This is a genomic window from Thermococcus prieurii, from assembly GCF_054657655.1.
Genome location: NZ_BAAHYH010000002.1, coordinates 385357 through 494728, shown reverse-complemented (window position 1 = coordinate 494728; position 109372 = coordinate 385357). Strand labels below are relative to the sequence as shown.

At 54.1% G+C, this 109372-nt stretch carries 114 protein-coding genes, 1 tRNA gene, 5 pseudogenes and 1 CRISPR repeat array (2 of these 121 running past the window's edge); of the genes and pseudogenes, 49 read left to right on the top strand and 71 right to left on the bottom strand.

Features of this window, described 5'->3' with window-relative positions; genetic code table 11:
- The 3 genes from ACYQ04_RS05900 to ACYQ04_RS05890 form a co-directional block, all read left to right on the top strand.
- On the top strand, positions 1 to 672 hold the 3' portion of the coding sequence (locus ACYQ04_RS05900; protein ID WP_460128068.1) for a hypothetical protein. 12 nt of this gene lie to the left of the window's left edge; only the last 672 of its 684 coding nucleotides appear in the window; the start codon falls outside the window, past its left edge; the stop codon is at positions 670 to 672.
- A 149-nt stretch (positions 673 to 821) separates the two neighbouring features.
- Entirely contained in the window at positions 822 to 1094 is a 273-nt protein-coding gene (locus tag ACYQ04_RS05895; RefSeq protein WP_460129947.1) for a hypothetical protein, read from the top strand.
- On the top strand, positions 1069 to 1416 hold the full coding sequence (locus ACYQ04_RS05890; RefSeq protein WP_460128065.1) for a toxin-antitoxin system TumE family protein: 348 nt from the start codon (positions 1069 to 1071) through the stop codon (positions 1414 to 1416). Before ACYQ04_RS05895 ends, ACYQ04_RS05890 begins: the two co-directional genes overlap by 26 nt.
- A gap of 26 nt (positions 1417 to 1442) precedes the next feature.
- Here ACYQ04_RS05890 and ACYQ04_RS05885 read toward each other — a convergent pair whose 3' ends face one another.
- The 3 genes from ACYQ04_RS05885 to ACYQ04_RS05875 are packed head-to-tail and all read right to left on the bottom strand — an operon-like array spanning position 1443 to position 3386.
- Entirely contained in the window at positions 1443 to 2441 is a 999-nt protein-coding gene (locus tag ACYQ04_RS05885; protein ID WP_460129945.1) for a PIN domain-containing protein, read from the bottom strand.
- Complete coding sequence (locus tag ACYQ04_RS05880) at positions 2428 to 2925, bottom strand: hypothetical protein (RefSeq protein WP_460128063.1); 498 nt, start codon at positions 2923 to 2925, stop codon at positions 2428 to 2430. Before ACYQ04_RS05880 ends, ACYQ04_RS05885 begins: the two co-directional genes overlap by 14 nt.
- The gene (locus tag ACYQ04_RS05875; protein WP_460128062.1) at positions 2925 to 3386 is read right to left on the bottom strand and encodes a DUF2284 domain-containing protein; all 462 of its coding nucleotides are present in this window, start codon (positions 3384 to 3386) and stop codon (positions 2925 to 2927) included. Before ACYQ04_RS05875 ends, ACYQ04_RS05880 begins: the two co-directional genes overlap by 1 nt.
- A gap of 71 nt (positions 3387 to 3457) precedes the next feature.
- On the opposite strand from ACYQ04_RS05875, the gene ACYQ04_RS05870 reads away from it, so the two are divergent.
- Entirely contained in the window at positions 3458 to 4009 is a 552-nt protein-coding gene (locus ACYQ04_RS05870; protein ID WP_460128058.1) for a YbhB/YbcL family Raf kinase inhibitor-like protein, read from the top strand.
- Here ACYQ04_RS05870 and ACYQ04_RS05865 read toward each other — a convergent pair.
- Positions 4006 to 4263 carry a hypothetical protein gene (locus ACYQ04_RS05865; RefSeq protein ID WP_167914734.1) on the bottom strand — a complete coding sequence of 86 codons (258 nt, stop codon included), beginning with the start codon at positions 4261 to 4263 and terminating at the stop codon, positions 4006 to 4008. The genes ACYQ04_RS05870 and ACYQ04_RS05865 overlap by 4 nt on opposite strands.
- A 99-nt stretch (positions 4264 to 4362) precedes the next feature.
- Entirely contained in the window at positions 4363 to 4830 is a 468-nt protein-coding gene (locus ACYQ04_RS05860) for a hypothetical protein (RefSeq protein WP_460128056.1), read from the bottom strand.
- An 81-nt stretch (positions 4831 to 4911) separates the two neighbouring features.
- Here ACYQ04_RS05860 and ACYQ04_RS05855 point away from each other — a divergent pair, with 81 nt between their 5' ends.
- Positions 4912 to 5541 (top strand): glutaredoxin family protein, encoded by a 630-nt coding sequence (locus ACYQ04_RS05855; protein WP_460128054.1) that lies wholly within the window; start codon positions 4912 to 4914, stop codon positions 5539 to 5541.
- A 61-nt stretch (positions 5542 to 5602) separates the two neighbouring features.
- Positions 5603 to 6334: a cytochrome c biogenesis protein CcdA gene (locus ACYQ04_RS05850; RefSeq protein WP_460128052.1), complete on the top strand. Its 732-nt coding sequence runs from the start codon at positions 5603 to 5605 to the stop codon at positions 6332 to 6334.
- 9 nt (positions 6335 to 6343) lie between these two features.
- On the opposite strand, the gene ACYQ04_RS05845 is transcribed toward ACYQ04_RS05850, so the two are convergent.
- Positions 6344 to 6730, bottom strand: a complete 387-nt coding sequence (locus ACYQ04_RS05845) for a transcriptional regulator (protein WP_460128051.1) — start codon at positions 6728 to 6730, stop codon at positions 6344 to 6346.
- A gap of 215 nt (positions 6731 to 6945) precedes the next feature.
- Between ACYQ04_RS05845 and hcp the strand changes: the two genes are divergently transcribed.
- Together hcp and ACYQ04_RS05835 are read left to right on the top strand one after the other, a co-directional pair.
- On the top strand, positions 6946 to 8274 hold the full coding sequence (gene hcp / locus ACYQ04_RS05840) for a hydroxylamine reductase (RefSeq protein ID WP_460129943.1): 1329 nt from the start codon (positions 6946 to 6948) through the stop codon (positions 8272 to 8274).
- A 96-nt stretch (positions 8275 to 8370) separates the two neighbouring features.
- Positions 8371 to 9711: a DUF438 domain-containing protein gene (locus ACYQ04_RS05835; protein WP_460128049.1), complete on the top strand. Its 1341-nt coding sequence runs from the start codon at positions 8371 to 8373 to the stop codon at positions 9709 to 9711.
- Here the strand turns inward: ACYQ04_RS05835 and ACYQ04_RS05830 are convergent.
- A complete protein-coding gene (locus ACYQ04_RS05830; RefSeq protein WP_099210425.1) occupies positions 9708 to 10169 on the bottom strand; it encodes an Lrp/AsnC family transcriptional regulator in 462 nt (153 codons plus the stop codon). The two genes, ACYQ04_RS05835 and ACYQ04_RS05830, sit on opposite strands and share 4 nt — an antisense overlap.
- Positions 10170 to 10284: 115 nt before the next feature.
- Here ACYQ04_RS05830 and ACYQ04_RS05825 point away from each other — a divergent pair, with 115 nt between their 5' ends.
- Positions 10285 to 11625: a leucine/methionine racemase gene (locus ACYQ04_RS05825; RefSeq protein WP_460128046.1), complete on the top strand. Its 1341-nt coding sequence runs from the start codon at positions 10285 to 10287 to the stop codon at positions 11623 to 11625.
- A 76-nt stretch (positions 11626 to 11701) separates the two neighbouring features.
- Positions 11702 to 12998 (top strand): annotated as a pseudogene (locus tag ACYQ04_RS05820) (uracil-xanthine permease family protein).
- A gap of 18 nt (positions 12999 to 13016) precedes the next feature.
- On the opposite strand, the gene nuoI reads toward ACYQ04_RS05820, so the two are convergent.
- The 14 genes and pseudogenes from nuoI to trpY all read right to left on the bottom strand — a co-directional run bounded on the left by nuoI (position 13017) and on the right by trpY (position 23613).
- Positions 13017 to 13745, bottom strand: a complete 729-nt coding sequence (gene nuoI / locus ACYQ04_RS05815) for an NADH-quinone oxidoreductase subunit NuoI (RefSeq protein ID WP_460129941.1) — start codon at positions 13743 to 13745, stop codon at positions 13017 to 13019.
- Positions 13746 to 13750: 5 nt separating this feature from the next.
- Positions 13751 to 14935 carry an NADH-quinone oxidoreductase subunit D gene (locus ACYQ04_RS05810; protein ID WP_460129939.1) on the bottom strand — a complete coding sequence of 395 codons (1185 nt, stop codon included), beginning with the start codon at positions 14933 to 14935 and terminating at the stop codon, positions 13751 to 13753.
- A 10-nt stretch (positions 14936 to 14945) separates the two neighbouring features.
- Positions 14946 to 15545: an NADH-quinone oxidoreductase subunit C gene (locus ACYQ04_RS05805; RefSeq protein WP_460128043.1), complete on the bottom strand. Its 600-nt coding sequence runs from the start codon at positions 15543 to 15545 to the stop codon at positions 14946 to 14948.
- A complete protein-coding gene (locus ACYQ04_RS05800) occupies positions 15536 to 16114 on the bottom strand; it encodes a NuoB/complex I 20 kDa subunit family protein (RefSeq protein WP_099210435.1) in 579 nt (192 codons plus the stop codon). The genes ACYQ04_RS05805 and ACYQ04_RS05800 overlap by 10 nt, the downstream gene beginning before the upstream one ends.
- A gap of 3 nt (positions 16115 to 16117) precedes the next feature.
- Positions 16118 to 17017, bottom strand: coding sequence for a respiratory chain complex I subunit 1 family protein (locus ACYQ04_RS05795; protein ID WP_099210437.1), 900 nt, complete (start codon positions 17015 to 17017; stop codon positions 16118 to 16120).
- Positions 17018 to 18865 (bottom strand): proton-conducting transporter transmembrane domain-containing protein, encoded by a 1848-nt coding sequence (locus ACYQ04_RS05790; RefSeq protein WP_460128039.1) that lies wholly within the window; start codon positions 18863 to 18865, stop codon positions 17018 to 17020. It abuts the gene before it with no gap.
- Positions 18862 to 20357, bottom strand: a pseudogene (locus tag ACYQ04_RS05785) (proton-conducting transporter transmembrane domain-containing protein). The gene ACYQ04_RS05790 and the pseudogene ACYQ04_RS05785 overlap by 4 nt, the downstream one beginning before the upstream one ends.
- Positions 20354 to 20710 carry an NADH-quinone oxidoreductase subunit K gene (locus ACYQ04_RS05780; RefSeq protein ID WP_099210443.1) on the bottom strand — a complete coding sequence of 119 codons (357 nt, stop codon included), beginning with the start codon at positions 20708 to 20710 and terminating at the stop codon, positions 20354 to 20356. The pseudogene ACYQ04_RS05785 and the gene ACYQ04_RS05780 overlap by 4 nt, the downstream one beginning before the upstream one ends.
- Complete coding sequence (locus ACYQ04_RS05775; protein WP_460129937.1) at positions 20707 to 21423, bottom strand: Na(+)/H(+) antiporter subunit B; 717 nt, start codon at positions 21421 to 21423, stop codon at positions 20707 to 20709. Before ACYQ04_RS05775 ends, ACYQ04_RS05780 begins: the two co-directional genes overlap by 4 nt.
- Positions 21417 to 21701 carry a DUF4040 domain-containing protein gene (locus ACYQ04_RS05770; protein ID WP_099210447.1) on the bottom strand — a complete coding sequence of 95 codons (285 nt, stop codon included), beginning with the start codon at positions 21699 to 21701 and terminating at the stop codon, positions 21417 to 21419. Before ACYQ04_RS05770 ends, ACYQ04_RS05775 begins: the two co-directional genes overlap by 7 nt.
- The gene (gene mnhG, locus ACYQ04_RS05765) at positions 21698 to 22105 is read right to left on the bottom strand and encodes a monovalent cation/H(+) antiporter subunit G (protein ID WP_460128035.1); all 408 of its coding nucleotides are present in this window, start codon (positions 22103 to 22105) and stop codon (positions 21698 to 21700) included. Before mnhG ends, ACYQ04_RS05770 begins: the two co-directional genes overlap by 4 nt.
- Positions 22102 to 22356, bottom strand: a complete 255-nt coding sequence (locus ACYQ04_RS05760) for a monovalent cation/H+ antiporter complex subunit F (protein WP_099210451.1) — start codon at positions 22354 to 22356, stop codon at positions 22102 to 22104. The genes mnhG and ACYQ04_RS05760 overlap by 4 nt, the downstream gene beginning before the upstream one ends.
- Entirely contained in the window at positions 22353 to 22886 is a 534-nt protein-coding gene (locus ACYQ04_RS05755) for a Na+/H+ antiporter subunit E (RefSeq protein ID WP_460128034.1), read from the bottom strand. Before ACYQ04_RS05755 ends, ACYQ04_RS05760 begins: the two co-directional genes overlap by 4 nt.
- A gap of 226 nt (positions 22887 to 23112) precedes the next feature.
- A complete protein-coding gene (gene trpY, locus ACYQ04_RS05750) occupies positions 23113 to 23613 on the bottom strand; it encodes a TrpY family transcription regulator (RefSeq protein WP_099210455.1) in 501 nt (166 codons plus the stop codon).
- 157 nt (positions 23614 to 23770) lie between these two features.
- On the opposite strand from trpY, the gene ACYQ04_RS05745 reads away from it, so the two are divergent.
- From ACYQ04_RS05745 to ACYQ04_RS05735, 3 genes are all read left to right on the top strand, one after another.
- Positions 23771 to 25030 carry a radical SAM protein gene (locus tag ACYQ04_RS05745; protein WP_460128031.1) on the top strand — a complete coding sequence of 420 codons (1260 nt, stop codon included), beginning with the start codon at positions 23771 to 23773 and terminating at the stop codon, positions 25028 to 25030.
- A 35-nt stretch (positions 25031 to 25065) separates the two neighbouring features.
- Entirely contained in the window at positions 25066 to 25737 is a 672-nt protein-coding gene (locus ACYQ04_RS05740) for a hypothetical protein (protein ID WP_460128030.1), read from the top strand.
- Between the two features lie 189 nt (positions 25738 to 25926).
- Positions 25927 to 26442 carry a hypothetical protein gene (locus ACYQ04_RS05735; RefSeq protein WP_460128028.1) on the top strand — a complete coding sequence of 172 codons (516 nt, stop codon included), beginning with the start codon at positions 25927 to 25929 and terminating at the stop codon, positions 26440 to 26442.
- 5 nt (positions 26443 to 26447) lie between these two features.
- Here the strand turns inward: ACYQ04_RS05735 and wecB are convergent, their stop codons facing one another.
- Complete coding sequence (gene wecB / locus ACYQ04_RS05730) at positions 26448 to 27581, bottom strand: non-hydrolyzing UDP-N-acetylglucosamine 2-epimerase (protein ID WP_460128026.1); 1134 nt, start codon at positions 27579 to 27581, stop codon at positions 26448 to 26450.
- Complete coding sequence (locus tag ACYQ04_RS05725; RefSeq protein WP_460129935.1) at positions 27578 to 28849, bottom strand: UDP-N-acetyl-D-mannosamine dehydrogenase; 1272 nt, start codon at positions 28847 to 28849, stop codon at positions 27578 to 27580. Before ACYQ04_RS05725 ends, wecB begins: the two co-directional genes overlap by 4 nt.
- Before the next feature lie 293 nt (positions 28850 to 29142).
- Between ACYQ04_RS05725 and ACYQ04_RS05720 the strand changes: the two genes are divergently transcribed.
- Positions 29143 to 30243, top strand: coding sequence for a DUF354 domain-containing protein (locus tag ACYQ04_RS05720; protein WP_460128024.1), 1101 nt, complete (start codon positions 29143 to 29145; stop codon positions 30241 to 30243).
- On the opposite strand, the gene ACYQ04_RS05715 is transcribed toward ACYQ04_RS05720, so the two are convergent.
- Together ACYQ04_RS05715 and lplB are read right to left on the bottom strand one after the other, a co-directional pair.
- The gene (locus tag ACYQ04_RS05715; RefSeq protein ID WP_460128023.1) at positions 30190 to 30690 is read right to left on the bottom strand and encodes a stage II sporulation protein M; all 501 of its coding nucleotides are present in this window, start codon (positions 30688 to 30690) and stop codon (positions 30190 to 30192) included. The genes ACYQ04_RS05720 and ACYQ04_RS05715 overlap by 54 nt on opposite strands.
- Before the next feature lie 50 nt (positions 30691 to 30740).
- Positions 30741 to 31019, bottom strand: coding sequence for a lipoate-protein ligase small subunit (gene lplB, locus ACYQ04_RS05710; RefSeq protein ID WP_167915367.1), 279 nt, complete (start codon positions 31017 to 31019; stop codon positions 30741 to 30743).
- Between the two features lie 69 nt (positions 31020 to 31088).
- Here lplB and ACYQ04_RS05705 point away from each other — a divergent pair, with 69 nt between their 5' ends.
- A complete protein-coding gene (locus tag ACYQ04_RS05705) occupies positions 31089 to 33011 on the top strand; it encodes an arginine--tRNA ligase (RefSeq protein WP_460129933.1) in 1923 nt (640 codons plus the stop codon).
- Here the strand turns inward: ACYQ04_RS05705 and ACYQ04_RS05700 are convergent, their stop codons facing one another.
- The 4 genes from ACYQ04_RS05700 to ACYQ04_RS05685 form a co-directional block, all read right to left on the bottom strand.
- Positions 33012 to 34082: an AAA family ATPase gene (locus ACYQ04_RS05700; RefSeq protein ID WP_460128021.1), complete on the bottom strand. Its 1071-nt coding sequence runs from the start codon at positions 34080 to 34082 to the stop codon at positions 33012 to 33014. It abuts the gene before it with no gap.
- Between the two features lie 110 nt (positions 34083 to 34192).
- Positions 34193 to 35440: a peptide chain release factor aRF-1 gene (gene prf1 / locus ACYQ04_RS05695; RefSeq protein ID WP_460129931.1), complete on the bottom strand. Its 1248-nt coding sequence runs from the start codon at positions 35438 to 35440 to the stop codon at positions 34193 to 34195.
- Positions 35441 to 35498: 58 nt separating this feature from the next.
- Positions 35499 to 35744 carry a pro-sigmaK processing inhibitor BofA family protein gene (locus ACYQ04_RS05690; RefSeq protein WP_460128019.1) on the bottom strand — a complete coding sequence of 82 codons (246 nt, stop codon included), beginning with the start codon at positions 35742 to 35744 and terminating at the stop codon, positions 35499 to 35501.
- 9 nt (positions 35745 to 35753) lie between these two features.
- Positions 35754 to 36326 carry a hypothetical protein gene (locus ACYQ04_RS05685; protein ID WP_460128016.1) on the bottom strand — a complete coding sequence of 191 codons (573 nt, stop codon included), beginning with the start codon at positions 36324 to 36326 and terminating at the stop codon, positions 35754 to 35756.
- 77 nt (positions 36327 to 36403) lie between these two features.
- On the opposite strand from ACYQ04_RS05685, the gene ACYQ04_RS05680 reads away from it, so the two are divergent.
- The 3 genes from ACYQ04_RS05680 to ACYQ04_RS05670 all read left to right on the top strand — a co-directional run bounded on the left by ACYQ04_RS05680 (position 36404) and on the right by ACYQ04_RS05670 (position 40872).
- A complete protein-coding gene (locus ACYQ04_RS05680) occupies positions 36404 to 37060 on the top strand; it encodes a hypothetical protein (RefSeq protein ID WP_460128013.1) in 657 nt (218 codons plus the stop codon).
- 28 nt (positions 37061 to 37088) lie between these two features.
- Positions 37089 to 38633, top strand: a complete 1545-nt coding sequence (locus ACYQ04_RS05675; protein ID WP_460128010.1) for a hypothetical protein — start codon at positions 37089 to 37091, stop codon at positions 38631 to 38633.
- Between the two features lie 76 nt (positions 38634 to 38709).
- A complete protein-coding gene (locus ACYQ04_RS05670; protein ID WP_460128007.1) occupies positions 38710 to 40872 on the top strand; it encodes an ArnT family glycosyltransferase in 2163 nt (720 codons plus the stop codon).
- Here ACYQ04_RS05670 and ACYQ04_RS05665 read toward each other — a convergent pair.
- Together ACYQ04_RS05665 and ACYQ04_RS05660 are read right to left on the bottom strand one after the other, a co-directional pair.
- Positions 40869 to 41054: a class III signal peptide-containing protein gene (locus tag ACYQ04_RS05665; protein WP_460128004.1), complete on the bottom strand. Its 186-nt coding sequence runs from the start codon at positions 41052 to 41054 to the stop codon at positions 40869 to 40871. The genes ACYQ04_RS05670 and ACYQ04_RS05665 overlap by 4 nt on opposite strands.
- A gap of 75 nt (positions 41055 to 41129) precedes the next feature.
- Entirely contained in the window at positions 41130 to 41306 is a 177-nt protein-coding gene (locus ACYQ04_RS05660; protein ID WP_460128001.1) for a class III signal peptide-containing protein, read from the bottom strand.
- A gap of 260 nt (positions 41307 to 41566) precedes the next feature.
- On the opposite strand from ACYQ04_RS05660, the gene ACYQ04_RS05655 reads away from it, so the two are divergent.
- Positions 41567 to 41989, top strand: a complete 423-nt coding sequence (locus tag ACYQ04_RS05655; RefSeq protein ID WP_460127998.1) for a hypothetical protein — start codon at positions 41567 to 41569, stop codon at positions 41987 to 41989.
- Here ACYQ04_RS05655 and ACYQ04_RS05650 read toward each other — a convergent pair.
- The 3 genes from ACYQ04_RS05650 to ACYQ04_RS05640 are packed head-to-tail and all read right to left on the bottom strand — an operon-like array spanning position 41982 to position 44869.
- The gene (locus ACYQ04_RS05650; protein ID WP_460127996.1) at positions 41982 to 43265 is read right to left on the bottom strand and encodes a site-2 protease family protein; all 1284 of its coding nucleotides are present in this window, start codon (positions 43263 to 43265) and stop codon (positions 41982 to 41984) included. The two genes, ACYQ04_RS05655 and ACYQ04_RS05650, sit on opposite strands and share 8 nt — an antisense overlap.
- Before the next feature lie 41 nt (positions 43266 to 43306).
- Positions 43307 to 43699, bottom strand: a complete 393-nt coding sequence (locus ACYQ04_RS05645) for a DUF126 domain-containing protein (RefSeq protein ID WP_460127992.1) — start codon at positions 43697 to 43699, stop codon at positions 43307 to 43309.
- 9 nt (positions 43700 to 43708) lie between these two features.
- Entirely contained in the window at positions 43709 to 44869 is a 1161-nt protein-coding gene (locus tag ACYQ04_RS05640; RefSeq protein WP_460127989.1) for an aconitase X catalytic domain-containing protein, read from the bottom strand.
- Positions 44870 to 44962: 93 nt separating this feature from the next.
- Between ACYQ04_RS05640 and ACYQ04_RS05635 the strand changes: the two genes are divergently transcribed.
- The 7 genes from ACYQ04_RS05635 to ACYQ04_RS05605 all read left to right on the top strand — a co-directional run bounded on the left by ACYQ04_RS05635 (position 44963) and on the right by ACYQ04_RS05605 (position 50323).
- A tRNA-Met gene (locus ACYQ04_RS05635) sits at positions 44963 to 45040 on the top strand.
- 217 nt (positions 45041 to 45257) lie between these two features.
- On the top strand, positions 45258 to 45713 hold the full coding sequence (locus ACYQ04_RS05630) for a 30S ribosomal protein S15 (protein ID WP_099210505.1): 456 nt from the start codon (positions 45258 to 45260) through the stop codon (positions 45711 to 45713).
- A 31-nt stretch (positions 45714 to 45744) separates the two neighbouring features.
- On the top strand, positions 45745 to 47163 hold the full coding sequence (gene gan, locus ACYQ04_RS05625) for a GINS-associated single-strand DNA-specific exonuclease (protein WP_460127984.1): 1419 nt from the start codon (positions 45745 to 45747) through the stop codon (positions 47161 to 47163).
- Positions 47153 to 47413, top strand: a complete 261-nt coding sequence (locus ACYQ04_RS05620) for a KEOPS complex subunit Pcc1 (protein WP_460127983.1) — start codon at positions 47153 to 47155, stop codon at positions 47411 to 47413. The genes gan and ACYQ04_RS05620 overlap by 11 nt, the downstream gene beginning before the upstream one ends.
- A 15-nt stretch (positions 47414 to 47428) precedes the next feature.
- Positions 47429 to 48031, top strand: a complete 603-nt coding sequence (locus ACYQ04_RS05615; protein ID WP_099210511.1) for a 30S ribosomal protein S3ae — start codon at positions 47429 to 47431, stop codon at positions 48029 to 48031.
- A 108-nt stretch (positions 48032 to 48139) separates the two neighbouring features.
- Positions 48140 to 49222 carry an AAA family ATPase gene (locus ACYQ04_RS05610; RefSeq protein WP_460127980.1) on the top strand — a complete coding sequence of 361 codons (1083 nt, stop codon included), beginning with the start codon at positions 48140 to 48142 and terminating at the stop codon, positions 49220 to 49222.
- 48 nt (positions 49223 to 49270) lie between these two features.
- The gene (locus ACYQ04_RS05605) at positions 49271 to 50323 is read left to right on the top strand and encodes an SPOUT family RNA methylase (protein ID WP_460127978.1); all 1053 of its coding nucleotides are present in this window, start codon (positions 49271 to 49273) and stop codon (positions 50321 to 50323) included.
- 107 nt (positions 50324 to 50430) lie between these two features.
- Here the strand turns inward: ACYQ04_RS05605 and ACYQ04_RS05600 are convergent, their stop codons facing one another.
- From ACYQ04_RS05600 to ACYQ04_RS05570, 7 genes are all read right to left on the bottom strand, one after another.
- Positions 50431 to 51144, bottom strand: a complete 714-nt coding sequence (locus ACYQ04_RS05600; RefSeq protein ID WP_460129929.1) for a DUF92 domain-containing protein — start codon at positions 51142 to 51144, stop codon at positions 50431 to 50433.
- 71 nt (positions 51145 to 51215) lie between these two features.
- Positions 51216 to 51665, bottom strand: a complete 450-nt coding sequence (locus ACYQ04_RS05595) for an Lrp/AsnC family transcriptional regulator (RefSeq protein ID WP_099210519.1) — start codon at positions 51663 to 51665, stop codon at positions 51216 to 51218.
- A gap of 172 nt (positions 51666 to 51837) precedes the next feature.
- Positions 51838 to 52140, bottom strand: a complete 303-nt coding sequence (locus ACYQ04_RS05590) for a nucleotide pyrophosphohydrolase (protein WP_460127975.1) — start codon at positions 52138 to 52140, stop codon at positions 51838 to 51840.
- On the bottom strand, positions 52133 to 52516 hold the full coding sequence (locus tag ACYQ04_RS05585; RefSeq protein WP_099210521.1) for an ArsR/SmtB family transcription factor: 384 nt from the start codon (positions 52514 to 52516) through the stop codon (positions 52133 to 52135). The genes ACYQ04_RS05590 and ACYQ04_RS05585 overlap by 8 nt, the downstream gene beginning before the upstream one ends.
- A gap of 55 nt (positions 52517 to 52571) precedes the next feature.
- Entirely contained in the window at positions 52572 to 52940 is a 369-nt protein-coding gene (locus ACYQ04_RS05580; RefSeq protein ID WP_460127972.1) for a Mov34/MPN/PAD-1 family protein, read from the bottom strand.
- Positions 52941 to 52964: 24 nt separating this feature from the next.
- Entirely contained in the window at positions 52965 to 53351 is a 387-nt protein-coding gene (locus ACYQ04_RS05575) for a RidA family protein (protein ID WP_460127971.1), read from the bottom strand.
- A gap of 63 nt (positions 53352 to 53414) precedes the next feature.
- Positions 53415 to 54206: a DUF2666 domain-containing protein gene (locus tag ACYQ04_RS05570; protein WP_460127969.1), complete on the bottom strand. Its 792-nt coding sequence runs from the start codon at positions 54204 to 54206 to the stop codon at positions 53415 to 53417.
- Between the two features lie 112 nt (positions 54207 to 54318).
- On the opposite strand from ACYQ04_RS05570, the gene lonB reads away from it, so the two are divergent.
- The 5 genes from lonB to ACYQ04_RS05545 all read left to right on the top strand — a co-directional run bounded on the left by lonB (position 54319) and on the right by ACYQ04_RS05545 (position 59172).
- Positions 54319 to 56223, top strand: coding sequence for an ATP-dependent protease LonB (lonB, locus tag ACYQ04_RS05565; protein WP_460129927.1), 1905 nt, complete (start codon positions 54319 to 54321; stop codon positions 56221 to 56223).
- Positions 56224 to 56325: 102 nt separating this feature from the next.
- Positions 56326 to 57066 carry a Fe-S cluster assembly ATPase SufC gene (gene sufC, locus ACYQ04_RS05560; protein ID WP_460127966.1) on the top strand — a complete coding sequence of 247 codons (741 nt, stop codon included), beginning with the start codon at positions 56326 to 56328 and terminating at the stop codon, positions 57064 to 57066.
- Positions 57063 to 58403: an SUF-like minimal system protein SmsB gene (gene smsB, locus ACYQ04_RS05555; RefSeq protein ID WP_460127964.1), complete on the top strand. Its 1341-nt coding sequence runs from the start codon at positions 57063 to 57065 to the stop codon at positions 58401 to 58403. The genes sufC and smsB overlap by 4 nt, the downstream gene beginning before the upstream one ends.
- Before the next feature lie 78 nt (positions 58404 to 58481).
- A complete protein-coding gene (locus ACYQ04_RS05550; protein WP_460127962.1) occupies positions 58482 to 58775 on the top strand; it encodes a hypothetical protein in 294 nt (97 codons plus the stop codon).
- A 130-nt stretch (positions 58776 to 58905) separates the two neighbouring features.
- Positions 58906 to 59172 carry a hypothetical protein gene (locus ACYQ04_RS05545; RefSeq protein ID WP_145955375.1) on the top strand — a complete coding sequence of 89 codons (267 nt, stop codon included), beginning with the start codon at positions 58906 to 58908 and terminating at the stop codon, positions 59170 to 59172.
- On the opposite strand, the gene ACYQ04_RS05540 is transcribed toward ACYQ04_RS05545, so the two are convergent.
- On the bottom strand, positions 59169 to 59621 hold the full coding sequence (locus ACYQ04_RS05540; RefSeq protein WP_460127960.1) for a hydrogenase maturation protease: 453 nt from the start codon (positions 59619 to 59621) through the stop codon (positions 59169 to 59171). The genes ACYQ04_RS05545 and ACYQ04_RS05540 overlap by 4 nt on opposite strands.
- Positions 59622 to 59731: 110 nt before the next feature.
- Here ACYQ04_RS05540 and ACYQ04_RS05535 point away from each other — a divergent pair, with 110 nt between their 5' ends.
- Positions 59732 to 60457, top strand: coding sequence for a hypothetical protein (locus ACYQ04_RS05535; protein WP_460127958.1), 726 nt, complete (start codon positions 59732 to 59734; stop codon positions 60455 to 60457).
- 1 nt (position 60458) lies between these two features.
- Here the strand turns inward: ACYQ04_RS05535 and ACYQ04_RS05530 are convergent, their stop codons facing one another.
- Genes ACYQ04_RS05530 through hydB form a run of 6 tightly spaced genes read right to left on the bottom strand, consistent with a single transcriptional unit; the run spans position 60459 to position 65204 of the window.
- A complete protein-coding gene (locus ACYQ04_RS05530) occupies positions 60459 to 60878 on the bottom strand; it encodes a type II toxin-antitoxin system VapC family toxin (RefSeq protein WP_460127956.1) in 420 nt (139 codons plus the stop codon).
- Positions 60868 to 61077, bottom strand: coding sequence for a hypothetical protein (locus tag ACYQ04_RS05525; RefSeq protein WP_099210542.1), 210 nt, complete (start codon positions 61075 to 61077; stop codon positions 60868 to 60870). The genes ACYQ04_RS05530 and ACYQ04_RS05525 overlap by 11 nt, the downstream gene beginning before the upstream one ends.
- 54 nt (positions 61078 to 61131) lie before the next feature.
- The gene (gene hydA, locus ACYQ04_RS05520; RefSeq protein WP_460127954.1) at positions 61132 to 62418 is read right to left on the bottom strand and encodes an NADPH-dependent hydrogenase/sulfhydrogenase 1 subunit alpha; all 1287 of its coding nucleotides are present in this window, start codon (positions 62416 to 62418) and stop codon (positions 61132 to 61134) included.
- Complete coding sequence (gene hydD, locus ACYQ04_RS05515) at positions 62415 to 63209, bottom strand: NADPH-dependent hydrogenase/sulfhydrogenase 1 subunit delta (RefSeq protein WP_460129925.1); 795 nt, start codon at positions 63207 to 63209, stop codon at positions 62415 to 62417. The genes hydA and hydD overlap by 4 nt, the downstream gene beginning before the upstream one ends.
- Positions 63210 to 63219: 10 nt before the next feature.
- Positions 63220 to 64104 (bottom strand): NADPH-dependent hydrogenase/sulfhydrogenase 1 subunit gamma, encoded by an 885-nt coding sequence (hydG, locus tag ACYQ04_RS05510; RefSeq protein ID WP_460127952.1) that lies wholly within the window; start codon positions 64102 to 64104, stop codon positions 63220 to 63222.
- A complete protein-coding gene (gene hydB / locus ACYQ04_RS05505) occupies positions 64101 to 65204 on the bottom strand; it encodes an NADPH-dependent hydrogenase/sulfhydrogenase 1 subunit beta (RefSeq protein ID WP_460129923.1) in 1104 nt (367 codons plus the stop codon). Before hydB ends, hydG begins: the two co-directional genes overlap by 4 nt.
- 224 nt (positions 65205 to 65428) lie before the next feature.
- Here hydB and ACYQ04_RS05500 point away from each other — a divergent pair, with 224 nt between their 5' ends.
- The 3 genes from ACYQ04_RS05500 to ACYQ04_RS05490 are packed head-to-tail and all read left to right on the top strand — an operon-like array spanning position 65429 to position 68180.
- Complete coding sequence (locus ACYQ04_RS05500; RefSeq protein ID WP_460129921.1) at positions 65429 to 66574, top strand: DUF5711 family protein; 1146 nt, start codon at positions 65429 to 65431, stop codon at positions 66572 to 66574.
- A complete protein-coding gene (locus ACYQ04_RS05495) occupies positions 66556 to 67473 on the top strand; it encodes an ABC transporter ATP-binding protein (protein ID WP_460127950.1) in 918 nt (305 codons plus the stop codon). The genes ACYQ04_RS05500 and ACYQ04_RS05495 overlap by 19 nt, the downstream gene beginning before the upstream one ends.
- Complete coding sequence (locus ACYQ04_RS05490) at positions 67461 to 68180, top strand: ABC transporter permease (protein ID WP_460127949.1); 720 nt, start codon at positions 67461 to 67463, stop codon at positions 68178 to 68180. The genes ACYQ04_RS05495 and ACYQ04_RS05490 overlap by 13 nt, the downstream gene beginning before the upstream one ends.
- Here ACYQ04_RS05490 and ACYQ04_RS05485 read toward each other — a convergent pair.
- From ACYQ04_RS05485 to ACYQ04_RS05475, 3 genes are all read right to left on the bottom strand, one after another.
- On the bottom strand, positions 68155 to 68328 hold the full coding sequence (locus ACYQ04_RS05485; protein ID WP_460127947.1) for a hypothetical protein: 174 nt from the start codon (positions 68326 to 68328) through the stop codon (positions 68155 to 68157). The two genes, ACYQ04_RS05490 and ACYQ04_RS05485, sit on opposite strands and share 26 nt — an antisense overlap.
- A gap of 38 nt (positions 68329 to 68366) precedes the next feature.
- Positions 68367 to 70253: an ABC transporter substrate-binding protein gene (locus ACYQ04_RS05480; protein WP_460127945.1), complete on the bottom strand. Its 1887-nt coding sequence runs from the start codon at positions 70251 to 70253 to the stop codon at positions 68367 to 68369.
- A 79-nt stretch (positions 70254 to 70332) separates the two neighbouring features.
- Complete coding sequence (locus tag ACYQ04_RS05475; protein ID WP_460127943.1) at positions 70333 to 70899, bottom strand: CBS domain-containing protein; 567 nt, start codon at positions 70897 to 70899, stop codon at positions 70333 to 70335.
- Between the two features lie 64 nt (positions 70900 to 70963).
- Here ACYQ04_RS05475 and ACYQ04_RS05470 point away from each other — a divergent pair, with 64 nt between their 5' ends.
- Entirely contained in the window at positions 70964 to 71152 is a 189-nt protein-coding gene (locus tag ACYQ04_RS05470) for a hypothetical protein (RefSeq protein WP_460127941.1), read from the top strand.
- Positions 71153 to 71157: 5 nt separating this feature from the next.
- Here the strand turns inward: ACYQ04_RS05470 and ACYQ04_RS05465 are convergent, their stop codons facing one another.
- Positions 71158 to 72024, bottom strand: coding sequence for a DMT family transporter (locus ACYQ04_RS05465; protein WP_460127939.1), 867 nt, complete (start codon positions 72022 to 72024; stop codon positions 71158 to 71160).
- Between the two features lie 159 nt (positions 72025 to 72183).
- Positions 72184 to 73908 carry a DUF2226 domain-containing protein gene (locus ACYQ04_RS05460; RefSeq protein ID WP_460129920.1) on the bottom strand — a complete coding sequence of 575 codons (1725 nt, stop codon included), beginning with the start codon at positions 73906 to 73908 and terminating at the stop codon, positions 72184 to 72186.
- Positions 73909 to 74025: 117 nt separating this feature from the next.
- On the opposite strand from ACYQ04_RS05460, the gene ACYQ04_RS05455 reads away from it, so the two are divergent.
- The gene (locus tag ACYQ04_RS05455; protein WP_460129919.1) at positions 74026 to 75489 is read left to right on the top strand and encodes an NAD-binding protein; all 1464 of its coding nucleotides are present in this window, start codon (positions 74026 to 74028) and stop codon (positions 75487 to 75489) included.
- Here the strand turns inward: ACYQ04_RS05455 and ACYQ04_RS05450 are convergent.
- From ACYQ04_RS05450 to ACYQ04_RS05430, 5 genes are read right to left on the bottom strand one after another with little or no spacing between them, the layout of a single operon-like run.
- On the bottom strand, positions 75486 to 75695 hold the full coding sequence (locus tag ACYQ04_RS05450) for a PRC-barrel domain-containing protein (RefSeq protein ID WP_099210569.1): 210 nt from the start codon (positions 75693 to 75695) through the stop codon (positions 75486 to 75488). The two genes, ACYQ04_RS05455 and ACYQ04_RS05450, sit on opposite strands and share 4 nt — an antisense overlap.
- Before the next feature lie 44 nt (positions 75696 to 75739).
- On the bottom strand, positions 75740 to 76282 hold the full coding sequence (locus ACYQ04_RS05445; RefSeq protein ID WP_099210571.1) for a hypothetical protein: 543 nt from the start codon (positions 76280 to 76282) through the stop codon (positions 75740 to 75742).
- A complete protein-coding gene (locus tag ACYQ04_RS05440; RefSeq protein ID WP_460127937.1) occupies positions 76279 to 76914 on the bottom strand; it encodes a DUF120 domain-containing protein in 636 nt (211 codons plus the stop codon). The genes ACYQ04_RS05445 and ACYQ04_RS05440 overlap by 4 nt, the downstream gene beginning before the upstream one ends.
- Positions 76911 to 77492 (bottom strand): endonuclease V, encoded by a 582-nt coding sequence (locus ACYQ04_RS05435; protein ID WP_460127935.1) that lies wholly within the window; start codon positions 77490 to 77492, stop codon positions 76911 to 76913. Before ACYQ04_RS05435 ends, ACYQ04_RS05440 begins: the two co-directional genes overlap by 4 nt.
- Positions 77485 to 78105, bottom strand: coding sequence for a haloacid dehalogenase (locus ACYQ04_RS05430; RefSeq protein ID WP_460127933.1), 621 nt, complete (start codon positions 78103 to 78105; stop codon positions 77485 to 77487). The genes ACYQ04_RS05435 and ACYQ04_RS05430 overlap by 8 nt, the downstream gene beginning before the upstream one ends.
- 332 nt (positions 78106 to 78437) lie before the next feature.
- Between ACYQ04_RS05430 and ACYQ04_RS05425 the strand changes: the two are divergent.
- Positions 78438 to 79656: pseudogene (locus ACYQ04_RS05425) on the top strand (methionine adenosyltransferase).
- Between the two features lie 46 nt (positions 79657 to 79702).
- Here ACYQ04_RS05425 and ACYQ04_RS05420 read toward each other — a convergent pair.
- Positions 79703 to 79915: a hypothetical protein gene (locus ACYQ04_RS05420; RefSeq protein WP_099210581.1), complete on the bottom strand. Its 213-nt coding sequence runs from the start codon at positions 79913 to 79915 to the stop codon at positions 79703 to 79705.
- A gap of 127 nt (positions 79916 to 80042) precedes the next feature.
- On the opposite strand from ACYQ04_RS05420, the gene ACYQ04_RS05415 reads away from it, so the two are divergent.
- A complete protein-coding gene (locus ACYQ04_RS05415; RefSeq protein ID WP_460127931.1) occupies positions 80043 to 80690 on the top strand; it encodes a metallophosphoesterase in 648 nt (215 codons plus the stop codon).
- 140 nt (positions 80691 to 80830) lie between these two features.
- On the top strand, positions 80831 to 81304 hold the full coding sequence (locus tag ACYQ04_RS05410; protein WP_167728491.1) for a hypothetical protein: 474 nt from the start codon (positions 80831 to 80833) through the stop codon (positions 81302 to 81304).
- On the opposite strand, the pseudogene ACYQ04_RS05405 reads toward ACYQ04_RS05410, so the two are convergent.
- The 4 genes and pseudogenes from ACYQ04_RS05405 to proS form a co-directional block, all read right to left on the bottom strand.
- Positions 81301 to 82472: pseudogene (locus tag ACYQ04_RS05405) on the bottom strand (pyridoxal phosphate-dependent aminotransferase). The gene ACYQ04_RS05410 and the pseudogene ACYQ04_RS05405 sit on opposite strands and share 4 nt — an antisense overlap.
- A gap of 99 nt (positions 82473 to 82571) precedes the next feature.
- Positions 82572 to 84176, bottom strand: coding sequence for a carbamoyltransferase family protein (locus ACYQ04_RS05400; RefSeq protein ID WP_460127929.1), 1605 nt, complete (start codon positions 84174 to 84176; stop codon positions 82572 to 82574).
- Positions 84173 to 85555 carry an ATP-binding protein gene (locus ACYQ04_RS05395; protein ID WP_460129918.1) on the bottom strand — a complete coding sequence of 461 codons (1383 nt, stop codon included), beginning with the start codon at positions 85553 to 85555 and terminating at the stop codon, positions 84173 to 84175. Before ACYQ04_RS05395 ends, ACYQ04_RS05400 begins: the two co-directional genes overlap by 4 nt.
- A 62-nt stretch (positions 85556 to 85617) precedes the next feature.
- A pseudogene (gene proS / locus ACYQ04_RS05390) lies at positions 85618 to 87070 on the bottom strand (proline--tRNA ligase).
- A 118-nt stretch (positions 87071 to 87188) separates the two neighbouring features.
- Here proS and ACYQ04_RS05385 point away from each other — a divergent pair.
- From ACYQ04_RS05385 to ACYQ04_RS05345, 9 genes are all read left to right on the top strand, one after another.
- Complete coding sequence (locus ACYQ04_RS05385; protein WP_460127927.1) at positions 87189 to 88190, top strand: 2-hydroxyacid dehydrogenase; 1002 nt, start codon at positions 87189 to 87191, stop codon at positions 88188 to 88190.
- A gap of 10 nt (positions 88191 to 88200) precedes the next feature.
- A complete protein-coding gene (locus tag ACYQ04_RS05380) occupies positions 88201 to 89196 on the top strand; it encodes a M42 family metallopeptidase (protein WP_460127925.1) in 996 nt (331 codons plus the stop codon).
- A gap of 28 nt (positions 89197 to 89224) precedes the next feature.
- The gene (locus ACYQ04_RS05375; RefSeq protein WP_460127923.1) at positions 89225 to 89989 is read left to right on the top strand and encodes a sulfite exporter TauE/SafE family protein; all 765 of its coding nucleotides are present in this window, start codon (positions 89225 to 89227) and stop codon (positions 89987 to 89989) included.
- Between the two features lie 31 nt (positions 89990 to 90020).
- Positions 90021 to 90773, top strand: a complete 753-nt coding sequence (locus ACYQ04_RS05370) for a sulfite exporter TauE/SafE family protein (protein ID WP_460127921.1) — start codon at positions 90021 to 90023, stop codon at positions 90771 to 90773.
- Positions 90774 to 90777: 4 nt separating this feature from the next.
- On the top strand, positions 90778 to 91050 hold the full coding sequence (locus tag ACYQ04_RS05365; RefSeq protein ID WP_460127919.1) for a hypothetical protein: 273 nt from the start codon (positions 90778 to 90780) through the stop codon (positions 91048 to 91050).
- A gap of 55 nt (positions 91051 to 91105) precedes the next feature.
- A complete protein-coding gene (locus tag ACYQ04_RS05360; protein WP_460127917.1) occupies positions 91106 to 92257 on the top strand; it encodes a hypothetical protein in 1152 nt (383 codons plus the stop codon).
- A 24-nt stretch (positions 92258 to 92281) separates the two neighbouring features.
- Positions 92282 to 93115, top strand: a complete 834-nt coding sequence (locus tag ACYQ04_RS05355; protein WP_460127915.1) for a helix-turn-helix transcriptional regulator — start codon at positions 92282 to 92284, stop codon at positions 93113 to 93115.
- Between the two features lie 133 nt (positions 93116 to 93248).
- A complete protein-coding gene (locus ACYQ04_RS05350) occupies positions 93249 to 94154 on the top strand; it encodes a hypothetical protein (RefSeq protein WP_460127914.1) in 906 nt (301 codons plus the stop codon).
- A 2-nt stretch (positions 94155 to 94156) separates the two neighbouring features.
- On the top strand, positions 94157 to 95149 hold the full coding sequence (locus tag ACYQ04_RS05345; RefSeq protein WP_460127912.1) for a helix-turn-helix transcriptional regulator: 993 nt from the start codon (positions 94157 to 94159) through the stop codon (positions 95147 to 95149).
- Between the two features lie 162 nt (positions 95150 to 95311).
- Here ACYQ04_RS05345 and metG read toward each other — a convergent pair whose 3' ends face one another.
- The 8 genes from metG to ACYQ04_RS05305 all read right to left on the bottom strand — a co-directional run.
- Entirely contained in the window at positions 95312 to 97531 is a 2220-nt protein-coding gene (gene metG, locus ACYQ04_RS05340) for a methionine--tRNA ligase (RefSeq protein WP_460129916.1), read from the bottom strand.
- A 575-nt stretch (positions 97532 to 98106) separates the two neighbouring features.
- Positions 98107 to 100218: direct repeats of the CRISPR family, unit length 30 nt; unit sequence GTTGCAATAAGACTCTAGGAGAATTGAAAG.
- A 114-nt stretch (positions 100219 to 100332) separates the two neighbouring features.
- Positions 100333 to 101349, bottom strand: coding sequence for a M42 family metallopeptidase (locus ACYQ04_RS05335; RefSeq protein ID WP_460129914.1), 1017 nt, complete (start codon positions 101347 to 101349; stop codon positions 100333 to 100335).
- Between the two features lie 45 nt (positions 101350 to 101394).
- Positions 101395 to 101892, bottom strand: a complete 498-nt coding sequence (locus ACYQ04_RS05330; RefSeq protein WP_460127910.1) for a hypothetical protein — start codon at positions 101890 to 101892, stop codon at positions 101395 to 101397.
- Positions 101893 to 101895: 3 nt separating this feature from the next.
- Positions 101896 to 104448 (bottom strand): hypothetical protein, encoded by a 2553-nt coding sequence (locus ACYQ04_RS05325; protein ID WP_460127908.1) that lies wholly within the window; start codon positions 104446 to 104448, stop codon positions 101896 to 101898.
- Between the two features lie 33 nt (positions 104449 to 104481).
- Positions 104482 to 104928: a hypothetical protein gene (locus ACYQ04_RS05320; protein ID WP_460127906.1), complete on the bottom strand. Its 447-nt coding sequence runs from the start codon at positions 104926 to 104928 to the stop codon at positions 104482 to 104484.
- A 5-nt stretch (positions 104929 to 104933) separates the two neighbouring features.
- On the bottom strand, positions 104934 to 105488 hold the full coding sequence (locus ACYQ04_RS05315; protein WP_460127904.1) for a hypothetical protein: 555 nt from the start codon (positions 105486 to 105488) through the stop codon (positions 104934 to 104936).
- 96 nt (positions 105489 to 105584) lie between these two features.
- Positions 105585 to 106463, bottom strand: a complete 879-nt coding sequence (locus tag ACYQ04_RS05310; RefSeq protein ID WP_460127901.1) for an AEC family transporter — start codon at positions 106461 to 106463, stop codon at positions 105585 to 105587.
- Between the two features lie 67 nt (positions 106464 to 106530).
- A protein-coding gene (locus ACYQ04_RS05305; protein ID WP_460129912.1) for an MMPL family transporter crosses the window boundary here: on the bottom strand, positions 106531 to 109372 show its 3' portion. The gene runs 1208 nt beyond the window's last position; 2842 of the gene's 4050 nt are visible here — the last part of the coding sequence; its start codon lies off the right edge, out of view; it ends in the stop codon at positions 106531 to 106533.

Sequence of the window (109372 nt, the reverse complement as noted above, 5' to 3'; positions counted from 1 at the left end):
AACGCCATTGTTCTTGTTCTGATTCTCCTCGGGGCACTCGTTAGCGGGTGCATCTCAACCCCGGGAATAACCCAAACCCAGACCTACGATACCGGAAACGTCCCAACATCTTCTTCTCCCGGGATTCAAACCGGCGGAAGCTCGTCCTTCACGAGCGCCGTTGGAAGCGCGGAGATAAACGGAACATTTTCTGGCTGGCTGACGGCCCCGATGGCGTACTTCGATGAGGTTGAGCGCTTTCTGAACTCGACCAACGTCACCCTCTACGCTTTCACAGCTGAAGTTGAGGGAAACATGAACGCGAGCATAACGGTCTACGTTCTCAAGCTCGTTCCAGCGTTCGTTCCGAAGGACGTCAACGTAAGCATCAACGGGCGGGAAATCAAAGGGGCTACGTGCGTTGCCTACTCTGACCCCCTTCCGGTTTCAATCTCAAGAAAAGAAGGAAACGGGCTCGTCGGAACAACGGCTTACCTCACCGTTCATCCAGAGGGGAACATTACCCTCACTGCGAGGGTCAGTGCCAGTGAGCTGAACAACGTCACCGAAAGGACCCTGCTCCAGGTGGGAGACATGAAGTTCGTGGTTCGGGTTCTCAAACCCAATGACTATGTCTTCACGGTCCTCTGCAACGGCACGAACGTCTCTTCAGGCAGACTGACGTTGGGGTGAGAGGATGAGGGAGTTCGCTACCCCTATTTCTTCTTACCGGCATCGGTGGAAATTATATGAAAGAGCTCTGCGTCAGCCAATGACCTGTGTCACTGTTCGTTCACAAAAGGTATTTATTCGAAGTTGAATATGCTTAATCAGTGGTGAAAATGAGCGAGGTCATAGTTTCGAAGAGAGACATACTCCTTCATGAGAAGCTCAGGATACTCTCTGAGATTGCCCCGATAAAGGAGAAACTCCGGCTGTTTGAAGAGAAATACGGAATGACGCTCGAGGAGTTTGAGCGGAGGTTAAAGAGCTCGGGGGAGTCCTTTGAGGAGTGGGACGACTACATCGAGTGGAAGGCTTACCTAAAGAAACTAAAGGAGCTCGAAAGCAGACTGAAGGAGATTGAAAATGCTCAGAGAGTTAGAGTTGCTTGAGGGTAGCCCGGTCGTCAGGGAGTACGAGGTTCTTGATTATAAGGAAGGCAGGGATTTCTATTTCCTGAAAATCAAAGCGGAATTAACGGACGGAAGCGTTCTTTACATCAGAGAGTTCGTTTCCGAGAATGAGTACAGCTATTCTTTTCAGTGGCAGAAAAACGGAAATCTGCTAATTCGCTGGGATGACGCACCGCATCACAGGCACCTGGAGACATTTCCACATCATAAGCACGTCGGTTCCAAGGACAACGTTCAGCCCTCGAATGAGGTGTCGCTTGAAGACGTCCTAAAAACCATTGAGGAAAAATTGAAAGCATAGCCGAATTGGGTAACTATTCACGCGGTTCACCCCATAATCTTCGCCAGTTCCCTGCTCAGCTTGAGGTGGAAGGTGAACTCGTTGTAAACCCGGTCCTCCCGCTCGAAGACGAGCTTGAGCTCATCGAGGTTCGCCTTGCCCCCGAACTCGCCGAAGACGAGGATTCCGTTGAGTTCTATCACGCCGAAGACGGCCGAGAGGTTAAAGAGGAGCGTCCTGAGCTGGTAAGCCGAGACTTCGTGTCTTCCGAGCTCCTCCCGCGGATATTTGAAGAGGAAGTACTCAAGCCCCTCCATCTCCGCCACGTCGGTTATCGCTATGTCCGCCGTCAGGAAGACGAGCAGGGTGGGCGTCATTCTGTCGTACCTCTTGAGGGACTTGACGATAATCTCGTCGTTGTTGTGGGCCGGCTCGCTCACGCTCTCGGCGATGATTATCCTTGGCTTCAGCCTCTCGAACTCCTTGAGGGCTATGTAGGCCGCTTTCCGGCTCCTCTTCGTCCGCCTGTTGCTGAACTCCCTCAGGAGGTGGGCGTTGAGAACCTCGCGTGAAATCTCCTCAAGCTGTTTGTGCCTGTACTTGTAGTTCATCGCGTCCTCGATTTCCTTCTTGACGCCCTCGGCGACGACTATCTGGTAGCCATCGAGCGGTCTGTAGGAGGAGATGAAGCGGTGGTAGAAGAGGTTCGTATCGGGCGCGAATGCAACGCCTTTCTTCAGCCTCTCGTAGAGCTCCAGGGTCTTCTCGAATTCGTCGAGGTTGTCGTAGCGGAGGATTCCGGCGGAGATGAAGCACTCGTAGAAGTCGCTCCACGTCGGCAGTTCTGAGGAGAGCCTTGGCGGAACGCGGGCGTTGAAGGTCTTCCTGTCCGTCAGGACTTCGAGGCGGTAGCCCCTCTCGCTCGGCTCCGCCCGGAGGAGAGGAAGGCCGTAGAGCGGGTAACTCACCCGTAGCTCGCCCCTCTCGGCGAGGACGTTCATGAGGACCTGCAGTTCTGGCTTCACTATGACCTCAGCGGGCTTCATCTCCATCCCCCAAGAAGTTCTTGATGGGTTGCATGTGGGTTGGAATCATCATGTAGGGCCTGTCCGGGAAGTCCATGTCAAGCAGGCCCATGTAGACTATGAACGACACCGGGAACTCGCGAATCTGAACTATCGCGGCCGCGACCAGGGCTTTCCTGCCGGAGGTTATGTCGAGGCCTATCTTGTAACCCTCGCGTTCGAGCTTCGAGAAGAGCTCCTTGAACTTCCTGTCAGCCTCGAAGAAGCCGTAGTCCTTAATTACCACGGTCTCAATCCTCGGTCTGAGGTTGTAGGCTTTGGATATGGTCTCTATGGCCTTCACAACCTTTGGAAGGAGGTTCCGGTAGCGCTCCTCAGTGAATACGTAGACCCGCCGGATTTCCCGCTTTCCCTTGCCCTCCTTCAGGATTTTGTAGTAGGTGTTCACGACCGCCCAGGGCGAGCGACCGAGCAGGGTAACGTAGGCTATGGGTGCCATGTTCATCACTTCACCAGTATCATTCCGTAAAGGGCGCTCTCTGAAAAGTCTATTTGAACCAGCGAGCTGATTTCAATCCCAATGGCGTCGAGGCTCGGCCGGACTTTAGTCGGCATTCTACAGGGCTCACCGCGCTCGAAGGGGCAGTCCGTGCAGAGGTTGCAGTTGCCGGGGAAGAGGGCCATCGCGTAGAGCTTTCCCTCCTTAAAGAGCTCCCCTTCGCGCTTGAGCAGGTAGAGGATTGCCTCCCGTTTCTCCTCCTCGAAGCGCTCCATGTCGATTTCGAACTTTACGAGGATGGCCCTGCTGAAGTGGCTCACCCACTCCTTTGCCTCCCTCCAGTCCGGAACGTGGGGAGGACAGCTCGGCCTCTTCCCGTACATCGGGCAGGTTCGACACTTCCAGACCGGCCTTGGCGAGACGACGATTTCCTCGGCCGGTATCTCCTTCTCCCAGAGCACGCGCATGGTATGTTAAACGCCGGCGGAGTATTTAACGTTGGCGCAACCCTTTTACGGATGAAGACGCAGGTTTGAACATGAGGAGCTGGGTGCCGTTGCTAATAATCGCGCTTCTAATCGGGTCTGGCTGTATAAGCGGGGGAGGTGAGAAAACGACCGCACCTAAGACCCTTGAGGTCGGTTCCGTCTTCCACAACGGGAGCTACATCCCCGTTAAGTTCACCTGCGACGGCGAGGACATAAACCCGCCGATATTCATCGGGAACATAAGCGAGAAGGCGAAGAGCCTTGTCATAATCGTGGACGACCCAGATGCTCCCGCGGGGACCTTCACCCACTGGATTGCCTGGAACATTCCGCCGGTGGGCGAGATTCCCGAGGCTGTTCCGAAGGTCGGCGAGGTTGAGAAGCCGATTCCAATGGTTCAGGGGAGGAACGACTTCGGAAGGATAGGCTACGGTGGTCCCTGTCCGCCGAGGGGGAGCGTCCACCACTACCACTTCAAGGTCTACGCCCTCGACACGACGCTGAACCTTCCGCCGGGGGCGACGAGAAAAGAACTGGAAAAGGCCATGGAAGGCCACGTTATTCAGTGGGGAGAGCTCGTGGGGCTCTATAAGAGGGGCTAACTTTTCTTTTCCGTCAACTTTACCACGAGGTTTATCGCACTCTGCAACGCCGCGAGGAAGTTCAGGGCGAAGAATATCCAGTCCCCGATTATGTAGGAGTATATCGTCAGCAGGGTCGAGGCGGTCACGTAGATTATTATGAACTGCATGTTCAGGGGACACTTTCTCGTCCTTATAGTCTCCAAGGTCTGAGGAACCCAGGCGCTCACGAGGAGCAACATTCCGAGCAGTCCGATTATCTCTCCGCCGTTCATGGTCTCACCCGGGATAAAAACGGGCTCCACTAAAAAAGGGTTGTGGCGGGATTTCTGTCAAAAACGGCAGATAACACGGCTGGTTTTAACTTCCTCACGCTAAAGCTCGCTCGCGAGCATTGAGGTTGCCCAGGTCTTGACGTCCTCGTCGAGGATGTCCTCTATGAGCTTCATCGCCCTATCGAGTTCACCCTTCCTCGCGAGCCTGAGCGCGACCTCCGCCTGCACCTTCGAGCGGTTTGCTAAGTCGGTTATATGCTCCGCTATGTAGAGGGCGTCGTCGAACTTACCCATCTCAAGGAACTCAAAGGCCAGACCCATCAGGTTCTTCGTCGGGTTCTTCGTTGAGAGTGCCGTCTCTATCGCCCTATCGAGGGCATCCCTGTAATCCTCCCCAGCCTTCGCCATCTCCACGACTATTCCGTTAACGGCCTTGGAACGGACGCTCCCATCGGGTATTCCCTTGGCGAGCTTCATTGCCTCGTTGAATTTCCCTGCCTTCACGAGCTTCATAACTGCATCGTAAAGGGCCCGCGAGCGGTACCATGCCTGCATGAAGACCCCCATACTCATAGGGATAACTCCGATTTAAGGCTTCCGGCGTGAAACTTTATAACGTCCCAGCAGACATTAATTCCAGGTGGTACGATGAAAAAAGCGGGGCTTGTAATCATGGTCCTTCTGCTGGTCGGCTTTGCCGCCGGCTGTATCGGAAGCAACGGCACGGGTTCAACGACCTCAAGCGGTTCCCCTCAGAAAACCACCACAGCAACTCCCTCGAAGCCTGCCTACGTTGACGTCAACGGCACGAGGATTTACTTTAACGCCATTCACTTCTACATGTACGGTATGAAAACTTGTCCCCACTGCCGGCACATGCACGAGTGGATTCCCAAAGTCTACGGCAAGGATGCGCTCACATACTACGAGCTCGTTAACAACCAGACCAACATGAAGCTCTTTGGGGAGCTCGCACAGCTCACCGGCATAACCGGCGTCCCGGCAATAGCGATTACCTACAACGGAACCCTCTACGCTGTGATAGACGGCGAATACAACGTTACGGCTACTCCGCAGATTCTGGCAGCAGCCATAAACAACGACGGCGTTCTGTTCTTCAACGGAAAGACCTATCTGTTCCCGTACAAGAACCCCAAGGCGAAGCTCGTCATAGACGCTCTCTACAAGATATTTGTGAAGCACGAGTCCGTTGATGTTCAGAAGATACTCGACGAGCTGAAGACCAACTCGACCTCCACCGGAAACTCGACCGGCTGACCTTTCGTTTTCAACCTTTCGTTTTGGAAAGGGTGAAAAGTCCTTCCGAGTATTCTCCACCATGAAGAGCGAAATCGAAGCCCTCGCGATAATCCTGCTGGCTTCCTTTGGGTTAAGCGCCCTCGTTCTCTACCTCCTGGGCATTCCGGACTTTATCCCCAAGTTCTACGCCCTGGCGATGAGCGACTCGATAAACCCCTGCACCTTCGTGATTTACACCATGCTCCTCATCGCGATATCCGTGAGAGAAGTGTCGCGGAGGAGGCTTTACATCATCGGCTCGGCCTTTATCCTGGCCGTTTACGTCTCTTACTACCTCCTCGGCCTCGGCCTGCTCTTCCTCGGTCACTACATCCCCCTCTGGGCGGCTGGAGTTTTCGCGATAGGCTTCGGAGTCTACACAATAGTCACGGGGATAATGGAGCGCTCGAGGATAGGCGACAAGGGAAAGATAAGGAAGAAGATATTCAGCGCCGACGCGACCTTCGCCGGCTCCTTTGCCCTCGGTGTCGTAGTCTCGACGACGCTCCTCCCCTGTTCCGCCGGCAGTTACCTCGTCTACACAACGATAATAGCGCACGGAAATCGGGCCCTTGCGCTGCTTCTACTGGCCCTCTACAACGTCATCTTCGTGCTCCCCCTCGTCGTAATCCTTCTCGCCATGGGGGGCGTGAGCGAGAGCAAGCGTTTCTCCCAGGCGATGGTTAGGCACAGTATGGAACTCTCGGTCGTCGCGGGAATTCTGCTCATCGCGATAGGTGTTTGGGTGTTATTGGCCGGTGGGGGCACGTAATTTTGTTTTTTAGCCGAACAGCTCTATGCAGACCCTGCACTCTGCGGGATTCACCTCGGGGTCTATCCTGGCGTGGAAGGAGCAGACGTAACCCCTGCCAAGCATCTTGATGGCTATGCCGATGAGTCTCATGTGAACCTCGTACTCGCTCGGCCGGAATTCAATTATCTCGTCCGCAAGGCTCTTGAGGTCCTCGTCAATCTCCCTGAACCTTGAAACGTCTATGAGAGCACCCCTGTCCATGTTGAGGTAGCGCGAAACCGCCGACTGGGTGACGTGGAGGAGCTCCGCTATCTCGGTCTGCTTTAATCCCTTCTCCCTGAGGTGCTCCACGAGGCGTCTCCTGAGGGAGGGGTAAACGTAGCGGGATGCGACCTCAAAGGCGCTGACCTTCATATGCAAAACATGACCCGCGGAATACTTAAGGCTTTTGGTATTTTTGAAAACGTAGTCGGCCTGTTTTTGTTGATTTGTAAACCAAGAGTCTGGCCTTGTTCTGGATAAAAGATTTAAATCACTTACCATAACATTCATATGACAGGTGTCATAATAAGGGGGGTGGAAAGATGGTCGTGAAGGTTCCGAGCAGTGGAAAGGAAGCTGGCGTTCTGATGAGGTGCGACCAGTGTTCGATGAGCCTGCCGGGAGGATGTACCTTCAGGGGAATCTGCGGAAAGGACCCTGACCTGAACTCACTCCAAGAGGCCCTCATCTACGGAATGAAGGGAACCGCCGCCTACTACTACCACGCCTACGAGCTCGGCTACAAGGACGATGAAATCGGCTTCTTCTTGGCTAAAGGTCTCTACTCAACGCTTACAAACGTGAACTTCGACAAGAACCGCTTCCTCGAGCTCATCCTCGAGAACGGTAGGATACACCTCAAGGCCATGGAGCTCCTCGACAGGGCTTACGTCGAGACCTACGGAAAGCCGGAACCGGTCAAGGTTCCGACAGGAACGGCGGAAGGCCACGGCATAGTGGTTACCGGCCACACCTACAGGGCCATGTATGAGCTCCTCAAGCAGATACGGGAGATGGGCCTCGAGGATGAAATCAAGGTCTACACGCACTCAGAGATGCTTCCGGCCCATTCTTATCCAGAGTTCAGGAAGTTCAAGTCCCTCTACGGTCACTGGGGAGGTTCGTGGGTCTACCAGAGGAAGGAGTTCACCGAGTTCCCTGGAGCAATCCTCGGAACCAGCAACTGTGTCCAGCAACCACCGAAGAGCTACGCCGACAGGATGTTCACCACCGACATAGCGGGCCTTGAGGGCGTTCCCCACCTCGAGAACGACTACGAGCCACTCATCAAGCGCGCGCTCGAGACGCCGAAGATGGAAAGGAAGGACGACGGCTACATCGTCACCGGTTTCCATCACACCAACGTGCTCCCGCTCATGGATAAGCTCATCGAGCTCATAAACGAGGGCAAGATACGGCACGTCTTCGTCATAGGTGGCTGTGACGTCCCCAACCCGAAGATGAGCTACTACGAGAAGCTCACCGCGATGGTGCCCAAGGACGCCATAATCCTCTCGGCCGCGTGCGGTAAGTTCCGCTACAACAGGCGCGACTACGGCGAAATCGAGGGAATACCGCGCTTCATGGACTTCGGCCAGTGCAACAACGTCTACTCAATAATCCAGATTGCAGGGGCGCTCGCGAAGGAGCTGGACGTCGGCCTCAACGAGCTCCCTGTCAGCATAGTCCTCAGCTGGATGGAGCAGAAGGCCATTGGAATCCTCTACAGCTTGCTCTACCTGGGAATCAAGGGCATCTACATCGGACCAAAGGCTCCAGAGTTCTTCACGCCGAACGTCTTCGAGACCCTCAGGAAGAAGTTCGACCTCAGGCTCATAAGTGAGCCCGAGGAGGACTTAAAGAGAATGCTCAACTCCACCACCGCTGTGAGCGGGGACTCGCCCCTCCTCGACTGATTTCGTATCCTCCTTTTCTTCATGTTCTTTCATACACATTTCTGCCCAGAAAGACTTAAATATGTCCCTCATGACATTTGTCATGAAGGTGGTATCATGACTGAATTGCTCTCAAACCGCGAGCAGAAGAAGGAAGCCCTGAAGGCCCTTCTCCTCAGAATTCATAACGGTGAGGACGTTAATTCGCTCAAGGAGGAATTCCGGGCAGTTCTAAGCTCGATATCTCCCCTTGAGATTCCAATCATCGAGCAGGAGCTCGTGAAGGAAGGCGTTTCCGCCAAGGACATCGCCAAGATGTGCGACCTTCACGTCGAGCTCTTCAGGGAGGCTGTGAAGGGAACGGACGAGGTGGAGGAGAAGGAACTTCCCGAGGGGCATCCCCTCTGGGTTCGCTACATGGAGAACAGGGAAATCCTCAAGGACGCGGAGATGCTGAACCTCTACGCCAGAACCCTCGCAACAACAAAAGACGAACGCATGAGGGAGGAAATCCTTGGAGTTCTGGAGGAGCTCGTGGGGAACCTCCGGAAGGTCGGCTTCACCCATTACAACCGCGACGAGATGCTGACGTTTCCCTACATTGAGAGGAGGGGCTTGACGGCCATAGCAACCGTCCTCTGGACGAAACACGACGAGATAAGGTTCATGCTAAAGCACCTTTACGGACTTCTGGCCCGGAGGAATGAGATACCCTGGGAGGAGTTCGTGGAGCGCTTCAAGGCGAAAGCCGGTGAGGCATCCTTTGCGCTGAGCGATATGGTCTTCAGGGAGAACAACATCTATTACCCAACCCTCAAGGCCCTCCTCAGCGACGGCGAGTGGAAGGCTGTAAGAATGCAGGATGACGAGCTTGGCTACTACAAGGTGAACCCGCCTGCATGGGACCCCGGAGAGGACGTTAAACCGCTCCAGCCTTGGCAAATCAACCCGGAGCTGAGCGCGGAGGAACTGCTAAGCCTTCCAAAGGAGGTTCAGCAGGCCCTTAAAGGCCAGCCCCTGGAGTTTGACAACGGCCAGCTGAGGCGCGAGGGGGACATCGACCTCGGCACGGGCTTTGTGAGCGTCGAGGAGCTTAAGGCCATATTTGAGGCTTTGCCGGTTGATGTGACGTTTATTGACAAGGATGACCGCGTTCGGTTCTTCTCCCCGGGCGAGAGGATATTCACGAGGACACCATCGATTCTCGGAAGGCCGGTTCAGCTCTGCCACCCCCCGAAAAGCGTTCACATAGTCAACAAAATCCTGAGGGCCTTCAAGGAGGGTAGAAAAAAGGAGGCAACGTTCTGGCTCAGGCTCGGCCCAAAGTACGTCTACATCAAGTACATGCCCCTCTTTGACAGGAACGGGAGCTACATGGGAACCCTTGAGATTACGATGGACATCGAAGAGTATAAGAGGATAGAAGGCGAGAAGAGACTGCTCGACTGGAGGGATTAGAACACCCTCGCGTAGCCCCACTTCTTCACGCTCGTGAGGATTGAGGTTTCCGTGCTCTTTATTCCATCTATTGAGCCAAGCTTCTCTACAAGGAAGTCTTCAAGCTCGTGGAGGTCCTTCACCGTCACCTGCATCAGTATGTCGTGGGCCCCGGTCGCTATGCCTAGGACGTCTACTTCGGGGAGCTCCTTAAGCTTTTCAACGGCTTCCTTTATCTTGCTCGGCTCAACGTCCACCGCTATAAAGGCCACTATTGAATAGCCGGCCTTGAAGGGGTTTATCAGCGCCGCGAACTTCCTTATGACTCCCCTCTCAACAAGCTTTTTAACCCTGAGCCTGACCGTTGATTCCGGCACCTTTAGGCGCCTCGCTATCTCCGAGTAACTGGCCCTCCCGTCCTCCTGGAGGATATGAAGTATCGCCCTGTCGAGTTCGTCAAGTCGTTCAATCTCAGCCATTTTAGCCCACCAATTTTGAACTTTTGTGATATTATTTTTAAAGTTTTCCGCTAATTCCGCAAAAATTAACCGAAATTCCTATTAATTTCAAACGCATATGGTTAACGGTGGTTCCATGTTGTTGCCCTCAAAGGATGAAGTTATCCAGGGTTATTCACGCTACATCTCCCGGGCCTCCCACGTAACATACTGGCCGGTCGTGCCATACAAGGCCCAAAACGCCCTCGTCTGGGACGTTGAGGGGAGGGAGTACATAGACTTCCTGAGCGATGCGGCCGTTCAGAACGTCGGGCATAACAACCCGAGGGTCGTTGAGGCCGTCAAAAAGACCGCCGAGAGGTTGCTTCACTTCACCTTCATCTACGGCTTTCCTGCCGAGCCATACCTTTTGGCCAAGAAGCTGAGCGAACTTGCACCGGTTGAGAACGCGAAGGTTGCCTTCGGCCTCAGCGGGAGCGATGCGAACGATGGCGCGATAAAGTTCGCGAGGGCCTACACCGGCAGGAGGGTTGTAATCGGCTACCTAAGGAGCTACTATGGGTCCACCTACGGTGCCATGAGCGTTACCGGTCTTGACTTCGAGGTCCGCTCAAAGGTCGGCCAGCTCAGCGATGTTCACTTCATACCGTATCCAAACTGCTACCGCTGTCCCTTCGGGAAAGAACCGGGGAAGTGCCGTATGGAGTGCCTCGAGTACCTCAAGGAGAAGTTTGAGGGCGAGGTTCATGCGGAAGGCGTCGCTCTTCTCTTAGCCGAGCCGATACAGGGCGACGCAGGGATGGTGGTCCCTCCTGAGGGCTACTTCAGGAAGCTTAAAAGGCTCCTCGATGAACACGGTATTCTCCTCGGCGTTGATGAAGTCCAGAGCGGTCTCGGGAGGACGGGAAAGTGGTTTGCCATCGAGCACTTCGACGTTGAGCCCGACATAATTACCCTTGCGAAGCCCCTCGGTGGTGGACTGCCAATAAGCGCCGTGATTGGAAGAGATGAGATAATGGACTCAATTCCGCCCCTGGGACATGCGTTCACGCTCTGCGGGAACCCGGTCGCCAGCGCCGCGGCTTTAGCCGTCATCGAGGAAATCGAGGAGAGGAACCTCCTACAGAGGGCCGAAAGACTTGGAAGGAAAGCTAAGGACAGACTGGAGAGAATGAGGAAGAGACACGAGCTCATCGGCGACGTCCGCGGGCTTGGATTGATGCTCGGCGTTGACCTCGTTAAGGACAGGGAAACCAAGGAGAGGGCCTACGAAGAGGCCAAGAAGGTCGTCTGGAGGGCCTATGAACTAGGCCTTCTCGTGGCTTTCCTTCAGGGCAACGTCTTGAGGATTCAGCCCCCGCTGACGATAGAGGAGGAACTTCTTGAGGAAGGCCTTGACAGGCTTGAAGAAGCAATCGAGGACGTGGAGGAAGGCAGGGTTTCAGATGAGGTCCTTGAAAAGGTGCAGGGGTGGTGATTGACAAAAGCCTACTTATTCTCAACTTTTCCGAAAACTTTTTATACAAATGCCTATACAACCCGAGCGGGCTTCAATGGAAAGCCTAGAAAACGCAAGGAAACCCGGTCTTAAAGTGGGGATAGAGGATAGGGTTGAACCTTCCAAGGCTTTGGTTTTTGGCCTTCAGCACGTTCTGGCGATGTTTGGGGCGACGGTGACGGTGCCTCTGGTAGTAGGCGGGGCGATAGGGCTCAGCAGTTCCCAGATAGCGACGATGATACAGGCCGTCCTGCTGGCGATGGGAATAGCAACGCTTCTCCAGACGACGATAGGCTCGCGCTATCCGATAGTCCAAGGTTCGAGCTTTGCCTTCATCCCCGGGCTGATAGCGATTGGCTCAAGCATTGGAATGGCTGCGGTTCAGGGGGCGCTAATCGTCGGCGGGCTGATTGAGGCCCTAATCGGCTGGCTCGGAATAATCGGAAAGGTCAGGAAGCTCTTCACGCCCCTCGTTACTGGGGTTACGATAACTCTCATCGGGTTCAGTCTCGCCGACGTGGCCGTTAACAACTTCTTCAACGCCTACGCCGACCCCTCCGGCGGGACCGTCGGAAGGGCCGTGCTTGTGGGTCTGATAACGTTTCACAACCCTTTTCGTTGCACTGAGGGGAAGGAAAACGAGGGCAATGCCGGTCGTTGTGGGTGCCCTCGTTGGCTACGCGGTGAGCTTTCCCCTTGGCCTCGTCAACCTAAACCTCGTGGAAAGCCTTCCCGCTCTAAGCGTTCCCAAGCCGTTCCCCTGGGGAGAGCCGGTATTCGATTTAACGGCGATAGTGCTCCTCCTCTTCGCCTTCATGGTCAGCATCATCGAGAGCGTTGGTGACTACCACGCGATAGCAACGGTTACCGGTTCCGAGATAACCGAGGGAAGGATAGCAAGGGGCATAGGCGCTGAAGGCCTCGCCTGCTCGGTAGCCGGTTTCCTCGGGGCCTGCGGAACCACGAGCTATTCAGAGAACATAGGTGTCGTTGCCCTTACCAAAGTCGGCAGCAGGCACGTGGTTCAGGTGGGGGCGGTTATCCTGATTCTCCTCTCGCTCCTCCCGAAGTTCGCGGGCATCTTGGCCTCAATGCCCGCCCCAGTCCTCGGCGGCCTGACGCTGGCCCTCTACGGCATGATAAGCGTTACTGGGCTTAGGCTGATAAAAGAAAAGGTCGAGTTCAACGACAGGAACACGCTTATTCTCGCGGCCTCGCTGATAGCCGGGCTTGGCGCGCCGCAGCTGCCGCCTCAGCTGCTCGAATCCCTTCCAAGGCTCGTTTCGAGCATACTCGAGTCGGGCATGGCAGTGGGAGCCCTGACTGCAATAATCCTTGAAAGAATCCTTTGAAAGGAAAGAAAAGAGGGTTCAAGTTCCTTCCTTCTTTTCGGCCTGCTTTGCTTCCTCTTTCTTCTCTACCTTTTCGGCCCCTTCCTTCTTTTCAGTTGCCGCCCCTTTCTTCTCAGCAGGTTTGGCGGTCTCTTTCTTTGCAGTGGCCTTGGCGGTGGGCTTGGCTGGAGTTGGCTTCTTGGGCGGTCTTATACCGTAGCCGAGTATCTTGAACTCGAAGACCTCGCCATCGCGGAGGTGGTAGCGGTAGGCCCCATCGCCGAGCTTCTCAATCTTGACGACCGGGAAGCGGTAGTCACCGTACCTCTCGTTGAGCTCCCTGACCTTGTCGGGATGAATGGGAACCCAGTTGAAGAGCTCGAGGTCCTCCTCACTGCCACCGGTTGAGAGGTAGTACGCCTCCGTGAAGCCGAGGGCTCCCGTTGGGCAGACGTCAACGCAGAACTGACAGAACGTACAGCGGCCGTAGTCCACCTTCGGGTGGGGCCTCTTCTCCATCTTGCCGTCCACTTCGAGCCACGTCATCTCTATTGCCCTCGCCGGGCATATCTGACCGCAGAAGTTACAGCCAACGCACTTCTTCCAGTCGAGTGTGTGGAATCCCCTGTACTTCGGTGCCGGCTCTATCCTCTCCTCCGGTATCTTTATCGTGACGGGCTTTTTGAAGAGGTATTTAAGGCCAAGCCAGGGCTTGACGAATGACTTCTTAATCTTGACCTTCTCCTCACCAACGACTCTCGCGGGCATCGTCATCACCTGTCTATGTCCGGCGGGCAGTTGTCAAGGGTCTTCAATATGACCGGCACGTCCGCCAAGCGAGCTCCCTTTAGAAGCTCCTCGAGCACCGTAACGCCGTGGCTCTGGCTCGGACCGCGGAAGTGGACGCGGTAGGGTTTGTGGGTACCGTTGCTCACCATGTAGACACCGAAGTCGCCCTTTGTGCTCTCGACGTGGGCGTAAGCGTCTCCCGCCGGGACCTTGAAGCGCGGCAGGTTCTTGAGCTTGGGGTCCTGCACCATGTAGGGCCCGCTTGGCGGCCCCATGTCGAGGAGCTGTTCGAGTAGGTAGAGGTCCTGCTCCAGCTCGTACCTCCTGACAAGAACGCGCGCGAGGCTGTCTCCTTCCTTCAGGACGGGAACCTCGAAGTCGAGCTCGGGGTAGAGGTAGTAGGGGTCGTCCTTCCTGACGTCGTAGGGAATCCCGACCGCCCTGAGGTTCGGTCCGGTGACGGCGTGCTTGAGGGCGAACTTCTTGTCCATAACTCCAACGCCTTCAGTCCTCTCGAACATAATATAGTTGTCAAAGAGTATCTCGTCGAAGTCCTTGAGCTTGGACTTGATGTACTCGACGGTGTCGCGGAGCTGGCGAAGCCACTTGTCGCCGGGGATGTCCCTCCTGACGCCTCCGGGAACGGTATAGATGTGGTAGACCCTCCCGCCGGTGAGCTCCTCGAACAGGCGCATGAATCTCTCACGGTAAGCCGCGGCCCACTGACCGGCGGTGTAAAGGCCTATCTCGTTTCCAAATCCCATTATCCAGAACAGCCACGAGGTAACCCTTGCCATCTCAAGAACTGTTGTTCTAATCCATATCGCCCTCTCCGGAACCTCCCAGCCCATTATTTCGTCAACGGCCATTGAATAAATGTTCTCGGGAACGTCGCTCTCAGGGACGCAGATACGGAGGATTAGGGCGATGTTCGTGAAGTAGGGCCTCTGTTCGGCGAGCTTCTCAAAGCCCCTGTGGAGAAAGCCGGGGTTGACTATGGCCTTCTCCACCCTGTTGCCGTCCATCTTCAGGATTATGCTGAAGTTCTCGGTGGCCATGTGCTGTGGGCCGAAGAACAGCTCGTAGGTGTCCTTGTCAATGGGATGAAGGTACATGTCGTGGGCCTTCGCTTCTTCCCTAAGCTCGCGCGGAACCTCCAAATTCGCCATGAGCATCACCTCATATCACGTAGTTCGTCTTACTCTCATCGTACCTGTCGAAGTCCTCACCGTATATCTGCTTAACGTAGCTCAGCGTGTTGAAGTCCTTCCTGAGCGGGTGCTTCTCGTATTCGCGCGGCTCGAGGATGAACGGCCCGAGTCTTGGGTTGCCTTTGAAGATTATGCCGAAGAACTCGTGCGCCTCCCTCTCGTAGGTCTCCGCCACGGACCAGATGTCCATCACGGTTGGCATCTCGGCGTTCTCCCTTGGAATCCTCGTCTTTACGAAGGCGTGAACGCCCTCACTGACACTCCAGAGCTGGTAGACGAGCTCAAATTCATTCTCCTTGAGCCAGTCAACCACGCTTATCTGCATGAGCATCTCAAACCGCTCACTGGCGAGCTCAAGGAATTCGTGGATTCTCTCGGCCGGGACCTTGAATTCAACCCTCCTCTCGCGCCTGACGCTTCCTTCGGCGTAGGGGGCCTTTTCGAGGATTTCCTTGACGAGCCTGCCCTCTTTGGTGTTAGGGAGCTCTGGCTTCTCCTCCGTGGGGATCCCCTGGGGTTTTGCTTTCTCCTCCGCCTTGTTCTCAACCTTGTTATCGTTCACAGCCATGCCAACCACCTCTTCGCGTCCTTCTCACGCCATCCCTCTCCAAAGAGCTCGTCCTGGTTCTTCTTATACCACTCGTAGTTCTCCCTATACCTCTTCCAACCATCTGCCGTTCCGTCCTCAATTTTCCTCATGATGTCCATGATTCCCTGCATGACGGCTTCGGCCCTCGGCATGCAGCCGGCTATCGCCACGTCGATTGGGATGTATTTGTCTAGCTGTTTGACAACGTTGTAGGAGTCCCAGTAAACACCGCCGTTGATGGGGCATGAGCCGTGGGCGAGGATGTACTTGGGGTCTGGCATCATCTCGTACGTTATGATGATTCTCTTGAGGGTCTTTGGCGTGACGTAGCCGGTGATAAGGAAGAGGTCGCCCATCCTTGGTGCGGGGTTGGGCATTATACCGTATCGCTCGAAGTCGTAGCGTGCGTTTGCCAGCGGAGGCATCTCTATACCACCGCATCCCGTACAGAAGGCCACTATCCAGAGGCTCTTCTTTCTCGCCCACCTGAAGAGGGGCTCAAAGACCTTGAACTCCTTGAGTTCATAGCTTATGAAGTCGTTTTCCATACCTCACCACCCCATCGTGAGGATTACGGCTATTATTCCCAGTATGGTCGGCCACTTCCAGAAGAACTTCGCGGCCTGGTCGATTGTAAAGCGTGGGTAGATGCTGGCGACGAATATCGCTATGAAGAGCACGACCAGCTGTTTTACCAGGAGCACCAAGAGGTTGCTTGCCCCTCCCAGGAAGAGCACCGCGAAGAACGCGGTCTCGGCGAACAGCTGAACCGCGTGCTGGGTGAAGAGTATAGCCGCGTGCTTGCCACCGTACTCAAGCATGACACCCATCGAGATTTCTGCAGGTGCTGTCATGATGTCGAAGGGCTCCAGTCCGAGCATTGCCTGGAAGACTATGTCAAAGACTATGAACGCCAGGAACAGTGCTGGAACGGTTATGCTCCATCCGTGGACCTGCTGGAGTGCGACGATGTTGCTCAGCTTAAAGGTCCCCCAGTGCTGGACGAGCGCTATTATTGCCAGACCATAGGGGAGCTGCATGGCAACCATTGTGAGCAGACCACGCTGAACACCAACCGCCGAGTAGGGGTTTCCCGAGCTCATGACACCGAGCATTATACCAAGCATTGGCACTTCAAGGAGGTAAGCAACGACGATTAAGTCAGCGTTTGAGCTGAAGAGCTGGAAGTTGGCAATGGGGATAAAGAGCAGGGCCACTATGCTGGCCCCCAGTGCGAACACGGGTCCAAAGTCATAGATGAAGCCGTGGCTCACGCTTTCCTTCTTACCGAGCAGTTTGAGCGTGTCTATAATTGGCTGGTATATCGGTGGCCCAACGCGCCGCTGGATTCTCGCTATGGCCTTCCTCTCGATGCCCATGAATATGAAGCCCATGAAGGTCGCGTAGATTAGTATGCCAATCGCCTCGAGGGCTAACTTCCAGTCAAACATTCACAACACCCCCCACAGCGCTAAGATTAGGAGTATTATCGCCAGATACCAGGAGTAGCTCTGGACGTTTCCGTTGTAAAAGCCTTCCCTTAGGAAGTCCGCGAAGTCCTCAAACATCCTTGCAAGCCTTTCGTAAAACCTGTCCCAGCTGTACTTGAGCCAGAACTCAAGGGCTTCCGCAAGGGGCCTGTAGAAGTTTCTCCTTATGCTGAGGTTGTAGTCCTCGGTGACGGGGTTACCGGACTGGTACGTGTTCGTGATGGGTATCCTCCTCGCCTTTGCCCCGTAGATGTAAATCAGCCCCGCGACGGCGATGCCGAATATTAAGAGCACGGTGACGAGGAGAGCGTTGTAAGTTCCCGTCGGGGTCACGAGCTTGTAGTAGTTTCCACCGACTACCGTCTGACCGAAGAGCTTGTTGAGGTACTTGGTGACGAGTCCGGGGGCGATACCGAAGACAAGGTTCGGAATCGCGAGTATGAACATGCCTATGAGGAGCGGAAGCGGGGCCTCCTTGACGTCCTCAAGGTCACTCGGCCTCTGGCCAAACCACACCGCGTAGAGGAACCTGACAACGTAGGCGAAGGCGAGACCGCTTCCTAGGAATATCGCTCCCGCGACGAGTGGCATGTGAGCGCTTATCGCCGCTTCGTAGATGAGCCACTTGCTCGCAAAGCCCGCGAAGGGCGGGATTCCTGAGAGGCTCATCACGGCTATGAGCGCCATGGCAAAGGTTACCGGCATCTTCTCCGCCAGACCGCCGAAGTCCTTGAACTCGGTCTTGCCGGTTCTAAGTATGAGCGCCGCGACGACGAGCCAGAACAGGCCCTTGAAGACCGCGTGGCTGAGAACGTGGAAAAGTGCTCCGGTTATTCCGAGTCCCGTTCCAACACCGAGGCCGAGGAGTATGTAGCCGACCTGTCCAACGGAGGAGTAGGCGAAGAGCTTTCTTATGTCCTCCTGAAGGACTGCCAGGAAACTCGCAACGACGACCGTTATTGCACCAATCCATGCTATAATGTAGGAGAACATCATGTGGCCGTGCCACGTGCCGAGGGCGGCGTAGAGCTTGGCTCCCATCAGGATGTAGAGGAGCAGGAATCCGTAGGCTCCGGCCTTGCTTAAAGCCCCGCTGAAGAAGGTCGTGTAGCTCTGGTCAACCTCGCTGTAAGCTCCCGGTGCCCAGACGTGGAGCGGGAAGGCACCGGCCTTGACGCCGAAGGCCGTTACGAAGAGCAGGAACACGAGGGCCGTGAGGCTCTTGCTCATGCTTCCGACCATGGCGTCCATGTAGAGGGCCTGCCTGATTGATGCAAAGTCGAGGGCACCTGTTTTCGCATAGATGATGCCTATCGCAATGAGCATCGCGTAGGCGCCGATGACGCTGAGAACGAAGTATTTGAGGGACTCGTGCTTGTTCCTCCTGAGGACCATCATGAAGCTGGCGAACGTCATGAGCTCCCAGAACAGGAAGAAGCCCACGAAGTCCCCGCTGAGGAAGACGCCCAGCACTCCAGTGTAGCTCATGAGCGCGAAGAGCCACTCGTAGGAGTTCCTTGAGGTGCTGGCCATTCCAAAGGCCATAGCGACTCCGACGAGGGAAGCTATTACCGCGAAGTACCAATTAATCGTGTTCAGCTGGAAGAGGAGCTTAAAGCCTCCTACGCTCAGGGAGTACTCCACGTGAGGGTTGCTGCCCGTTATCGTTGAGTAATACTGGATGAGTATCCCCAGCGGAATCGCGGCGCCGATTATCCCGATGGCCTCGCGTATTCCCCTAACGTCTATAACCCACGCTATGAAGCCCGCGAGGAGGGGCGCGAAGAGCATTATCATGAGCTCGTTCATGCTCCCACCCCCGTGAGCGGCATGAGTGGAACGTTCTTAACGTACTGGGCCACGTTGAAGATGTCGCTTCCTGCCTTCTGGGAGACGCTCCAGATGTAGTTCGGGTAGATTCCTATGGCTATCACGAGTATCACCAGGGCAATTACTATGGCCACGAGCGGGGCGCTCTCCGAAATTCTCTCACCCTCCCCTCGAACCAGATGGTGTGAATCAGCCTGAAGTAATAGACCGCCTCCACGACGCTGGCGCCGAGGACGAGGAAAGCAGCCCATGTGTAGCCCGCCTGAAGCGTTGCGAGGATTATCCTGAGCTTGCTCCAGAATATGTTGAACAGTGGTATCCCAACGGCGGCAAAGGCACCGACCGTTATTCCGAAGGCGGTAACCGGCATCCTCTTGCCGAGTCCACGGAAGTTCTCAATCTCTGCTCCTCCAAGCTGTATCGCGACGTAGCCGACGCCGAGGAACAGGAGGACCTTCACTATCGCGTGGTTGACCATCTGGAAGACTCCAGCGTCAACGCCCGCCTGGGTTCCCAGGGCAAAGGCGAGGGCTATAAGCCCAACTTGGCTGATTGACGAATACGCTATCATCCTCTTGACGTTCCTCTGCCTCAGGGCTGAGAACTCCGCCACGACGACGGTGAGGGTGGCCATCACTACGAGGAGCTTAAGGACGTTGTGCCAGGTTCCAACAGAGCTCATGAGGTAGAGGAGCCTTGCCATCGCGTAGAGGCCGGCCTTGACGACGAAGGCCGAGAACATGGTCGTTACGGGGTGCGGTGCTGCCTGGTACGCATCGGGTGCCCAGGCGTTGAGCGGGAAGAGTTCGGCTTCGACGGCGAGGCCGAAGACTATAAGCGCCAGTCCGACCTGGGCAACCGTCGGGTTGATGTGGCCGACGAGCTGAGCTATCTGGGCCATGTTGAGCGTCCCTGTGGCGCCGTAGATTAGCGCGACGCCGATGAGGAAGAAGCTTGAACCGATTCCTCCAAGAATCATGTACTTGAGCGAAGCCTCCGCCGCCTCACCGGTCTTGTTGTAAGCCGTCAGCGCGTAGGCCGTTATGGCGGTTATCTCCATGAAGACGAAGAGGTTGAAGATGTCGCCGGTCGCTATCATTCCAGTGGCTCCGAGCATCAGCAGGAGGAACAGCATGGCGTACTTGTCTATTGGCTCAACGTCCACCGCTTTGAAGTTGAATACCGCCATGAGGAAGCTCGCCACAGCCACTATGAGCACGAAGAGCGCCGCGAAGTAGCCTATGTAAAGGTTAATGCCAACGGGCGGCTTCCATGCACCTGCCATGACGATTATCGGCTTTCCCGTGGAGTAAACCTGCTGGAAGACCCACGCCGCGATTCCGGTCTGTATCGCGGTGATTATCAGCACGTAGGTCTTTATCGCCTTCTTTCCAAATCCCTTAATCAGGGGGACGAAGAAGGCACCGAGGAGCGGTAACGCTATGAGGAGTGAAGCGTACTGCCCGTTCATCCTCTCAACCTCCTTATCTCCTCAACGTTAAGGGTCCCGTAACGCTTGTAGAGGACTATAACCGCGCTGAGGGCCATGGCAGTGGTGGCAACACCTATGACTATCGCCGTCAGAACGAGAGCCTGCGGAATCGGGTCCACGGCCTGATTCGGCCCTATCCCCTCGCTCAGAATCGGCGCGCTCCTTCCTGAGATGTACCCTATGCTTATAAGGAGCAGGTTGACGCCGGTTTCCATGATGCTGAGCCCTATGAGCATTTTGAGAATGTTCTTCTTGACGAGCACCGCGTAGAGGCCTATGAGCACGAGGGCAATCGAGGCGAAGTAGAAGGCGCTTATGTGTGGTAGGCTCATTCGCTCACCTCCTCCTTGAGCATGTTGTCGATGATTCCGCTCAGCTCAGTGCCGACTTTGATTCCGATGATTGTGTAAATCACAGGTATGAAGCCGCCGCTGAAGAGTCTGCCGATGTTGTTGTGTCCCCAGCCCCAGGTCTGCCATATCCAGTCAAAGAGGAAGTAGCCGCCTATCGCGAGGCCGATGAGACCAACGATGACGTAGCCCATTCCAACGAGTCCCTCTGTCTTCTCAAAGGCCCTGTGTGGAATCTCGTAGACGGTAAAGGCCATGTACATGAGCAGGAACGCCGTTGCTATGGTCGCTCCTCCCGGGAAACCTCCACCCGGGGTCAGGTGTCCGTGGATGAAGATGTACGCACCGAAGAGTATCACGAAAGGTGCGAGAAGCCTGGTTCCGGTTGTGAGAACGATTGAACCTTCTGTCTTTGCGGTCCTCTTTCTCCTCTTGCCCCACAGGAGGGCGGCGACACCCGTTGATGCTATGAACAGCACGGTAACCTCACCGAGCGTATCGAAGCCACGGTAATTCACGACTATGGCGGTAACCGCGTTGACGGCTCCAGTTTGTTGCTTGACGTGGTCGAGGTAGTATTGGCCGACGAGCATCTTATCCTGACCGAACGGAACACCGGCCAGTCCCTGGGCGAGCCAATAACCTATGATTAGGAGGGTTATTATTGCGAGGCCCCTCTTTAGAACGCTCACCATCTTATCCACCACCCTGGCCTCTCCTCTTCCTCGGTTTCGTACCTCTGAGTTCTCTTAATGGCGAATATGAAGACCGCACCGCTCAGAGCGGCACCTATGGCGGCCTCGGTCATTGCTACATCTGGTGCCTGGAGTATGAAGAACAGTATCGAGGCGAACAAACTTACCGCCGCCATTCCGACGGCCGCCGCCAAGAGGTCACGCCACTCAACGGCGAGTATCGCCGAGAGTATCATAACTGCGATGATTATGTAGTCTATGCACGTTATGCAGTTCATGCGCTCACCCCCTCTGCCTCAGGTGCCTCCTTTTCAGCGGCCTCATCTGCCTCTGTTTTGCCCGCAAGGTGCTCCGCGTACTTGTCCACGACGCTTCCGTGCCAGAGAGGTATTCCGCGCTTGTAGGCGGCTCTTATGAGGGCGTGGGCACTTATCGGGTTGGTGAGCAACAGGAATCCCGCGACCGCTATCGTCTGCACTATCCACGCCAAAGAATGGCCCTTCCCAACCGCCCAGATTCCGGTTCCGACGATGACACCAAGGGAACCCAACGTCGCGCTCTTAGTTGAGGTCTGCATCCTGTTGTAAACGTCCGGCATTCTTATCAGGCCGAGCGCCGACAGGAAGTAGAAGAACGTTCCTATGAGAACTAAGATTTCACCGATTGCTGCGAGCACGCTCATAGGCCTCCCTCCAGGTAGCGGGCGAACGCTATGACACCACCGAAAGCGAGGACCGCGTAGACCAGAGCAACGCTGATGTAAATCATCCTGCCGTAGTAGAGCGCGAAGAGAACCATCAGCCCCGTGGTTATGGTCGTCATGATATCTACTGCCACAAGTCTGTCAACGGTCGTTGGCCCTCTGAAAACTCTGTACATACTCAGGAGAGTTGCTATCGCAATCAAGGCGAGATAAATGTTAATCCCTATCATTCGAATATCACCCTCAAGAACTTTTCAAAAGGCTTTGTTATAGCTTCAGATGCATGTTCAACGTGTTCTGATTCCTCTTTGGCTCCGAGAACCTCGTCCGGAACCCAAATCCAGTGGATGAAGTACTCGTCCCCGTCAACGTCGAGCGTTATGGTTCCGGGTGTGAGGGTTATGGAGTTCGCGAGGGCAAGTTTGCCCGTGTCGCTGTTGAGAACGGTTTTGCACTTGACGATTCCCGGTCTTATCGGCCTCGCTGGATGGAGGACCCTGTAAGCCACGTCCAGGTTGGCCATTATCATTGCCCACAGGAAGTAGGGTATGTAAGCTATCGCGTAGGCGACCCTTTTGGGATGAAGGTTTCTAAGGCCTGCTTTTGTAAAGACATCGTACGTGAGTGCGGCAACTACAAGCGACATTATAGCCCCCATGGCGAGCTCCTGCGGGTCAAGACTGGCGGTAAAGAACAACCATATAACGAACAGCACAATAAACGTGTAAGCGAACTTGCTGGCAGGACTTGCTTCTTCCATACTCAACCCTCCGGAGGTTGGTGCACTCTTGGGAGTGACTATCGAAGGTTGCCAACCATAACTTATAAACCTTACCTGAGAATAAGAAAGGTTTAGAACTTTTGGTTAAAATAGGGGTCTCTAATTTGTCCCATAGTCCAAAAAAGCGTCCACGGGCGTTCGTTCTTTGAGAGGGAGTAACAAAAATCTTTGTAGAATATGTGGGTATAAGGGATAAAAAATTCGGTCAGTAGATGGATATCCTCTTGACGCCTTCGAGCTTTGAGAGCTCGTTGATGAGGTCGCCGGGTATAGGCTTCTCTGTTATAATGGTCAGCGTTGCCTCGGGGTAGAGCTCCGGGTCTTCCGCGACGACCTGAACTATGTTGATGTCGCGCTCCGCTATCTTCTGCGCAATCTTGGCGAGGATTCCTATTGCCCTTGGTTCCGGCTCAATCTCGATGACTCCGTATCCAACGTGCCTGCCAACGTACTTCATGTGGACCGTCGGCTCCAGGTTGGTGTACACTTCTTTGAGCTCCGGAACCTTGAGTATCATCGCCACCGTTTCCTTGACGACACGCCTGTCAACGTCGAGAGCCTTGGCTATCTTGGTGTAAGGCACCTCGATGTCCCCCGCCTTTATCTTCATGTCGTCCGAGACCTTGAGGCCGTACTTGAGAAGCGTTTTTGCGATTTGCTTTCTGACGGGATACTCGTCAAAGTAATGCTCAATCTTCCCCCACATAGGCTACCCCCCAGTTCAGTTCACCAGTAGACTCTTTAATCCAATAGTATTAAAATGTTTCCATGCCCGCATGCCTTCACTGGGGGAATTTAAAAGTCTTCCGGACGGATGTTTTGTCCATCAACGGGTTTTTAAACGCACCGTTAAACTCACGACCATGATAGAGCTACGCCTTCCCCACGTGACGTTTGAGGATTTGGGGGACACAATCCGACTAATCTGGCGCGAGACCCTTTATGCGGACTTTCCAAAGCGAGAGCTTGAGCGGGCTATCAGGAGGAAGTACCGCGTCTCGCCTCAAATCACGGCCCGAAACGGCGTGCTGATAATAGACACCGACTACGAGAAGGTTGAAGGCTTCATAGCCCTTTACATCCAGAACAACCTCGGGGCGCTCCTCAGGAACCGCTACACGAAGAGGAAGGTCCTCTACATCCACGAAGGGCTTGACGTTCCGCTCCTCGGCTACAACGCCTTCGGTTTGATAGATAGGGGAACAAACCTCATCCAGATAAGGGGTGTTAGCGGGTGCAACCTCAGTTGCATCTTCTGCTCAGTTGACGAGGGGCCGTACTCAAGGACGAGAAAGCTTGACTACGTCGTTGATGTGGACTACTTGATGAAGTGGTTCAACGATGTTGCGAGGATAAAGGGAAAGGGTTTGGAGGCACACCTCGACGGTCAGGGTGAACCGCTCATCTACCCCTTCAGAGTGGAACTCGTTCAGGCGTTGAGGGAGCACCCGAACGTTTCAGTAATCTCCATGCAGAGCAACGGGACGCTTCTCAACGACAAGCTCGTCGAGGAGCTGGCTGAGGCGGGCCTCGACAGGGTAAACCTCTCCATTCACTCCCTCGACCCAGACAAGGCGAAGATGCTCATGGGAATGAAGAGCTACGACCTTGAGCACGTTCTGGAGGTGGCGGAGGCCCTCGTGAACGCGGGAATAGACGTCCTCATTGCCCCGGTCATAATCTTCGGAATCAACGACGACGAGGCGGAGGCGTTCATAGAGTTCGCGAGGAAAATCGGTGCCGGAAAGCGCTGGCCGGCCCTCGGCTTCCAGAACTACATCCCTTATAAGTTCGGCAGGAACCCGGTCATAGCCAAGACCGTTCCCTTCAAGGAGTTCTACGCCTGGCTGAGGAGGCTTGAGGAGAAGACAGGAATGAAGCCCCTCGTTCTGAAGCCGAGTCACTTTGGCATGGAGAAGCGCGAGTTCATTCCGCTCGCCTTCCGGCCTGGGGAGGTCGTAAAGGCAGAAGTCGTTCTTCCTGGCAGGATTGAAGGTGAAATGCTCGTAAAGGCCAGGAACAGGCTCATTGAGGTCGTTGGAACGAAGGCGGAAGTCGGGGACAGAATCAAGGTGAGAATCGTGAGGACGAGGCACGGCATCTACATCGGGACTGAGGTTTGAGAAACTTTTTAAAGTAATTCCTCGAATATCCATAGGTGGACTTAATGAAACGCGTCGTTTTAGTGTTGGGCATTGCAGTGCTGGTTGTTCTTTCCATCGTTGGGATTGCCGTTGCCAGCGAGTCCTACGTCATCTCTGACTACAGAGGGGCTTCTATGAGTGGGGGAACTACAATCGTTGACCACAACTACAACTGGACCTCCGCCCCAAAGGACCCCAACGTCGTCTACATAGCCGTCTGGGCACCGAAGCCTTACCAGGTGTACATTGAGGATGCCCTCGTCAAGGTCGTAAGGGAGCACGGACTCAAGCCGGTGTTGGTTGGTAACGTAACAAGGTACGACCTTCAGGGCAGGTTTGTCATGTTCTACAGCCCAATGGTTGGCCACGGGGGTAGCGTTCTCTACAGAACGGTCTCGCTCTCGGGAATCCTCTACTACTCCTACGCCGGCGATGTCAACTCGGCCGTCGACACCATCAACCAGGGCCTTGAGTTCTCCGAAAGCGCTATCTCGAAATCTGCCGAGGAGTTCTGTCAGGCCAGCATGAATAGGCTGATGAAGCTTAAGGTGGCAAACCAGACCTGTGGCGTTGCCTACTGGTGGAACCTGAGGGCAAAGGTCGGAAAGCTCAGCAGGGCAAACCCCTACGAGATGATTGCCAACGAGATAGCCTCACAGCTTGACCAGTTCCTCACGAGCTCTTAATTCTTTTTGCAGGATGGCGTTCAACATTGTACATTTTTTGAAATAAGCCTAAAAAAGTTATGATAAACTTAGTCCAAGTTTGTATTATAAAATATTATCACCCATATGTACCACTAATATTGTAGAAAATTCAATGTGGATTGTAAATTTTTTAAGGAGAACCGAGAACTCAATATTGGAGGTGGGAATGTGAAGAAAGTTGTTTGGATAATAGCGTTTGTATTAATTCTTGGGTGGGTCTACGGTGGATTGATGTCAACAATCTCATCCTTTACCTCGACGGTGTCTAAGAACCTAAACTCTCCGGATAGTGTAAAGGTGCAGAGAATGGTATCCAACAGTACCAATGATGTGCTCTATAAGCCGCCCGTCCTGGAGGGGAACAGTACGAATAGGATAGGGCTCCAAAATGGTGTTTACAACTTGAGCACTCTCAACGGTTCCACCACAAAGGAACTGCTGGACCCAACGAAATGGTACGTTGGTAACAGCTCCCTCAGCATGGACTACGCTACCAAAGTTTACAACGATACAATGAAAGTTGTTCAAAATGCAACCAAAGAGTCACAATCGATATTGGAAAGATTCCTAGGCATATTCAGAACCTTTGGCTCGGACAAAGGTGGGATATCCCACATGATTGAAGAGACCTTGGAAAAAGCCAAGAACCTTACCAAATCCCTTGGCCGAATGGTAAGTGGATGAAGGTCTTAGATAAACCTCGAACTCCTCACCCCCAGCTCTCCCCTTTCGTGGAGTTCCAGGAGGATTTCCGCTATCCTCTCGCCGGCCTTCCCGTCGCCGAAGGGGTTCGGGGCGTTTGCCATCCTCTCGTAGAACTCCCGGTCTTCCATCAGCCGTTTAAGGTAGTTGAGGACGCGTTCCTTTTCAAGACCGACGAGCACGTTTCCTCCGGCCTCGACGGTCTCAGGCCTCTCGGTGTTGTAGCGGAGCGTGAGGCACGGGACACCGAGGATTATGGCCTCCTCCTGTATTCCCCCCGAGTCCGTCATTATCGCGAAGGCGTTCTTCTCGAGCCTGAGGAAGTCGAGGTAGCCGAGCGGCTTGGTGACGGCCAGGTTCTCAATTGCCTTAACCCGTTCCAAGAGCCCGAATTCTTCCAGTCTCTTCCTCGTGCGCGGGTGCATCGGGTATATCGCCCTCATCGGCAGGCTTTCGAGGATTTGGACGAGCTTCTCAAGGTTCTCCCGGCTGTCGGTGTTCTCCGCGCGGTGGGCGGTGATGAGGATGTACTCCTTAGGTTTAAGGCCGAACTTTTCGAGCACGTCACTCTTCTTCTCGGCCACCTCAGAATTCTGAAGGACTGCATCAACAATCGTGTTGCCGACGACGTAGACGTTCTCGGTTATCCCCTCGCGCTCGAGGTTTTTCCTGGCCTCCTCCGTCGGCGGAAAGAGAACCTCGCTCGCGTGGTCTGCAAGAATCCTGTTTATCTCCTCCGGCATCGTCCTGTCGAAGCTCCTAAGGCCGGCCTCGACGTGAGCTACCGGGATTTTAAGCTTGACGCTCGCCAGAGCTCCAGCCAGAACAGTGTTGGTGTCGCCCTGAACGAGCGTTACGTCCGGCTTCTCTTCCATCAGAACCCGCTCAATTTTTATCATCGCCTTCCCTGTCTGCTCCGCCTGTGTTCCAGAGCCGACTTCGAGGTGGTAGTCTATCGGCGGAAGCTCAAGCTCCTCAAGGAAGACGCTGCTCATTTCGTAGTCGTAGTGCTGACCTGTGTGGATTAGAAGGGGCTCAACACCCCTCTCAAGGAACGCCCTTATCACGGGCGCGAGCTTTATTATCTCCGGCCTCGTTCCAAAGACGAAAGCGGGCTTCAAAACTCCCCCCTCCCGATGCCCTTGAAGAGGAAGCCCCTCGGCGGGTTTTCAACCACGTGCCGGCCGTCTATGAGGATTCTCGTCCGCATGAGCTTTCCGAGTTTTTCCCAGTCGAGGGACTTGAACGCCGTGTGGTCGGTCGCTATGACAACCGCGTCCGCGTTTTCAACCGCTTCCTCGACGCTCCCGCTCGTGCCCGGGACGAAGGGGTCGTAGGTTTTAACTGCCTTCACGTCCCCCTCTATCTCTTCGATGAAAGCCAGCGCCGGCGAGTTCCTCGTGTCGTCGCTGTCGCCCTTGTATGCCAGTCCGAGGACCGCTATGGTGGCGTCCTCGGGCGGAACGTTCAGCTCCTTAAGCGCCGAGAAGAGTAAATCCTTCGTGAAGAGGGGCATGGAGTCGTTTATCTCCCTCGCGAGCTTTATGAGCCCGAAGTCCTCTTTGGCCGGCCAGAGGAGGAGGTGCGGGTCCTTCGGGAGGCAGTGGCCGCCGACCCCTATTCCGGGGGTGTGGATTCTAACGCGCGGGTGCGTGTTGGCGAGCTCTATGGCCTCAAAGACGTCTATCCCGTACTGGTGAGCGAGAAAGGCGAACTCGTTCGCCAAAGCTATGTTCACGTCCCTGAAGGTGTTCTCCATCAGCTTGACAACCTCGCTGACGGTCGAGTTCGTCTTGAACGTCTGCCCCTTGACGAAGGAGCGGTAGAGCTTCTCAGCCGTCTCAGCGCTCTTCGGAGTGATTCCACCGAAGATGCGGGAGTTGTAGACGAGCTCCTTGAAAATCCTACCCGGCATTACCCTCTCCGGCGCGTGGACCATGTAGAAGTCCTTTCCCGCCTTGAAGCCCGTCAGCTCCTCGATGAGCTTCGCCATCTTAACCGTCGTGAGGGGCGGAACGGTGCTCTCTATGACCACCAGTGAGCCCCTTTTCATTGCCTTTGCAACGGTTTTAACGGCGCTCTCAAGGTAGCTCAGGTCCGGCGTTTTGTCCTCCCTCAGGGGGGTTTGAACGCAGATTATGTAGGCGTCCTTCCCCCGTATTTCCTCCGGGTCCGAGGTTGCCCTGAGGTTGCCGCTTTCAACGGCCTTTCTGAGCAACTCGTCTATCTCGGGCTCAACGATGTGGGCTTTCCCAGAGTTTATCTTCTCGACTACTTCTTCCCTTATTTCATAACCGGTGACCTTAAAACCGGCGTTCGCGAACATTATCGCCGTTGGGAGGCCTATGTAGCCGAGACCTATGACCGCTATCTCCCTTATCCCGTCCATCACTTCCACCGGAGCGGGTTGGAACGGCCGGATAAAAGCCTTTTTGAGGTAACGATTTTGAAAGCGTTGGAATCGTTTTGGGGTGTCCTCACTTTGTCCTACTATACTGGACATCTCTGTTCATGAAACCTGCTTTCGGTGACCCTGGGAGAACCCCGGTTACGGAAGGAAAGCGTTAGAAAGCGTTTTTCATTGAAAGGGGCCATCTGAAACGTTCAAAAAAACGCTTCTGCAACCGTTTTTTGGAAAGCCTTATATTGGACAAAGCCGTTCACTCCTTGGCGGGTGGTAGAATGAAGGTGTGGATTGACATCACGAACGCGCCTCACGTTCACTTTTTCAAGGGCCTCGTCAGGGAACTGGAGAAGACTGGCCACGAGGTTCTAATCACGACGAGGGAGTTTGATGGTCTTACCGGAATCCTCGACATGTTCGGCTTCGACTACTACGTGGTCGGAAAGCACGGGGGTTCCACCCTTGAGGGCAAGCTCATCGCGAGCGCCGAGAGGGTTTACAAGCTTAGCCGGCTGATAATCGAGGAGAAGCCGGATTTGGCGGTTTACAAGCACTCGGTCGAGGCACCGCGCGTTGCCTTCGGCCTCGGGATTCCGAGTATAGGCTTCGTCGACAATGAGACCGCTGTGGCTCAAAACAAGCTCATACTCCCCTTCACGAAGCTCCTCCTCTTTCCGAAGGCGATAGACGCCTACGAGCTCCTCAAGTGCGGCGCCGACCCCAACGGCATGAAGCCCGTAAACGGCTTCTCCGAGCTCGCTCATCTCTACGGCTTCAGGCCCGACAGAAAGGTCCTCAGGGAGCTCGGGCTGAAGAGGAACGACTACATCGTCATGCGCACCGAGCCCGTCAAGGCCAACTACTTCAACGGGCCCGAGAAGAGCGTCCTCGAAGACGTTATTCCACTCCTGCCCGAGATGCCCATCGTTCTCTTCCCGAGGACGGAGGAGCAGAGGAGGCGTTTTGAGCGCTTTGACAACGTGATAATGCCCGAGAAGCCCGTTGACAGCCTTAGCCTGCTCTACTACGCGAGGCTCATGATAGGTGCCGGCGGAACTATGAACAGGGAGGCGATAGCCCTCGGAACGCCGACAATCTCGACCTACCCCGGAAGGCTCCTCGCGGTCACGAGATGGCTCGTGGAGCTCGGCGTCAAGTTCCACTCAACTGATCCGGCAGAGGTTGCCGAGGTCGCGGAAAGGATGATAGAGGCCAACGGAAGTTACAGGAACTACATAAGGAGCGTTGTTGCCGGCCTGGAGAACCCGATGGACGCGATAATGAGGGAAATAGAAACCTATGAGGAGAGCGGAACCTTCGAGGTTTCAGAGACCGGCAACCTTGGGGGTTACGTACGCCTCGATGAAGGCCGCAATTAGGAGCATCCCAACCGTCACCGCGTAGAGCTTTAGGGCTCTTTTCATTCCATCTTTAAAGCCCCTCGCAGGTTTTTCAGCCTCACGAATGCTCCTGTACCAGACTATTCCCGCGGTTCCTGCTAAGACGAAGGCCGGAATCTCTACGACGCCGTGGGGGACGAGTCCCAGTATGACCTTGGTTGCCGGTGTGCCCACCTCGACAAGGAAACCTGCCACGATTCCAACAACCAGGCCGTTGAAGAGTATCATCACCCAGGGTCCGAGTCCGAAGAAGAGACCCGAGACGAGAACGAGGAGCGAAACTCCCGCGTTGTGTGTGAAAATCATCAGGAAGTTATTAAATGGGTTATCTGATAGCCTCCCTATCTCCTTGGCGAGTTTCATCACGTACTCCCCTGCACGCTCGGGCTGAAGGTAAGCGTAAGCCATGCCGAGAAATGTCCCCACGAAGAACGTTGCCAGGAGAAGTAAAAAGGTTCGTTTGACCCGCACTACCGTCACCCTTCGAGGGCTTTCTTGAGGGCAATCTTGAAGTCCTCGACGTTCACGTAGGGCATCTCGACATCGAGGCGCATCGCGAAGAACTCGTCAATCAGGTGCTCGAGCTCGTCAAGGCGGTGTCCTTCGAGCTTCTTCTCGAGCTCGTGGACGGTTTCCTCAGGGTGAACGAAGAAGTCCCCCGTAATCCTGACGTGCTCAGCAATCCCGTTCTCCTCGTCGAACTCAATCCTTATGAGGCCCTTCTTGGCCTTGTGCTCACCGACGTGGTGCTTCATACCTATCCCCGTTGTAAACTCGCGGGAGAACTTTTTAAAGGTTAGGTAGTAGTGCCGGCGGTGGTGAAGATGGTCTATAAGGAGATACAGGAGAGGGCGAGGCTTTCTCTAAAGAAGGCACTCGACGAGAGGCTCACCGAGGCCGGAAAGGAGTGGGACGGCGAGATAACCTTCGACGACACGCCAAGCCTTGAGCTCGGTGACTTCGGAACTGCCATAGCGTTTCAGCTCGCCAGGGTTTTCAGGAAGGCTCCGAAGCTCATAGCGGAGGAGCTCGTCGAGCGCATCGAGAAGCCCGAGGGCATAGTCGAGGTTAAGGCAGTTAACGGCTACATCAACTTCTACGTTGACTACTCCTACTTCGGGCGCGAGCTGGTTAGGGAAATCCTTGAGAAGGGAAGCGCCTACGGTGAGAGCGAAATTGGGAGGGGCAAAAAGGTCATCGTCGAGCACACCTCGGTCAATCCGACCAAACCGCTCCACATGGGGCACGCGAGGAACGCGGTTTTGGGTGACACGATGGCGAGGATTATGCGCAGGCTCGGCTACAAGGTTGAAGTTCAGAACTACATCGACGACCTTGGAGTGCAGTTCGCGCAGGTTCTCTGGGGCTACCTCAATATGAAAGAGGAGTTCGAGCGGATTGAGGCCGAGCTAAGGGGGAAGGGCCTGAAGGAGGACTTCATAGACCACGTCATGGGCCTGCTCTACGTCGAGGTCAACAAGCGCATCGAGGAGAACCCGGAGGTGGATAAAGAGGTTCGCGAGCTCATGAAGAAACTCGAGGAAGGAAACAACGAGATAGCCGAAATCGGAAGGAAGCTGGCGGAGCGCGTCGTTAAGGCGCAAATGCTCACCACTTACCGCATGGGCATCGCCTACGATTTGCTCAGCTGGGAGAGCGACATAATGCGGAGCGGAATCTTTGAGGAGGCCTACAGGCTCATCGAATCCAACGAGAACTTCTTCTGGGGGAAGGAGGGCAAGTACAAGGGAGCGTTCGTCATGGATTTGAGGAAGCTCTTCCCTGACATGAAGAACCCCTTCCTCGTTCTCAAGAGAAGCGACGGAACCGCAACCTACACCGGCAAGGACATAGCTTATCACCTCTGGAAGTTCGGCAAAGTGAAGGCTGACATGCTCTACAAGCTCTGGGACAAGAGGGAGAGCCACGAGACCTGGACGACGGCTCCGGACGGAGAGGAGATGCCCGGCAGGTTCGGCAGGGGGGACATCGTGATAAACGTCATCGGAGCGGAACAGAGGCACCCCCAGATGGCGATTAAATATGCTCTCCAGCTTCTCGGCTTCGAAGATTCGGCGAAGAACTTCCACCACCTGGCTTACGAGCACGTTGTCAGGCCTGAGGGTAAGTTCTCGGGCAGGAAGGGAACCTGGGTCGGCTTCACCGTTGACGAGGTTCTCAACGAGGCCGTTCAGAGGGCGAGGGAGCTGGTTGAGCAGAAGAATCCGAACCTGAGCGATGAGGAGAAGGGGGAAATAGCCGAAGCGGTCGGAGTTGGCGCGGTTCGCTTCAACCTCGTCAAGTACAGTCCTGACAAGGTCATAACCTTCCGCTGGGACGACGTGCTCAACTTCGAGGGGGAGAGCGCGCCGTACATACAGTACGCCCACGCCCGCTGTGCCTCAATCCTGAGGAAAGCCAGGGAAAGCGGAGTCGAGACCGACTGGAAAGCTCTGCTTGAAAAGGCTGACTTCTCGAAGCTCACCCTCCGCGAAAAGGAACTCATAAAGCTCCTCGCCAAGTTCCCGGAGGTAATAGAGAGCGCAGGCAGGGACATCAAGCCTCACCTGATTCCGGCTTATCTCAACGAGCTGGCTTCACTCTTCAACAAGTTCTACATGGACCACCCGGTGCTTAAAGCTGAGGAAGGCGTAAAAGAAGAGCGCCTGCTCCTCGTTCTGGCTGTCAAGCAGGTGTTAAGGAACGGGCTGGAGTTGCTCGGCATAGAGGCGCCGGAGAAGATGTGATTAGCCCTTCAATATTTTTTCCACGAGGGGGTCTATTATCCTGTACTCCCCGTTTTCTTTCATTACCCAGCCCATCTTCTCAAGGTTCTTCAGGAGCGCAGATAGTCTCGCGTTCGTCACTGGCCCGCTCTTCGCTTCCACGTAGTCCTTAACCTCCCTCCAGCGTGAGAGACCCATTGCTATCGCCCTTAGAATTAGGGAGTACCTTGGAGAGCGCTTTTCGAGTTCAAGTAGCTCCTCCCGTATCATTGCCCGGGCCCTCTCGACAGTTCTCTCCATGGCCCTCTCAAAACTTCCACCCTTCCAGTAGTTAAACCCAAACTCCACGAGCCAACCCGGGATGCCGTCGAGCTCATCGACAGCTCTCTTTATCTCCCCCTCCGGAACTTTCAATCCGACTTCCTCAAATCCCGCCCGCAGGAATGCCTCCGAGAGCTCCCTCGGGAATGGCTTAACTTCAACCTCCTCATAGACCCTGCCGAATAGTGGACTTGAGTAATCGTCGATGCCTATGAAATCGTGGAGGAGGCCGACCTCCGAGCCGGTGAACACAAAGCCAAGGTTTGGCAGGGAGTCGTAAGCATAGGCCATTCCCGCCAAAAGGTCTTTTCCGCCCCTCGGCCCATAGAATCGAAGGTACTGAGCTTCATCGAAAGCCAAGACGACCCTCCCGAACCTCTCCCCGAGGCCGTTCAGGAGTTCAAAGATGTCTATTATGGTAGTCTCCTTTGGTTTGATTTTTATCCCGGCCAGATTAACGCTCTCAAGCCTTATCCCGCTCAGAAAGCCAAACCTGCCCTTTCCAAGGAGTATCTTTCTAATCTCGTCCACAAGAACGGCGGAACTTATTGTCCCTCCGCCGGATGCATAGAGTCTCCTCGCATCGAGGTAAAGGCCAAGACCATCAAATTCATTAAGAGTCACCCTCAGGAGAGAGCTTTTTCCCACCCTCCGGATTCCGATGAGAACCGTTATTGGATACTCTTTCATTCCCTTAAGCAGAGAGTTTAGCTCCTTCTCCCTGTCAAAAATTTCCTCCCTCCTGCTCTTGGGCCTCGGGTCAAACAGCATAGGTATCGCCCCCGATACTAAGTATCGGTACCGATACTTAAATGTTACTGAGACAAACAGGACAAACAACAATATATAATGAAGGTGTAAAAAAGAAGCCCGCAAGTAGTTCAATGAATCTTGTACCTCAGGAACGCGCCGAGTCCGCCGAAAGCCTTGTAGAACTGCTGGCCCTCCTCGGTGTCGAGGGAAATTATCTCCACGTTCGAGCCGGCTTCCTCGGCCATCTTGATGAGCTCCTCCGCGACGTCCCACTTCTCGAAGGTTATGTTCTGACTGCCGCACTTTGGACAGTGGGTCAGCTTTTTCTTGTAGACGTGGAACTCCTGCTCGCTCATCGTCTTCTCTTCGCTCCAGCCGCAGTTGTTGCACTTGGCCTTGACGCGGACCTTGTCGTAGCCCTCACTGATGAGGAGCGTATCAACGGCGCCGAGCTCAAGGGCCTGGCGAACCTCCTTCTCACCGTAGGTTATCATTCCCGTGTCCTTGACGAGGTGCCTGAAGAAGTCCTGTATAAGCTTTCTCTCCTTCACCGCCTCGTGGTCCCTGAGTATATCGCTGGCCTTCTCAACGAGCTCCCTTAGGCCGTACTCGCCGTGGTAGCTTATGTCAACGACGCCGATAATCTTCTTCTTGAGCTCGTGGTGGAGGTAGTCACCTTCAACGAACTCCTCCTTGGTCGGCCCAGGACCGCCGATGATGATTCCCCTCAGCTCACCTTTCTCGAGGAGCGGAAGGAACGCCTGATTGGCGTGCTCGCCGATGCGCTTCATGAACTCGTGCGTTTCTTGCTCGCGAATCCTCTCGTAACGCCTCGCCGACTGACCACCGGCCCTCGTCTTTCCAGGGACGTTCGAGGTGAGCTCATCTATAACCTCAATCCTCTTGCCCCTGAGGAGTCCGATGGTGGCCTCGTTCTTCTCGACGGTTATGAGGCCGTACGCATCTTTAACGCGGAGCATCTCCTCAAGCGGTTCGGTAACGAAGGTCTGGTCACAGCGGTAGAGGCGGACCTTGAGGGGCTCGGGCGGAACAATGGCCCAGAGTCTTATGTCGCTGACTCCCTCCTGCTCGCTGACGTTGCCGACGAAGAGAGCGAGGCCGTTCTCCGGGGTCTTGCGGTAGAGCTTGAGGTGTTGCATCGCCCTTTCAAGCGCTCCTAACACGTTCTTTCGAGTGGACTTGCTCTTGATGTTCTGGGCCGTTCCGTACTCCTCGCGAAGCTGCTGCATGACCTTGTTTATGTCGTAGCCGGCTGGAATGTAAAGACTGACGAGTTCGGTCGCTCGACCTCGATAGCTCTTGAGTTCTTCAACCTTCTTCTTGAGCTCGTACATTTCCGCTGACTTGTGAGACATGAGCATCACCCCTTCTCTTCCCGTTCCCGGTTAAAAGGGGCCACTTATAAAAGTTGGCCTAGAAGAGGGATAGGATTATGAGTATAAACGCGCCGATGACTCCTCCAACGGCCAGGATTAGCAGTGTCAGCCAGTTTATTGGGACATGCGTGACCCCAAGGAAGTTCAGGACGCCGATTATGATGAGGCCGGTAATCGCGTTCACCGCGAGCCACTTGAGAATCGCTATGGTGAGGGCTAAGATTGCCCACCCAACGAGCGCGAGAAGGAAAAGGAGAACCAGAAAGAGGAGGATGTTTGGCATGGACTCACCTCAGAGCTTTTCGAGGGTCTCCTTGGCTATCTCCCCGAGGGGGACCCATTTTTTGCCCTCGAAGGGGAGGACAACCTTGTCTTCCACGCTGGTGAATTCTTCCACAAGGGGTTTGAGCTCGCTGAGCCCGAGTTCTCCTATGACGACCAGCAGAAAGCCCTTCTCGTCCCTTTTGCCCTCACGGAGACCGCGCTTTATCTCTTCAACTATCCAGGAGCGGTACTTTCGGGCCAGTTCGGGATAGGTTTTGATGATGTCGTAGGCGAGTACCATGGCGTTTTCTCTGATGTAGGGATTCCTGTGGTGGATTAAGTTCATGAGCTTCTTGAAGTTGTTCTCATCGAGGTACTTTGAGAGAATGCCCTTGTCAGTCTCCAATACCTGGGTCAGGGCTAAGAGAGCATCGCCCACTATTCCGGGGTTTTCGTCGTCGAGGAGTTCCACTATTGCACTCATAATTTTCTTGTCCTTAATGGCCTCCTGAACGAGTAGCTCAAACTGTCCCGATTCAAGCATCTCCTTAACTTTCTTCTTTTTGGAGCCGAAGGATAGGAAGGGCATGGGAATCACCATACACTAACACTTTTACTCAGGCGTATATTGCCATGAAGGTTATAAACCTTTTTTACCTTTTCCGGGTTGGTTATCGAGTGGGACCCGGGGGAGGGGATGTGCAGAGGAAGCTGTTGGGTTACCTGCTGATTGGGTTGGTGGTTGTTATTATCTCCCGTGTAACTGTTTACGGGGCAGTGCTTTTAATTTGGTATCTCGGGTATCTGCTGCTAAGAGCAGTCAGGATAGATGTTGACTTCTTAACTAGTATCTCAATAGCGCCTGCTGTTGGCTTCACGACAATTGTACTTTTGATTCATGCCTTAAGCTGGCTCAGATGGCCTCTTTCAGCTGGTTATTGGTTTGTGGCTTTAATTGTTGTCCTATTGAGTCTTACAGATGATTATTACCTTTATCAAAAACCCCCAAAGTCGTCTGTGTATGGTATGCTACTAGGGGTATCCTTATCCCTTCTTCCAAAACTCCCCTTTTTTAACATACCTGCGTATCCCGGAGCTGTTGGGCATGATGCAATATTTCATGCGTACAAAGCATTTGAAATTATAAAAGAGGATACTGTGTTCATAAAACACTATCCCCCAGGATTCAAGGGAATTTTGCATTATCCCGCTGGCTATCACTCAATTGTTGCTTTTCTTTCTCTTGCGTCTGGGTCAAATGTGCCAAATGCGATGTTGGCGCTTAAGGTTTTCACATGGATTCTTATACCCCTTGGGACGTTTGCGGCAAGCTAATGTAATCTTCAGGAACACTAAACTTGCAGTGATAGCCTCAATAATTGCTCCTCTTTCGTATCTCTACTACTACTACCTAAACTACTCTCTCCTTCAGGAGTTCTTGGACTATTACATGGTTCTCGCATCTATGGTCGTCATTGTTCTCATGGTGAATAATCCCTCTCTGAGGACCTTCACTCTTTCGCTTCTTTTAGCGTTTACTACCCTGGTGATACATCCCTACGAGTACTTGGCGTTAGAGGCATATGTTGCATTTTTAATTCCTCTAGGAATTCTCCTGAGGGAAAGACGTTCATGGAACCGCCATATCCACAGGCTTTTTCTTCTCGTAAGTCAGGCATTTGGCAGTGTTTTAGTGTATTATTTAATTGAATATCCAATCCGCTTATCGCCAGTATCAAATATTGCCCGATTTAACGTTCCTGCATACGCTTTTAAGGACAATTTCAACTGGCTGTTCTGGATTACAAAGCAAACATTTTTTGAAAACGGCCAGTTTGTCCTAGGAATATTTTTTGTCATTGGAATCATCTATATTTTGATATGGAGAAAAAATGAGTATTCACTGGCGCTCCTTGCTTTTGTAGCCTACATATATTTCTTAGCTATCAACAAGATTATTCTCCACATTCCCATCCCCTACTATTCGGGAATATGGAGTACTGAGAGGATATATGTACTTTTAACACCGGTACTGCCAATCATAGAAGGCGCCGGCTTCTATTTTATTCTGAGTCACCTCTTGGGTAGGTTCCACCACAAACATTTGGTGGGAGTGACCTTTGCACTTCTCCTATTACCCTCTGCTTTTTATGTTAATGCTTGGAACGTCTCATTTGAGAAGGCCAGCTGTATAGATGGAACAGTTCTAAGCGCTTTTCATTATATAGATAGCCTTAATGTTAGTGAGGTATTTACTCCGTCCTATCCCGACTCTAGCGCATGGTTAATTCTTTACTTAACTAAACGGAAGTACGTGACTTCGTTCAAAACTCCCTACCTTATGCCAAAGAATTCATCCAGTGCTATTATTTACGTTGACTCACGGGGTTGTGGGGACATGGTACTAGGCACCCAAAAGTTCAACCCCTGGGTTCTGCTCAATCACCACAAACTACTCTTCTTTAAAGACAACGTCTGGGTCTTTAACGCAACTTACGTAAACACGCCCAATGTGCCTCGGGCGGTTTATGAATATTACATACTTAATTCATCTTCTCTTGACCTTTCAAACATGAGAGATTGGAAATATTTATCTTATGGCTTTCTTCTAAAGCATCCTGTTGTAATATACACTACATTATTCGAAAAGGGGAATTACTCCCTTATCGTCAACAATATTTCAGTCATCTCTATTGTTCCTACTAGGCATTATACTGGCTTATATCTTGGACTTTACTTACCCTCAAGCAAAACTGTTAAAGTCCGAATAAACGGGTCTTTAGTTGGTGAGTTTAACAGAAGTGGAATTTATGCGATTAATTATACTTTCAATCCCGGGACCTTGTATCTAATAGAACTGCGTGGGGTGCCATGGTATGCGGTTACGGAGGTTCGATTTGAAAGGTAATCGCCTCTCCTTGTTCGTAGCGTTTGTTCTAATTTCAATCTTGTACATTATAACCAGACTTGTCAACATTAAATTAATGAACGCATATACTGACTATGACGAGGGGACTTATCTTTTAATTGCAAGATTGATAAACCATGGATATCTTCCTTACCGTGATATCTACGCGGTTCATCCACCACTTTACTATTATGCCCTCGCTCTTTGGTTGCGGATTTTTGGTGACTCATATGTAATAGGCAGACTGTTCTCAGTGTGCATAGGTTATGTCTCCATCCTTGTTGCTTACTTAGTAGGACGAGAGCTTCTCAGTGAAACACTGGGGGTATTGTTCTCCTTGCTATTGGCCTTAGACCCTCTTTTAGTCTATATGAACTCTTGGGCATACCAGGAGACCCTAATAGAGTTGTTTACACTTCTATCCCTTTATTATTTCGTCAAATATCTTAAGCAGAGTTCTCTGAGGTGGGGTTATATCTCTCTTTTCATAGCTGCTCTCGGAACTACAGTGAAGTTTACTTTGATTCCTTACCTTGTTGCATTGTATCTAACGATTCTGCTATCTGAGGTTCGTGATGCAAAACAGAAAGTTATATCAGCTATTGATGTTTTGCTGTCGGTAAAGTCCCTCGTGGCGCTAATAGCAACATATATATTCTGGTCGATAATCGTTATCACTGTCACTTCGTTTTCACCAGACAATTTCCTTAAGGAGCTTCTAATAGTCCCTGGGATTCATTCCATAACATTAGTGGATCATAAGTACATTGTTTCTGTTTTTATCCTACTTTGGTTGTTATTTATCGTATATATCTACAATATTAGCTATGTAAAGTCTCTTACAAGCGTAATATCGTCGGTATTCAAGAATTGGAGATTAATGCTCAGACTGGGTGTTCCCGTGCTGCTTGGAAAATTTATAATAGAATTCCCTCTAGGTCTCTATGTCGCCAGAAAAAAATACTTATCTCAAACATATCTTACTCAGGGGAGTAGGTACATACCCTTTGTGAACTTTTTTAATGTTATCCATAAATTTTTAAATGGACTCTACGGGAACAGCCCAGATTTACTAGTGTTCTGGTTGCCCACTATAATATTAGTTTTTTGGAGTTTAATCCTATTTTCGAGAGGTTTGGTTGTGCTAAAATTGGACAAATTGAAGTCTTTACTTTTTATGAATATAGTAATGTACCTTTTCATTTTCCCTATTATTCCAGGAGTTCGTTTTATCTATCCCCTGATATTATTAGTCTACTTAATGGGTCTTTACCTGTTGCTGACTGCAAGGATTAGTACTAAAACCTTAGCTTCCTACATTTTGGTCACGCTATTGATATTGGGCTTAGCTACGGGAGGTATGATAACATGGTACCCTAAAAATAAGTTAGATTTCATTTGGGGAGTTCACACAAAGGAGCTTAGAGATAGTTTATCTGCCTACCTTGTGCATAACGGTGGATTTAATGGGGTGTATCTCTCCATAAATCCAATGGACGCATATTACCTGAATTTAACAGTGGTTCCGTTTACGCTGGATACCTTTGGGATAGGATACCTATCGGGATTGCCCCCAGATTTTCTGCTTAATTACTCTCTAGCCCATAATGTTTCGTATGTTTTGTATGATACATGGGCATATGAGATTATGAAGCGTAGCTTAAAGTTGCGTATGGCATATTCTATAATTAAAAACTACAGTTTTACTCATGGGGGTGTAATATTCTCGAAATCATTCTCTGATGGAGAGCGGATGGATTTGTTAAGTTTGAAGAACGCCCTGGTGAATAACCCAGTAAAAATATCTACAGATTACGGTAAGTTCATTCTCTTCGTGAACAATAGTGAAGTGGGTACCTTCTGGCATGGCATTGGGAACTCCACGTCTTGTGGATGCTCCGCTGAACTCCTCTGGGATTCTGCTAGATTGAGATATACGTTGATTCAGAGTTGCAACGGCTACAGAATTGAGAGTATAGTTAATTCGATAAACAGTGGCATATATATACAGCCAATAACTCCCAATGCTACGTTTTTGTTCAACTTTTCTTCCCCTATTGTATCCAAGAATTTGACTTTACTATTCAACACCCACAATTACTCAGTAGTGTATATTTTAATTACCAAAAACATTCTGCTGAGGGTATCATCCAATACTATTGAGGTTCTCACCGAGGAGCACACACTAAAAACAAAGGGACCAGTGCGCATTCAACTTGTAAATCTCAGAACACATTAACCTGAGGACGAAATCATACTACTGAGTTCACTTGATATTTGACTTTCTCCTCTGGCTGTGAGCTTGCCCCCCTCTTTGGCGTACCCCTTAACACCTATGAGCTGTGTTATAACTATGGCGGCTATAACCAACGCCAACGCTATCATCAACAGGTACTCTATTGCAGATTGACCTCTCCGCACACTGTTGCCTCCAAGAATTTGTTGAAATATTTTTAAAGTAAAGAATGTTAAACATCCAAACAAACTGAACCCTAATCACCCGCTTGCCATCATGCTACTGAGCTGCTCACTTGCAAGCTTCTCGGCCTTGTTTGCGGTGTTGCTGGCGCTGCTTCCCTTGCCCCTGAGCTGCCTAACAACTATCAGGATTATCACTAGCGCCGCGGCAATCATGAACAGGTACTCAATTGCACCCTGGGCCTTTCTCATCATGGCAAATCACCTCCAGAGAGTTACTTCAACCTAAACTCGACTAAAAAGGCTTATATATCTTTCTACCCAATACTGAGGAGAAACATGCCCAATATTGTAAGACCTCCAAGAGGTGTTGGCTCATGCTACTAAGCTTTCACTGTGAATCATCAAGCATTGAGGATTGCATTGAAGAAATCAACAAAAAATCAGAAAATATCCTATGTGCCCTCCCGGGTTTTGTAAATTCTGCAAAGATATTGCTGAGCTTTGGAGCCTTCATGAACCTTGGGGTTGTTCTAGCCGTTGATAAGTCCCTAACAGCGTACAAAGTTGTGCGTGCCGAGTTCTCCTCCGGCAAAAACAAAGAGGATGCCATCAACAAAACACTCGAAAAGCTCAACACGATAATCCCAGACCGCGCCAAAATAGTTGACTTTGAAGTTAAGACGTATACCACACCGGTGACGAGGAGAACGTACGCCGTTGGGGTAGTCGTTTACAACGTCTTTGAACGGAAGAAACCCACCGCGGAGTACACCCTCAAGGAGAGGCGAAAGCTGATAGCGATGGTACTTGAGGCCTTCAATTACAATCCCCGGGTTCTCAACATCTCCGAGCTCGCAAGGGTCTTCGGCGTTTCAAGGGACAGCATCTACTACGACATCGAACAGATACTTAAAGAGGCGGGCAAATCTAAGTAGTCCATATCGGCCTCGGTGTTGCGGTGAGGATGAATATGAGGGCTGCCAGTATCGCGAGGGCTATCCTCTTCTTTGATATCGGGGATACCTCATCGAGTGCTCCGGGATTACCTGCGGCCCCTATAAGCAGAACCAGCAACCCCCAGATGAACCAGCCACTCCACAGGTAACTCATTCCAATGAGGACAAAGGCAGTGACGTATGTCACTATTCTGTGAGCCCTCTCGCTGATGAACGCCCTCAACACATGACCCCCGTCGAGCTGGGCAACGGGAATCAGGTTAAGGAACGTGACGAGCAGTCCGACCCAGCCGGCCATCGCAATCGGGTGGAGAAATATCACGTAATTGTCTGGGATGTGAAGTACGGCCTTTGTCAAAAGTTCAAAGAGCAGGTTCGTGCCGAAGTAAACACCTCCGCTCGTGTGGGGGACCATGCTCTGGGGGACTACAATGGACAGCTTTAATCCTATGGCGGTGACGGGAATAGCAACCAAGAAGCCTGCTATTGGTCCGCTAACGCCAAGGTCTATCGCCGCGTCTCTCGTGGGAAGGGGAGACTTGACTCTTATCACCGCGCCGAGGGTTCCTATGAAGCTGAATGGGAATGGAATGAAGTAGGGCATCGTTGCGCGGACGCCGTGGTAAGCAGCGGCTATCTTGTGGCCGAGTTCATGGGTGCCGAGAATTGCCATGACGCTAACCGAGAATGAGAGTGCTATGAGATAGGGGTCCCTCATCCCGGGAAGTCCGTAATAATCGAGGGCTGAAATGTAGTTGAGGGCCAGCATGTAACCAGCGAAGAACGTCGTCGCTATGGTCGCGAGCAGGAAAACCCAGGGTAGCCACTTATTGTCCGGCTTAACTTCCCCCGCTGGGAACACGAAGAGGAGAATTTTACCCTCGCGCTTCTTCAGCGCGACCCAGTAGCCGAGCTTCTCCATCTCGCTCAGAACTTTCTCGAAGTTTGGCTCAAGGATATCCTCAACCTCGAAAACGAAGACTCTTCCGTCAAAGCTCGCAAAGCGGAGGTTGTAAAACGTCCTTAGTTTAACCTCAACCTCTGGCGGGAGACCCGGAGTTTCTGCAACGTGAATCTCAGGGGTGGAGACGGATTCCGGCGATGTGCTATGTGGTCTTTCGGTATCCTCCCCCGCGTAGCCCACTAGAATCATGTCACCCCCGCAACGGGGGCACGAGCGCTCAAGAAGGGGCTCGGTGGAATCCCTCTCCTCTCGGTAGCCACAGTTAAGGCACTCGTAGATTCCCCTCGGCATCTTTTACCTCCAGGATTAAAATTGGGGGGAGGGTTAAAAAGTTACTCCTCGACCTCAACCTCACCCGAGTCGGCGTCAACCCTGACCCTCGCCCCGCTCTTCAGCTTGGACACGTCTACCCCCTGAACCATTGGAATGCCGGCTATTATCGCACCCGTCGCCACTATCGTCTCGGCCTCGCCGACGATTATTGCCTTCGGCGCCTTTCCGTTCTTTTTGAGGGCGTAGATTACGTAGGAGCCGACGGTTGAGCCCTTCCCGCGCGGGAAGGCAAGGATTTTGTCCGCTATGCTCTGGCCCCGTATGTCGCTCTCCGCGTCGGTGACGATTCCAGTCTCGGGGTCAACCCCGCCGAGGAACGAGAGCGGTTTTTTTGACACTATCAGCTCGCCTTCAGCCTTCCCGCCGACGACCTTCCTTCCCTTCAGCTTCATTCTATCACCTCACGGTGCCTCCTTTATGAGCCTCTCGGCGTCGTCAAGCCTTACGCTAAAGCCGAATGAGCGGAAGTAGAAGGCACTCTTTCCACTGTTGGTGGCTATGCCCCCGTACCAGCCCTTAATCGGCGACACGACGAAGCACGAATCCGCTATAATCCGCCCGTTGTAGCGCTCTATCGTTTCGGTGTAGCCGAGCGAATCCGCCAAAGCCTTAACGGCCCTGCTCGCGGTTATGAAGAGCGGTATCTTTAGGGGCCTTCCGCGCATTCTCAGAAGTTCGGCTACCTCCTTGATTTCCATGAGGGAAGCATGCGGACAGCCGATGAGAATCACCTCTATCTCACTCCAATCGTCGGAGAAGCTCTCCCTGACGGCCCTCAGGTCAGCTTCCTCAACCGTTACCGTCTCTATATCGTCGGAAATCGCGGTTTTGTATTCGGGCGTTTCTCCTTCAACGTGGTAGAGCGCTATCGAGCCCGTCGCCGCCATCGAGGCGCCGAGCTCCTTGAGGTAGTCCAGGCTCTCCGGTTTCAGGCCGGTTATGTAGGGCACGTCGTTTCCGAGGGCCTTTCCAAGGTGGTAGCCGAGGGCTGAGTAGTCAACGAACGTTTTGACTTTAGCTTCTACCTTCACCTTCAAGGTAGCCTTCCTGTTTTCGTCTAGATGAAGTCCGTATTCCGGCGTTTTGCCGACTATGGCGGAGGCCAAGCTTGACGGTCCGCCCTCGCGGTTGGTTCTGGCACCTATTATCGAGTTTGCGAAGGAAACCGCCGAGCTCTCGCTCCAAGCCAAGTGGTCACCGAACTTCGGAAGGTTCGCCCCGTAGTAGGGGGTACAAGTAGAGGTCGCCTCTATCCCCATCGCGCGGTAGAGCTCCAAAACCTCCCTCTGCTTCTCCATGAACTCGTCGTCGCCTATTCCCGCCGGGTTGAGGGTCGTGTAGACGCTGACCTTCGCCCCCGCCTCTACGAAGTCCCTCAGGAACTCAATGCCGGCCTCGCCGAGGTTTTTGTAGGAAACACCGGCAATCTGGGCGCTCTTTATGGGAATCAACCGTTCCGCCCCGTAGATGTCGCCGAGCGCAACGAGGATTTCCATCGCCTTCTGGAGGGCGTAGCCGTACTCACCGGCCAAAATCAGTTCCTCTTCCTTCGTCAGGTACATGACACCACCGAACTGAGAACGGCCTTGAAGAATATAAAGCCCGCTCCGAAAGATTTATAAAGTCTCTCAGGATGAGTAACTAACGGGTCGAGCAGCGGGGTGGGGCAGCTAGGAGTGCCCGCCGGGCTCATAACCCGGAGGTCGGAGGTTCAAATCCTCCCCCCGCTACCAGATTTCTTGTGTGAATTCATCAAGTCAGCAATGTTTTGTTTGTTGTCTGATTCTCCAAAACACAAAATATGGGGAAATACGCTGGATGATTTCTCTCTGCGGGCTGTGAATTTCCAAGAACCTGAAGTCAAGCGGGGCAAACCTTTTTAAATCCCTCCCCAATTCCCAACGCGAAGGGGCGGCTGGCGGGAGCTGGCCGTCACCGGGAGGTGGTTGTATGGCAAGAATACATGCGAGAAAGAGAGGTAAATCAGGCTCAAAGAGGCCCCCAAGGACTGCTCCGCCGACCTGGGTGGAGTACACCGCCGAGGAGGTCGAGGCTCTCGTCGTTAAGCTCAGGAAAGAGGGCTACAGCACCGCCATGATAGGAACGATTCTCCGTGACCAGTACGGCATCCCAAGCGTCAAGCTCGTCACTGGCAAGAAGATAACCAAGATTCTCGAGGAGAACGGCCTTGCCCCAGAGATTCCCGAGGACTTGATGTTCCTCATCAGGCGCGCGGTCAACCTCAGGAAGCACCTCGAACAGCACCCGAAGGACAAGCACTCAAGGCGCGGCCTTCAGCTCATCGAGAGCAAGATTAGGAGGCTCGTTAAGTACTACAGGAGAACTGGAAAGCTCCCAGAGAAGTGGCGCTACGACCCGGAGCAGGCAAAGCTCCTCGTCCGCTGACCCTCTCCTTCTTCTTCCTTGGTGATGCCCCGTGGACAGGGAAGCCTTTCTGGAGAGGGTTCGCGAGGGAGTCGAGCTTATTAAGATGCACATCGAGTTAGGTCACACCATAAGGCTAATCTCGCACCGCGACGCGGACGGGATTACCGCCGGCGCTATTCTGGCTAAAGCGGTGGCAAGGGAAGGCGGAAGTTTTCAGCTCAGCATCGTCAAGCAGGTCAGTGAAGAGCTCATCGACGAGTTCGCGCGGGAGAACAGGGAGATATACGTCTTCAGCGACCTCGGAAGCGGTTCAATCGAGCTGATTCAGAAAAAGCTCGACTTTGCGACCGTCGTCGTTGCCGACCATCACCCGCCGGAGGGCGACTTTTCGGGTGAATCTAAGGTTCTCATCAACCCGGTTCCCTTTGGGGCCAACAGCGTCCGCGATTTGAGCGGTTCCGGCGTCGCCTACTTTCTTGCCAGGGAGATGAACGAGAGGAACAGGGATTTGGCCTACATAGCGACCGTTGGCGCGGTCGGCGATATGCAGGAGATAGACGGCACCTTCCACGGCCTCAACCTTGAAATCCTTGAGGACGGCAAGAAGCTCGGAATCCTTGAGGTCAGGAAGGAGCTCCGCCTCTTCGGCAGGGAGAGCAGACCGCTCTACCAGATGTTGGCTTACGCGACCAATCCCGAAATACCGGAGATTACCGGCGATGAGAGGAAGGCCATAGAGTGGCTCCGCGCGAGGGGCTTCGACCCGGAAGTTCACTACTGGCAACTCCGCGAGGAAGAAAAACGGAAGCTCCACGAGGCTTTGCTCGTCCACATGATAAAGCACTCCGCACCGAAGGAGGCAATAGACCGGCTCATCGGCGACGTGGTGATAAGCCCGCTCTATCCCGAGGGCGACGTCAGGCACGAGGCGAGGGAGTTCGCGACGCTCCTCAACGCGACCGGTCGCTTGAACGCGGGAACGCTCGGAGTGGCGATATGCCTCGGCGATGAAGATGCCTACAAGAAGGCAAGAAAGATGCTGGAGGACTACAAGAGGGAGCAGATAGAGGCGAGGAAGTTCCTGATTCAGAACTGGGGCATGGCCGAGGAAGGCGAGCACGCCTACGTCTTCTACGCAGGCAAGAACATCCGCGACACACTCGTGGGCATAGTGGCGAACATGGCCATCAACGCTGGCCTGGCCAACCCCGAGAAGCCCGTCGTCGTCATAGCGGACAGCGAGGAGGACGAGAACCTCGTTAAGGCCTCAGCAAGGACAACTGAGAAAGCGCTCAAGAAGGGTTACCACCTCGGAGAGGCCCTGAAGGAGGTCGCCGAGAAGCTCGGTGGGGAGGGCGGTGGCCACGCTATTGCCGCGGGCATAAGGTTCCCCAAGGGCAGGATAGACGAGTTCATCAAGTACTTCAACGAGGCTCTGGCAAAGCAGGTGAAGAGAAATGAAGATTGAGGCGAACGTTGAGATACGGTGGCACTACGGCGATGAACTCAAGGCCAGGGCAATAGCGGAGGCGATAGAGGTCGACAACGAGGCCATGCCGGCGGAGCTAAAGAAAAGTTTAAATGTGCGAACCCGATGGGTTGATGGAGACGTCATAACAAAGGTTAAATACTCGGGTGAGATTGAGACCCTCATCAAAGCGCTCGATGATTTGGTGTTTTCGGTCAAGGTCGCCGAAGAAATGACCGAAAAGGTGTGAATTGGAGGTGTTAAGATGGCAAGGGGTAACCCAAGGCGTAGGGCAGCCGCTACCAAGGATAAGTGGAAGATGAAAGACTGGTTCGTGATTTACGCTCCGGAGTTCTTCGGAAGCAAGGAGATTGGCCTCACCCCGGCCGACGAGCCGGAGAAGGTCGTTGGAAGGGTTATCGAGACCACCCTTAGGGACCTCACCGGTGACTTCACCAAGAGCCACGTCAAGCTCTACTTCCAGGTTTACGACGTCAAGGGCCAGAACGCTTACACCAAGTTCAAGGGCCACACCCTCGCGAGGAGCTACATCCGCTCGCTCGTCAGGAGGAGAACCACTCGCGTTGACGGAATCTTCAACATCACCACCAAAGACGGCTACAAGCTCCGCGTTATGGGCATGGTTATAGCCTACAGGCGCATTCAGACCAGCCAGGAGAGGGCCATAAGGAAGATAATGCAGGACATCATCTACAAGAAGGCCGAGGAGCTCAACTTCGCCGACTTCGTTCTCCAGTCCGTCAACGGTCAGATTGCCCAGGAGATTGCCAAGGAAGCGAGGAAGATATACCCGATTAAGCGCGCCGAGGTCAGGAAGATTAAGGTTCTCGCCGAGCCGGAGGCCTGATGGCCTCCTGAAAAATCTCTTTTCTGGTTCCGCTCCGGCAACTTACCCACGCATTCCAAAAGGCTTATTAACTTGCACCCCTACAAGTAACTTGCGGGGGTGCAAGTTGTGCTGTTCTCACCCTATCCAAAGACCAAACGGGAGGAACTCTTTGACAGAGATGAGGAGCTGAAAGAGATTAAACACGCCGTTGAGCGCGGGGAAAGGCTTATACTGCTGTTGGGCATCAGGAGGCTTGGCAAGAGCTCGCTCCTCAACGTCGCGCTCAACGAGCTTCCTTATCCTTCGGTGAAGGTTGATGTGAGGAAGACGTACTCCGAGTATTCCTCCGTGAGCAGGTACGCGATAGGAAGGGCGATTGTCTCGTCTTTGGAGGGGAAACGTAGGCTTTTGGAAGAACTCAAAGATTTTCTCTCAAGAATTCGCGGTATAGCCGTTTCGGGCTTGAGGATTGAGGTTTCCCCCAAAGGTTTCTCGCTCACGGAACTGCTCGAGGCCCTCAACGAATACGGGGAGAGAAAAGGTCGGGTGATTATAGCCTTCGACGAGGCTCAGTACCTCAGGTTCGGCGGTGCAACGAGGTACGACGGCATAATCGCCTATGCCGTGGACAACCTTGAGAACCTAACCTTCGTACTTACCGGCTCAGAGGTTGGTCTGCTCTTCGACTTTCTGAAGTTTCACGACCCTGAGGCACCTCTCTTCGGCAGGTACCACCACGACATCGAGCTCAAGAGGTTCTCGCCCGAGCTGAGCGAGGAATTCCTCAGGAAGGGCTTTGAGGAAGCAGGTGTCCCGGTGGGAGACGATGAACTTAAGAAGGCCGTGGGGGAACTCGACGGCATACCCGGCTGGCTTGCCCTCTACGGCTACATCAGAACAACCCGCAACCTCAGCCATGATGATGCCATCGCGGAGGTTCTGAAGGAAGCTAAGGCGGTAGTCGGCAGGGAGCTCTCAAGGCTGTTCTCGTACAGCCCGCGCTATCGGGTGATTCTGAAGGCGGTAGCACTCGGCTATTCCCGCTGGAGGGACATCAAGGACTACGTGACGATGAAGCTCGGCTACATCAACGACTCCAACTTTTCGGCGCTCCTGGAGAACCTCGTTAAGTCCGGCTACGTCGAGAAGACGGGGGAAGGGTATAGAATCCCAGACCCGGTTCTTGAGAGGGTTTTCAGGGAGCTTTGAAATCGAGAACCTTTTTAAAAGCCCTTCCAACTCCAGAGGGGTGAGAGAATGAAGTTCCTCGTCAAGACCCAGCGCGACATGGAGGCCGTTGCCGGCAACTACATCAGGGAGGCAATCCCCGATGCAGAGGTCTGGATTGCACCGATGGGCTACACGGGATTGGTTTTAGTTGAAGCCGATGAAAATGCCCTTGAAAAGCTCCTTGAGATTCCTGAGGTCGAGAGGGTGATTCCTGTTCTCGTCGAGACCGAGGCCGACCTCGATAAGATAGCCGAGAGCGCCGAGAAGATTGCACACCTCATCGGCGAGAACGAGACCTACGCCGTCAAAACCAAGAGGCGCGGGAAGCACGACTTCTCAAGCATAGATGTGAACCGGGTTCTCGGGGCCAAAATCAAGGAGCTCACCAACGCCGACGTGAACCTCAGCTGGCCCGACAAGGTCGTTCAGGTCGAGATAATTGGTGACAAAGCTTACATCTCCGTCCTTCCGGGAGAGGAGTACAGGAAGTACACTCCAGACAAGATTGACGCGAGGAAGCTCTTCAGGAAGCTAACGATAGTCCAGATGCCCTACTGGGGTGACTACAAGGCCTGCAGGAAGTTCGGTGAGAAGATTGGCAGAGCGGCACAGGCCTTCGAGGTCAAGGAGCTCATAATAGCGCCCAAGGAGAAGATGGACGCCTTCGAGCTGATGGAGTTCATGAGGGGCGTCAAAGCCGGCCAGGAGAGCCGTTACAAGATACAGCGCGAGGCCTATCCCTGGAAGGTGGAGAAAGTTCCCGTCTCGCTCTGGGACCTCTACCAGGTGATTCGCGACAAGAGGAGAAACAAGAGACTGCTCATAATCACAGACCCGAAGGGGCCGACCCTGGCAGAGGTCAAAGATAAGCTCGCCAGGGACATGCACCACGCGAGGGAGGTGGTTGTCTTCATCGGCTCGCGCGAGGGAATCCCGCGCGGTCTGTTCCGGTTCGCAGATTACGTCGTCGATTTGGCCCCGTACATGACCTTTGCCACCGAGCACGGCATCCCGGCGACGCTCGTTTCCCTCTGGGAGGTTTACGAAGAGTTTCTGAGGGAGAACGAGAAGGGGGAGTGACCCCTTTCCTTTTTCTGGCGTCAGACCCTAAGGTCGTCCTCACCGCTCGGGAATCCGCCGTAGTCATCATCCGCCGTCCCGAGTTCTGGAGAAGAGGTTCTTAAAACTCACGAAAGGAGATAGAATATTCCCGCTCCAATCAGGCCCCCCATCAGGGCGGCGAGGAAGTTCGTCGAGTTGTTGTCGGTGAGTCCTCTGTTCTCAAGAGTCGCCCCTATGAGGCTGTCGAGGTTAACCCCTACGAAACCACCGAGCACAACTGCCAAGAGCATCTGAGTTTTGTGGGCCGTCAGCGGGAGGGCAAAGAGCGCTATCACCAGGCAACCAAGAAGTGCGAAGAGCTCGCCGGCGAGTGAGATTGCGCCGTTGGTTCCCGGCTTTGCAGGTTTAAGGTTTGTGATGAGCCTTGGCTTTCTGCCAAAGACCTTTCCAAGCTCGCTCGCGAGGGTGTCGCCGTTAACGGTCGCTATCGCCGAGAAGGTCGCCGCCCAAAATGTGTCCATCATTGAGAGCTTCTCTAGGACGAGGAAGAGAACCACCGCGAGACCGTTGCCAATCACGTTGCCCCAGCTCCGTATGCCCCCGTTGGACTGGGCAACGCCCTTCTTCCGTTTTTCATCGTAGCGATATTTGGTTGCTAAAACACCAAGGACCACGAAAGCGAGGAGCGCGAGGAAAGGATAGATGCCACCGAGTTCGATGACAGCCAATCCAAGGAGGGCCGCCGAAAAGGCACCCTTTCCGTCGAGGGCACCCACTTTGTAGGACCCAGCGCCAAGCACTGCCACGACTGCAACGTCAGTGATGAGCCTTTCGAGCATCCCTGACACCTGGGGGTAGTTTTAGGGTTGGCTTATTAAAGTTTCCATGCATCAATGTGAAGAAAAAGAGTTCAGAGAGCCTCGAACTTGACAACGTCCGTGACGAACGTGATGTCTATATGGTCTATCCCGGGTACCTTCTTCATTATATCGGAGACTATTTTCTCGAGTTCTTTCATGTCCTTGGGGCCGATAACGTGGAGTATTAGGTTGTGGGAGCCGATTGCCCTTTCAATTATCTTTATGTTGTCGTCTTCTTTTAGTGCCTCGATGATTTCATCAAGGTTAACGTCGGGTTTAACACTAACACCGAGAATGACATGAATGTAACCGAGAGCATCGTAGTTGGGAATGACTGTGTACTTGAGTATAACCCCGTTGCGTTCGAGCCTGTTCATCCTCCTCGAAATCCTCTGCCTAGTCGTGCCGAGAAGCTCGGCAAGCTCTTTGTAAGTAAGACGGGCGTTCTTGGCAAGCAACTTCAAAATCCTAATGTCGATGGCGGTTATTTTATCGCTCATCTACTCACCTCCGGCTTTATTTACTTAGAGAGTTTCTCAACTCCTATAAAAATATTTCGTTCTGTGTGGTATTTCAGGCCATTGGGTTATTCGAAAACGCTTGTAGTTCCCCACTACTTGGGAGATATATAGAACAAAATGTTAAAGACATGCCGTATTACTTGGGAAAAATTTACTTGGTTTTCGAACCCCCTGATTTGACGTCCCTGGCCCGGTATTTCGCAACGCTCACCTTTAGTGCTTCCTCGGCGTTAATCCCGTAGTAGTTGGCTATGCAGAGGAGCGCGAAGAGAACATCCCCCAGTTCTTCCTCCAGCTCTCCCTTGCCATGGCTCCCTTTTATGCCTTCGTGGGCGAGCATAGCGTTGGCCAGCTCCCCAACTTCCTCAGTCAGTGCTGCCAGCATTTCAAAGGGTTTCCAATAGCCCCCAAGCTCGTTTATAAGTTCATCTACGAGCTTCTGCCACTCATTCACCGAGGAGTTCCCCCCTGACCTTGGCTAGGTAATCCTCGAGGATGTCCTTTCTCGTTCTGTAAAACCTCATCCTTCCCTCTTTCCTCTCCTCGACGAGACCAAGGGATTTGAGCGTTCTGAGGTGATGGCTTATAAGGGTCTGGTCCTGCTCGAGTGCCTCGGAAATTAGGCAGACACACAGCCACTGGTCGCGAAGGAGCTTTAAAATGGCCAGTCTGATGGGGTTCGAAAGAACCTTGAGAAACTTCACAGCTTCTTCTTTAACTTCGGGCTCTATCTCAGCATCGAGCTCTGGGATTCCACACTTCTCAACGCACCGCATAACCGTCTTTTTCTGCCTTTCATCGAGCTTTTCAAAGAGTTCCCCGACTTTCACGAACATCACCAGGGGTAATAACGACTCCCGGATTAATAAAACTTTTCATATGAAATCAATCAACAATCTCAATTGGCAGTTCACGACCATCGCTTGAGTAGGCCCTCACGTTCTCTTCCGTGAAGGGCCAGGCTATTATGAGATGAACCCCGCCGAACTTCGAGAAGAACTCCAAATCACCCTCGGACGGCCACGGAGCCGGGCTCGGGTGCGAGTGAACCGTCCCCTTGATGCTCTCGTCGTAGGGGAGCATCCACGTGTCGAAGAATATGCTCCTTGGCCCTGCGTGGGGGTTCGGGGCTATCAGAACCTCCTCGAAGATTCCATCCTTCTCCCTCAGGAAACCAGCGAACTCGTTGGGATACGCGCTCCTCGCGAGCTGAAGGAGATACTCGAAGAGCTCGCGCCTAATCCTTACCTTCATGCTTCCACCTCAAAAGGGAAAGAATCAGAGGACGGCAATGCACTCAATCTCGACCTTGACGCCCTTGGGCAGGTTGGCCACTTCAACGACCGCCCTGGCGGGCTTCGCCTTTGAGAAAAACCTCTCGTAGACCTCGTTGAACTTGGGATAGTCTTTGATGTCGCTGAGGAATGCGGTAACCTTGACCACGTTCTCAGCGCTTCCACCGGCCTCTTCAACTATCGCCAGCATGTTCCTTATGGCCCTCTCGGCCTGCTCCTCGATGGTTTCGCCCACTATCTCCCCGGTCTCGGGGTCAATCGGTATCTGGCCGGAAACGAACAGGAACTTTCCGCCCTCGACCAGTATCGCCTGGCTGTAGGGCCCTATCGGCTTGGGGGCCTTCTCCGTGTAGACAACCTTCTTCTCCATCTCAATCACCTCCGTCAGCGAAGCGAAGATTCCTCATCGTTTCCTCGGGTGTCCTCGGCCTCATCATCCTTTCTTTTCGAGGTACTTCTCGAGGGATTTGGCGGGAACGTCAAGGTTGAGGCCTATCTTCTCGAGCGCTATTCTGAGAGCATAGACCTTCGCGTGCTCTTCGAAGGGCTCGTCCGCGTAGAGTGAAGGCTCGAACGCCTCGTAAACCTCTATGACCTTTGGAATGTCCGACTTCTTGACCTTCTTGAAGGCCGAGAACTCCTCCTCGATTCCATCTACATCTATGTCCGCGTAAACGGGGAGCTTAAGGGTAACGGTTTCGTTTATGCTCGCGAGCAGTCTCGCCACGTCGAGCATCGGGGTCTTCTCGTCTATGATGAGCCTCTTGACGACTATCCAGCGCCCGTGCTTGGCTGTAAAGTTGACGTGCTCATCCTCGAAGGGGAACTCCACGTCAACGCCTTCGAGGATTCCTTCAGGGTAATCAATTGGAACGAGGGGCCTGAGCGTCTCCCTAACGAGGTAGGCCTTGGCCACGTCAACGAGTAGCTTTCTGAGCTTCTTATCGGTCTCGTTCACGAGGTTGCCGAGCTTCCTCGCGGTTCCTGGGGACTTGAGGGCAACGACGGTATCGGCCAGCGAGTCCTTCCTGAGCTCCTCCGCGAGGGCCTTCACGCCCTCAACGTCTATTGCATCGCTCAGGTAGCCGCCAATCCTCGCGTTGACCGTGTTTGAAACTCCGGCCAAAAAGTGCGCTATCCCTTCGTTCTCCATATCGGTCAGCTTTTTGGCGACGCTCCAGTCGCGATGTTTGGCCGTGAACGCAACGTGCTCCTCAACCTTCATACTCTCACCTGATTTGAGTTCTCGTCCGGGCTTTTATCTTTTTCCACCGACGTCGAAAAAGGTTATAAATCGCCCGGTTCATTGGGTCTTAGAGATGAGAGAGGGAAAGGAGATGGGCGAGGAGGAGATGGTTAAGGAAAAACCCCTCCCGCGCGAGTACGGGGAAAATCTGAACCTCGGCGTCGAGTTTGAGACGACCGAGGAAATCAAGGTTCCCGAGAAACTCATAGACCAGGTCATTGGACAGGACCACGCAGTCGAGGTCATAAAAACGGCAGCAACTCAGAGGAGGCACGTTCTCCTAATCGGCGAACCGGGAACGGGCAAGTCAATGCTCGGCCAGGCGATGGCGGAGCTCCTTCCGACGGAGAACCTCGAGGACATTCTCGTTTTCCCAAACCCGGAAGACGAGAACATGCCCAAAATCAAGACCGTTCCGGCCTGTCAGGGGAGGCGGATAGTCGAGAAGTACCGTGAGAAGGCAAAGAGCCAGGAGAGCATGAAGTCCTACATACTGCTCTTCGTCATGTTCACCGTCATGTTCGCCCTCTTCCTGCAGTTCACGGCAACGACGCTCCTCATGGGAATCTTCGTCATAATCCTCACCATGATGGCGCTCTCGAACATGCGCTTCAGGAACACCGTCCTCGTTCCCAAGCTCCTCGTTGACAACTGCGGAAGGACCAAGGCCCCGTTCATAGACGCAACGGGAGCGCACGCCGGTGCACTGCTTGGAGACGTAAGACATGACCCGTTCCAGTCCGGAGGCCTTGGAACCCCCGCTCACGAGCGCGTTGAGCCGGGAATGATACACCGCGCCCACAAGGGCGTCCTGTTCATAGACGAGATAGCCACGCTGACCCTCAAGATGCAACAGAGCCTCCTCACCGCGATGCAGGAGAAGAAGTTCCCGATTACGGGCCAGAGCGAGCTCTCAAGCGGTGCAATGGTGAGGACCGAGCCGGTTCCCTGTGACTTCATACTGGTTGCCGCTGGAAACCTCGACACGATAGAGAAGATGCACCCCGCACTCCGCTCGAGGATTAGGGGCTACGGTTATGAGGTTTACATGAGAACCACGATGCCGGACACGATAGAGAACAGGAGAAAGCTCGTCCAGTTCGTTGCCCAGGAGGTAAAGCGCGACGGCAAGATTCCGCACTTCACCCGCGAGGCCGTCGAGGAAATCGTTCGCGAAGCCCAGAAGAGGGCCGGCAGAAAGGGCCACCTAACGTTACGCCTCCGCGACCTCGGCGGTATAGTGAGGGCCGCCGGAGACATCGCGATAAAGAAGGGCAAGAAGATTGTCGAGCGCGAGGACGTTCTCGAGGCCCTCAAGCTCGCGAAGCCCCTCGAAAAGCAACTCGCGGACTGGTACATCGAGAGGAAGAAGGAGTACCAGGTCATAAAGAGCGAGGGAAGCGAAATCGGGCGCGTCAACGGCTTGGCAGTTATCGGCGAGGAGAGCGGTATCGTCCTGCCGATTGAGGCCGTTGTTGCCCCAGCCGCGAGCAAGGAGGAAGGAAAGATAATCGTCACAGGAAAGCTCGGAGAGATAGCGAAGGAGGCCGTTCAGAACGTCTCGGCCATAATCAAGCGCTACAAGGGAGAGGACATCAGCAGGTACGATATTCATGTCCAGTTCCTCCAGACCTACGAGGGCGTCGAAGGTGACTCCGCGAGCATAAGCGTTGCCACCGCCGTCATCTCAGCCCTTGAGAACATTCCGATAAGGCAGGCCGTTGCCATGACCGGCTCGCTCAGCGTCCGCGGTGAGGTCCTGCCGATAGGCGGTGCGACGCCGAAGATTGAAGCTGCCATAGAGGCCGGCATAAAGAAGGTCATAATCCCCAAGGCCAATGAGAAGGACGTCTTCCTGAGCCCGGACAAGGCCGAGAAAATAGAGATTTACCCGGTCGAGCGGATTGACGAGGTGCTTGAGATAGCCCTCGAGGACTCGCCGGCCAAGGACGAGCTCCTCAGGAAGATTCGCGAGACCCTTCCGCTCGCCCACTGAGCGGTCTTTTCTAATTTTCGTTTCTCCCCCTCTTGGAATTCACATCCGTGTCCAGTAATGCTTAAAAAACGTCCCATCTACGTTACCCACGGGGGTGAGCTAATGCTCAAAGTTGAGAACCTTCACGTGAACGTTGAGGACAAGGAGATACTCAAGGGGGTCAACCTCGAGATTAAACCCGGCGAGTTCCACGTCATAATGGGACCCAACGGGAGCGGGAAATCAACGCTCGCCTTAACCATAGCGGGTCATCCAAAGTACGAGGTCAGGGACGGAAGGATTCTCTTCGAGGGCGAGGACATAACCGGACTCGGCCCGGACGAGAGGGCCAAGCGCGGGATTCTGCTGGCCTTCCAGGTTCCGCCCGAGGTCGAGGGCGTTAGGATAATCGACTTCCTCCAGCAGGTTCTGGTTGAACTCAAGGGACTCGACCCGGTGGAGGCCTACGACCTTATAGTTGAGAAGGCGAAGGAGCTGTGGTTCAAAGAGGAGGATTTGCACCGCTACGTGAACGTCGGCTTCTCCGGCGGCGAGAGGAAGAGGCTCGAGCTCCTCCAGGCGGTTCTCATTGAGCCGAAGCTCCTGATTCTGGACGAGCCCGACAGCGGTGTTGACGTTGACTCGCTCAGCGTAATCAGCAGGAAGATTGAGGAGCTCCACGAGAGGGGAACCGCGATACTCCTGATAACCCACTACGGCAGAATCCTCGAGCACATCGACAAAAACAGAATCACAGCCCACGTCATGAAGGACGGCAGGATTGTGAGGACCGGCGGGGGAGAGCTCGTCGACAGGATAGACAGGGAAGGCTTCGCCGGAATCTTTGAGGAGGTGGGAGCATGACGGAAACGATAACCATGAGCGATGCAAAGGCTATAATCGAGAACCAGATTGAGGAGCTCGCGAAGAGGAACAAAGAGCCAGAGTGGATGACCAGGCTCAGGTACAAGGCGCTGGAGGCGTTCGAGAAGGCCCCGCTGAACGACCCGGTCATAAGCGAGGAGGAACTGCTCCAGTTCATAGCGAAGCCCGAAATCGAGGGCCTGCCCGAGAACATCGAGAGCCTCGACGACCTACCACCTGAGATGAAGGCTCTCCTTGACAGGCTTGGAATCAGCGAGGTCGAGCAGAAGTACATAGCCGGCTTAGCGGTTCAGACCGACACCGGGGTCATCTACAACCAGTTCCTTCAGGAGTGGGCCAAGAAGGGCCTGATAGTCCTTCCGACGGAGGAGGCGGTGAGAAAGTATCCCGACCTCGTCAAGGAGCACTTCCTCAAGCTCTTCCGCGTTGACGAGAGCAAGCTTACGGCCTACCATACGGCGGTCTGGAACGGCGGAATCTTCCTCTACGTCAAGGAGGGCCTCAAGGTCCCGTTCCCGCTCCACCTGTTCTTCCTGATTCAGGAGAGCGCACTGGCCCAGGCACCGCACATAATCATAATCGCCGAGAAAAACACGGAGTTCCATCTCATAGAGGGCTGTACGGCCCCGATACTCGTCAAGCACTCGCTCCACCTCGACATGACGGAGGCGTACTTCCATGAGGGAGCGAAGGGCCAGCTGACCGTCCTGCAGAACTGGCCGGAGTACGTCCACACGAGGCCCATGACGAGGGCAAAGATAGGAAAGGGGGCGCGCTTCATCAACACCACCGTCGGCCTCGGAACCGGAAGGAGCAACGTCGCAAATCCGAAGTACTGGGTGGAAGAGAACGGCTACGTCGAACTGAACGGCATTCTTCTCGGCCAGAAGGACTGGTTCGTGGACCTTGGGGGCGAGATGTACCTCCAGGGCAAGGGCGCCGGGGGAATAAACGCGAGCAAGGCCGTCATAATGGACGAGAGCACGGTTATAACGCGCGGAATCATAAGGGCTGAGGCGCCAAAGACGAAGGGGCACATAAGCTGTGACGCCCTGCTCCTCAGCGACAGGGCCACGATGGAGACCTACCCTGGCCTCGTCAGCAAGGTTGACGACGCCGAGCTGAGCCACGAGGCAGCGATAGGCAAGATACGCGAGGAGGAGCTGTTCTACCTCATGAGCAGGGGACTCGACGAGGAGAAGGCGACACAGCTCATAGTCAAGGGCTTCCTCGAACCGATGCTCAAGGACATTCCGATGGAGTTCCTCGTCGAGATAAGGAAGATAATAGAGCTAGCAGTCAGCGGGGGCATGTGAGCCCCAACCTTTGGTTTTAAATGAAAATTTTTCAAAGTATTTTTAAATCTGGCTTTCCTTTTTAAACCCGGTGGTCCCATGAACCCGATGGAGAAAGCCTTTGAAGAGGCCATGAAAAACCCCAAACTCCGGAAGAAACTGCGAGTGAAGGCCTTCCTCTCGCTCCTGCTCCTCGTAGGGTTCCTCGGGGTGGTCTTCATAACAATCGGCACGATGGCGGCGAGCAAGAACGGAACGTTCCTCGGAATGACTCACCTGGACTTTCTCAAGCTGCGCGCCCGCTACGGTCTCTTTATGATGGTCCTAATAACAGTCCACATAATCATGAACAGGAGCATAATGCGGAGGGAGTTGCAACTCCTCTTTGGCTGATTCGTTTAATTTTTATCAAACTTCATACGTTTTTTCAGGGGCACTTGACATCGAGCCAGTGATTAGTTACCAAGAAAATGGTTTCATTTTACAAAAGATTTTTAAAAGGGCATGACACTCGTCATAACCGGTGGTAGGGATGGCAGGAAACGGAAAGAGGATAGTCAAGACGAAGGCAATAATATCGTCGATACTGATAGCCCTCTACGTTGGAGCAGTGTTCCTGACGATATCGAGCGCAATCGCTGCCCACAGGGGAAGCTTCCTCGGCGAGCCCGCTAAGAAACTCCTCCAGCTCCACGTGCACTACGGAATGGTCATGCTGGCCCTCATAGCAATCCACCTGTACCTGAACTGGGGAATGTTCAAGAACGAGCTGAAGGTTCTCAGGTCTTAATCCCCCGCTACAATTTTTTCAATGAGCTCAACGGCCCCTGGAACGGCTTTTTTGACCTCTTCACTGAGCTCGGTTCCAAGGTCAATCTCCTTCGCGACTATTCCAACAAAGTGAACCTCCGCCCGGGCAAGCCTCTCGTCGAGCTTCATGAGGAGCTTAAGGCCATCTATCGCCCCCATGAAGTGAGCGCTCCTTATCTCGGCCCTTAGCTTCTCAAAGACCTCCTCCCCTGTGAGGTGTATGACATCCCCTGGGTTGAACGTCTCGCTCAGAATCGCGTCAACGATTATAATCCTTTCCTCGCCGTTGTAGTGGCTTGATAGCATGAAGATGTCGGTTCCAACCTCAAGGACGTTGTAGCCCTTCTCGGCGAGGATTCTGCCAACCTTGAGCCCAACCCCGTCGTCTTTCATCAGCTCGTTTCCGAGGGCAAGTATAAGCGTTCTCATCTCCTCTCCCTGCATTAATTGCCACAGGGGTTTATGAGTCTTATCGAAACCCTTATATACTCTTTGTAGTAGTTACAATCGTCTCAAAATGAAAAAGGAGGGATGTTCCGATGATGAGAAAGATTGCACCGCTGTTTCTGGTGCTTGTTGTTTTCTCAGTGGGTTGCCTCGTCCAGACAGGTGGCAAGACCGCATCATCAAGCTTTACCCTCAACGTGACCTACACGCCGTTTAAAGTGCCCCTCAACGTGACGGTTGTCGCGATTAACGTGAGCGCTAACTTCATCGGCTACAAGAGCCTTGTCATAAACGATGTCTATCCGGCAGTACTGATAAAAGCGGGCCCGAATGTAAAGAACGTTTCCGCCTTCAGAATCTCGAAGGACGTTTACATGCTTCCTCTGTACCTGTTCAACAATTCCCTACGGACGTACTCCGCAACGGTGTGGCTCAATAACGGTTCCATTGCGATAGCGAACATAAAATTCTCGGGAACTCCAACAAAAGTCGTTGATATAGTCGTCAACTACGATGTCGAGAAGAATGGAACGCACTACGTTGTCAGGCCCATAGGTTGGTCCCTGAAAAGGATAACCCTCTGGAACGAGACCTTCAACGTAACGGTTGAACTGCCGGAGCCAATTCAAATCGTCAACGCCCCCACTGTTGAATTCAAGAACGGTACCTACATCCTGCCCGAGGTCTGCAAAACGACGAGCGGTGGAGTTACAGTAATCTACAGATACTCCATCGGCGAGATTCACATTGTCGGACCGATGGGAGATGCCTTCGTCGGGAAGATATACTTCCCCTGCGAGAAGATGGCGGAGAAGTGATTCAGGAAATCAGCTCAACTTTTTCTTTCTTTGCCGGTTCGAAGAAGTCCTCGTCGAGCGTAGCCAAGGCAAAGCCGTGCTCGATGCAGGTCGCGAGAATTAGTGCATCGTTCGGAAGCATGGCGTACTTTTTGATTAGCTCCATTGCTTTGAAGACCGTTCTCTGGGAGGATTCGATAAATCCAAAACCCTTCAGCGCCTTGAAAACGGCTCTAATCTCCGAAGGTAGTTTGTCCCTCCGTCCTTTGATGGTTCGGGGGGCGAGTTTTGAGAAGTAACCAAGAAGCAGGTATGTGACCTCGCTGAAAACAGTCTCCGTTATGTAAAGGGCAACCTCTTCGTTCTCAAATGACTCAAAGAGCTTAACCGCCCGTTCGTTGCCTTTGAAGTACTCCACAAGGAGAGAGCTATCAATCAGCAATTCCCTCGTAAATCTCCCTCTTGAGCTCTTTCCAGCTCTTGTCGGTTTTCATGATTCCCTTGAGCTTTTTCATGTTCTCAAACAGTTCGTCTTTGTGGGAAAGATACCAAGCCATGGCCTCGACGTCCTTTTTAAACGTCTCAGCGTACTTTTTGGGAACCTTCACCTGAATAACAACATCCACAATTTCTTCGGCCATGCTAACCCCCGATGAGTTCTATCTCCGACTCCCTATAAAAAATTTGAGAAGAGCTCAGAGCTTCGCGACGTGCACGGAACAGGAGATGCACGGGTCGTAAGCCCTTACCACCATCTCGGTGAGGAACTTAATCCTCTCGGGGTCGTCGTTGTAGTGCTTCTCGGCCATCATCCTGACGTGCTCCTCCATCATGGCGAGGTTGAAGGCCGTCGGGGTAATTATGTCCGCGTAGGCGACCTTTCCGTCCTTCACTTCGAGCGCGTAGACGAGGATTCCGCGCGGTGCCTCGGTCGTGCTGACGCCGAAGCCGTCCCTAACCTCTACCTCGTCCCTCGGCCTTATCGGCCACTTCGCGAGGGCCTCGTCGAGCAAATCGATTCCGCGCTCGATGAAGTAGACGAGTTCAAGGGCCTGAGCCAGGTTGTTGGCGAAGGGGTTCGTTGGGCGGAGGAGCTCCCTGTGGCTTTCGTAAAGCTCCCTAGCCCTACCGTAGAGGAGTGAAGCGTTGTTGACGACGCGCGAGATGGCACCGACCATGAAGGGCTTTCCGTGGTAGTGGGAGTGCTTGGCGAAGCTGTGCTCAACTACGAACTCCCTTATGTGCTCCTTGTAGTCCTCGCTCGGGAACTCGTTTCCGTCGCTGGCCTTTATGTAGTCGCCGTAGATTCCATAAACATCGTTCCTCGGCTTCACGGCGAGGTGCGTTATCGGCCCCTCAACCTCTTTGTACTGCTCAAGCTTGGCGAAGAGCTCAAAGGTGTATTCGGCCTTCGGAAGGGCCTCCTTAAGTTTATCCTTCATCCTCTCGAGAGTTTCCCTGCCCGGAAGCTTTCCGAAACCACCGAGGACGACGTTCTCCTGGTGTATTGCCCTCGCACCGAGCTCGTCCATCATCCAGCTTCCGAGGTTCTTGAGGTCGAGCGCTATGCCTATCTCCTTCTTGTACTTATCGGCCATGTGGAGCGGTCCGGAGTAGCCGAGGTAGTCCGGCAGGACGAGGAGGTAGAGATGCAAAGCGTGGCTCTCAATCATGTCTCCTATGTAGAGAACCTCCCTCAGGGCCTGAATCTCCTCGCGCGGCTCAAAGTTTACCGCCTTCTCGGCCGCCTCCACGGCGGTGAGCTTGTGCGCGGCGGAGCAGAAGGAGCATATCCTCGGGTAAACCGCGAGGGCCTCGTCGAGCTTCTTGCCGATGGTTATGGCCTCGAAAAAGCGCGGCCCCTCTATGATGTTGAGCTTGACCTCCTTAACCCCATCGTCGCCGATGACTATCTCGACGCCACCCTTGCCCTCTACCCTTGCGATGTGGTCAACGGTGATTGGCAGGTAAACGTTCTTCATTGGCTCTCCCCTCCGAAGATTTTCTCAACCATCTCTTCCAGCTTCGGGTTATGGGCGTTGAAAATCTTCATTCTCTCGAGGATTTCCTCCTTGGTTAGGCCCTTCTCCTTGAAGACCCTCGCGAGGGAGTCTAACCAGGCAACGTCGTAGCCTATCGCCCCCCTGCAACCGATGCACGCTATTCCAAAGCCCGGACACCTCGCGTCACATCCGGCCCTCGTTATCGGACCGAGGCAGGGCTCACCCTTCTCGAAGAGCACGCACGGGTTACCCTTCAGCCTGCACTCGAGGCAGACCGGGTAGTCTATATCTTCTGGCCACGAGCCGACGAGGAACGTTCCGAGGGCGTAGAGGAAGTCCTTCTTCTCCGGCGGACAGCCGTAGATGTTGTAGTCAACTTTGATGTACTTCGAGACGGGCTCGGCCATCTTGGGCTGGAACTTGACCTTTCCGTCGCCGTAAACGGTCTTCCAGAGCTCCTCAAGGGGCTTGTCCTTCTCCCAGCTCTGAACCCCGCCCTGAACGGCACAGGAACCGACGGCCACCACTATCTTCGCGTTCTCGCGGATTCTCTTGACGAGCTCAACCTCTTCCTCAGTCGAGACGCTACCCTCGATGAACGCGATATCGACGGGCTCGTCCTCGACGCTGTTCCTGTCGAGCATGTACCAGCAGACTATCTCAGCCCGGGGAAGGAGCTTGAGCAGTTCGTCCATCATCGCCAGCTGGAGCTGACAGCCGTAACAGCTCGTTAGAGCGTAAAATCCAATCCTAACTTTCTTCTCCTCCATCGCCACCACCTCAGTCCAGCAGGCCGGGCGTTGATATTATGTCGAAGTAGCCGAAGACGGGGCCATCTTTGCAGATGTACTTCCAGCTCGTGCTCGTTCCGGCAACGCAGTGGCCACACTTCCCTATTCCGCACTTCATCTTCCTCTCCAGCGTCACGTAGATGTTCTCCGGGCGGTAGCCGTAGTTGATGAGTGACTCGAAGACAGACTTGTACATCCTCGGCGGACCGCAGATAGCCACTGCCGTCTTCTTCGGGTTGGTGTTGGCCTCGACTATGAACTTCTGGGGCCTTCCGTGCCTTCCTGGCCAGTCGGGGTCGCGCGTAACGCTCTGGATTATCTTGACGTTCTCGGCCTCGGCCAAATCCTTCATGGCTTCGAGCTCCTTGTAGAAGAGCAGGTCCTTGCCGTAGCGGGCGGTGTTGATGAAGGTTATGTTGCCGTACTTCCAGCGGTTGTCCATGGCGTAGAGGAAGACGCTCCTCAGCGGTGCCGTTCCGAGACCCGCTGCTATGAGGAGTAAGTCCATGCCCTCCCAGTCGTCAACGGGGAAGCCGTTGCCGTAGGGACCGCGGACGAGAACTGTATCGCCTGGCTGGAGCCTGTGGACGACGGTGGTGACCCTTCCAGCTTTTCTTATGCACAGCTCGAAGAAGCCCCTCCTCATCGGCGAGGAGCAGATGCTTATCGGGACCTCACCAACTCCTGGTATAGTTAGCTGGACGAACTGGCCGGGTTTGAACGTCCAAGTCTCGGCTATCTCGGGGTCCTCAAAGCGGAAGAGGAAGAGCTTCTCCGTATCGGTGAGCTTGTAAACCCTAAGGACTTTAGCCCTGTGGAGGGCGTAGGGGTTATCGTCGGGCATCATAATCTCCTTGGGAACGACCTCGCTCATACGTCCTCACCCCTTATGTTTTCGGCGTAGGCGAACCCCTTCTTCGGTATCTCCTCGGCTATCTTCGCCGGACAGGAGCGCTCCTCAAGGCCGAGGATGACGCGCAGGTTGCGAACGAAGCTTATGCCGGCGGGACAGAACGCAGTACAGCGACCGCAACCGACGCAGAAGCTTAACCCGAGCTTCTCGTTGTAGGAGTTCTTACAGAGGTAGCGGTTCATGAAGCGGTCCTTCTTCGTCGGCCTGAAGTTGTGGCCTCCGGCAACGAGGCCGTGGCTCCTGAACTGGCAGGAATCCCAGCGCCTCTCGCGGTAGCCGGTTACGCCGTCGAGGTTGACTATGTCCTGCACCTCGTAGCAACGGCAGGTCGGGCAGGTCGTGTTGCATATTCCACAGGCGAGGCACTTTTCGCTCTCTTCCTCCCACATCGGGTGCTCCATCTCAAGCTCGAGCAGGTAGCGCAGGTCTCCCCAGTCCTCGTGATACTTGAAAGCCTCGCTCCTCTTCCTCTCGAACTCCCTGAAGGCGCAGATGTCCTGGGTGGTGACCTCCTCGAAGAGCTTGATGTTCTTGTCAACTATCCTGTGACCCTTGGGCGAGCCAACCCTGACCAGCCAGCCGTCGGGGAGCTCGTGGAAGAACAGGTCGAAGCCGTCATCGGCGAAGTCCGTCTCGCGGAGGTTGCAGAAGCAGTACTCGTCCGGCATACAGCTGATTCCTATTATGATTCCCTTCTCCCTGCGAACCTTGTAGTACTTGTCGGGGAGCTCGTCGAGGTAAACGGTGTCGAGTATCTTGAGGCCGAAGATGTCGCAGGCGTGAACGCCGAAGAGCACGAATGGCTCGACGTCCTCGATGGTCTCCCTGTACTCCGGCTTGCTGAGGTCGAACTCGAAGAGCTTCTCCCTCGGCTTGAAGAAGAACTTCTTCGGGGGCATTATCGTTCTCGTGTAGTGGAATTCCACCTTCCTGACGTCGTCAACTTCGCGGAAGTCGTAGAACTTCTCCGATATCTTGACCGGGGCGTAGAGCTTGCCCCACTCCTTGAGCCTTTCAAGGAAGGCGTAGGTGTTTTCCCTTGGCAGTTTAACGTATCTCAACCCCACCACCTCCGATGAACATAAACATACACACGACCATTTTTGTTCCCTCAATAGGGACTTACCCGGAGCCTAAAAAAGCGTTTTTAAACCCGAGAATTCTAAACCAAAGGTTTACATCGTTTGTTTAGCCTAACGAGAGAAGAAAACAAAAGTGCTTTAGCTTAGACGCGTGCACCAGAAAGCTTTTTATTAGGCTGTCCGAACGAATGCCGGTGTGGGAGATGAAGACCCGAACGCTCGCTGCAATCGCGCTCATCCTGCTGGTTCAGCCTCACGTTCTCGCCCTTCAGCCGTCTCATCTCTGGAGCTACTCCGATACCTGCGCCGTGTTCTCGATGGCAATCAACGGGAACGGGATAATCGGCCTCGCCTTTGGCTACTACGCGGAGCTTTTGAGTCCCAACGGAAAACTCCTCTGGAAAGCGCCGACGCGCGGAATAGCGTACTCCTCGGCGCTCTCCGGGGGTGGTATCCTCCTAATCGGAACCGAAGGCAGGTGGCTTCAGGCTTTCAAGGACGGAAAAGTTCTCTGGGAGAAGGAACTGAAAAACGCCGTCGTTAGCGTTTCAATCTCACCCGATGGTAGTATTGCCGTCGCCGGTGACGCTTCGGGGTGGGTTTATCTGTTCCGAAACGGAAAGCTCGCATGGGAAAAGCGCGTTGGGAACTACACCTGGAGCGTTTTGCTTCAGAACGATACTGTTTTTGTTGGGTCCGATTCGGGGCTCTACTCCTTCTCGGTCTCTGGGAAACTCCTGTGGCGCGATAATCCCGGTCCAGTAAGGAAAGTCCTAACGGCCAAAAATGAAGTTTTAGCCCTCGTTGTTCCCCAGTCGGAGTCGTGGAGTGAGGTTGTTGCTTATTCCCTCGATGGAAAGGTTCTCTGGGAGAAGAAATTCAACGGCTACGCGAGGGCCATCTCAACCGACGGAAAGAGCGTCGCGGTTGCGGGAAACTTCGGCAACGTTACCCTGCTCGACCTCGAAGGAGAGGCTATCTACTCAGTCCCGCTGATTGGTTACGCCTACGACATCGCAACGATGAATAACTACACGGTTGTCAGTTACGGAAAGACCGCTGAGCTGATTTCTCCGAACGGAACCGTTGTTTGGTTCGAACGCTTCAACGGAACGGCCTACCATGTCGCGTCCTCGCCGAGGGGCTACTTCCTCACCGAGTACGGCTCCCACGACGTCCAGAACTGCTACAGCGTCATAGAGGCGTGGGCCCTTGTGGGGGTCTCACCGACAACGCCCGCAACCCAAACCTCAACCCGGGAAGGCTTCGGCTTCAACCCCTACCTCGGGGTCATTCTCATCTTGGCTGTCGTTCTCATGGGGGTCCTGCTATGGCGGAAGCGGTCGTAGCCAACAACCTCGTCAAGCGCTACGGCGATTTCGAAGCCGTGAAAGGAATCAGCTTCAAGGTCAGGAAGGGAGAGGCTTTCGCATTGCTCGGCCCCAACGGGGCGGGAAAGACAACCACCGTTAGAATGCTGACGACCCTGACCTCAATAACCTCCGGTGAGGCCTACGTGAACGGCTTCAACGTCAAGACCGAGAGGCTCGCGGTGAGGCGCTCGATAGGCCTCGTTCCGGACGTTTCAAACCTCTACGACGAGCTGACCGTCAGGGAAAACCTGCTCTTCATGGCAAAGCTCTACGACGCTCCCCGCGAGAGGGTCGATGAGCTGATAAGGGAGTTCGAGCTTCCTGCCGATAAGAAGTTCGGCAGGCTGAGCACGGGCTTCAAGAGAAGGGTCACGATAGCCTCGGCCCTCGTCCACGAGCCGAAAGTGCTCTTCCTCGACGAGCCGACGAACGGCCTGGACGTTCACTCCGCGAGGGCCGTTAGGGCCTTAATCCGCGCCCTGAACAGGCGGGGAATGACGGTTTTCATAACGACCCACAACATGGTTGAGGCCGAGACGATTCCCCAGAGGATAGCTATAATGAGAGACGGAAGGATAGTCGCCGAGGGCAAGAGGAACGAGCTCGCGAAGCTGGTTGGGAGAAAAACCGTCGTCAGGCTCTCCGTCGAACCCCTGAGCTCTTCCCTTATGAGGGCCCTTGAACGCTACAATCCTTCCTTCGAGGAGGGGAAGCTCGTCTTCGAGGTTGATGATGTTGATGGCTTTCTGGAGGAGCTGTGCTCTCTCAAGTCTGAGCTCGGCTTTAGGGTTGCCTCCCTGTGCACCGAGATTCCCGGAATTGAAGACGTTTTCGTCGAGCTGACCAAGTGCCCGTGTGGGGGGTGTCCCCTTTGAAGGTTCTAACAATAGCGGAGAAAGAGCTGAGGGAGTACCTGCTGAAACCCGGTTCAATAAGCTGGGGCGTCGTTTTTCCGCTCGTCTTCACGCTGGCCTTTGCGGTGCGCTTCGGCGACGTTGACCACCTTGCGCCCGGCCTTCTTTCCATCTCGGTCCTCTTCGGCACGACGTCATTTGTTTCCTCTTCAGTAATCTTCGAGAGAAGGTTGAGAACGTTTGAGAGGCTCCTCGTTGCGCCCGTGAGCTACCTTGAGATTGTCCTCGCAAAGGTTCTGACCGGTTCCCTCTTCGGGCTCTTCGTCGGCCTCGTGAGCCTGCTCTTCCTGCGGTTTTTCATGATATATCCAATCTGGAGCATTCCTCTCCTCGCGGTCTATCTGGTTCTCTCGGCCGTCGTCTTCTCCGCCCTCGGCCTCTACGTTTCCCTCGTCGTTGAAAACCCGATAAACGCGATGACGTGGCTCAACCTAATAAGACTGCCCATGATGTTCACGAGCGGGGCGATAGTTTCGCTCCTCCTCTTCCCGAAGTGGTTTCTGGTTATTGGCCTGCTCACCCCGATGACATACTCCGTTGACGGCTTGCGCTTCGCGATGCTCCACTACTACGACGTCGTTAATCCCCTCTATTCACTCCTCGTCCTGCTCCTGCTTGCGATGGTCTTCGTTTACCTCTCGGTCACGAGGATTGAGCGCCTTTACTGAACCTGAGGGCGAAGAACAGGATTACCATGAAGATGGTTATGTACTCGCTCCAGACGAAGGGGACAATGCCAATAACGCCGAGCGTGAAGATTACCGCGAGGATTATCACGATGACGAGTAGAACTCTGTAGACGGTTTTCCTCTCCATGCCATCACCGGAAAAGAAAAGGGAACGGAGCTTAAAAATCAGCCGGTCGCGTTTGCCGTCGTGTTGGTGGAGCAGACGAGGGGCTGCGGCTGGTACTTGAAGAGCTCGGGGTGAAGCAGTTCTGCCATCTCTTTGATTGCCAGCACAATCCTCGGGCTGGGTCTCTGGAAGACGTTGGGGTCGCTCACGGTGTAGACCCTTCCGTCCTTTGCCGCCTTTATCGTCGAGAGCGGGCCGGAGCAGAATATCTTCGGGTCAACATAGGCCGAGGCTATAATCACGACGTCGGGGTTCCTCGCCACTATCTCCTCGGCGCTGACCGCTTTCCAGCCGGTAACGTCCTCGAAGGCGTTCTTACCGCCGGCAATCTGGATTATGCCCTCGGCGAAGGTGTCCTTTCCGGCTATCCAGTAACCGTTGTAGGTGCTGACGAGGTACATCACGCTCGGCCTGCTCGCGTTGGCGACGAGACCCTCGATGTAGCTTATCTGGGCCTTCATCTCCGCCACGACGAGGGAAGCCTGCTCCTCCCTGTTGAGAATCTTTCCGAGGAGCTTAACCTGCTGGTAGATTCCGTCGATGCTCTTCGGGTCAACGATTACCACAGGTGCAATCTTCTCGAGGTCCTCAAGGAAGCCCTGCTTGTAGAAGACTGCGCTGTCGGCTATAATCAGGTCTGGCTTGAGCTTTGCAATCTCCTCAAGGTTCGCGTAGGCTCCGTAGCCACCGACCTTGGTGATGTTCTTAACGGCTGGAGGCCAGTCTGCGTACTTCGTGACACCGACGAGCCTGTCGCCGGCTCCGAGGTAGAATATCGTCTCGGTGATGCTCGGGGCGAGTGAGACAATCCTCTGGGGCTCCTTCGGGATTGTAACGGTCCTGTTGGCCATGTCCTTAATCGTGAGCGGATAACTTGTCTTAAAGGCATCGGGGTGGAGGATTCTTGCCATGGTCTCGATTCCGCGGATGAGCCTCGGACTCGGGTGGATGAGGTCGTTCTCGTTCTTAATCATGTAAACATGGCCGTTCTTCACCGCGTTGGTTCCAGCGAAGAGCTTGTAAGCCTGCTCGACAGTCATGCCACAGTGGGGGGTGAGTATTATGACGTCCGGGTTCCTCGCGATGACCTCCTCAAGGCTCACCTGTGCCCATCCCTTGGTGTCATTGAAGATGTTAACTCCACCGGCGATGCTGATGACGTCGCTTATGAAGGTGTTTCCGCCGGCGGTCATAAGGGGCTTGTTCCAGACGACGTAGAAGACCTTAACCTTCGGCTGGTCCTTCATGAGCTCCTTCATTGCATTGACCTTGGCGTTGAACTCGTCGATGACCTCTTTGGCCGTATCCTCCCTGTTGAAGACCTTGCCGAGAAGCTCTATGGCCTGGGGTATCTGGTCGAGGCTCTTTGGGGCAACGATTATAACCGGCGCAATCTTCTCAAGGCTCTCAAGGTAGCCCTTCTTGTAGAGGACGGCGTTATCGGCTATAATAAGGTCTGGTTTGAGGCTTGCTATCTTCTCAAGGCTTGCGTAGGCTCCGTAGCCACCGACGGAGGTTATGTTCTTGACCGCTGGAGGCCAGTCCTCGTAGCCGGTATCTCCGACGACCCTGTTGAGCAGGCCGAGGTAGTAGAGGTCCTCGGTTATGGCCGGTGCAAGGGAAACAACGCGTTTGGGCTCCTCTTTGATTGTGACCGTCCTGTTCGCGAAGTCCTTGACCGTTATCGGGTAGTAGCTCTTCTCCATCTGGGTCGTGCTTGAAGTCGTCGTTGAGGTCGAGGTTTTGGGGCTCGTCGTTGAGCTGGTTGGTGTAGCTGTGGTCGAGGGAGATGAGGTTGAGCTCGTGCTCTCATTTGAGGCGATACAGCCCGCCGCTACAACGGCCCCAAGCAAAAGCAGGACGACGAAGAGTGCGGTTCTCTTCATGGTTATCACCTGGACGTTTTGTCCGGATTAAATGTCCAGGGATGTTGAGAAGGAGGGGTTTTTAAAGTTGTGGGGGGACTCAAGTCCGGCCGACTCTGAAGAGGTCAACCCTCGTGATGATTCCGACTATCTTGCCCTCCCTGTTTTGGACGAGAACCGCCGGGTTGTCCTCGAGGAGGTATTTAACGACCTCCAAATCCTCGTCCTCGTTAACTATCGGGAAGGGCTCCTCCATTACCTCCATGACCTTGCAATCGTAGATGTCCTCGTATTCGAGGCTCTGCCTCACGAGGGTTCTCTCCGTTACAGAGCCAACCACCTTGTTTCCAGAAACGACGGGAATCTGGGAGATGTTGTGCTCGTTCATCAGCTTGATGACCTTCTCAACCTTCTCATAGGGCTTGACGAAGATTACCGGCGATGACATAACGTCCCTCGCCCGGGGCTGGGCCTTCTTGCACTCGAGAAGGGCCTGGAGAATTCGATTCAGTGTTGAGAGCCTCGGGTCAACTTTGCCGGCCTCGAGCTTCGCTATGTAAGCCTGCGTTACGCCGGCTTTTCTGGCGAGCTCCTCCTGCGTTATGCCGAGCTCCTTTCGAATTCGCTTGATTTCCCTGGGGTCAATCGGCCGGGGGATGACCACCATAAATAACCACCGGTTATTAAACCGGCTAAGGGGTTATAAGCCTTCCTCAGAAGGGCGTCGAATTGTGGGCCGGGCACAGAGGCCCGCGCTCATTCGCTCACGCGGGTGGATGCTCCCGGCCCTGTGGGCTCGGCGTGAGCACGCTCCGCTCATCGAACCCGACTACCTCGCGGAGGCGGGAAAACCGAGCCCGTGCGAGGAGACGAGTTGTCCCCTCGCTGTCGGCGATGAAAAATTAGGAAGGGGGACTTAAAAGCTTTAGCCGATGGATATGAGAATCACGCCGAGGACCGCTAAGATAAGTCCCTCAAATATCCTCGCGTTCGGCTTCTCCTTCAGCAGGAAAACCGCGAGCAGGGACGCTATTATCGGGTTTATCGCCGAGACGGGAGCGGCTATCGGCGAGCCGACGAGAGAAACCGAGTAGACGAAGAGGTACTGTCCAAGGATTAGGCCGAGAACCGCCGCACCGACGAGAACGAGGGCTTCCCTCCTGCTTATCTTCCTTACCTCCTCCCTGTACCTCGGGAGGAAGACCGAGACACCGAGGGCCGCGAAGACCATCCTAACTCCCGCCAGCTGGAGCGATGGTATGCTCTTCGTCAGGTAGTCCATTATCGTTATGGCGACGCTCCACGAGATTGGGGCCACGAAGGCGAAGATGAAACCGAGCCTATCCGCGTGCTCCTCTTCTTCGGCCCTCTTGACGATTATTATCGCCAGAACGACGAGAACCGCCCCGATGATTACGTGGGGCTTAACAGTTCTGCCGAGGAAGAGCATCGCCCACAGGATTGCCCAGAGCGGGTATGTTGAGGTTATGGGCACGGTCCTTGAGACGCCCATCCTCTTTAGGGCGTTGAAGTAGAAGTAGTCACCTATGACGAAGCCGAACTGGGCGGATATGAAGGCAAGGATGAGCAACCTTGCGGGGAGCTTAAAGACGCTCATGTTTCCGGTGAGCGCGAAGATGAGCAGGAAGAGCGTTGAGGCAACGTAGAGCCTGAATATGTTGGCCCCTATGGGGGAGAGCCTTCTAAGCCCTACCCTGACGAGTATGGTTGATGAGGCCCATGAGAAGGCCGACGCGAGGGCGAGGAGGACTCCAAGGATTAGCGTTTGCATGGTTCTCGCTCACGGTGAAGCCTTAAAAAATTAGCGCTTTAACGTTTAGATGAAAGTATGAAAAAGGCCTTAATAATCACGCGCCAACTATCGGCGATGATGACCTCGGCAGGGCTGACGTCAGGATGATGACGATCTTGAGTGCTGAAAATAGAAAGGTCAGCGGAGAATTACGTTAACGTTCCTTGGCCTTATTGCAACGCTGTATTCGCTTGAGACATCGCGGATTATCCTGTGTATTGTTTCGGTTATGTCCTTCTTTATCCTATCGTCGGAGACGCCGGAGTAGGCGCCGAAAAGACCACCGACACTTTCCTTGACGAAAGAGGCCTCGATATCAACGTAGACCGTAGAGCCCTGAATCTCGTGGTTGAGCTTGAGCCACTTGAAGGTGACCCTGGGGATGAGTTTGAGCTCGGCATGAACCCTGTTTTTGAGGGCTTCTATCGCCGGTTCTATCCTGCTTCTCAGCAGGGTCTCCTCGGCCTCCTTCTTTTTCACTTCAGTTAACGGGGCAAGCTCGTCTATTCCTGCCTCCTTTAGGAGCTTTTCAACTTCCTTCTCAAGGAGTTCCTTCTTGGCTAGTATCTCGGCTGCCTTTCCACTTGCCACGGGCTTCTTTGTGGACACCTGCCTGGTTATTGGCTTTTCCACCAGCTCGAGCTCAACGTTATGAACCGTGATGTAGCGGTTTATTGAGCTTGATAGCTGTTTGGCGTGTCTGCTGAGGATTGTCCTGATGGTCTTCTCCGTCGTGGGCTTATCGAAGGGACTCTCGACGGCTATTGAAAGGTTTATTTCGAGCTCCCTTCTCCCCTTCACGTCAAAGTACGCCTTGTTAACCTTAATTCCCGCTGTTTCAAGCTCTTTAACGACGGTTCTCGCGAAGTTGCTGAAGTACGGCCAGACGTCTTCAAGGACCGAAAGCTGAATCCTTCCATCCTTCGTTACGGCTCCTGTCTTCTTCTTGTCCTTCTCGACTATCTCCTGTGGCCTTGCCTCCTCGCCGTTGAGGACCACGCTTATGTCCCTGAGTATGGGCTTGTACTCGGCCTCTCTGAGGATTATGGGCGCGTGCTTGCTGACGATGTGGAACAGTCTCTTCTCGGCTATCTCGAGGCTTCTCTTGTCCGTGCTCTCCGAGCTTCCGTAAACGTGGACGTTAAGGTAAACCACGCCCTCACCAACGTTTGCGTCAAACTCTATCCTGTTTATTGAAACGCCCCTTATCCTACCGGCCTCTTTGATTATGTTCTCTGCGTACTTCTTGAAGGCTTCCTCTGGGAGTCTCCCACCTACGAAATTAACCACAACTTCGGGCTCACCGCTCTTGGTGGGCTTTGCTGGGGGCTTCTGGACTGGAGCCTGCTGTGGGACGGGTTCCTCTGAAGTTTTTTGAGGAGTTTGGGGCGCGGGTGCCCTTTCAGGTTCTTTCTTCTTTAGCTTCTCCTCTGGCACTGGCTGTTGTTTGGGGACCTCAATCTTGGGTGGTTGGGTTGCTCCGCCTGAGAAGAATTCATCTAGGGGTATTTTTGGAGTCTCGGAGTAAACGTCAAGGTTCTCGGCTATTGAGAGCTTCATTTCAATCTCGTCGAGGGAGTAAACGTCAACGACCATCGGCCTGCCGAGCAGGGATTTTAGAAGGTTGACGGCGTCCTCTCCAACTAGCGTTTGCTTATTGTCAACCACAAGGCATTCTACGGCCAGCACCTTTGAGCTGTCGAAGAGAACCGTTACGTAGTACTTGGCGTTCTTGTCCTTGGCGAATATTTTAAGGAAGGCTCCCTTGCCCTCACTGAGGGCTTTCTTCACTAGTTCGGTGAGCTCGCCCGCCGACGTCACTACGGCGTTCTCGACGAGCGGTGCCTTGTCCGGTAGCTGCATCTCCACCACCATTAGCTATATATATCTCTATCCGCTTAAAGAACTCGGAAGGAATTCACGGCTTAGTATATCAAAGCCCCTATTTAAACATTGTTGTGCAGAAAGCGGGTGATGCTGATGAGAGTCCTCATCCTCGGAGGAGGGGCCCTTGGACGCTCGATAGCGGAGGCCCTCAAAGGAGAATTTGACGTTGTCATCGTGGAGAGGGATGAAATCCGTGCCCGGGCCCTTGAGGAGAGCGGTTTTCACGTCGTTCAAGGTGATTTTTCATACACGGCCACGCTCCTCAAGGCGGGTGTTGAGAAGTCCGAGCTCGTAATTATAACGACGATGGATGTGGATACAATCAAGAAAACGGTCTACGTAATCAGAACCAACAACAAGGAAGTTCCAATCCTAACAGTTCTCCCGGATGACGTGGGTCTTGAGGACCTCATGGAGAGCATACGGGAGAGCTTTGAAGCCGATGTTAAGGTTGATTACGCAATCTCTCCAAGAACTGCCCTCCGGAACGCTCTCATCGGGATAGTGAAGCAAATAGGGGAGAAGAAGAACGTCAACCTGCTCGTGAAGAAGCTCCGTGAACTGAAAAACGAGAGTGATTCTCTCCTCATAGTCATGCATGACAATCCTGACCCGGATTCCCTCGCAAGCGCCGCCGCACTGAGCCTCATAGCACAGACCCTTGGATTCAAGACCAAAATAGTCCATGGGGGCGAGATAACCCACCACGAGAACAGGGCTTTTGTGAACCTCTTGGGGATTGAGGTAACGCGCGTTTCGAGGGGCTCCTATGAACTCAGACGCTATCCTTTCATCGCCCTCGTTGACTGCCAGCCTAACGGAAACCTCACCATCCTTGAGAGCTCGGACTACGAGAGAATTAAAATCGTCATAGACCACCATCAAATACTCCAGCATCTATCTGACGTAATCCCCGACGATGCTTTCCTGGACATTCGGCCGGACGTTAACTCCGCTTCATCCATCCTGGTCGAGTACCTCAGGGGGCTCAACATCTCGGTTTCACCACCGCTCGCAACCGCCCTTTTCTATGGAATCTACATAGACACGAAGAAGTTCTCGAAGCTGAGCCCCGTTGACCTCAAGGCGATAGAGTTCTTAGCCGGAAAGGTTGACTACGAGCTCCTTGACAAGATTGAGCACCCCGACATAAGCACCGAAACGGCTGAAATTCTTGCGAGGGCGATAATGCACAGGAGGATTTACAAAAACGTCATAATAAGCAACGTGGGCTTCATAACAAACCGCGATGCCCTTGCGGAAGCCGCTGACTTTCTCCTCCGCCTGGAGGGCATAACGACGGTCCTCGTCTTTGGCATAGTGGACGACAAGATTGAGATTTCCGCCAGGACGAGGGACGTTAGGGTTAACATAGGTGCGGTGATGAAGGAGGCCTTCGGAGAGCTTGGAAGCGGAGGAGGACACGCCAGGGCTGGCGGCGCGAGGATAAGCCTCGGAATCTTCAAGCTCGCCAAGGATAAGAACTCCCTGCTGAAGCTCGTGGAAGAAGCCGTCACGGAAAGGTTCTTGGAGGCATTAAAGGTGAAAGAAGGCTAATCCTCCTTGGCCTTGACGAGGACGATGTCGCCGATGGCCGTGACGCGGTCGTAGGGGACTCCAACCTTTTCCCCGGGCAGAACGAGGGCGAGGACTTTTCCCATCCCCCTGTCAATCTCGATTAAAACCTCATCAACGTAACCAACGTAGTAGCCCTTCGTGTTGTAAATCTGCTTGCCGTAAAGCTTTGAGAGCCTCATCACCATTTCAATCACCGCCTTAGGTTATCAATGAGCATATTTAAGCGTTGCTACTTGCCTTTCCTGCCGAAGTTCCTGAACTTCTCGAAGCCCCACCTGCCGAGTGCCCCGAAGAAGGTGAACGCCATTGCACTGCCGGTGACTATAATTATTGATGTGACCCCATGCTCGACTGACTGCAATGGGCCGTAGTTCTTCAGGAGTAGCAGGACCGTCGATGCCCCGCCGAGGTAAGTCGCTGGGCTTATTAGGGCGTCCGTGAAGTTCGTTGGCTTAACGAAAAGGCTCATCCCGAGGACAACTCCGAGCATCACGTTGGCGAAGGTCGCGTTTATCCCCATGTTCGCCCACCAGAGGGCGAGGGCGAGTGTCACGACCGCACCGAGGACGAACGAAACGGCGGACGTTCTGAAGTTCCACTCTTCGTCGGCCCTTATGCCGAGAATGGCTCCGATGATGAGCCCTACATAGATTCCGTAGGCGAAGAGTTGGTTCTCATAGGGTCCGTATGCGAAGACCGCCAGCAGGAAGCCGAAGAAGGCACCCAGCCCGGCGAACGTTAGGGTTGCCCCTACGTTTGCGTTTGTCTTCATTCTATCACCTCAATCCTTATCCTGTCACCGTCGTTGAGGCCGAGCTTTTTCCTCAGGTTTACCGGAGCCACTATCTCGGCAATCTTAGGGGGATGAACTGTTCTTGAGGGTATCACAATCGCCCCCTCCACGCCGTCAATCCTCACGCGGTAGGCCTTGACGTCACCGAAGGTCCTCCCCTCCTTGGTAAAACCGGGGATTATAACGGGCCTTGCGTTGCAGAGGGCATCGAAGACCGTCTTCGGAAAGAGAACTCGGACGTTCAGCGTTCCGGGATAGGGCTCAAAGCCGAGGTACTCCCTAATCAGGGGCGCGTACTGCCTGACGTAGTAGGCACCCTCCCCGAGGCCTGAAACGACCTCCCCGACAATCACGCCGGTCGAGAGGGCCTTTGAAATCTCGTCGCAGAGCCTCTGGAGGAAGCTCGCGCCCTCGGGTGTCACCTCGATGAGGGTCTTCTTGCCCTCCACCTTTCTCTCGATTAATCCCTCTTCCTCCATCTCTACAAGGAGCCTCAAAACGGTTTGGGGTGAGACCCCGAGCTCATCGGCGAGCTCCCTAACGGTGACCCTTCTCATCTTTCCAATCGCTCCCCTTCTCGCGAGGGAAACGAGGAGTTTTACGTTCTTCATTTTCTCACCTTCGAGAGCTTATCGGCAAGCTTGAGAGGTTTTGGATAGCCTTCGCCAAGCGCCTTCACGACCTCAACGGCAGACCTCAAATCGACCAGATGTCCAACGCTTACATAAGCTTTTCCTACCCTTTCATAGAGGTTCTCCGGCACATCGCGGAGCGGTCTCTTTGCCACGCCGATTACGGGTCTCTCGAGGATTAGCCCGATGTGGGAAGCCAGCCCGTAGCCCCTCGGGTGCGCCTTCCCGTGGCCCTCAACAAGAAGAACGTCAAAGTCCGCGTTTTTGACGACCCTCAAAACGGGCATCGTCTCCCTGAGGAAGAAATAAGTGGGGATGTAGGGAAAAGCTACCCTGACCCTAACCGTTCTCGTCTCGATTGGCTCGCACTCTGGAAAGGTGCATATTACGAGGGCCGAGACTGCATCGTTCCCCCGGTAGGAGACGTCAACCGCCCCAACGGTCTTCACCCTGCTGGGGTCGAGCGGTCTCTCGACTATCCTTTTTGAGAGTCTTCCCTGAACCTCGGCTATCTTTTTGAGTTTTTCTGTGATTATGTAATCCTTTAATTCAGTCATTCTTTAGGGCCTTCTCAAGTTTTTCCTCAAGGCTCCTGTTGAGCTTGGCCCTCGTGAGGTCTTCGAGGGTTCTCTCCAGGGCGTAGCGGGCCTGGTCCTGTTTCTGCCTGACGTTGACCAGTCCCTTTGGATACTCCAGCGTTATGAGGGCGTTGTAGACCCTCTCCATCTCGCGGTAAACCGTCTCAGCGGTGTCGAGGTCTCCCTCAAGAAGCCTGTGGAGGAAATACCTCCTGAGCTCGCCTATGAAGTCCCCGACGCCGAGAACGTAGTCCGCCTCAGGGACACCGAGCTCACCGGGGGTTGGGTATGGCCTCCCGCGGACGTAGCTGAGGAGGAGGGACGCTTCAACGAACTCCTGATGGGCGGTCTGAACGTAGCCGGAGTAGTAGAGGTCGGGATGGTTTTTCAGCGTCTCCCTAAGCAGTTCCACCCGCTTTCCGGCTTCGCTTAGCCGTTCCTCCGCGGGGTTTAGCTCGTTCCGGTGGACGGCCTTGACAGCGTCCCCGCTGAGCCTCACTATTTCCCTCGTGACCTTGAGCGCTTCCTCCCTCAGGGAATCCTTCTCATCGAGAACTTTTCTGACTGACTCGATTATCTCCTCTATCTCCATGTTCCCACCGGAGGAAGTTGAAGAAGAGACTTAAAAATGTGGGCCCGGCCCATCCCCCACCATCATCGAAGGCATAGCCATCCTCAGGCGGTCCGGAGGAGGCGGGCCTTGTCCGCCCGGCATCGTCCACGGGACCTCATCGAAGGCCCAGCCCACTCCGTCCGGCGGGCCAACCGGGCGGGACCGTCGTAGAAAATTCTTCGGCCGAAATTTTAAGACTTTCGAAGTTAATAACTCTCAGGAATGTTAGTTTTCCTAATTCATGCCGAAAATTATATAAGCAGTTCACCAGACCCGGCTTTGCTAAGTTAAAAGCAGAGGTGGTGACGCTCATGGCCGAGAAGGTTAGAAACATCGTCGTTGAGGAGCTCGTCAGGACTCCTGTCGAGATGCAGGAGGTTGAGCTCGTCGAGAGGAAGGGAATCGGCCACCCCGACAGCATAGCCGATGGCATAGCCGAGGCCGTCAGCAGGGCCCTCAGCAGGGAGTACATCAAGAGATACGGCATCATCCTCCACCACAACACCGACCAGGTTGAGGTCGTTGGTGGTAGGGCCTACCCGCAGTTCGGCGGCGGTGAGGTCATCAAGCCTATTTACATCCTCCTATCCGGAAGGGCCGTTGAGATGGTTGACCGCGAGTTCTTCCCGGTTCACGAGATAGCGATAAAGGCCGCGAAGGACTACCTCAAGAAGGCCGTCAGACACCTCGACATCGAGAACCACGTCGTCATAGACTCCCGCATTGGTCAGGGAAGTGTTGACCTCGTTGGAGTCTTCAACAAGGCCAAGGAGAACCCGATTCCGCTCGCCAACGATACCAGCTTCGGTGTCGGCTATGCCCCGCTCAGCGAGACCGAGAAGATAGTCCTCGAAACCGAGAAGGTTCTCAACAGCGACGAGTTCAAGAAGGAGTGGCCGGCGGTTGGCGAGGACATCAAGGTCATGGGCCTCAGGAAGGGCGACGAGATTGACCTCACCATAGCTTGCAGCCATAGTTGACAGCGAGGTCGCCAATCCGGACGAGTACATGGCCGTTAAGGAGGCCATCTACCAGAAGGCCAAGGAGATAGTCGAAGCCCACACCGAGAGGAAGGTCAACATCTACGTCAACACCGCCGACGACCCGAAGAACGGCATATACTACATCACCGTCACCGGAACGAGCGCCGAAGCCGGCGACGACGGTAGCGTTGGTAGAGGAAACCGCGTCAACGGGCTCATCACCCCGAACAGGCACATGAGCATGGAGGCCGCGGCCGGTAAGAACCCGGTCAGCCACGTCGGAAAGATTTACAACCTCCTCTCGATGCTCATAGCCAACGACATAGCGGAGCAGGTTGAGGGCGTCGAGGAGGTCTACGTCAGGATTCTGAGCCAGATAGGCAAGCCAATTGACGAGCCCCTTGTTGCGAGCATACAGATAATCCCGAAGAAGGGCTACTCAATTGACGTCCTCCAGAAGCCCGCCTACGAGATTGCCGACGATTGGCTCGCCAACATAACCAAGATACAGAAAATGATTCTCGACGACAAGCTGAACGTCTTCTGAATTCCTTCTTTCCTTTCCACTGTTCTTGAATCCAAAAGTTTAGAAATCAGTAGGGGGCGCTCTGCTTCAGGGCCCTGAGGAGTTTGGCTTCCTCCTCCATTATGGCGAGCTTCTCGCTCTTAACTTTCGCGAGCTTAACGGCCACGTCCTTCTTCTGCTTGGCCATCCTAACGAGCCTTGCCTCCTCAAGGACGAGGAGCTCCTTCCTCTTCTTAACGACCTCAAGCCTCCTCTGGAGGATTGACTTAACCCTCTCCATGGTATCACCTACTCCATTAGGAGACCCTAAACCTTATAAGGTTTTCGGTGAACGTTAAAGTTGACTTCGTCAATCAGCGAAGTAAAACTTAAGCGCGTTAGGTCTTCTCGGTTACGGAGGTGAGAAGATGAGGCTCGTCGCGATAACAGACATCCACGGCAACGTGAAGATGAGCCGGAAGCTCGCCGAGTTAATCGTGGAGAAGAAACCGGACGCACTCCTCATAGCGGGCGACATAACCCACTTTTCAGGAGCCGAAACTGTCAGGAAGGTTCTCGGGCCCCTCTTTGAAACCGGCGTTCCAATACTCGCGGTTCACGGCAACTGCGACGGTAGGGACGTTCCGGAGTTGCTCGACGAACTTGGAATCTGGATTCACGACAGGAGAAGAGAGTTCAACGGAATTGGCTTCGTTGGAGTTGGGGGCTCAAACATAACACCCTTCAACACAATTTGGGAGCTCAGCGAGGATGAAATCCGAGAAATCCTTCTGAGGAACTACCGCCCCGGCGACGTCATCCTCTCCCACGTCCCGCCGAAAGACACGAAGGCCGACCGCGTCCACTCGGGTCTTCATGTGGGAAGTTCCGCGCTGAGAGGGTTCATCGAGGAGAAGCAACCACCGCTTGTTATCACAGGCCACATCCACGAGGCAAGGAGCGTTGACAGAGTTGGGGAGACGGTAATCGTGAACCCAGGCCCGCTCTTCAGAGGGTACTATGCAGAAATAATCTTGGCCGATAATGTCATTAACGTTGAACTGAAGTCCCTCTGAAGTGTTCGTCATTCTTCCCATCTACTTTGGGTTCTGTTTAGTGGTAATCTGGAAACTACCCCTTGATAATCATAAAGTCTGTCGCCCGTTCAACACCTACATAAAGAAAGGTTATAACAAATTACCTCAACCCCCACGCGGTGGTAGTTGTGGAAGCGATGAGGGTAAAGCTGCCCGAGGAGACGGTTAAGCGCCTCAGGGCTGATTTGAGAGAGCTAAGAAGGGACATTCAGCGCCTGATGGTGGTTGATAACTATCCTCTCCTTCAAAGGCTTGAAAAAGGCCCTAGTCCCGCCGATTGGGCAACATTCAGCGCCTACCTGCGGATGATTCACCTCAGTGATGATGTAATTCCCCGTGAGGTCAGGGAGCGGATTTCGAGGCACAGAAAGAAGTTTTTAGATGAAATAAACAAACGTCTTGCTAAGACCGGTGGGGGCTACTGGGTGACGATTGAGAACGGTGATACCTTGCTCAATTATTACGATGAGGGGGGCGGTCTCCAGAAGGTCAAGCTTGGCTACGTTGACGTCATGAACATACTCGGTGCGAGAAACGTTGACAGAGTCGTTGAGATAATAATAAAGAGAAGCAGGGGAATTTTTGGGGATTAAACGAGCTTTTTCTCCTTCAGCACTTTCTCCATCCTGTCCATCGCTTCCTCAAGCTGCTCGTAAGCTGTTGCGTAGCTTATCCTTATGTACCCCTCGCCGGCCTTTCCGAAGGCCGAGCCCGGAACGACCGCGACCCTGGCTTCTTTCAACATGAGCTCGCTGAACTCCTTGTCGGTTAAGCCGGTGTCCCTAATCCTCGGGAATATGTAGAACGCTCCCTTGGGCTTAACCGTCGGAAGGCCCATCTCGTTGAGGCGCTTCCAGACGAGGTTCCTCCTCCTGTCGTATTCTTTCCTCATCTCTTCGACCGCCTTCCAGCTCCTCTCGTCATCGAGGGCCTTCGCGGCGGCGTACTGGGCGAAGGTGACGGGGCAGGTGGCGTTGTACATCTGGAAGCGGGTCATCTTCTCGATTATCCATGCAGGAGCCACGACGAAGCCGAGGCGCCAGCCGGTCATGGCGAAGGTCTTGGAGAAGCCGTTTATCGTTATCGTCCGCTCGAACATGTCATCGAGGGAGGCTATGCTGTAGTTCCTTGCACCATCGTAGACGAAGTGCTCGTAAACTTCATCGCTGAAGACTATGAGGTCGTGCTCGACTGCGAAGTCTGCAATCTCCTCGAGGTCCTTCTTAGTCAGAACCGCGCCGGTCGGGTTGTTTGGGGTGGTTTATAATGAGCGCCCGGGTTTTGTCGCCTCACGTGCTTCTCGAGGTCGTCAACGGAAAGGCGGAACTCGTTCTCCTCGTAGGTCGGGACCTCAACTGGCTTTCCGCCGGCGAGAACAACGGCTGGGGCATAGCTCACGAACATGGGACTCGGGATGAGGACTTCATCTCCGTCCTTGAGGAACGTGGCGAGACCCATGAGAAAAGCCTGGTTCGCCCCGACGAGCACCATTATCTCGCTCGTAGGGTCGGCTTCGATGCCGTTCTGCTCCTTAAGTTTCCTCGCTATAGCCTCGCGGAGCATTGGCAGGCCGGCGTTCGGGCCGTAGTGTGTCATGCCCTTGTCAAGGGCCTCCTTGGCATACTCCTTTATATGCTGGGGTGTATCAAAGTCTGGCTCGCCGATTCCGAGTGATATGAGACCCTCAACACCCTGGGCGAGGTCGAAGAGCTTTCTAATCTCAGAAGGGTTGACGAGTTCGAGTCTGTCGCTCAGCGCCATGAACCTCACCGCTCTTCCTTCTCGGCGATGTTTATAACCTTACCTCACCGAAAAGATGGACATCGAAGTGCCAATATGGACGTTACGGTCCTAAAAGATTCACCCAAACACCGCCAACCCTTCAACTACCAGAACGTCCAGTTCAGCTTTTCTAAACGTCCTTAGCGCGTCCCCCGGTGAGCAGACTATCGGCTCGCCGTGCATGTTGAAGCTCGTGTTCAGAACGGCTCCGATGCCGGTTCTCCTCTCGAAGGCCTTGATGACTTCGTAGTAGCTCGGATTTACCTCTTTCCTCACTGCTTGAGGCCTCGTCGTGCCGTCCACGTGAACGACCGCCGGAGCGGCTTCTCTGAACTCCTCGCTCGCGGTGTAGCTCATCGTCATGAACTCGTTCGGCCTGCCTTCAAGGTCATCGAGGTATTCTCCCGCCTTTTCCGGGAGCAGGGAGGGCGCGAAGGGCTGGAAGACGTCCCTTTTAAGCGCCAGATTTAGTCTCTCCTTAACCTTTTCGTCGGAGGGGTTGGCCAGAATCGAGCGGTTGCCAAGGGCCCTCGGTCCGAACTCCATCGCCCCCTGGAAGAAGCCGACGAGCTTCCCCTCGCTAAGAACATCGGCAACGAACTTTTCGTTGACGTCCTCAAACTCGAGCCCCTCCTTTCTCAGGAACTCCTCAACGTAAGCCCTCCCGTAGGACGGGCCGAGGTAGACGTGTTTGAGCTTGAAGGGCTTCCATTTTCCGTCGAGCCTCTCGAGCTGGGTCCTGACGAATATCGCGGAGCCGAAAGCTAATCCCCCGTCGTCCATCGCGGGGAAGACCCACAGGTTATCGTCTCCGAAGATTCTCCTAAGGACTGCGTTGGCCTTGACGTTCTGGGCAACACCACCGGCGTAGGCTAAAGGAAGGCCCTTCGAACTCAACTTAACGCCGAGCTCCTCGAGGAGCTTCTCAAGGTGTCTCTGCGCGCTCGCCGCTATCTCGATGGCCTTCCTCTGAAGCTCACCGTCGAGCTTTCCGCGCTTCATCTGGTTGGCAATTTCTTTCGCCCTTGAGAGTGGATAACCGAAGAACTCGGCCAGCCTTTTGGTTGCCTCGACGCCGATGACCTTAAGATGGTTGTCAAAGGTCAGCCCGCTGAGCTCGATTATAGCGCTCAAATCGTAGGCCGGCCGTCCGTAGGAGGCGAGGCTCATCACTTTCCCCTCATGGCGCATCGGTTTAAATCCTAAAAGCTCCGTAACTGAGGCGTAGAAGTCGCCGAGGCTATCTAAATAGGTGCTCTGGGCTATTCTAATCATCTCGCCGTCCCTAGCAACGTAAATCGAGGAGCTTAGACCGTCTCCCGCCGCATCTATGCTAACCGCTAAGGCCTCGCGCCAGCCAGAGGAGTAGTAGGCGCTCGCCGAGTGAGCGAGATGGTGCTCGACGAAGAGGACCTTTCTCTTGAACTCCGGGCCGAAGATGGATTTCAGCCTCTCCTCAAGCTCCAGAAGCCTCTTCCCCTTCCTGAAAATCCCTGCGACGGCTATTACCTCAACGTCCTCCGGGTCAGCGTTTGCCATCTCGAGAACGGCCTTGATGCTCAGCTCGGGGAAGCCCCTGTACTTCTTGACCCGGTTTAAGCGCTCCTCGTTCACCGCGAAAATCTTCTCGCCGTCTATCAGAACAGCCCCGGCGTCGTGGCCGTCGTGGACTCCGAGAATCATTTTAACACCTCCATATCCCCAAGGTCCCACACGAAGCCGAGTTTCCTCAGCTCATCTTTGGATTCCACGCTTCTGGCGATTATCCCGAAGTGGAACTCCCATCCGTCAAGGCCCATAAGCTTTGACTTCCTATCGAGCCTCTCAAAGACCTTTCGGGCGTCTCTCTCACTCAGGTCCCTCCACTTAACCTCTATCAGGAGGGCCTTCTTCTCAACCTCATCCATCGCAACGAGGTCAATCTCCTCGCACTTCCGCCACCACCGTCCAACCCTCGTCGGTTTCAGAGGAAGTTTCTCCTTAATTTTCAGCAGAAACTGTCTGGCAACCTCTTCAAAAATCCTCCCGACATGTTCGTCCAAATCCTTCATGACGAGTCTCGTGAGCATGTCGCCGTTTCCGGTCTCGATTAAATCGGCGTTTGGATGGACGTACCTGAACCAGAACGAAAAGTAGGGGTCGTCAATGTAGTACCGTCCCTTTCTGCTCTTTTTGCTCTCCGTTACCGGAACTTCCCGCCTCACGATTCCGAGGTTAATCAGAACCGACAGGTACTTTCCAACCGTTCCCCTCTCGAGGCCGGTCTCGTTCATTATCTCGCCGAGGGTCGTTCTTCCCCGCGCAATCGCCTCAAGAACGGCGAAGTAGAGCCTTGGCCTCTCAAGCTCCTCCCTCAGGACGAACTCGGCGTCGCCGTAGAGGAGACTGTCCTGTCTGAAGTAGTTCTCGGTGAGGTTCTCCTCAACGCTGAGCCCATCGTCGAACTCAAGAAGATAGGCGGGGGTTCCCCCGAGGATTGAATAGACTCTAACGAAGTCCTCCATCGAGAAACGGGGGAGAAATTCCCCCGCGCTGAAGAAGTCGAGGGGCTTTACCCTCAGCTGGCCGGTTCTCCTGCCGTAAAGCGGGCTCTTGTATCCGAGAAGCTCCTCCATCATCGAAACGCTTGAGCCACTTATTATAAGGTAAAGCTTTCCCTCCGAGAACTTGGTATCCCAGTAGTCCTGAAGAATTGAGGGCAGGGCTTTGTTCGAAAGAACGAGGTATGGGAACTCGTCTATTGCCACGATTAGCCTTTCTTTCCTGCTTTTTTGATGGAGGTACTCAAATAGGGCATCCCAGTTGCGGAATGGATTTTTGAGAAGGACGTCGTCCCCGAAGTAAGAGGTAATCCTCTCCGAGAACCGCCTGAGGTTCTCAAGCTCGCTCGTTTCCCTCGCGAGGAGGTATATCCCTCCGTGTCTCCTCAAAAACTCCGTTATGAGGGCAGTCTTCCCAACCCTTCTCCTTCCGTAGATTACCACGAACTCCGCACTCTCGCTCTCAAGTCTCCTCTCGAGGAGCCCAATTTCCCGTTCCCTGTCTATGAACCTGCGAGACAATTTACCCACCAGTAATTTACTTTGCAGTAAATTGTTTAAAAGGGTAGCGGAGGGAAAAGGAATCAGTAGGTCCTCGCGAACCTCGCTATGAACTTCGCCTCCCTGCCGCAGACCGGGCACTTCTTGCCTTCGATGCCTTCCCTGGCCTTCTCCTCCGGGTAGGGTGTTCCGAGCATCTTTGCGTCGAGCTCCTCCTCCATTTTAAGCCCGCACTCCTCGTCACCGCACCAGGGAATCTCGACTATTCCGCGCCTGTCCTCGAAGACGGCCTTAGCTTCCTCAATAGTGTCAACGCGCTTGATGTGGCTCTCAAGGAACTCCTTGGCGCGGTTGTAAAGGTTCTCGTGGATAGAATCGAGGGTCTTTTTCACTTCCTCGACTATGTTATCGCGCTCGACGGTTACCTTCTCGAAGGTGTCACGCCTCGCGAGGACGGCTTTCCTTCCCTCCACATCTCTGGGGCCGACCTCTATGCGGAGGGGAACGCCCTTCAGCTCCCAGTCGTAGTACTTCCTTCCCGGCCTTATGTCGCGCTCGTCCACATGCACCCTGAAGCCGGCTTCTCTAAGCTCCTCGGCTATCTCCCTCGCGTAGGCGAAGACGTCAACGTTTGCGTCTTTCTTGGGAATGGGCACGATAACGACCTGAATCGGCGCTATCGTCGGCGGGAGAACCATTCCGCTGTCGTCGCCGTGAACCGCTATGACCGCCGCCAAAAGGCGCTCGCTCATTCCGAAGGTCGTCTGGTGGACGTACTCGTGGTCGCCCGTCTCGGTCTCGTACTGGATGTTGTAGGCCTTGGCGAAGTTCTGCTTGTAGTTGTGCATCGTGCCTATCTGGAGCGTCCTCCCGTCGGGCATCATTATCTCGGCGCCGAGGGAGTAGAAGGCACCGGGGAACTTGTCCCAGTCCGGGCGTTTGGAGATTATGTATGGTAAAGCGAGGAACTTCGCGAGGCGGTCGAATATCTCAAGGTCCTCCTTTATCTGCCTCTCGGCATCTTCGAAGTCGGCGTGAGCGGTGTGGGCCTCGAAGAACCTGCTTATCTCGCGGACTCTAATCAGGGGCCTCGTGTGCTTGGTTTTCGTAGCGGTAGACGTTGACTATCTGGTAGACCTTGAAGGGCAAATCCGCGTGGGAGCGAATCCAGAGGGAGAACATTGAGTACATGGCAGTTTCGCTCGTGGGCCTCAGAATGAGCCTGACGTCGAGGGGGTCGAGACCTGCATGCGTTACCCAATAAACTTCGTCCTCGAAGCCCTTTATGTGCTCAGCCTCTTTCTGGAACTCGGTTTCGGGGATGAGCGCCGGAAACAGAACTTCCTCGTGGCTTGTCCGCTCCATCTCGGCCCTTATGAAGGCCTCAATGTTGCGCATGATTTTCAGCCCGTACGGAAGCCAGACGTTCATTCCCTTGACCGGGTAGCGCTTGTCGATAATTCCAGCCGTTTCGAGGAGCTCGTTGTACCACTCGCTGAACTCGTTGCTCCACTTCTCACGCTTTACCTTCCCCATCTGCACCACCTAAAGGGAGAACTGGAAGGAGTTTTTAAGCTTTCTCGGGCCGGGCTTGACATTCGTCCAGCCGGAAACCTTATTAGGGACGTTTCGATAGACATCTTAAGGTGATAACATGAGGCCGAAGGTGGCCGTCCTCTTCAAGATGAAGAGCAAACCCCTCGAGGAACTCAAGAAATGGGCGGACGTTGACGTTATCCTCTACCCGAGCGTTGAGGAGCTTAAAGAGGTCATCGGGAAGTACGACGGGCTGATAGTTTCCCCGCTCAACCCGGTCCCCGGCGAGGTCTTCGAACATGCAGACAGGCTGAAGGTTATAAGCTGTCACTCGGCCGGCTACGACCACGTTGACATCGAAACGGCGACGAGAAAGGGAATCTACGTCACCAAAGTGGCCGGCGTTCTCAGCGAGGCGGTAGCGGAGTTCGCCGTTGGCTTAACGGCAGCGCTTCTGAGAAAAATCGCCTACGCAGACAGGTTCATTCGCTCTGGAAAGTGGGACTCCCACAGGACGGTCTGGAGCGGTTTCAAGGGCATCGAGACGGTTTACGGCAAAACCGTTGGAATCCTCGGTATGGGGGCGATAGGAAAGGCAATAGCGCGGAGAATGAAGGCGATGGGGACGGAGATACTCTACTGGTCGCGCTCGCGGAAGCCGGATATCGAGGAGGAAGTCGGCGCGAAATACCGTCCCCTTGACGACGTGCTGAGGGAGAGCGACATTGTAATCCTCGCCCTCCCGGCGACGAAGGAGACCTACCACATCATCAACGAAGAGCGGTTGAAGCTCCTTGAGGGGAAGTACCTGGTGAACATCGGACGCGGAACCCTCGTCGATGAGAAAGCCCTCGTTAAAGCCCTCAAAGAGGGCAAGCTGAAGGGCTACGCGACCGATGTATTTGAAAACGAGCCGGTTCAGGAGCACGAGCTTTTCGACTACGAGTGGGAGACCGTTTTAACGCCCCACTACGCCGGCCTCTCGAAGGAGGCTATGGAGGACATGGGGTTCCAGGCGGTTAGAAACCTCTTAGCAGTTCTGCGCGGTGAGGTTCCGGAGACGCTCGTCAACAGGGAAGTTCTGAAGGTTCGCCCTCCGGAAGAGGTAAAGATGCTCTGAGGTGGTTTGAATGCTTGTCGAGGAGTTGAGGGAGATAACTCGAATTCCCGGAATTTCAGGCTACGAGGAGAAGGTCAGGGAGAAAATCGCGGAGTTGCTCGAACCCTACGCCGACTACACCGTTGATACAATCGGCAACCTCATCGTCGAGCTGGGCGAAGGTGAACTGAAGGGCCTCTTCATGGCCCACATGGACGAGATAGGGCTTCTGATTACGGGAATAAGGCCCGATGGAAAGCTCACCTTCAGGAAGGTCGGAGGGATAGACGACAGACTGCTCTACGGCAGGCACCTCGACGTTGTAACCGAGAACGGAAAGCTCGACGGCGTTATTGGAGCACTTCCGGTCCATCTCAACCTCGAGAGGAAGTTCGACACCGTCCCCTGGAACAAGCTCGTCATAGACATCGGGGCCGAAAGCAGGGAAGAGGCGGAGAGACTCGGCGTTAAAGTTCTCGACTACGCAGTCTTCAAGAAGCACTTCGCGGTTCTCAACTACCGCTACGTCTCAACCCGCTCCCTCGACGACCGCTTCGGGGTTGTGGCACTTGTTGAGGCGATAAAGGACCTGGTCGACCACGACCTCGACGGCAGGTGGATTTTCGCCTTCACCGTTCAGGAGGAGGTCGGGCTCAAGGGAGCAAAGTTCCTCGCGGAGCGCTACTCGCCGAAGTACGCCTTCGCGGTGGATTCCTTCGCCTGCTGTGCGGAGCTTACTGGCGATGTTCGCTTAGGCGGGGGAGCGGTGATAAGAGCCGTGGACAACTCGGCCATCTACACGAGAAGATTGGCGAGGAGAGTAGCTGAAATAGCCTCGCGCAACGGGATTCCCCTCCAGGTAGGGGTTACTGGCGGTGGAACCGATGCCTCGGCCTTCCAGCACAAGAGCGAGGTCTTAGCCTTGAGCGTCCCGATGAAGTACCTCCACAGCGAGGTCGAGACGCTCCATCTCGGCGACCTCGAGGCCCTGATAAAGCTGATTGAGGCCATAACCTTCGAGCTGTAGCCAACCATTTGAGTGGAGGAGTGTGACGATGCTGAAATACATCGACTACTTCGCGGTCGGTGTCTTCATTGGAATCCTCGCGGCACTGTTCGGCCTCGGAGGGGGCTTCCTGATAGTGCCGACGCTCAACCTGCTCGGCGTCGAGATGCACCACGCGGTCGGAACTTCGAGCGCCGCTGTGGTTTTCACCTCTCTCAGCTCGGCGATAGCCTACTCAAGGCAGAAGAGGATACACTACAAGGTCGGACTGCTGCTGGCCTCGACCGCTGTTATAGGCGCCTACATAGGGGCATGGCTCACATCGTTTATCAGCGCCTCCCAGCTGAAGGTCATCTTCGGGTTGGCGTTAATCGTCGTCGCCGTCAGGATATACCGGAAGAAGACTGCGGAACCGAGCGAGGTCAAACTCGAGGACGTTAAGGTGAACTACAAGCTCGTTCCGGTCGGTGGCTTCTTCGCGGGAATCGCAAGCGGTCTGCTCGGCGTCGGCGGAGGAATTATTAACGTGCCCTTCCTGACCTACCTCGGACTGCCGATTCACTACGCCGTTGCCACGTCGAGCTTTGCCATAGTCTTCACCGCAACGGCCGGAGCGCTCAAGCACTACATGATGGGAAACGTGGAAACGCAGTGGCTCGTCCTCCTTGTGCCGGGCCTCATACTGGGTGCGCAGATAGGGGCCAGGATAGCCAAGAGAACGAAGGCGAGCAGTCTGAAAAAGGCATTCGCCGTCGTGATGTTCCTCCTGGCCTTGAGAATGATTCTTAAGGGACTCGGCTTCGCGGTTCCGTGAGGTTTTTAAAAGGCCCCCTTAACTTTTTCCCATGAGCAATTACGCCCTCTACTTCGCCGTGGGTGTGACCGTCGGAATCGTTTCTGCCCTCTTCGGCTTAGGCGGTGGCTTCGTTCTCGTTCCGGTTCTCAACCTGCTTGGTGTCAGCATTCACCAGGCCGTCGGAACTTCAAGTGCCGCTGTGGTTTTCACAGCCCTTAGCTCAACGATTGCCTACTCGAGGAGGGGGATGATTCACTACAAGACCGGCGTCCTGCTTTCAATTCCCGCCATCGTAGGGGCATACCTTGGGGCCGTCATGACGACCTACGTGACTCCCGGTGAGCTCAAGGTAATCTTCGGCGTGACCCTCCTGTTCGTCGCTTACAGGATTTACACAAAGGAAACCGCGGAGCTTGGTGATTTGACGGTTTCCGAGGTCAAAATCGACTACCGCCTCGTCCCAATCGGTGGGTTTTTCTCGGGGATTGCCAGCGGTCTCCTGGGGGTTGGGGGCGGGATAATCAACGTGCCCTTCCTCGTGTGGCTCGGCATGCCGATGCACTACGCCGTCGCGACCTCGAGCTTCGCCATAGTCTTCACCTCCGCGAGTAGCGCCCTCAAGCACTACATGCTGGGCAACGTTGAACTCCACTGGCTCGTCCTCCTCGTGCCCGGCCTGATAATCGGGGCACAGCTCGGAGCGAGGCTTGCGGAGAGGGTTAAGGCGTCCTCCCTAAAGAAGGCCTTCGCGATTGTGATGTTTCTCTTGGCTTTGAGGATGATAGTGAGCGGTTTGAGGTGATAACATGGAGGAGCTCGTCGAGAAGGTTTGCGAGAAGTTCGGCCTCGAGGTCAAAGACATGGCCGACGCTTGGAAGCTCGTTGAGTGGCTTGAGGAGAGGGAGTGGGTCGTTTACATCATAACCGCCAAAAACAGGAAGCAGGTCGATGCGTGGCACCCACGATACGGGACGCTGTTCGCCCAATTCGGGGAGGTTCCGAACTTTGGGAGCATCTTCGAGGGCATCTTGACCGTTGCGCTCTTGGCTAAAGAGCTTGAGGAAAAAGGAACGATTTGAAACGCGCGTTCCACCGCGACCCTAAAATATTCGGGCCCCCAAGAGGGGGACGGTGATGGCCGTGAGGAAGTTACTCGTGGTAATACTGACGGCCCTGCTCGTGGGGAGCGTGGTACCTTTCGCCCTCGCGAGCGGGTCAGAGAACTCCACCACCGGGACAAACGAGGTTCCGCAGGAGAAGGTCGTCGCCCAGAAACTCATAGACAACCTCAAGAGGCTCGCCGAGGTTACCGAGGCGAAGGTTCCCGAGAACATGACGAACTCAACGTATCTAACCTTAGCTGAGGAACACTACAACAAAGCCCTGAGCGAGTTCCAGGCGGGGAACTACAACGCCTCCATGGTGGACGCGCTGATGGCGATGCACTACTACCGGCTCGTGCTGTCGGAGATTAGGGCACCGATGAAGGGAACCAGCACCGTGGAAGCCCAGTTCAGGGCACAGGTTGAGAGAACCAGGGCCTACCTGCGCTACGCTGAGAGGCTCATCAACGTTGCCGGTGAGAAGGGACTAAACGTCACCGAGGCGAGGGAACTCTACAACGAGACCCTTGAGGCGTTCAAGCTCGTGATGGAGGACGTACGCTCTGGAAACATGACGAAGGCAAGGGAGGACTACGAGGTTGCCCTCCAGAAGAAGGCCGAGCTCGACTCCGCGTTGAAGGAACTGAGGCTTCAGATGCTCCACCAGAATGCGGAGCAAGTGGTTGAGCGCTTCCTTGCAAAGGGCGAGAGGGCAATCCAGCTTGCCAACAGGACCCTGAGCGAGAACCCGAACCCGGAGCTGAACGAGACCTACACCGCGTTCCTTGAGCTCTACACGAGCGTCAAGACCCTCGCGGACGAGGGCAAGTGGGACGAGGCCCTTAACCTCATAATCGAGAAGAGGGACGTGGTCAAGGAGTTTCAGATGACGCTCGCAAGGGGAAAGTCCATGGCGAGGTGCCACTTCAAGTGGGACGGAAACTTCGAGAAGCTCAAGGAGCTCCGCGAGAGAATAGTCCGCGACGGCGGGGAGCTCATGAAGCTCAAGCGCGAGGGCGTTGACGTCTCGAAGGCGGAAGTTCAGTTGAGGAATGCAATGAACGAATACAAGCTCGGAATCCGCCTGCTCCGCACCGGACAGCCTGAGAAGGCGAAAGAACACTTCGAGGCCGCCGTCACCCTCCTGAAGGAGGTGGAGGCCTTTATCAACGCGCACTCCTGACCTTTTCATTTTGGAGGTGGAGGAATGAGAAGGCTTCGATGCACGGCGCTCGTCTTTGCACTGCTTCTGCTGGCTTCCCCTGTCCTCGCCCAGGAGACCGTAAAGCTCTTCGTTTACGAGGACGGTTACGTCAAGGTGGAAATTTCGATAGTGCCGAATAACTACACCGAACCGCTAATCGTGCCGGTTACCGAACACGCCCAAGACATCATCGTTGAGGACTCCCGGGGAAACCCCATCGATTTCCAGGAAACCAACGGGTCCCTCCTAATTTATCCCGGAAATGCTGAGCTCGTTAGGATTTCCTACTACACCCCCGACCTCACCTCCAAGAGGGGAATAGTCTGGACGGTTAACTTCTCCTCCGAGGTTCCCTTTGAGGTCCTCCTGCCCGATGGTGCCGTTATCGTTGATTTAAGCGATATCCCCCTCCGAATAAACGGGACCTCCATAACGATGCCTCCGGGCAACCAGAGCGTCTCATACATCATTGAAAACCCCCCAACCGGCCAGAACCAGAAGAGCGGTGCCCTTGAAGTCCTCCTGGCCTTTGGCGGGGCTGTTCTCATCGGAGGAGTGTTTTTCATATGGTGGCGAAAACGGGCCGGAAACGATGGCGGTGAGACCAAAGCTGACCCCATTGAAGAGGCCATTGAAAGCGATGAGCTTCGGGAGGAGGAAAGGCTTGCGCTGAAGTACCTGCTGGAGCACGGCGGACGGGCCAGTCAGGCCGAGATAAGGGACGCGCTTGGGATTCCGAAGACGACTGCGTGGAGGATGTTCAAGCGCCTCGAGGAGAGGGGACTCGTTAAAATCATCCGGGGGAGGAAAGAGAACTGGGTGGAGTTGAAGCGTTAGAGAAAACGTTATATCCCCCTCGCTCCTAATTCTATCCGCCTGAAATCGAAAGGAACTTGCGGAAACGTTTTAAGTCCTTTGTTCCACCGCTTCCCTAATTAGGGATGAGCCGTAACTTAAAGCGGTGATAACCGTGAGAGAAATCGCGTTCATGATTATCGGGATACTCCTTGTCTCACTTGTCCCAACAGTCGGTGGGGTTAGTTCCGAGACCGTGTCTGCGTCAACGAGAGCAAACGGACTGCTCCTTGCACTGGACCGGCTTGCCAACTACACCCATTCCGTCAACTGCACCTCCGAGCAGGCGGACGCCCTCAGAGAGAAGGCCTGGGAGCTGTACAGGGCAGGGAACTACAACGAGAGTGCCGATGAAGCGCTTAAGGCAATGGACCTGTACCGCTCCGCGCTCGAATACTGTAAAACTACCGGGACTACCGGGGAGGAGAACATGACGCAGGACTGGGTCTCTGTCGCCGAGACGGAGCTGGCAATCACAGCGAACGTCCTTGAGTATGCCAAGAAGCTCATCGATTCGGGAGAACTCAGCGGAAAGGACCTTGGGAGTGTTGAGGTCGAGTACAACCAAACACTCAAGGTGTACGAGGGACTTAAGAAGAGCCTCGCGGAGAACGATACTCAGGACCTTCCCCACAAGGTGGCTTTCCTGCGTACATCCCGGGAGGGGCTTGAACGGGCAATCAAACTTGCCGTGGGGGATTCCCTCAGGAAAACCGCCCCAAAGATGGCCGAAATCCAGCTCCGTATGCTCGACGAACTCGTTGAACGTGGCAGGTTAAATGAAACGGAAGCCATAACACTAAAAGAGCAGATTCTGGAGGCTATTCAGACTGGGAATTCCGGTGAGGTTTTAAAGGTCCTGCGGGACGTGAATAAAGTTCTCTCAAAGACCCTCAGGGGACACAGGCGCGGAAAGAAAGAGAAACCTCATCCAGAGGTCTCTCCCAACAACCAGACGAGTTCGGGGATGACTCAAACTCCCGAGAAGAACGAGACCAGCACCCACCGCGGCAGGGGATAGGGGTGAAGCCGGTGAAAAGGTGCCCGATGCTTTTGATTGTGGTTCTCCTGCTCGCCCCTCACGTGGCCGCCCAATCAATAAAATCGGTTGAAGTTTCAGTCTATGCAAGCGGTTACGCTAAGGTTACCGAGGTTCTCACCCCTCCGAACTACTCCGTGGCCGTCGAGGTGCCCCTCCTGAGCGAGAACGTTACAGGCCTCTCCGTTCTGGACGAGAATGGAAAACCGCTCCTCTTTGAGAAGAACGGGAGCGTTCTAACGGTTTACATCCTCAACTCGACTACCCGGATAACAATTACCTACTTCACAGACTCCCTGACATCAAAGGAGGGAAAGGTCTGGAACCTTACCTACAGCTTCCCGTATCCCGTTACAATCAAGCTCCCGCCCGGGGCCGTTGTCGTTGATTTGAGCGACGTTCCCCTCACGATAACCTCGAACTCGATAACAATGCCCCCCGGCAACCAGAGCGTCTCCTACATCCTCCCGCCCCCGACGACATCAACTACGTCATCCCCATCACCCACCCAGACACCCACAACGACCACCACGTCGAGCACGTCATCAACGTCCCCGAGCACGACCTCAAGCATTCCCTCACCATCTGTAACTCCTTCAACGACCACCACTCCAAGCGAACCGAGCACCCCCGCGTCCTCCGGCAGGAGGAACCTGCTCCCAATAATCGGCCTCCTGGCGGCCATGGGCATTCCCGCGGTCGCATACTGGGCGAGGAACAGGAAACACCCAGGGGGGCTTCCCATCTCAAAGGACGAGCTCAAGGAAAAGCTTGAAGCGATGGGTCTCACCGACGAGGAAATCAACGCGCTCCTCTACGTCTACGACCAGGGCGGAAGGGCCAAGCAGGCCGACGTCAGGAAGGCCCTCGGAATTCCTAAGACAACCGCGTGGAGGATGTTCAAGCGCCTCGAGGAGAAGGGCCTCGTACGGGTCTATAAGAGGGGGAAGGAGAACTGGGTGGAGCTGGTGTTTTAGCGACGCCAGCTTCTTTGGGACCCTTATCTGCCTTTTATGAAAAGTCGTTGGCCAAGTATAATACCCGCGCCATAACTTTTGTTATTGGTCTTCAAAAGCACAATACCGTCTAAAGAGTGGATTTGAATAGTGAAAGAGCACAAACAAAAGAAGGGAAAAAGCTCACCTAATCCTCGCGCCGAGCTTTACCTCCTTGTCGGGCATGAGCAGGGCGACGTTCTCGCCGTCATCAGCGGCCAGAAGCATTCCCTGGCTCTCGACACCGCGGAGCTTCTTGGGCTCGAGGTTCGCTATGATGACGACGGTCTTGTTGAGGAGCTCTTCCGGCTTGTAGTACTTCTTAAGGCCAGCCACCAGCTGTCTGACCTCGTCGCCCAAATCAACCTTGACCATGTAGAGCCTGTCGGCGTTCGGGTGGTCCTTGACCTCGATTATCTTTCCAACGCGGAGGTCGAGCTTCGCGAAGTCGTCAAAGCTGACGTAGTCCATCTTTCCACCCTCCTTTTTCTTCACCTTCTCCTTCTTCGAGGCCTTTCCGGGCTTTTCGGACTTGACCTCGAGTTCCTCACCGTAGACGCTCTTAAGGATTGCGAAAGCTTCCTCCCTGTTCTTGAAGCGCTCCAGGGCGACCTTCACGACATCGTCGCGCTTGTAGTACTTGTCGAGGAGCACCCTCGCGCTCTCCGGGTTTCCTCTGGCGATGTAGTTGAGGATGAAGTAGATGATGTTCTCGTCGGTAACCTTCCTGAACATCGGAGTTGCCTTCCTGACACGGTGTCCAGCTGGAATCTCGGTGAACTCCCAGCGCTTGAGCTCCTCGAGGTTGAGCAGGTGCCATATCTTCTCGCTGGCATCGGGCAGGAACGGCTCGAGGAGGATTCCGAGGGCCTTGACAATCTGGAGCGAGACGTTTACGGTGGTTGCAGTTCTCTCGCGGTCGGTCTTTGCCGTCTTCCAGGGCCTCTGGTGGTCGAAGTAGCGGTTGCCGAAGATGGCCAGCTCCATTACCCTCCTAAGCGCGTCCTTGAAGCGGTACTGGCTTATGAGCTCGCCGACCTCCTCGAAGGCCTTCTGGATTTCCTCGAAGGCTTCTTTGTCCAGTTCGTTTAGCTCACCCCTCTCCGGCACGATTCCGTCGAAGTAGCGGTTCACGAAGGTGAGCGCGCGGTGAACGAAGTTGCCGAGGTTGTTCACCAGCTCCTCGTTTATCTTCACCTTGAAGTCGGCGAAGCTGAAGTCGCTGTCGCGAGTTTCGGGCATTATCGCGGTGAGGTAATACCTCAGGTAGTCGGCCGGGAATGCGTCGAGGAACTCGTGAACCCAGATGGCCCAGTTCCTGCTCGTCGAGAACTTCTTGCCTTCCAGATTGAGGTACTCGTTGGCCGGGATGTCGTATGGGAGGTTCCACTCGGCCTCGACTTCCTTGTCTTTGTATTTGCCGTAGGCCATCAGGAACGCCGGCCAGAATATCGCGTGGAAGGGTATGTTGTCCTTGCCGATGAAGTGTATAACTTTGGTCTCGCCGTCGAGGTTGAGCCAGAACTTCTTCCACTCTTCCTCCTTGCCGGCGCGCTTGAGGGCCTCGATGGTGATTGAGATGTAGCCTATCGGGGCCTCGAACCAGACGTAGAGAACCTTGCCCTTGACGTCCTCGTCGTCGAGCGGGACCGGGATTCCCCAGTCGAGGTCGCGCGTTATGGCCCTCTCCTCCAACCCCTCGTTAATCCAGCCGAGAACGGTGTTCTTGACGTTGGGCTTCCAGTGCTGGCTCTCAACCCACTTCTTGAGCCTCTCCTCGAAGTCCTTCATCTTGATGTAGTAGTGGGCCGAGTCCTTGAAGGTAATAGGGTTGCCGCAGATGTTACAGCGCGGGTTGATGAGGATTTCCGGCGTCAGGGGCCTTCCGCAGACCTCACACTGGTCGCCACGCTGGTTTTCGGCGCCACAGTAGGGGCAGGTCCCGATGACGTACCTGTCGGGCAGGAACATCTTGTCGTGCTCGCAGTAGGCCTGCTTGGTTACCTTCTTGACGAGGTGGCCGTTTTCAAGGGCCTTTAAGAAGAACTCCTGGCTTATCCTGTAGTGCACCGGTAGCTCGGTCCTGCCGAAGTAGTCGAAGCTGATTTTAGCCCTCTCAAAGGTCGTCTTTATGTGCTCGTGGAACTCGTCGACGATTTCCCTTGGGCTTCTGCCCTCCTTGAGCGCGCGGAAGGTTATCGGCGTTCCGTGCTCATCTGTACCGCATATGAAGAGCACTTCCTCGCCCTTCAGCCGAAGGTAGCGGACGAATATATCGGCCGGGAGGTAGGCTCCGGCCAGGTGGCCCGCGTGAATCGGCCCGTTCGCGTAAGGGAGTGCCGAGGTTACCATGTATCGCACCATTTCAACCACCGTTGGCCGTTGTTTCTGGCGCTTATAAGACCTGCGGGTTTTAAACATTACGGTGGGTTATTAAGTTGTTCACTAAATATGCATGGTTTGATATAAAATCGGCCGGCACTTTTCTCCGGAACATCACGGTGAGAAAGGGCCGGGACCCGAAAGGCCCCTTCAAAAGGGAAAACTCGAAGGGAGAAGACAGGAGGGACGGCTGGAAATCGAATTTTGCAAATTCAAGAATGTGATATAATGTTCCAATTTCCTATTTAGATGTTACGAAATTTTTTTGGAAAGTACAATAATGCCCGCAGAACCGTTTTTTCAAGAAGAACCCTATCAAAAACCGGTTATTTACTCGAATAAACGAAGAAGAGGATTTAAGTGGAAATCAAAGGGATTCCAAGCGTTTGGAAATCGCAAATGGTCCCTACAATGTGGTGTCTAAACCAACTCCGACTTATGCTGGGGCTCCCCTTAGGTAGCGCGATGTTGCCCCGATAAGAGGGGGTTTCCAGAAAGGCTTAAATATCGGGAGGTCCTTCTTTCTCTGTTGGGCGAAAGAATGAATTTCGCGCCCTGTTGCAATAAGACTCTAGGAGAATTGAAAGCAGTTAGCACGGTTTCATCGTCGCCCATACGGGCCACGTGTTGCAATAAGACTCTAGGAGAATTGAAAGTAAAGTCGGGGCGATAAATGAGGCGAGGACGGTCCTCACGTTGCAATAAGACTCTAGGAGAATTGAAAGCGCGGGTGTTAGTGTATTCGAAGACCCCGTTAAGCGTGTTGCAATAAGACTCTAGGAGAATTGAAAGTATGTGTAGTTGTAACCTTTGGACTTGACGACTTGGGTTGCAATAAGACTCTAGGAGAATTGAAAGTGTTTCTTGGCGAGAGTCTTTATTGACTTTTTGTAAGTTGCAATAAGACTCTAGGAGAATTGAAAGCTTAAGGGTCGCTACGTCGGCCGTGATGGTAAGCGCGTTGCAATAAGACTCTAGGAGAATTGAAAGATGGACGAGAGAACGCTGTCTTTAGCGGTTTATGCTGTTGCAATAAGACTCTAGGAGAATTGAAAGAAGGAAGACCAGGCGCCTCATGGCGGTAGCATAGGGGGTTGCAATAAGACTCTAGGAGAATTGAAAGCGAGTGGGGCGGATAGGCTTTTAGTTGTTAAGCGGTTCAGTTGCAATAAGACTCTAGGAGAATTGAAAGCGTGTTATCGTTAATCAATTTGGTGGCCGGGGAAGTTGGTTGCAATAAGACTCTAGGAGAATTGAAAGGAACCGGGTTCAAGGGAATTGGCTGAATGAAGACCTGGCGTTGCAATAAGACTCTAGGAGAATTGAAAGGTTCTCGAACAGGTATACCGGACGGATTCTGTGGAAGGTTGCAATAAGACTCTAGGAGAATTGAAAGACATCTTCCTCACCCTCGGCTGGATTTCAGGGACATGGTTGCAATAAGACTCTAGGAGAATTGAAAGTTATTTGCTGGAAGGCGGGTAGTTCTTCTCATCCTGCGTTGCAATAAGACTCTAGGAGAATTGAAAGTGGGATTATTTCAGGAAAAGGCGTGAAGAGAAGCTCGTTGCAATAAGACTCTAGGAGAATTGAAAGGCAGTAAGTTGAAACCTTCCACTTGTTGGCTTCTCTGATGTTGCAATAAGACTCTAGGAGAATTGAAAGTACAACGAGAAGTTCGTCACGTTCGAGGAACTGCTTGGTTGCAATAAGACTCTAGGAGAATTGAAAGACAATAGTCCCAACGAGCTCTCCAACCGCAAAATTCTGTTGCAATAAGACTCTAGGAGAATTGAAAGAGTGAGGTCTCTGACCTCGTGAGGTGGGCTTGGCGAGTTGCAATAAGACTCTAGGAGAATTGAAAGAGAGGACTCTAACGACCTCTACACCGCGAACAATCATGTTGCAATAAGACTCTAGGAGAATTGAAAGGGTTCGACGAGGATTTGCTCAATCATTATCTTTACGCGTTGCAATAAGACTCTAGGAGAATTGAAAGAGACTATTTGATTTATTGTTCGGAGTTCATCCGGTTAAGGTTGCAATAAGACTCTAGGAGAATTGAAAGTTCAGAATCCCTCCTCCTGGCGTGTGGAGGTATGCAGTTGCAATAAGACTCTAGGAGAATTGAAAGCCTCAGACATCGGCCTTCACCTCCAAAACGGGCTTTAGTTGCAATAAGACTCTAGGAGAATTGAAAGGCTTCCTGCCGTATTGGGCTGATAGTGAAAGTAACCTGTTGCAATAAGACTCTAGGAGAATTGAAAGCTATTTCCCGCTTCTTGAAGCAGGTTATCCCGCGTGGGTTGCAATAAGACTCTAGGAGAATTGAAAGGCCAACACTCCCGCCACGGCCGTGGCCGTAGCGCTTGTTGCAATAAGACTCTAGGAGAATTGAAAGATCTCCCTGCCCTAAGTGCTGTCCAACTTCGATCTTTGTTGCAATAAGACTCTAGGAGAATTGAAAGTTAGCTAGCTCTTCAATCCCGTACAAGTGAAACTTAGTTGCAATAAGACTCTAGGAGAATTGAAAGCGCTCTGAACTCGACTGAAATCCGCGAGATTTACGAGGTTGCAATAAGACTCTAGGAGAATTGAAAGAGGTTTGCAGTTCCAATCGTTTAGCTCGAAACACCCAGGTTGCAATGAGACTCTAGGGGAATTGAAAGGAGGTCAACCCAGAGTAGGTTGGTGGAGGGGCTGAAGGGTTGCAATGAGACCTTAAACGAACTTGGTTTGAAAAAACTAAAAAGCTGGGAGCTGTTAGCTGCTCTAGCAAGTGTTCACTGACTGAAGCGCTCTTCGATGTAGGCCCTTATGAGGTCCTTCGTCGCGAGAAGGCCCTTGACGTGCGTTCTCTCCATCCCGTGGCTCGCGTGGACGCCGGGTCCAATGAGTGCAACGCGGAAGTCCCAGCCGGCCCTTAAGGCGGCAGAGCCGTCCGAGCCGTAGTAGGGAAACACATCGACAACGTAGGGAATCTCTCTCTTCTCCGCCAGTTCGATGAGTGTTGTCGTCATCTCGTAGTCGTAGGGCCCGCTCGAGTCCTTCGCCGCTATCGAGACCGCCGTTTCCTTCCCATAAACCCCTTCGCCGACGACGCCCATGTCGACGACGAGAAGCTCCCTTGTTGTTGGCGGATAGCCAGCGGAACCACCGTGGCCGACCTCCTCGTAGGGCGAGAAGAAGAACGCCACCGGAAGCTTTTCGAGCTCGTCCGCTAGCTCAAGGAGCAGGTCAATCATCACCGCGACGCTCGCCTTGTCGTCAAGGAAGTGAGCCTTAACGAAGCCGTTCACGTACTCGAACTTGGGGTCGAAGGCTATGAAGTCGCCTGGCCTTATGCCGAGCTTTTCAGTATCTTCCTTCTTCTCTACCTCGGCGTCGAGGCGGATGTACATGTTCTCCTCCTTGCGCTCCTTCTTGCTCGCGTCCTTGTTAACATGGACGCTCGGATTCTTGAGGAGAAGCGTTCCGCGGTAGCGCTTCCCAGAGCGGGTTATTATCGTGCAGTACTCCCCTTCGAACGTCGGGAGGAGGAGTCCGCCGACGCGGGTGAAGCTCAGGTGTCCATCCGAGAGTATCCCCCTGACCATGGCGCCGAGCGTGTCCACGTGGCCCGCTATGACAAGCTCGGGCTCGGGATGGTTGTAGGCTAGGAGGGCTCCCTTGTTGGTATAGCGGGTCTTTATTCCGGCTTCGTCCAGCTTTCTCTCAATGTGTGTGAGGACCTCTTTCGTGTATCCAGTGGGGGATGGAATCTCCAGAATCTCCCTCAGAATCTCGACGACGCGCTCCATTCGAACCACCATTAAAAGAGAAATCGAAAGGGATAAAAACTTATCTCAAAACACCCAGAGCCTTGCTTCCTTGTACTCCCTAAAGGGCAGGGTCTGGAGCTTGGGCTTTACCTTCTCGAAGGTTTCAGTGGCAACGTAGAACCTCACCGAACCGTTCGGGGCCTTGAGTTCGACCGGGGTTTGTCCGTTGGCCTCGTTGCCGAGGAAGCCCTTTCCGCGCTTGACCGAGGTCTCCTCAACCCTCGCCACGAAGCTCCTCGCGCTCTCCTTTGCGTACTCATCAGCGCGTTCGACGAAGTCCTTCGGAAGTTCGAGGGAGGAGAGGTACCTCTCTACCGCCTCCTCGTACTCGGTTCTGGCCCTCGCCGCGGTGTACATCGAGATGTAGGCTCCCCCGTAAATGAGCCCCCTCTTGAGCGCATCGCCCCACGTTCCCTCCCGCATCCGGATGTAGTAGACTTTCTCCCCGATGACCGCCCAGACCCCGAACTTGGGCTTTCCCCTCGCTATCTCCTGAACCGGAACTATCAGCTGGGCTTCCATGGGTCACCACCTCACCTCGAAGTTGTAGAACGAACCGTCCGTTCCAAGGCCCAGAATCCGTGTCCACTTTATGTCGGGTCTGTAGTCGAAGGTCAGCCTCACCAGCGGCGCCGGGAGGTACAGGTTCTTCCTGAACGCGAACTCGTAGCCCTGTTTTTGGTCGTTCCAAACATGTTGATACACCGCCAGCGTCCCGTCGCCGAGCGATAGCGCTATGAACTCATCCTGGTCGTTGGCCCCGTAGAGGCCGACCACGCTCGGAACCGTTGTGTAGGGCCCCTTCTCCACGCTCACCTTGCCGTTCGAGTAGTCCGGCGCGAGGCCGTAGAGCTTGCCGTTCGAGTACGCGAGCAGCTCGTCGAGGTACCAGTAGTGGTAGGCGCCGATTAGGTCCACGCGGCCGTCAATCCGGTAAACGTTTGTGTCGTCCTTGTAGCGTCCGACGGGATTGGGGAGGATGTAGGTGCCCTCATCGGTTAGAACGACGACGAACTGGTCTGCTATGTAGGGGTTGACCTCCCTTATCCTTCCGGGCAGGCTGTAAACCCTCGGCTCGACCGTTACGTTCGCTTCACCGTTCCACATCTCGGAGGTTGCATCCGAATTGTAGATGTAGACCCTCAGCTCGCTCCCCTTCCATGCGAAGACCAGGTAGTTCGACCAGAAGCTCTGGGCAACTATTCCAGAGGCGTTGAAGCTGTAAACGGCGTCGCTCATGAAAGTGTACCATTCAATCTCGTCTCCGACGTGCCTCTTCAGGCCCATGAGGATGTGCAGCCTCCCGTTCTGGTCCACCATTGCGGCGTAGTCTTCATTTGGGAGGGAGTAGTAGAGCCTCGCCTTCACGGGGAGCAAGATTAAGTCAACGGCACCCGTGTCGTAGGGGTCGATACTGGGTTTATCGGTCGTTCCGTCGAAGAAGTCGGGGTCCCAGGGGACTATACTGAGAACCTTGTCGCCGTAGACCAAGAAGATGACTGAGTCGTAGCCGTATGGGAAGTAGTACAGTCTGCCCAGCTTCGGCCTTATCTTTATTCCACGGTAGCTGTGGCCATCTCTGGTGTAGACGAAACCCTCCACGGTGTAGGCGTTCTCGAGGAAGTACTTCAGACTGCCCTCCGAGCTGGTAGACGCCGATGGGGTGGAAGTTGATTGAGTTGAAGTTTCCGTTTCGGTTCCTCCGGAGCCGTTCTCTGTTCCAGAGCCCCCGGAGGTTTCAGAGGTTCCAGTTTCGTTTGAGCCCCCAGACGTTCCGCCGCCTTGGCCAGTCGTTAGGTTGGCGGCGAACTTGTAGTAGTTGCCGTTTTCGTCCCAGAGCACAACCGTTGCGCCAGCGTAGGGGTAGGAGCCTTCGAACCACTTCACACCCGCCGGGAGCGCGACGTAGCCCATGCGCTCGAGGCTAGTGCTTCCAAGACTGACGTCGTAGAAGACCATCTCCCCTCCTTTAACGGCGGTTAAGTCGATGTCGCCCGACCTGACGTACACCTGAACCCTTTCAAAGCCCGTGAGGGGGTAGCTTGCCTTCTCTTTTACCCTCCCCTCGGAGACCCTCATCACGAGGACGGTGCTTCCGTTGTAGAGCGCCAGGTAGTCGTAGTTCTCGCCTGTGTCCAACGACATCTGTCCCGCGCCGGCTGCATCAACCGTTTCGGTGATGCCGAGGCTTCCCGGTCCGTCGGCGATGTTGATGATGTAGAGCTTCCCTCCGCTCAGGACGTAGATTCCGTCGTTCCCGATGAGAACGTCTTTTATCCCGGAATCGAACGTGAACTCCCGTGCCTGGGGCTTGCTCCCATCCCCGCGGGCGAGTTTTAGCGCCTCCTCTGCGGTCATCCCAATGACGTAGGCCTTGTTTCCACCCCACGCGACGTAGTAGACGTACTCATCGCTTCCGTCTGAGCCGGCAACGACGTTCTCAACTCCCAGCTTCCATGTCTCGTGGGCCTTTATCTTCCTGAAGTACGCTATCTTTGGCTTATCCTCCGGCCACTTCTGGTACTCGTCGGTGTCGTAGGATATGAAGTGTAGGGTTCCATCGTCTGACACGACGAGTATCGAGCCGGAGGGACCTCCGAGGGTAAAGTCCACTCCCTTGACGGGTATCGCGAGGACGATGAATGGGTACTCCTTTAGGGTGCCGTCCTCGTAGGCGTAGGAAAAGCTCTCATCGGCATACTGATAGACGTAGAGGTTTCCGCCGGAGTAGAACATCGGGGCGTAGTCAAAGCGCGTGTTGTACGCGTTGCCGCTGCTCACCCACGAGGAACCCTCAACGTAAACCTTTATTCCCACGCCGTTTCCTCTGAACAGCTCGACGTGGCCCAGACTGGCTATTTCCTCAAGACTCGTTACCGTTCCCGAGGTCCCTGTTGAGGTCTCTGCGGTGCCGCTGGAGGTAGTTTGACTTCCGCCGGTTGCCTCGTGGGCGGCCGATGGGGAGGTTGCAATCGCCGTTCCGCCTTCACTTGATGTGGGCTTCTCCGTCGTTCCCCCCATACAACCGGCCGCCAGCACAACGGCGACCATTGCCAGCACGAGGAGAGCCTTTCTCATACAACACACCTCCGGAGATACGACAAGGGCCGGCTAGCCCACAATCCTGCCCTCCTTTTCAAGCATTTTCTCGTAGTTGGCCTCGGTCATACGAATCTTGACCTTGTCCCCCTCCCAGAAAGTTAGCTTCTTTCTTTCGATGGTGTCCTCCCTGCGGTAGTCGAACCATCCCCTATCCTCTTCCTCTTCGTATTCATCGTAGGGCTCTGTTTCTCGGTAGCACTCCACGATGATTTTCTTTTTCCTGGACTTCCGGAGTATCCCTACCTCGACCTCTTTGACCGATACGTTCTCGACGATGAACCAGTCGGAGGTATTGTACTTCCCGCCGTAGCCGCTCTGGGCTTCAATTTCAACGCCATAGTGTCTGAGCTTCTCCCAGTTCTCTGCAAGCTCTTCTGCCCGTATTTTGAATGTCTTGTGGCGTATTGACTTGACAAAACTTGAAGCGGCGCTCTTTAGGGAATCCATAAACCCCATTTAACTCACCCCGGCAATTCCCCAAGCCAGCTTTTCAAACTGAAAAAGCTCAATTTCAAGATTTGGACGCGGTCAGCAAAGCCGCCGCAAAATGCGACGACCTCAACGGTTGCAGAAAACATCTCGTTCCATTTGTAAAACCAGCGGACGAAACGACAGGACATCCCCACCTCCAGAAAGTTCATAGCCGGAGGAAACGCCCCCACGAGAAGGCCAAGAAGGGCGGCTTCGGTTCCCCACCACCGGCTGGCTTGAAGTGTCCGCTGGTACTGAGGTTCACGGTGGCTGTTGGCACCCAGGGGAACCAATGAACCTGTGAACTCGGGGAGGTGAACCTCTGGAAGCCTTGGCTTTGATTCCTCGTCAATCCGGGATTTTAAAAGCTCATCGGATGGACGTTCAAGAAACTTAATGAGAATGGATTCGGGGTCGGGACTATCCTCGTCGTTTCTTGGAATCACCTCGCGCCCCGGCTCCCTGATGCATCCAGCGTAAACCGCTCCAGCGACGGCCCCGAGAACAATCAAAAGGGCGACCGCCACTGAGAGTACCTTCCTCATGGGGGACCCTCCAAAGAACCGAAAGGGTGCCTAAGCATGCATTAACCAAACTTGGCGCTAGGGATATATTATCCTTTCCTTAGGTCGTCCTAATTCTCAAATCAGAAAGCGCAGGGCGACGAAGAGCCCAATGACGAGGAGCGTGAGCACGAAGGTTACGCTTATCGCTTCCTCGGCCTTGAGCCTGTATTGGGCCAGAATCGCGTTGGCCGCTATCGCCGGGGGCATGCTGGCCTCGACGAGAACCGAGTAGAAGACCTCGGGCTTGGCCCAGCGGAGGGTGAGGAAAACGAAGGCGAAGGGAATCGCAATCCTGAAGGTTCCGACCTCCAGGAGCTTTCTGACGTCGAAGGCCCTCAGCGTTATCCTCGAGCCGAAGTATATGAGGAGGAGCGGTATGCTGAGCCATCCGATTGTTTTTATCGGCTCAATAATTCCAGTCGGGAGTTTTACCCCGGCGATGACGAGTGCCAAAGCGATGAGGTTCGCCAGCGTTGGCGGGAACTTGAGGGCCTTCAGAAAGCTCTCCCTGACGCTCGCGCCACCGCTGGAGTAGTGTGCCGCTATGAAAGTCACAATCGGGATGACTATCATTGAATTGGTCGTCGAGTAGAGTATCGCCGGCGTTATGTCGCTGAGGAAGAGGCTCGCGATTGGAAAGCCTAGGGCGGCGGTGTTGGGATAAACCGAGAGCACCATCAGCGCGCCGGCCCAGGGGTCGTCTTTGAGCTTAAAGCGGCCGTAGAGGTAGGACGTGGACAGGCTTATGCTGATGACGAGGAAGACGTAGAGGAAGACCGTCTTTATGCTGAGGAGATAGGCCAAATCTTTGCTCGCGACGTTGCCGAAGATGAACAGGGCGAGCAGAACGTCGTTGACCAGAATCCGGAGGTAGTCGAAGGGCTTCTCCGATTTAATCGCTCTCTTAAGAACGTAGCCCAGAGCTATGAGCGCGAGCATCTCGGCGATGTTCATGGTTAGAACTAAAGCTCAGCGTTTAAAAGGGTGTCGAAGGGGATGGAAAAAAGAAAAGAAGTGGGGGTCACTTCTTCTCCGCCTTGTGGAGTGGCCACCAGGCCTTCTCGCCGAAGAGGCTCATCATGGCCGGGCCGAGGAAGTAGACTGCCAGGGTTGCCGTTATGAGCACTCCAGCGGCCAGCGCGAATCCTATCTCCCTCGTTCCCCAGGTCGAGCTGGTCATCAGCGCCCCGTAGGTCGTCGCCAGCACCGCCGCAAGGCCGATGACGACGAGGTCCATGCTTCCGGCGGCGACTATTAGGGCCTCCTTCGGCGAACGGCGCTCGAACTCGTCCCTGGCTTTGACCAGGTAGAAGCTGTTGTAGTCTATGCCGACTCCCATGAGCACTATGAAGACCATCAAGGGCAGGAACCACATGATTTCCTGGCCGAAGACCTTCTGGAAGAGCCACGTGGATATCGCTATGCTGAGGAGCACTCCTGTGCCGATTGTGGCCATCGTCGAGATGACCGCCGGGATTCCCCTGAGCGTCGGTATGAGGGACAGGAACATGAGCACGAGCGCCACTGGGAAGATTCTGTGCCAGAATATGTCGTTGATGAGGTTGCTGAGGTCGAGGTCCAAAGCAGCTCCACCGCCGACCATGCCCTTGGCTATCTTTCCGCTGGATTCGTAGCCTTTTATGAGGTCCCTAATCTGCTTGACCATCTGATGGGCCGGCTTCGTCGTTGCCTCGTACTTGCTGACGACCTCTATGAGCACCATGTTTCCAGTGGTCGAGATGTACTTGTCCCCGCCGATGGCCTTGAGCTTGTCGAGGCTCGCGTTGACCGGCTTTCCGAAGGGCTGGGTCACGGTGTAGACGTACTTGACGCCGTCAATCTTCTCGATGTCCCTGACAATTTGGTTGATTGTCGCGAGGTCCTTATCGGTAACCGGGTGGTTGAACTTGATGAGGACATACGTCGCCCCCATAACGTCGGCTCCAAGCTTGCTCTGGCTCACCTCGAGGAAGTGGTAGGTCTCGCTGTCCTTCGGGAGGAAGAGCTTGACGTCGTGGGTTCCGTTGAAGTTGGCGAAGGCGTAAACGGCCGGCGCGAGCAGGAGCATGAATATGAGTATGACCGCCTTGGCGTGTTTGATTGACCACTTGGCGATTCTGCTTTCCTCGTGCACGTTGGTTTCCTGAACGTGCCTGATGTGCCTCGGCCACCAGAATATCGGCTTGTCGCCTATGAGGACGGTTATGGCCGGGATGAAGGTGAGGCTCGCGATGAGGACGACTATAACGGCCACTGGGGCTATGATACCCATCTGCTTGAATATCGGGAACTCCCAGGCGAGTATGAAGCTTGCGAAGGCTATGATGTCCGTTGAAGCGCTCGCGAGGACGGCATCCTTAGCCCTCTTCAGCGCCTCGCTCGCGGCCTTGTTGTGGTCGTAGCCCTCAGCGAGGTACTCCTTAAAGCGGTGCAGGTAGTAGGTTGAGTAGTCTATTCCCAGTCCGAGGGCCGTCGTCACGGTAATCATCTGGGCCCAGCTTCCGACGTTGATGATGTCTCCCTTGGCGAGCAGGTAGAGGATTCCAAGGGCGGTTAGCGTTGCCGTCGCGACACCGGTGAACGGCAGGAGCGTCGCGAGAAGTGCGAATCCGAGGATTATGAAGAGCACTATCAGAGCTCCGGCGAAGCTGAACTTGGTCGTCTTGTTGTTGTCCTCCTTACCGTAGTGTATCATCTCGTAGGTCTGAACCGGCGTTCCGCTGATGTAGGCCTTTGCATCTGGGAAGTACTTCTTCATCTCCTTCAGAAGGACCTCCTTGGCCTTGAGGGTGTTTTCGTACTGGAACTTGCTCTGCTTCTCCAAGTTGCTCACGTTGGCGAGACTCTTTGGAACCATCGTTATCAGCATCGTCGTGTTGTCCGGGCTCTTGAGCATGCCGATGTAACTCTTTGCGAGGCTGTAAATGGACGGGTAAATCTGCTCCTCTATCGGCTTAACGTCCTCCTTGGTTATCTTGTTCGGGTCATCCTTGAACTTGAAGGCTATATCGACGAGCTCGTTAGCGTTTACGTTTATCTGAACTCCGAGGTTGATTTCCTTAACGAACTTCTCGACGAGCTTCGCGGTCTTCTCCTTTACTATGGCCTCAATGTCGGAGTCGGTCGCGGGGTAGTCCTTCGCAACGGCGAGCATTATCTCCTTCAGGGTCTCCTTGACGTCTGTTGGAGCGTTAATCTTGGACAGCTTCTCGTTGACGCCATTCTCGAAGAGTTCATATGCTATCGTGTAAGCGTCTTTTCCAGCGTAAATCTCATCAACAACCTTTCCGAGGTCTATCGGCGCGTTTCCGGCGAGGCTCTGGATAATCTCCTTAACGGCATCCTTAACACCGACCCCCTTCGCAAGCTCCTCGGGGTTCTTGAGAACAACGTTAACAATAGTCTCAGCGGTTTTCTCGTTCCTGAGCTTCTCGGCGGTCTTCTGAATTAAGATTTCCTTAGCTATCGGCGCGACGTTTCCGTTGGAATCGTAGACCTCGCTTATGACGCTCTCGGGGAGCTCAACGCCTTTCTCCCTCACGAGCTCGGCGAGGAGTGAAACGGTTGCCTTCTTCAGCAAAGCAGGGTTCTTTGCCAGAACGCCTGTGGCGTTGGCATCGAAGGCAACGACCGTCTTCGCTATCGGCTTGGCCAACGGCTTCTGTTCTGCCGGAAGCTTCTCAGCCAGTGCCCCGGCGAGGAGGTTCTCCTCAAGCTCCTTGGTCGGGCCGTAGACGAGGAGCGCCCTCAGGACCTCGTCGGCGTTGGGCATCTGGAGGAGCGGACTGCCGGCCATTAGGGCCTTCGCGACCTCGATTGTGGCGTTCTCAACGGCCAGAGCGCCTGGATTTCTTCCGAGGCTT

What these genes read in the sequence shown, in the direction of transcription:
- ACYQ04_RS05600 (WP_460129929.1), bottom strand. Translation starts at nt 51,144, where the DNA reads ATGCTCGAAAGGCTCATCACTGACGTTGCAGTCGTGGCAGTGCTTGGC.
- ACYQ04_RS05630 (WP_099210505.1), top strand. Translation starts at nt 45,258, where the DNA reads ATGGCAAGAATACATGCGAGAAAGAGAGGTAAATCAGGCTCAAAGAGG.
- ACYQ04_RS05525 (WP_099210542.1), bottom strand. Translation starts at nt 61,077, where the DNA reads ATGGCCGAAGAAATTGTGGATGTTGTTATTCAGGTGAAGGTTCCCAAA.
- ACYQ04_RS05655 (WP_460127998.1), top strand. Translation starts at nt 41,567, where the DNA reads ATGAACCTTGGGGTTGTTCTAGCCGTTGATAAGTCCCTAACAGCGTAC.
- ACYQ04_RS05800 (WP_099210435.1), bottom strand. Translation starts at nt 16,114, where the DNA reads ATGGAAAACGACTTCATAAGCTATGAACTCAAGGAGTTCAAGGTCTTT.
- ACYQ04_RS05400 (WP_460127929.1), bottom strand. Translation starts at nt 84,176, where the DNA reads ATGATTCTCGGAGTCCACGACGGCCACGACGCCGGGGCTGTTCTGATA.
- ACYQ04_RS05335 (WP_460129914.1), bottom strand. Translation starts at nt 101,349, where the DNA reads ATGGAGCGCGTCGTCGAGATTCTGAGGGAGATTCTGGAGATTCCATCC.
- smsB (WP_460127964.1), top strand. Translation starts at nt 57,063, where the DNA reads ATGACGGAAACGATAACCATGAGCGATGCAAAGGCTATAATCGAGAAC.
- ACYQ04_RS05870 (WP_460128058.1), top strand. Translation starts at nt 3,458, where the DNA reads ATGAGGAGCTGGGTGCCGTTGCTAATAATCGCGCTTCTAATCGGGTCT.
- ACYQ04_RS05880 (WP_460128063.1), bottom strand. Translation starts at nt 2,925, where the DNA reads ATGAACATGGCACCCATAGCCTACGTTACCCTGCTCGGTCGCTCGCCC.
- ACYQ04_RS05830 (WP_099210425.1), bottom strand. Translation starts at nt 10,169, where the DNA reads ATGGCTGAGATTGAACGACTTGACGAACTCGACAGGGCGATACTTCAT.
- ACYQ04_RS05720 (WP_460128024.1), top strand. Translation starts at nt 29,143, where the DNA reads ATGAAGGTGTGGATTGACATCACGAACGCGCCTCACGTTCACTTTTTC.
- ACYQ04_RS05375 (WP_460127923.1), top strand. Translation starts at nt 89,225, where the DNA reads ATGCTGAAATACATCGACTACTTCGCGGTCGGTGTCTTCATTGGAATC.
- ACYQ04_RS05860 (WP_460128056.1), bottom strand. Translation starts at nt 4,830, where the DNA reads ATGGGGGTCTTCATGCAGGCATGGTACCGCTCGCGGGCCCTTTACGAT.
- ACYQ04_RS05645 (WP_460127992.1), bottom strand. Translation starts at nt 43,699, where the DNA reads ATGAAGCTGAAGGGAAGGAAGGTCGTCGGCGGGAAGGCTGAAGGCGAG.
- ACYQ04_RS05315 (WP_460127904.1), bottom strand. Translation starts at nt 105,488, where the DNA reads ATGAGGAAGGTACTCTCAGTGGCGGTCGCCCTTTTGATTGTTCTCGGG.
- ACYQ04_RS05595 (WP_099210519.1), bottom strand. Translation starts at nt 51,665, where the DNA reads ATGAGCGATAAAATAACCGCCATCGACATTAGGATTTTGAAGTTGCTT.
- ACYQ04_RS05500 (WP_460129921.1), top strand. Translation starts at nt 65,429, where the DNA reads ATGAAGACCCGAACGCTCGCTGCAATCGCGCTCATCCTGCTGGTTCAG.
- ACYQ04_RS05745 (WP_460128031.1), top strand. Translation starts at nt 23,771, where the DNA reads ATGATAGAGCTACGCCTTCCCCACGTGACGTTTGAGGATTTGGGGGAC.
- ACYQ04_RS05310 (WP_460127901.1), bottom strand. Translation starts at nt 106,463, where the DNA reads ATGAACATCGCCGAGATGCTCGCGCTCATAGCTCTGGGCTACGTTCTT.
- ACYQ04_RS05465 (WP_460127939.1), bottom strand. Translation starts at nt 72,024, where the DNA reads ATGCAAACGCTAATCCTTGGAGTCCTCCTCGCCCTCGCGTCGGCCTTC.
- ACYQ04_RS05685 (WP_460128016.1), bottom strand. Translation starts at nt 36,326, where the DNA reads ATGGTGATTCCCATGCCCTTCCTATCCTTCGGCTCCAAAAAGAAGAAA.
- prf1 (WP_460129931.1), bottom strand. Translation starts at nt 35,440, where the DNA reads ATGTCTCACAAGTCAGCGGAAATGTACGAGCTCAAGAAGAAGGTTGAA.
- ACYQ04_RS05810 (WP_460129939.1), bottom strand. Translation starts at nt 14,935, where the DNA reads ATGGCGAATTTGGAGGTTCCGCGCGAGCTTAGGGAAGAAGCGAAGGCC.
- ACYQ04_RS05460 (WP_460129920.1), bottom strand. Translation starts at nt 73,908, where the DNA reads ATGCAGCTACCGGACAAGGCACCGCTCGTCGAGAACGCCGTAGTGACG.
- ACYQ04_RS05415 (WP_460127931.1), top strand. Translation starts at nt 80,043, where the DNA reads ATGAGGCTCGTCGCGATAACAGACATCCACGGCAACGTGAAGATGAGC.
- ACYQ04_RS05330 (WP_460127910.1), bottom strand. Translation starts at nt 101,892, where the DNA reads ATGGAAGCCCAGCTGATAGTTCCGGTTCAGGAGATAGCGAGGGGAAAG.
- ACYQ04_RS05355 (WP_460127915.1), top strand. Translation starts at nt 92,282, where the DNA reads ATGAGAAGGCTTCGATGCACGGCGCTCGTCTTTGCACTGCTTCTGCTG.
- ACYQ04_RS05615 (WP_099210511.1), top strand. Translation starts at nt 47,429, where the DNA reads ATGGCAAGGGGTAACCCAAGGCGTAGGGCAGCCGCTACCAAGGATAAG.
- ACYQ04_RS05320 (WP_460127906.1), bottom strand. Translation starts at nt 104,928, where the DNA reads ATGGGGTTTATGGATTCCCTAAAGAGCGCCGCTTCAAGTTTTGTCAAG.
- ACYQ04_RS05440 (WP_460127937.1), bottom strand. Translation starts at nt 76,914, where the DNA reads ATGAAGAACGTAAAACTCCTCGTTTCCCTCGCGAGAAGGGGAGCGATT.
- ACYQ04_RS05705 (WP_460129933.1), top strand. Translation starts at nt 31,089, where the DNA reads ATGGTCTATAAGGAGATACAGGAGAGGGCGAGGCTTTCTCTAAAGAAG.
- ACYQ04_RS05485 (WP_460127947.1), bottom strand. Translation starts at nt 68,328, where the DNA reads ATGGAGAGGAAAACCGTCTACAGAGTTCTACTCGTCATCGTGATAATC.
- ACYQ04_RS05835 (WP_460128049.1), top strand. Translation starts at nt 8,371, where the DNA reads ATGACTGAATTGCTCTCAAACCGCGAGCAGAAGAAGGAAGCCCTGAAG.
- ACYQ04_RS05845 (WP_460128051.1), bottom strand. Translation starts at nt 6,730, where the DNA reads ATGAAGGTCAGCGCCTTTGAGGTCGCATCCCGCTACGTTTACCCCTCC.
- ACYQ04_RS05475 (WP_460127943.1), bottom strand. Translation starts at nt 70,899, where the DNA reads ATGGTGGTCATCCCCCGGCCGATTGACCCCAGGGAAATCAAGCGAATT.
- nuoI (WP_460129941.1), bottom strand. Translation starts at nt 13,745, where the DNA reads ATGCCCGCGAGAGTCGTTGGTGAGGAGAAGGTCAAGATTAAGAAGTCA.
- ACYQ04_RS05430 (WP_460127933.1), bottom strand. Translation starts at nt 78,105, where the DNA reads ATGGAGATAGAGGAGATAATCGAGTCAGTCAGAAAAGTTCTCGATGAG.
- ACYQ04_RS05450 (WP_099210569.1), bottom strand. Translation starts at nt 75,695, where the DNA reads ATGGTGATGAGGCTCTCAAAGCTTTACGGCAAGCAGATTTACAACACG.
- ACYQ04_RS05540 (WP_460127960.1), bottom strand. Translation starts at nt 59,621, where the DNA reads ATGAGAACGCTTATACTTGCCCTCGGAAACGAGCTGATGAAAGACGAC.
- ACYQ04_RS05700 (WP_460128021.1), bottom strand. Translation starts at nt 34,082, where the DNA reads ATGCTGTTTGACCCGAGGCCCAAGAGCAGGAGGGAGGAAATTTTTGAC.
- ACYQ04_RS05650 (WP_460127996.1), bottom strand. Translation starts at nt 43,265, where the DNA reads ATGCCGAGGGGAATCTACGAGTGCCTTAACTGTGGCTACCGAGAGGAG.
- ACYQ04_RS05780 (WP_099210443.1), bottom strand. Translation starts at nt 20,710, where the DNA reads ATGAGCCTACCACACATAAGCGCCTTCTACTTCGCCTCGATTGCCCTC.
- ACYQ04_RS05825 (WP_460128046.1), top strand. Translation starts at nt 10,285, where the DNA reads ATGTTGTTGCCCTCAAAGGATGAAGTTATCCAGGGTTATTCACGCTAC.
- ACYQ04_RS05670 (WP_460128007.1), top strand. Translation starts at nt 38,710, where the DNA reads ATGAACGCATATACTGACTATGACGAGGGGACTTATCTTTTAATTGCA.
- hydA (WP_460127954.1), bottom strand. Translation starts at nt 62,418, where the DNA reads ATGAAGAACGTTTACCTGCCAATCACCGTTGACCACATCGCAAGGGTA.
- ACYQ04_RS05445 (WP_099210571.1), bottom strand. Translation starts at nt 76,282, where the DNA reads ATGAAGACAAACGCAAACGTAGGGGCAACCCTAACGTTCGCCGGGCTG.
- ACYQ04_RS05850 (WP_460128052.1), top strand. Translation starts at nt 5,603, where the DNA reads ATGAAGAGCGAAATCGAAGCCCTCGCGATAATCCTGCTGGCTTCCTTT.
- ACYQ04_RS05420 (WP_099210581.1), bottom strand. Translation starts at nt 79,915, where the DNA reads ATGGAGAGGGTTAAGTCAATCCTCCAGAGGAGGCTTGAGGTCGTTAAG.
- lonB (WP_460129927.1), top strand. Translation starts at nt 54,319, where the DNA reads ATGGGCGAGGAGGAGATGGTTAAGGAAAAACCCCTCCCGCGCGAGTAC.
- ACYQ04_RS05435 (WP_460127935.1), bottom strand. Translation starts at nt 77,492, where the DNA reads ATGACTGAATTAAAGGATTACATAATCACAGAAAAACTCAAAAAGATA.
- ACYQ04_RS05570 (WP_460127969.1), bottom strand. Translation starts at nt 54,206, where the DNA reads ATGAAGGTTGAGGAGCACGTTGCGTTCACGGCCAAACATCGCGACTGG.
- ACYQ04_RS05660 (WP_460128001.1), bottom strand. Translation starts at nt 41,306, where the DNA reads ATGATGAGAAAGGCCCAGGGTGCAATTGAGTACCTGTTCATGATTGCC.
- ACYQ04_RS05885 (WP_460129945.1), bottom strand. Translation starts at nt 2,441, where the DNA reads ATGAAGCCCGCTGAGGTCATAGTGAAGCCAGAACTGCAGGTCCTCATG.
- ACYQ04_RS05760 (WP_099210451.1), bottom strand. Translation starts at nt 22,356, where the DNA reads ATGATAGGGATTAACATTTATCTCGCCTTGATTGCGATAGCAACTCTC.
- ACYQ04_RS05640 (WP_460127989.1), bottom strand. Translation starts at nt 44,869, where the DNA reads ATGTACCTGACGAAGGAAGAGGAACTGATTTTGGCCGGTGAGTACGGC.
- ACYQ04_RS05895 (WP_460129947.1), top strand. Translation starts at nt 822, where the DNA reads ATGAGCGAGGTCATAGTTTCGAAGAGAGACATACTCCTTCATGAGAAG.
- ACYQ04_RS05775 (WP_460129937.1), bottom strand. Translation starts at nt 21,423, where the DNA reads ATGGTGAGCGTTCTAAAGAGGGGCCTCGCAATAATAACCCTCCTAATC.
- sufC (WP_460127966.1), top strand. Translation starts at nt 56,326, where the DNA reads ATGCTCAAAGTTGAGAACCTTCACGTGAACGTTGAGGACAAGGAGATA.
- ACYQ04_RS05535 (WP_460127958.1), top strand. Translation starts at nt 59,732, where the DNA reads ATGATGAGAAAGATTGCACCGCTGTTTCTGGTGCTTGTTGTTTTCTCA.
- ACYQ04_RS05370 (WP_460127921.1), top strand. Translation starts at nt 90,021, where the DNA reads ATGAGCAATTACGCCCTCTACTTCGCCGTGGGTGTGACCGTCGGAATC.
- ACYQ04_RS05325 (WP_460127908.1), bottom strand. Translation starts at nt 104,448, where the DNA reads ATGAGAAAGGCTCTCCTCGTGCTGGCAATGGTCGCCGTTGTGCTGGCG.
- ACYQ04_RS05620 (WP_460127983.1), top strand. Translation starts at nt 47,153, where the DNA reads ATGAAGATTGAGGCGAACGTTGAGATACGGTGGCACTACGGCGATGAA.
- ACYQ04_RS05805 (WP_460128043.1), bottom strand. Translation starts at nt 15,545, where the DNA reads ATGGCTGTGAACGATAACAAGGTTGAGAACAAGGCGGAGGAGAAAGCA.
- ACYQ04_RS05690 (WP_460128019.1), bottom strand. Translation starts at nt 35,744, where the DNA reads ATGCCAAACATCCTCCTCTTTCTGGTTCTCCTTTTCCTTCTCGCGCTC.
- ACYQ04_RS05855 (WP_460128054.1), top strand. Translation starts at nt 4,912, where the DNA reads ATGAAAAAAGCGGGGCTTGTAATCATGGTCCTTCTGCTGGTCGGCTTT.
- hydG (WP_460127952.1), bottom strand. Translation starts at nt 64,104, where the DNA reads ATGAGCGAGGTCGTTCCCAAGGAGATTATGATGCCCGACGATAACCCC.
- ACYQ04_RS05550 (WP_460127962.1), top strand. Translation starts at nt 58,482, where the DNA reads ATGAACCCGATGGAGAAAGCCTTTGAAGAGGCCATGAAAAACCCCAAA.
- ACYQ04_RS05875 (WP_460128062.1), bottom strand. Translation starts at nt 3,386, where the DNA reads ATGCGCGTGCTCTGGGAGAAGGAGATACCGGCCGAGGAAATCGTCGTC.
- ACYQ04_RS05380 (WP_460127925.1), top strand. Translation starts at nt 88,201, where the DNA reads ATGCTTGTCGAGGAGTTGAGGGAGATAACTCGAATTCCCGGAATTTCA.
- ACYQ04_RS05455 (WP_460129919.1), top strand. Translation starts at nt 74,026, where the DNA reads ATGAGAGTCCTCATCCTCGGAGGAGGGGCCCTTGGACGCTCGATAGCG.
- ACYQ04_RS05890 (WP_460128065.1), top strand. Translation starts at nt 1,069, where the DNA reads ATGCTCAGAGAGTTAGAGTTGCTTGAGGGTAGCCCGGTCGTCAGGGAG.
- ACYQ04_RS05385 (WP_460127927.1), top strand. Translation starts at nt 87,189, where the DNA reads ATGAGGCCGAAGGTGGCCGTCCTCTTCAAGATGAAGAGCAAACCCCTC.
- hcp (WP_460129943.1), top strand. Translation starts at nt 6,946, where the DNA reads ATGAGGTGCGACCAGTGTTCGATGAGCCTGCCGGGAGGATGTACCTTC.
- ACYQ04_RS05755 (WP_460128034.1), bottom strand. Translation starts at nt 22,886, where the DNA reads ATGGAAGAAGCAAGTCCTGCCAGCAAGTTCGCTTACACGTTTATTGTG.
- ACYQ04_RS05795 (WP_099210437.1), bottom strand. Translation starts at nt 17,017, where the DNA reads ATGTTTGACTGGAAGTTAGCCCTCGAGGCGATTGGCATACTAATCTAC.
- lplB (WP_167915367.1), bottom strand. Translation starts at nt 31,019, where the DNA reads ATGAAGCACCACGTCGGTGAGCACAAGGCCAAGAAGGGCCTCATAAGG.
- ACYQ04_RS05770 (WP_099210447.1), bottom strand. Translation starts at nt 21,701, where the DNA reads ATGAACTGCATAACGTGCATAGACTACATAATCATCGCAGTTATGATA.
- ACYQ04_RS05605 (WP_460127978.1), top strand. Translation starts at nt 49,271, where the DNA reads ATGAAGTTCCTCGTCAAGACCCAGCGCGACATGGAGGCCGTTGCCGGC.
- ACYQ04_RS05725 (WP_460129935.1), bottom strand. Translation starts at nt 28,849, where the DNA reads ATGGACGGGATAAGGGAGATAGCGGTCATAGGTCTCGGCTACATAGGC.
- ACYQ04_RS05790 (WP_460128039.1), bottom strand. Translation starts at nt 18,865, where the DNA reads ATGAACGAGCTCATGATAATGCTCTTCGCGCCCCTCCTCGCGGGCTTC.
- ACYQ04_RS05580 (WP_460127972.1), bottom strand. Translation starts at nt 52,940, where the DNA reads ATGAAGGTAAGGATTAGGCGCGAGCTCTTCGAGTATCTCCTTCAGCTC.
- ACYQ04_RS05575 (WP_460127971.1), bottom strand. Translation starts at nt 53,351, where the DNA reads ATGGAGAAGAAGGTTGTCTACACGGAGAAGGCCCCCAAGCCGATAGGG.
- ACYQ04_RS05480 (WP_460127945.1), bottom strand. Translation starts at nt 70,253, where the DNA reads ATGAAGAGAACCGCACTCTTCGTCGTCCTGCTTTTGCTTGGGGCCGTT.
- mnhG (WP_460128035.1), bottom strand. Translation starts at nt 22,105, where the DNA reads ATGAGCGTGCTCGCAGCAATCGGTGAAATCTTAGTTCTCATAGGAACG.
- ACYQ04_RS05495 (WP_460127950.1), top strand. Translation starts at nt 66,556, where the DNA reads ATGGCGGAAGCGGTCGTAGCCAACAACCTCGTCAAGCGCTACGGCGAT.
- metG (WP_460129916.1), bottom strand. Translation starts at nt 97,531, where the DNA reads ATGGTGCGATACATGGTAACCTCGGCACTCCCTTACGCGAACGGGCCG.
- trpY (WP_099210455.1), bottom strand. Translation starts at nt 23,613, where the DNA reads ATGTGGGGGAAGATTGAGCATTACTTTGACGAGTATCCCGTCAGAAAG.
- ACYQ04_RS05365 (WP_460127919.1), top strand. Translation starts at nt 90,778, where the DNA reads ATGGAGGAGCTCGTCGAGAAGGTTTGCGAGAAGTTCGGCCTCGAGGTC.
- hydD (WP_460129925.1), bottom strand. Translation starts at nt 63,209, where the DNA reads ATGGAGGAGAAGAAAGTTAGGATTGGATTTTACGCTCTAACGAGCTGT.
- ACYQ04_RS05865 (WP_167914734.1), bottom strand. Translation starts at nt 4,263, where the DNA reads ATGAACGGCGGAGAGATAATCGGACTGCTCGGAATGTTGCTCCTCGTG.
- ACYQ04_RS05360 (WP_460127917.1), top strand. Translation starts at nt 91,106, where the DNA reads ATGGCCGTGAGGAAGTTACTCGTGGTAATACTGACGGCCCTGCTCGTG.